Source organism: Methylobacterium ajmalii (assembly GCF_036448855.1).
GTDB lineage: Bacteria > Pseudomonadota > Alphaproteobacteria > Rhizobiales > Beijerinckiaceae > Methylobacterium > Methylobacterium ajmalii.
Map to the genome: position 1 here is coordinate 1 of NZ_JAZFXT010000043.1, position 113,588 is coordinate 113,588.

A 113,588-nucleotide genomic window follows, 5' to 3' on the forward strand; every position below is an offset into this window, starting at 1 on the left:
TCGCCCACGACTTCAACAACCTGCTCACGATCATCCGCTCGTCGGTGGATTTCCTGCGCCGGCCCGAGCTGCCGGAGGCGCGGAAACGCCGCTACCTCGACGCGGTGTCCGACACGGTGGACCGGGCGGCCAAGCTCACCGGCCAGCTCCTCGCCTTCGCCCGCCGCCAGGCCCTGGCGCCCGAGGTGTTCGACGTCGTCGCCCGTCTCCAGGGCGTCGCCGACATGCTCGACACGGTGACGGGCGCGCGCATCCGCGTGGTGACCGAGGGCCCCGACCGGCCCTGCTTCGTGCGCGCGGACCTGAGCCAGTTCGAGACCGCGCTCATCAACATGGCGGTCAACGCCCGCGACGCCATGGAGGGGGAGGGAACCCTCACCCTGGCGGTCGCCTGCGGGGCGGAGAAGCCCGAGATCCGCGGCCACGCCGCCGCCAGGGGCCCGTTCGCGGCGATCTCGCTCACCGATACCGGCACCGGCATGAGCCCGGCGGTGATCGACAAGATCTTCGAGCCGTTCTTCACCACCAAGGAGGTCGGCAAGGGCACGGGTCTCGGCCTGTCGCAGGTGTTCGGCTTCGCCAAGCAGTCGGGCGGCGACGTCGACGTGACGAGCCGGGTGGGGCAAGGCTCCACCTTCATCCTGTACCTGCCGGAGGTGGCCGCCCCGGCCGAGCCCGGGTACGCGGCCCCGGCGGACGAGGGAATGGCGCCGGCCCGGGCCGGGCAGCGGGTGCTCCTCGTCGAGGACAATGTCGGCGTCGGCCGCTTCGCCGCGCAGATCCTCGGCGACCTCGGCTACGTCGCCACCTGGGTCACCAACGCCGAGGCCGCCCTCGACGTGCTCGGCGAGGACGCCGCCTACGACGCGGTGTTCTCCGACGTGGTGATGCCCGGCATGGGCGGCATCGAGCTCGCCAAGACCCTGCGCCGGCGCCATCCGGGCCTGCCGGTGCTGCTCACCTCCGGCTACAGCCACGTCCTGGCCCAGGAGGGCTCCCACGGCTTCCCGCTGCTGCACAAGCCCTACTCGGCCGAGCAGCTCTCCAGGATGCTGGCGAGCGCGATCGGGCAGCGGCGTGGCGCCCCGTCGAATTGAGAATACTCTTCGATCGGCGTCGAGGTCCGGGTGTGGGTTTCCTGCCGACCCCGGACCTTGCTCGGGGTCGGCCGCGTTATGCCTCCCGTCCCTCGGAGAAGGTCGTGCGGCCGATCGCTTCGGTGTCGGAGAGCCATGTTCTGCGCTGCGCGTCGGAGCTTCCGACGACCGGCCTGAAGACGTGCCGGACGTAATGCTCCACCCCGCAATAGGGCAGGACGCATCGTCCCCAAATCAGCTCGAGCGGATCGCCCAGATCCGCCCGCTCCCGCTCTTCGGGCGTGTCGGACGTATTGAGAATAAGCGCCGTCCGGATCGACAGGAGGCCTTGGGGCAATCCGTCCGCAGTAGTCAGGCGGTAGGCCACGCCTGGTACCAGAACCCGGTCGAGCCAGCCCGACAGGATCGCCGGAGGCTTGCCCCACCAGTTCGGGTGAACGATCAGCAGCCCGTCGGCTTCGGCGATCTCGCGCCTGTATCGCAGCATCACCGGATCGGTCCCGCATGACAGCGCCGCTTCGAGGTCGTCCCCGATGCTGTAGGCCTCTTCCGCCTTTAGGCATGGATCGAAACCCTCGGCGTACAGGTCGTGATGGACGACGTCATGACCGCTGCCTGCGAGGGCGCGCCGTGCCGCCTCCGAGAGCGCATGACAGAAGCTGGTTTGCCGTGGATGAGCGATGATGGATAATATCTGCACGGGCGACCTCGGATCTGGCCCTGTCGTGATCGATCCGTTGGACCGGACGTGCAGCGCACCGCCATCCAGATCTCAGATGCGCCGATGGCCTTGCGGTGCTCGGGCTTTCTAAGGTTGCCGATCATAACCCTGGGTCAAGCCGCGAGTCCATGCCGGCTGGGCCGTTGAATCAGTGCGGGACTTGGCTGGCTTTAAAATCACGGCCGGCGTAGAGGACGCGCAAAATCTCGATCTGTCCTTGTGGCAGGCGATAAACGATCAGGACTCTGCGCTCGATCGCCCATGTCCGTATTCCGGCGGCCATGTCGTTTCGCAGCGTTCCCTGCTCGGGAAAATCCTTGAGGCCGTTGCAGGCCTTCTCGATACGGCCCAGATAGTCGCCCGCGCGCACTGGTCCGCTCTGTCGTACGATATAATCATAGATGTCGAACAGATCGGCGCGAGCGAACCGGTGAAAAACGATCTCACGTGTCACGGCCGACGGTCTTCAGGCGTTCTGCATGATACGCACGCAACTCCTCGAACACACGGTCGGCGGGAATGGGAGGGCTTGGATCGTTCAGAGCTTCCTGCACCTTCTGCCGGAGCATGGCGTCGAGCGCCGCTTCTTCCCGATCGAGGGCGCGCAAACCTGCTCGCACAACCTCGCTGACCGATGTGTAAGCCCCCGATCGGACGCGCGCCTCCACCTTCTCCTGCATCTCGCCCAGAGTGACGGTGACTGGCTTGCTACGTCTCACCGAGGCGCCTCCGTTCCACACCTCATCGTATCACGCTGTATGACGATGTCATACAGGCTCCCGAGCGTGATGGGCCGCACGCCAACGCCGCCGGCCCACCACATTCGTCACGCCGCAGCAAAAGCCCGCAGCACTGCGTCGGCCGCCTCGCGGGTCGTGGCCGTGCCCTTGAGGTCGCGGGTGCGCGACGCCGGCTCGCGGAGCGCCGTCTCGATCGCCGCCACGATGGCGTTCGCCGCGTCCACCTCGCCGAGGTGTTCCAGCATCATCGCGGCGGTCCAGATCTGGCCGATCGGGTTGGCGATGCCTTGGCCGGCGATGTCCGGCGCCGAGCCGTGGACCGGCTCGAACAGCGAGGGGAAGCGCCCCTCCGGGTTGATGTTGGCGGACGGCGCGATGCCGATCGTGCCGGTGCAGGCGGGCCCGAGATCCGACAGGATGTCGCCGAAGAGGTTGGAGCCGACCACCACGTCGAACCGGTCCGGGTTCAGCACGAAATGGGCGGTGAGGATGTCGATGTGGTACTTGTCGCGGCGCACGTCGGGATAGCGCTCGCCCATCGCCTCGACCCGCTGGTCCCAGTACGGCATCGTGATGGCGATGCCGTTCGACTTGGTGGCCGAGGTCAGGTGCTTCTTCGGTCGGCTTTGCGCCAGGTCGAAGGCGAATTTCAGGATCCGGTCGACGCCGTGACGGCTCATCACCGTCTCCTGGATCACGATCTCCCGCTCGGTGCCCGGATACATCGTGCCGCCGACCGAGGAATACTCGCCCTCGGTGTTCTCGCGCACGACGTAGAAGTCGATGTCGCCGGGCTCGCGGCCGGCGAGCGGGCAGGGCACGCCCGGCATCAGCCGGACGGGGCGCAGGTTGACGTACTGGTCGAACTCGCGCCGGAACTGCAGGAGCGAGCCCCAGAGCGAGACGTGGTCCGGCACGGTGGCCGGCCAGCCGACGGCGCCGAAGAAGATCGCATCGGTCGGCGTCAGGACTTCCTTCCAGTTCGCCGGCAGCATCGTGCCGTGCTCGGCGTAGTAGTCGCAGGAGCCGAAGGCGTGATGCTGGAGGTCGAGGCGAAAGCCGAACTTCTCCGCGGCGGCCTCGAGGATGCGGACGCCCTCGGGCACGACTTCCTTGCCGATGCCGTCGCCGGGGATGACCGCGATGCGGTAGGGCTGAGTCTTGGTCGTCATGGCGAAACGTCCTCTCACGCCAGCGCGGCGCGCACGTCGGCGACGTCGAGGACGTCGTTCAGCGTCTGCTCGAAGCGGGCGAGCAGGGTGTCGATGTCCTCGTCCGTGCAGCAGAGCGGCGGCGCGAAGCCGACGATGTCGTCGGCGAAGGCGCGGAAGATCACGCCGTTCCTGTAGCCGAACCGGGCGAGGTGGCCCGAGATGCCGAGATCGGCCGAGGGCTTGGTGCGCTTCTCTTTGTTCATGACGAGCTCGACGCCGGCGAGCAAGCCCCGCACCCGCACGTCGCCGACGAGGGGATGGTCGGCGAGGCGCTCGAGGCCCGCGGTGAAGCGCTCGCCCGCCCGGCGGCCGTTCTCCAGGATGCCGCCTTCGGTGTAGAGGCGCAGCACCTCAAGGCCGACCGCGGCGCTGACCGGATGGGCCGAGTAGGTGAAGCCGTGGCCGATCGGCTTGCCGGCCGGCGCATGATCCGCGATGGCGCGATAGATCCGGTCCGACATCAGCACCGCGCCCATCGGGCTGTAGCCCGAGGTCAGGCCCTTGGCGGTGGTCATCAGGTCCGGCACCACGCCGTCATGCTCGCAGCCGAAGAGCGGGCCGGTGCGGCCGAAGCCGGTGATGACCTCGTCGGCGACGAACAGGATGTCGAGCTCGCGCGCGGCCTCCCGCATCGCCTTCAGCCAGCCGTCCGGCGGCACAATCACGCCGCCCGAGCCCTGGACCGGCTCGGCGAAGAACGCCGCGACGTTCTCCGCGCCCAGTTCCTCGACCTTGGCCTTCAGCGCCGCGACCGATGAGGCGATCACCGCCGCGTCGTCGTCGCCGGCCGGGTTGCGGTAGGGATAGGGCGAGGGGATGTGGTGCTGGAGGGTCGTCGGCGCGTCGAAGTTGTCGTGGAAGGACTGAATCGCGGTCAGCCCGGCGCCGACGGTCGAGGAGCCGTGATAGCCCCGCTCCAGGGCGATCATATGCTTCTTCGTCGGCCGGCCGGTGACGTTGTAGTAGTAGCGGATGAACCGCACCGCCGAATCGACCGCGTCCGAGCCGCCGAGCGTGAAGTAGACGTGGTTGAGGTCGCCCGGCGCCAGTTCGGCGAGGCGCGCGGCCAGCCGGATCGCCGGCTCGCTCGAGAAGTGGAAGTAGCCGGTGGCGTAGGGCAGCCGGCGCATCTGCTCGGCCGCGACTTCCACGATCGACTCGTGGCCGTAGCCGACATTGACGCACCACAGGCCCGAGAAGCCGTCGAGCAGGGTGTGGCCTTCCGCGTCGGTGAGCGTCGCGCCCTGGGCCGATTGCAGCACCGTGGCGCCGCGCGCCTCGTGGCCCTTCCACGAGATCACCGGGTGGATGAGGTGGTCGCGGTCGAGCTCGATCAAGGAATTGGGGCGCATGGCTCAGAGGCTCCGGGGCGGCGTGAGTTGCAGGATGCCCGGGGGGCCGCGGGATTTTTTGCCGAGATGGGCGGGCGGCACCGCGCGGGGAGCGGGTTTGGACGGGGCGGGGCGGCAGAATCGATGGGGGGAGGGATCTGGTGAACAGCCCGGGCGTGTGATGCGCGACTGACCGTCAGGACCGCGGGTCTCCCCCTCTCCCCGCGGGCGGGGAGGGCCTTCACCCCCCCCTTGTCGGGGTGAAGGGAGCCCGCAGGGCGAAGGTGAGGCCGGGGAAGTCTCCCTCGTCGAGACCCCCTCACCCTCGCTCCGGCTTCGCCTGCGCTTGTCGCTTGCACGACAAGGTGCAAGCGACCCTCTCCCCGCCCGCGGGGAGAGGGGGAGACCCGCGCTTGCTTTGTCTTGGGACAGATCGCCTTCTGCGAAGAAGGCGCGCTACGCCGCCGCCCCGCGCCCGGCGCACACCTCGTCGAGCCACCCCGTCCGCAATTCCGGCACCGAGGACAGCAGCAGCCGCGTATAGGGCTCCTTCGGATCGGCGAGCAGCGCCTCGGTCGGGCCGGCCTCGACCACGCGGCCGTGCTGGAGAACCATGACGGCATCGCTGATCGACCGGATCACCCCGAGGTCGTGGCTGATGAAGACGTAGGCCACGTTGAGGTCGCGCTGGATCTCGACCAGGAGGTCGAGCACCGCCTCGCCGACGACGGTGTCCAGCGCCGAGGTCACCTCGTCGCACAGGATCACGTCGGGCTCGGCGGCGAGCGCGCGGGCGAGGTTGATGCGCTGCTTCTGGCCGCCGGAGAGTTCGCCCGGTCGCCGCTCGGCGACGCTGCGGGGCAGGCGGACCTGGTCGAGGAGCTGCATCAGCCGCTGGCGGCGGGCCGCGGCGCCGAGGCGGTGGTAGAAGGCCAGCGGCCGCTCCAGGATCTGGGCGATGCTCTGGGCCGGGTTCAGCACCGTGTCGGCGTTCTGGAACACGATCTGGATCCGCCGCAGGGTCTCGCGGTCGCGCCGGCCGAGCGCCGGGGCCAGGACCTTGCCGTCGAGCCGGACCTCGCCGCGGGCGGCCGGCACGATGCCGGAGACGACGCGCGCCAGCGTGCTCTTGCCCGAGCCCGATTCGCCGATGATCCCCAGGGTCTCGCCGCGGCGCAGCGAGAAGCCGACGTCGTGCAGGATCTTGACCCGCGGCAGGCCGTCGGCCCCGGCCGGGCCGTAGCCGGCGGTGATGCCGGTGGCGGCCAGCACCGGGGCCTCGCCGGTCTCTGGAGCAGCCTCCGCGCCCTTGCGCTTGACCGGGGAGGCGGCCGCGATGAGCTGGCGGGTATAGGGGTGGGCCGGCGCGCTCACCATCTGCTCGACGGCGCCGATCTCGGCGAGGCGCCCGTGGCGCAGGACCGCGATCCGGTCGGCGATCTGGGCCACCACCGCGAGGTCGTGGCTGACGTAGATGCCGGTGATGCCGCGCTCGCGGATCGCCGCCTTGAACGAGACCAGCACCTCGATCTGGGTCGTCACGTCGAGCGCCGTGGTCGGCTCGTCGAAGATCACGAGGTCGGGATCGTTGAGGAGCGCCATGGCGGCGAGCAGCCGCTGGAGCTGCCCGCCCGAGACCTGATGGGGGTAGCGGTCGCCGATCGTGTCCGGGTTCGGCAGGGCGAGCTCGGCAAACAGGGTCTTGGCCTTGGCGGTGGCGGCCTCCGCCGTGAGCGAGCCGTGGATCAGCGCGCTCTCGATCACCTGCGCCATGATGGTGCGGGCGGGGTTGAACGAGGCCGCGGCCGACTGGGCGATGTAGGCGATGCGGTTGCCGCGAAGCGCCCGCAGCTCGGAGGGCGACGAGGCCAGGACCTGCGTCCCGAACACGTCGACGCTGCCGCCGCGGATGGCGCAGCCCTTGCGGGCATAGCCCATCATGGCGAGCGCGATCGTGGTCTTGCCCGAGCCCGATTCGCCGATCAGCGCCAGGACCTCGCCGCGGGCGATCTCGAACCCGACCTCGTGGACGATCGTCGTCTCGCGGCCGTCATCGGCCTTGGCCGCGACCTTCAGGGCCTCGACCCGGACGGTGCCGCTCTTGTGCGCGTGCGCCATGATCAGCGCCCTCCCGCTCTCGCCCGGCCGGGCAGGTTGTCGACCAGGAGGTTCACCCCGATGGTCAGGATCGCGATGGCGATAGCCGGCATCACCACCGCCGGGGCGCCGTAGCTCAGGCCCGCCACGTTCTCGCGCACCAGCGAGCCCCAATCGGCGTAGGGCGGCTGCACGCCGAGCCCGAGGAATGACAGGCTCGAGAGCAGCAGCACCACGAAGACGAAGCGCAGGCCGAAATCGGTGGCGAGCGGCCCGACCATGTTGGGCATCACCTCGCGCAGCATGATGTAGCCGCGGCCCTCGCCGCGGGCCTTCGCGGCGAGCACGAAATCCTCGGCCGCGATGTTGACGGCGAGCGCCCGGGTGATCCGGTAGCAGCCCGGCACGTAGATGAACGCCATGGTCAGCACCAGGATCGGCAGCGACGAGCCGAGGCCGGCGATCAGCACCAGCGCCAGCATCTTCGAGGGGATCGAGGTCAGCGCGTCGAGGAGCCGGCTGAGCGCGCTGTCGGTCCAGCCGCCGACCACCGCGGCGAACAGGCCGAGCCCGATGCCGGCGGTGCAGGCGAGCGCGGTGGCGAGCGCCGCGATGCCGACCGTGTAGCGGGCGCCGAGCAGGATCCGGCTCAGCATGTCGCGGCCGAGATAGTCGGTGCCGAGGGGGAAGGCGGGGCTCATCGGCCCGAACACGTCGGTGTCGACGATCGCGCCGGCATCGTGGGGGCTCAGCACCTGGCCCAAGATGGCCATCGCGATGCCGGCCAGCACGATGCCGGCACCCAGGCACGCCGTGGGGGAGAGCCGCAGGCGCAGCCGCGGGGCCGCCGGGGCGATCTCCGGCACGGTCTCGCCGAGGCCAAGGTTCTGGTCACGCATGGCGCAGCCTCGGGTTGGACAGGATGGCGACGATGTCGGCGGTGGTCACCAGCAGCAGGTAGACGGCGCAGAACACGATGGCGCAGGCCTGCACCACCGGCATGTCGCGCATCGACACGCTGTCGACCATCAGCTTGGCGATGCCCGGATAGTTGAAGATCGTCTCGACGATGATGACGCCGCCGAGCAGGTAGGACAGGCTGAGCGCGACCGCGTTGGCGATGGCGCCGACCGTGTTCGGCAGGACGTGGCGCAGCACCACCCGAGCCGGGCTCGCGCCCTTGAGCGCCGCCATCTCGACGTAGGGCGCCTTCATCGCCTCGATCACGGCGGCGCGGGTCATCCGCACCATCTGGGTGATCACCACGAAGGACAGGCTCATTACCGGCATCGCCACGGCGCGCAGGAATTCCAGCGGGGTGGCCGAGCGCGGCACGAAGGAGAGGGCGGGCAGCCAGTGCAGGTGGACGGCGAAGACCAGCACCGCCAGGGTGGCGACCAGGAATTCGGGCACCGACACCGCCGCGATCGTCAGGATGCCGACCGCCCGGTCGTAGGCCGAGCCGCGCCAGACCGCCGCCGTGATGCCGAGGGTCAGCGCCACCGGCACCGAGATCGCCGTCACGATGCCGGCGAGGATGAGCGAGCTCGACAGCCGGGCCCAGATCAGGTCGCCGACCGGCTGGCGGCTGACCAGCGAGGTGCCGGCATTGCCGGTGAGAAGGCCGCCGAGCCAGGTGGCGAAGCGCTGGAGCGCCGGGGCGTCGAGGCCGAGCGCCTGGCGCAGGCCCGCCACCGCCTCCGGGGTCGCGCTCTGGCCCAGGATCGCCTGGGCGACGTCGCCCGGCAGGAGCTGGGTCGCCCCGAACACGACCACCGAGACGAAGAGCAGCGTCGCGGCGGCGACGAGCACGCGGCCCGCGATCATCGTCAACATGCGGCGGCTCATGCGCCCTCCCTGATCCTTGGATGGCCGGCCCTCCCGGGCGGGCTTGTCGTTGCAGGTTTCGGTGCAGGTTCGGCGCCGCGGGACCGCGACGCCGCGCGGCCGGCGCCCTCGACGCGCCGCGCCCCCGGGGCTGGGCCTGGAAGGATGCGGGGGACGGGGACGTGCCCCGTCCCCGCGCGGCGAGAGATCAGGCGTCGAGCCAGGCGTACTCGCCGAAGGTGTAGCCCATCAGGCCGCCGGTCGGGATCGGGTGCAGGCCCTTGATCTTGCTGGAGTAGCAATCGATGTTGCTGATGAAGGCCGGGATGCCGATGCCGGCCTCGTCGTGCACCAGCACCTGCGCGTCGTGGTACATCTGCTTGCGCTTGGCCTCGTCTCGCTCGGCCCGGGCGGCGACGATGAGCTGGTCGAACTTCTCGTTCTTCCAGCGCGACTCGTTCCAGGCCGCATCCGACTTGAAGAACAGGCTGAACAGCAGGTCGGCGGTCGGGCGCGGGTTGATGTTGCCGAAGCAGAGCGGGCTCTTCATCCAGTAGTTCGACCAGTAGCCGTCCGACGGCACCCGCTGGACGTCGATGTTGAGGCCGAGCTTCTTGGCGTCCTGCTGCATCAGCACCGCCATCTCGACCGAGGCGTCGGCCGCCGGCGAGGCGACGAGCGGGATGGTCGAGCCGAGCACCCCGGCCTTGTTGAAGTGGAACTTGGCCTTCTCGGGGTCGTAGGGCCGCTGCGGGATGTCGGCGGCGTGGTAGCGGTTCGAGGACGGGATCGGGTGGTCGTTGGCGACCTCGGCGTAGCCGCGGAAGACCGCGCTGCGCATCTGGGTGCGGTTGAGCAGGTACTTCATGCCGAGCACGAAGTCCGGGTTGGCGCCCGGGCCCTCATCGAGGCGGGCGATCAGGTTGGTGTAGAGGCCGGCCTTGGTCTCCAGCACGCCGAAGCCGCCCATGCTCTCGATCACCCGCAGCGAGCGCGGGTTGATCACCGCGGCGATCTGCACGTCGCCGGACATGAGGGCGTTCACCCGCGACTGCTCGTCGGGCAGGCCGAAGAACTCGATGCTGTCGAGGAACGGGCCGGGCTGGCGCCAGTAGTCGCCGTTGCGCACCGCCATCGTGCGTACGCCCGGGGTGAATTCCTTGCACTTGAACGGGCCGGTGCCGATGCCCTTCGAGAAGTCGGTCGTCCCGGCCTGGACGATGTGGAAGTGGGCGGTGCCGAGGATGGTCGGCCAGTCGGCGTTGGCGCCGCTGAGCACGATGCGCACCTCGTTCGGGCCCGCGGCCTCGATCGCGGTCATCTGCTTGGCCAGCGTGTTGGCCTTGGAGCCGACCGCCGGGTCGAGGTGACGCTTGAGCGAGAAGACTACGTCCTCCACCGTCAGCGCCTTGCCGTCGTGGAAGGTCACGCCCTTGCGGATCTTGAAGGTCCAGGTCTTGGCGTCGGGGCTGTCGTAGCTCTCGGCCAGCTCCGGGCCCGGGGCGCCGGTCTGGTCGATGCGGACGAGCTTGTTGTAGAAGAAGTTGCAGCGGACGTAGTCGCTCGCGTTCGACTGCTTGGCCGGGTCGAGCGTGTCGGAGGTCGAGCTGGTATAGGTGCAGACCCGGATGTTGCCGCCGCGCTTCGGCGTCTGGGCCAGCGCCTTCGTGGCGCTGCCGAACACCGTGCCGCCGGCGAGAACGCCCATGCCGGCCGAGCCGAGCAGGCCCAGGATGTCGCGCCGCGACGCTCCCCGGCGCAGGCCGTCGAGGACGCGGCCGCGGTCGGCGGGGCTCATGGTCTCAAAGGCGTCTGCGTCCAGCTGCGACATCGTCTTCCCCTCGGGCTTGGCTTGGCGGTGGCGTTGTCTGGCGGCGCCGTCCGTTTCGCGGTGCGATGGCGCCATGCTGCACCGCCGAAATTTTGGGCATGATCCGTTCGGCACAAACAATCAGCACCATCTTCGTAGGATTGTCAACAATCCGAATTGTTCGCAGCCGCTGCTTCCGGCGACACGGGCCGGACCCGGGCTCTCGCCGCGATCCAACCGTGCCTTCATGCCGTCCGGAGCGTCTCCGGCGGCAGCTTCTGCGGTGCCGCTCCCCGCCTTCGACCGGGGCGCCGCGGCGCTCCGGCAGTATGATTCGGGCAGTCAGCCGATCCGCGAGAGCCCGATGTCCGACGCCGCCGCCCTCCTGTCCGCCCTCGTGGCGATCCCCTCGGTGTGCCGCACGCCGAACGGCGCGATCGTCGCGCTGGTGCGCGACCACCTCGCCCGCCACGGCGTCGAGGCGGCGATTCTGCCGGGGCCGGAGGGCGACCGCGCCAACCTGTTCGCGACGATCGGCCCGCGCGACGTGCCGGGGATCGTCCTGTCGGGCCATCTCGACGTGGTGCCGGCGGGCGAGGGCTGGACCGGCGACCCCTTCGCCCTGCGGCAGGTCGGCGACCGCCTGGTCGGGCGCGGCGCCGTCGACATGAAGGGCTTCGTCGCCTGCCTGCTGGCGCTCGTGCCCGAGATGGTGCGGGCGCCGCTCGCCCGGCCGATCCACCTCGCCCTGTCCTACGACGAGGAGGTCGGCTGCGTCGGCGTGCGCCACATGATCGCCCGGCTGCCCGAGCTCTGCGCCACCCCCACCGCCTGCCTCGTCGGCGAGCCCTCGGAGATGCGCCCGGTCCTGCGCCACAAGGGCAAGGTGGCCGGGCGCCTCACGGTGCGGGGGCGCGCCGGCCATTCCTCGCGGCCGGATCTCGCCGACAACGCCGTGCACCTCGCCGCCGACCTCGTCGGGCTGGTACGCGGCCTGCACGAGGATTTCGTCGCGCGGGGCCCGTTCCACGACATGTTCACGCCGGCCTCCTCGACCCTGCAGGTCGGGGTCATCGCCGGCGGCACCGGCGTCAACGTCGTGCCCGATACCTGCCGGATCGACTGGGAGGCCCGCGCGGTGCCGGGCACCGACCCGATGACGATCCACGACGCGCTCCTCGCCCGGGTCGCCGGCCTGGTCCACCCGTTGCGGGCGGCCGGCCGCGAGGTCGCGGTCGAGAGCGAGGTCTTGTCGGCCTATCCCGCCCTCGATCTCCCCGACGACGCGCCCTTGCGGAGCCTCGCCGAGGCGTGGTCGGGCCACGCCGCCCTCGGGGCGGTGAGCTACGGCACCGAGGCCGGCCTGTTCCAGGCCGCCGGCATCCCGTCGATCATCTGCGGGCCCGGCCGCATCGCCGAGGCGCACCGGCCCGACGAATCGATCGGGCTCGCCGACCTCGACGAATGCTGCGCGATGTTGCGCCGCGTCATCGCGCAACAAAGTTGAAGCCAGGTGAACCGCACCAGCCTGCGCACGTTGTCGGGTCCAGGGTCTAACAAATTCAGGATCCGACAGGAGAGCAACATGCGTTCGATTCTCGCCGGACTTGCCGCCGGCCTTCTCGTTGCCGGTGCCGCCGCGGCCCAGACCGCCGCTCCGTCCACCGCACCCGGTACCATGGGCAACGGCACCATGGGCACCGGCCCGGCCGCGACCGGCACCGTCGCGCCGATGCCGAACAACACCGGCGGTGCGGCCGGCGGCGTCGTGGCGCCCGGACCGACCGGCGCCTCGACCGTCACAGGCAATTCGGCCGCCGGCGGCAATGCCGGCCAGCCGTCCCGGGCGGTGCCGCAGGGCAGCGGCGGCAGCGGCAGCCGCTGAGCGCTCCCGGGCGGGCCATATCGCGATCCTATCGCGTCCGCCCGTCGATCGTATTGGAATTGCCCCTCCCGGCGCGGTAACACCGCGCCCAAGAGCAGGCCGGCCGCCGACACGGCGGCCGGTCGCCACGGGAGGTTTGACAGCATGAACGCCCACCAGCACTTCATCGGCGGCACCTGGACCGGCAGCGAGGCGACCCTGCCGGTGGTCAACCCGTCGCACGGCCAGGAGATGGCCCGCATCGCCCGGGGCGGCGCCAAGGAGATCGATGCCGCCGTCAAGGCTGGACACGCCGCCATGGACGGCGAGTGGGGCCGCCTCGACGCCGCGTCCCGCGGCCGCCTGCTCCTCAAGCTCGCAGAGCTGATCCGCCGCGACGCCGAGATCCTGGCGAAGATGGAGAGCGAGGACGTCGGCAAGCCGATCACGCTCGCCCGCAACGACGCCCAGGTCTGCGCCCGCTACTTCGAGTATTACGGCGGCGCCGCCGACAAGGTGCACGGCGACACGATCCCGTTCCAGAACGGCTTCACCGTCATGACCGTGTACGAGCCGTACGGCGTCGTCGGCGTGATCGTGCCGTGGAACTATCCCCTCCAGATGACCGGCCGCTCGGTCGCCCCGGCGCTCGCCATGGGCAACGCCGTGGTGCTGAAACCCGCCGAGGACACCTCGCTGTCGGCGCTGCATCTGGCCAAGCTCGCGGCCGAGGCCGGCTTCCCGGCCGGCAGCCTCAACGTGGTGACGGGGCTCGGCGAGGAGGCGGGCGCCGCGCTCGCCTCGCACAAGGGCATCCACCACATCAGCTTCACCGGCTCGCGCGAGGTCGGAACCCTGATCCAGACGGCCGCGGCCAAGAACACGATTCCGGTGACGCTGGAACTCGGCGGCAAGTCGCCCCAGGTGGTGTTCGCCGATGCCGACCTGTCGGAGGCCGGCACCGTCATCGTCAAGGCGATCACCCAGAATGCCGGCCAGACCTGCTCGGCCGGTTCGCGCGTGGTGATCGAGGACAAGATCTACGACAGCTTCGTCGCCGACCTCGCCAAGCGCTTCAAGGACCTGCGCGTCGGCTCGGGCGAGCAGGACCTCGACCTCGGCCCCGTGGTCAACGCCAAGCAGTGCGAGCGGGTGCAGGGCTACATCGATCTGGCGCGCCGCGACGGCCTGACGATCCTGGCCGAGGGCGAGCTCGGCACCAACGTGCCGGGCGACGGCTACTACGTCCGCCCGACCCTGATCGGCGACGTGCCGCCCGACCACCGCCTGGCCCAGGAAGAGATCTTCGGGCCGGTCCTGGTGGCGATCCGGGTGCGCGACGAGGCCGAGGCCCTGAAGGTGGCGAACGGCACCGAGTACGGGCTGGCCGCCGGCATCTGGACCCAGGATCTCGGCAAGGCCTTGCGCCTGTCGAAGGGCATCAAGTCGGGCCAGGTCTTCGTCAACAATTACGGCGCGGGCGGCGGCGTCGAACTGCCCTTCGGCGGCGTGAAGGGCTCGGGCCACGGCCGCGAGAAGGGCTTCGAGGCCCTCTACGGCTTCGGCTCGATGAAGATGATCGCGATCAAGCACGGGGTCTGACGGTCATGGCGGCGGGGAGTGGGGCCGTGGCAGGCAGGATCCTGCCGCTCGCAGGCCTGACCGTGGTGGCGCTCGAGCAGGCGGTGGCGGCACCCTACTGCTCCTCTCGCCTGGCCGACGCGGGCGCCCGCGTCATCAAGATCGAGCGGCCGGAGGGCGATTTCGCCCGCGGCTACGATGCGGCGGTGAACGGGCTGGCGAGCTACTTCGTCTGGCTCAACCGCGGCAAGGAGAGCCTGGTCGCCGACATCAAGGACCCGAGCGATGCCCGGCTCCTGCACGCGGTGCTCGCCAAGGCCGACGTGTTCATCCAGAACCTCGCGCCCGGTGCCGCGGCCCGGGCCGGGTTCGGCTCGGACGAGCTGCGCGCCCGCTACCCGCGGCTCGTCACGGTCGACGTCACCGGCTACGGCTCGGGTCACGCCTATTCGGACATGAAGGCCTACGACCTCCTGGTCCAGGCCGAGAGCGGCTTGGCCGAGATCACCGGCCATCCGGCGGGTCCGGGCCGGGTCGGGGTGTCGGTCTGCGACATCGCCTGCGGCATGGCGGCCCATTCCGCCGTGCTGGAGGCGCTGATCGCCCGGGGCATCACCGGCGAGGGGGCGAAGCTTGAGGTCAGCCTGTTCGACGGCATGGCCGACTGGATGAACGTGCCGCTGCTCTACTTCGAGGGCACCGGCCGGGCGCCGCAGCGGGTCGGCCTCGCGCATCCGTCGATCTGCCCCTACGGCGCCTTCCCGACCCGGGACGGGGCCCTGGTGCTGCTCTCGATCCAGAACGAGCGCGAATGGGTCAAGTTCTGTGCCGCGTTCCTGCGCCAGCCCGACCTGCCGTCGCGCCCGGGCTTCGAGAGCAACACCGCCCGGGTGGCGAACCGGCCCGAGGTCGATGCCGTGGTGGCGCGGGTCTTTTCGGAGTTGAGCCGCGACGAGGCCGCCGACCGATTGAGGGCCGCCGGCACCGCCTACGGCTTCGTCAACGGCCTGTCCGACCTCGTCTCGCATCCGGCACTCCGCCGGGTCACCGTCGAGACCCATGCCGGCCCGGCCTCGATCGTCGCGCCGCCGGCGCTCCGCAACGGCCAGGCCCCGGTGCTGGGTCGCGTGCCGGGGATCGGCGAGCACAGCGAGGCGATCCGGCGGGAATTCGCAGCCGCGTAGACCACTTGGCGGTGTAGACCACTTGGCGGTCATGCGATCGATCCCACCCACCGCCTCGTCCTGAGGTGCCCGGCGATCGAAGATCGCCGGGCCTCGAAGGAGGGCTCCAGGAGGCGCGGAGTTCGCTGGAGCCCTCCTTCGAGGCTTGCTTCGCAAGCACCTCAGGATGAGGTTCGTCTCTGGATAAACCGAACAGCCGGGCGCACGGCCTGAGAGGACGACCACCATGGCCACCATCCGCGAAGACGACCTGGTCGCCTCCATCGCCGACGCGCTGCAGTTCATCTCGTACTACCACCCGGCCGACTACATCGAGAACCTCGCCGAGGCCTGGCGGCGCGAGGAGAGCCCGGCGGCCCGGGACGCGATGGCGCAGATCCTGGTCAATTCGCGCATGGCCGCCTTCGGCCGCCGGCCGATCTGCCAGGATACCGGCACGGCGCAGATCTTCATGAAGGTCGGGCTCGGAGCGCGGATCGTCTCGAACCGCTCGCTCCAGGAGATCGTCGACGAGGGCGTGCGCCGGGCCTGGCGCGAGGAGCGCAACCCGCTGCGCGCCTCCGTGGTCTCCGAGCCGCTGTTCGGGCGCCGCAACACCGGCGACAACGCGCCGGCCATGCTCCACGTCGAGATGGTGGCGGGTGAGCTGGTCGAGGTCCACGTCGCGGCGAAGGGCGGCGGCTCGGAGAACAAGGCGAAGTTCGCCGCCCTCAACCCGAGCGATTCCGTCGCCGACTGGGTGGTGCGCACCGTCGAGACGCTCGGCGCCGGCTGGTGCCCGCCCGGCATGCTCGGCATCGGCGTCGGCGGCTCGCCCGAGAAGGCGATGACGCTGGCCAAGCTCTCGCTCCTCGATCCGATCGACCTGCCGCAGATCCGCGCCCGCGGGCCGTCCTCCAAGGAGGAGGAATTGCGGCTCGAGATCTTCGAGCGGGTCAACGCGCTCGGCATCGGCGCGCAGGGGCTCGGCGGCCTCACCACCGTGCTCGACGTCAAGCTCAAGACCTTCCCGGTCCACGCCGCCTCGCTCCCCGTCGGCCTGATCCCGCAATGCGCCGCCGACCGGCACGCCCACTTCACCCTCGACGGCAGCGGCCCGGCCGTCTTCACCCCGCCCTCCCTCGATCTCTGGCCGCAGGACGTCAGCGTCGCCACCGCCGCCGGGCGGCGGGTCGACCTCGACCGGCTGACCCGCGAGGAGGTGGCGACCTGGCGGGCCGGCGAGACCCTGCTGCTGTCGGGCCACCTCCTCACCGGGCGCGACGCGGCGCACCTGCGGCTGACCCGGATGCTGGAGGCCGGCGAGGAGCTGCCCGTCGATCTGCGCGACCGGGCGATCTACTACGTCGGCCCCGTCGATGCCGTCGGCGACGAGGCGGTGGGTCCCGCCGGCCCCACCACCGCGACCAGGATGGACAAGTTCCTGGAGCCGATCCTGTCGCGGACCGGCCTCCTCGTCATGGTCGGCAAGGCCGAGCGCGGCCCGGCCGCCGTCGAGACCATCGCGCGTCACGGCGCCGCCTACCTGATCGCGGTCGGTGGGGCGGCCTACCTCGTCTCGAAGGCGATCAAGTCGGCCCGGGTGCTCGCCTTCGCCGATCTCGGCATGGAGGCGATCCACGAATTCGTGGTCGAGGACATGCCGGTGACGGTCGCGGTCGACGCCGCCGGCACCTCGGTCCACCGCGACGGCCCGACGAGGTGGCGCCGGCCGGTGCGGGAGATGGCGCCGGCGTAACGCCGGGATCGGTCGTTCGGTCGAGCGCGGGCTTCTCCCTCCCTTCTGCGGGGGAGGGTACGGGCTCACCGCTGTCGCGTCTTACCCTCCACCGTCACCGTCCAGTCACGCCCGCGTGCTGAATCGGGCGAAAAAGGAGAACCGCGTGACCGGCGCCCCTCGCTACGCCCTCTACTTCACGCCGAAGCCCGGCTCGGACCTCGCCCGGTTCGGCAACGCCGTGCTGGGCACCGACAACCACACCGGCGCCGAGGTTCCCCGCCCCGAGGGGATGGCCGACCTCGCGGACGTGACCGATTCCCCCCGCCGCTACGGCTTCCATGCCACCCTGAAGGCGCCGATGCGGCTCGCCCCCGGTCTCGCCGAGGCCGACCTGCTCGCCGCGGCGGAGACGCTGGCGGCGGACCATCCGCCGGTCCCGGTCGGCCTCCTGCGGGTCGCGACGCTCGGCGCCTTCACGGCCCTGGTTCCCGACGCGGCCCCCCCCGAGCTCGGCCTGTTCGCCGCCGAATGCGTCGCCGCCTTCGAGCCGTTCCGCGCCTTCCTCACCGAGGCCGAGGTGGCGCGCCGCAAGCCCGAGCGCCTGAGCCCCCGGGGCCGGGCGCTTCTCGCGGCCTGGGGCTACCCGCACGTCTTCGAGGAATTTCGCTTCCACATGACCCTGACCGACGCGCTGCCGGAGGAGGCCCGCGCGCCCTGGCGCGAGCGTCTGGCGGCGGCCTACGGCGCGGGCGCCCCCCTCGTGCTCGACGCCCTGTCGGTGCTGCGCCAGGACGGCGCCGCCCCGTTCCGGGTGCTGCGGCGCATTCCCTTCGGAGGCTGACGCGATGGCCGGACAGCTGGGTCTCGAGCCCGTCATCGACCCGACCGCCACGGTCCGGGAGTGCCGCTTGGGCCGCTACACCGAGGTCGGCCCCCGCACCCAGCTCGCCGAGACCGTGCTCGACGACTATTCCTACATCGGCAACGACGGCGAGATGATCTACACCACGATCGGCAAGTTCTGCTCGATCGCCGCGATGGTGCGGATCAATCCCGGCAACCACCCGATGGAACGGGCCTCGCAGAGCCACTTCACCTACCGGGCCGCCTCGTACTGGCCGCAGGAGGCGAACGAACCGGCCTTCTTCGAGCGGCGCCGGGCCCTGCCCGTCACGATCGGGCACGACGTCTGGATCGGCCACGGGGTCGTGGTGCTGCCCGGCCGCACCATCGGCACCGGGGCGGTGGTCGGCGCGGGCGCCATCGTCACCCGGGACGTCGCGCCCTACACCATCGTGGTCGGCAACCCGGCCCGCCCCGTGCGCCGCCGCTTCGACGAGGCGAGTGCCGAGCGCCTGCTGCGGCTGGCCTGGTGGGACTGGGACCACGAGCGGTTGCGCACGGCGCTCCCGGACTTCCGTCAGCTGCCGATCGAAGCCTTCCTTGATAAGTATGCCGGCTAAGCACTGACGCGCTGTCATCCTGTTGTCGCTTAACCAGCGTTTACGTTCGCCGAACAGTGAAATCGGGCGAGCGGATGCTGGTTGTCGAGAACCTTACGCGTCAATACGGGGCGCGCCGTGCGGTGGACGGCGTCAGCCTGTCGATCGAGCGCGGCAGCTTCGTCGGCGTGATCGGACGCTCGGGTGCCGGCAAGTCGACCCTGCTGCGGATGCTCAACCGCCTCGCCGACCCGACGGCCGGGCGCATCCTCTTCGACGGCACCGACGTGACGGCGCTCCGCGGCCGGGACCTGCGTGCCTGGCGTGCCCGCTGCGCGATGATCTTCCAGCAGTTCAACCTCGTCGGGCGGCTCGACGTGATGACGAACGTGCTGATGGGCCGGCTCGACCAGGTGCCGACGCACCGCTCGCTCCTGAAGCTGTGGAGCGAGGAGGACCGGGCGCTGGCGCTCGCCGCGCTGGAGAGCTTCGACATGGGGGCGTTCGCCGCCAACCGGGCCGACCAGCTCTCGGGCGGCCAGCAGCAGCGCGTCGCCATCGCCCGCGCCCTCGTCCAGGAGCCGGAGATCATCCTGGCCGACGAGCCGGTGGCCTCCCTCGATCCGCGCAACACCCGCCTGGTGATGGACGCGCTCGCCGACGCCAACAAGCGCTACGGCATCACCGTGCTCTGCAACCTGCACTCCCTCGACCTCGCCCGGGCCTATTGCGACCGCTTGATCGGCCTCTCGGCCGGCCGGGTGGTGTTCGACGGCCGCGGCTTCGACCTCACCGAGGACGTCGCCCGCACCCTCTACGGCCTCGAGGCCGGCGAGGTGATGGACCGCGGCGAGCCCGAGACGGCGCCGGTGCTGGCCCCCGTGCGCGCCCCGATCCGCCACGCCGAGGCGCTGAGCGCCTGATCTTTCCGAGACCCCAGACAAGGATTCGACCGATGCTGACCCGTCGCACCCTCGTGGGCGCCGCCGCCCTGATGCTCGCCGCCGGCCCCGCCTTCGCGCAGGACTGGAAGGCCAAGTATCCCGAGCTGACGCTCGGCGTGATCCCGGCCGAGAACGCGTCGGGCACCGTCGACCGCTACACCCCGCTCACCGCCTACCTCTCGAAGGAGCTCGGCGTGCCGGTGAAGCTGCGGGTCGCCAACGACTACGCGGCGGTGATCGAGGGCCAGCGCGCCGGCAACATCCAGATCGCGTTCTACGGCCCGGCCTCCTTCGCCCGCGCGGTGATGACCGGCGTGAAGACCGAGCCGGTGGTCAACCAGAAGCACGAGACCGGCGCGTCGGGCTACTACTCGGTGATCTACGTGAAGGCCGACAGCCCGTACCAGAAGATCGAGGACCTGAAGGGCAAGAGCCTCGCCTTCGTCGACCCGAACTCGACCTCCGGCAACCAGGCGCCGCGATACTTCCTGCAGAAGGCCGGCCACGACCCCGAGAAGCTGTTCGGCAAGACCTTCTTCGCCGGCAGCCACGAGAATGCCGTGCTGGCGCTCATCCAGGGTACCGCGGACGCCGCGGCCAATCTCTGGAACTCCGAGACCGACACCACCATCACCCGTATGGCCGCCAAGGGCATGAAGAAGCCCGACGGCACGCCGCTGAAGCAGGCGGATGTCCGCGTCATCTTCAAGTCCGAGTTCCTGCCCGAGGGCCCCTTCGCGGTCCTCGCCAGCCTGCCCGACGACCTGAAGCAGTCGATCCGCCAGGCCTTCCTCGCCCTGCCGACCAAGGACAAGGCCACCTTCGACAAGCTGTCGGACGGCAAGGACCTCGGTCTCAACGCGGTGACGCTGAAGGACTACCAGCCGATCATCGACATGCTCCGCCACAACGACGAGCAGCGCAAGCGGTCGTAAAACAACGTTTTACAAGTATGGCGCTTCCCCTCCCCTTATGGGGAGGGGCTAGGGGTGGGGGTGGTGCCGGATAGACCTCGGCGGTGCCTCCTGAACCACCCCCACCCCCAACCCCTCCCCACAAGGGGGAGGGGAGGAGCACCCCCCGTGACCGTCCGCATCGAGAAACTGCCGCCCGAGCGCGAGAGGACCCTGCTCGCCGCCTATTCCGGTGCCGTCGTCTCGACGCGCCGGCGCACGCTCGGGGTCTTCGTCGTCGTCGTGGCGCTGTACCTCCTCGCCGGCTGGATGGCCGAGGTGCGGCCGCTCACCTTCCTCGACAACATCCACAACTTCACCGCCTATCTCGGCCAGATCCTGCCGGTCCTGACCCTGGACAACCTGCCGGCGGACCTTGCCGCCTGGTACTGGGGCCTGCCGAAATGGCTCTCGCTCCTGGGCGAGACGATCCTGATGGCCTATCTCGGTACGCTGTTCGGCGGCATCGCGGCCTTTTGCCTGTGCTTCCTCGCCTCGGCCAACCTGGTGCGCTCGACCGCGATCCGCTTCTGCGCCCGGCGCTTCCTGGAGGTGTGCCGCACGGTGCCCGAGGTGGTGTTCGCGCTGATCTTCGTCATCGCCTTCGGGCTCGGGCCGATGGTCGGCGTGCTCGCCATCGCCATCCACACCACCGGGGCGCTCGGCAAGCTCTTCTCCGAGGTGGTCGAGAACATCGACATGAAGCCGGTCGAGGGGCTGACCGGGACGGGGGCGGGCTTCCTCGAGACCGTGCGCTTCGCGGTGGTGCCGCAGGTGCTGTCGAACTTCGCCTCCTATGCGCTGCTGCGCTTCGAGATCAACGTGCGGGGTGCCGGCGTGATGGGCTTCGTCGGGGCCGGCGGCATCGGCCAGGAGTTCCTGGTCGCGATCCGCAACTTCTACTATTCGGACGTGAGCGCGATCCTCGTCCTCATCATCCTCACCGTCGTGGCGATCGACCTCGGCACCGAGCGCCTGCGCCATCACCTCCTCGGCCGGGAGGCCCACGCGTGACGCGCCGCTCCCCTTCCGCCCTGCGTCGGGCCGCGCTCGCCGATCTCGAGGGCCTGCGCGCCCGCCACCCGGCGGTCTTCCGGCCCTCGTGGTCCCGCCGCGCCGCGGTGGTCGGCACCCTCGCCGTGATCCTCGGCCTCGCGGCCTTCGCGATGGTCCGGCTCGATTTCTCGCTCCTGCGCATCGTCCACGGCCTGCATCGGCTGGGCGAGTTCGCCGGCATGATGCTGCCGCCCTCGGCCGAAGGGCGCCTCGGCCTGTTCCTGTCGGCGCTCGGCGAGACCCTGGCGATCGCGTTCCTCGGCACGCTGACGGCGGCCTGCCTCGCCTTTCCGGTGGCGTTCCTCGCCGCCCGCAACGTGGTGCCCAACCCCTTCCTGCGCTTCGGCGTGCGCCGCGGCTTCGACGTGATCCGCTCCGTCGACGTGCTGATCTGGGCGCTGATCTGGATCAACGTCGTCGGCCTCGGCCCCTTCGCCGGGGCGCTCGCCATCGCCTGCTCGGATTTCGGGGCGCTCGGAAAACTCTTCTCCGAGGCGATCGAGACCGCCGACCGCAAGGCGTCGGAGGGCGTCACCGCGTCGGGCGGCTCGCGGCTGCACCGGGTGCGGTTCGGCCTGGTGCCGGCGGTGCTCCCGGTCCTGGCGAGCCAGGTTCTCTACTTCTTCGAATCGAACACCCGCTCGGCCACCATCATCGGCATCGTCGGGGCGGGCGGCATCGGCCAGTACCTGACCGAGCTGATCCGGGTGCTGGAGATGCAGCAGGTCGCCTTCCTGGTGCTGATGATCCTCGTCACCGTGGCGCTGATCGACCTCGTCTCGGGCCGCCTGCGCCGGGCGATCATCGGGGGCCCGGCGCACTGATCCCGAGGGGTTAGGGGCCTGATTCCACCGGGTTTTCGCAGGTGCGACGGGCTGCGAGAACCTCGCGCGGCGCGCGTGTCTTCCCGATTGTCTTCCCCCGGGAGCGGCGCCTATAAGCCGGCTGTCTCATCCGTCCCTTGCGGCGTCGAGAGCCTCGCCGGGCGCTCTCCGCGCGCCGGGGCGATCAATCCGCCGGGGAGCGCCATGGCCGGGCATTCACAGTTCAAGAACATCATGCACCGCAAGGGCCGCGTCGACGCGGTCCGCTCGAAGGTGTTTTCCAAGCTCGCCCGCGAGATCACCGTGGCGGCCAAGCTCGGCACGCCGGACCCCTCGATGAACCCGCGCCTGCGCGCCGCGATTCTCGCGGCCCGGGCCGAGAACATGCCCAAGGACAATATCGAGCGCGCCATCAAGAAGGCGGCCGGGGGCGACGCGGAGAACTACGAGGAGGTCCGCTACGAGGGCTACGGTCCCGGCGGCGCCGCGCTGATCGTCGAGGCGCAGACCGACAACCGCAACCGCACCGCGTCCGACGTCCGCTCGGCCTTCACCAAGTCCGGCGGCAGCCTCGCCGAGACCGGCGCCGTGTCGTTCATGTTCGACCATGTCGGCCTCGTCGCCTTCGACGCCAAGGTGGCCGACGCCGACACGATGCTGGAAGCCGCCATCGAGGCCGGCGCCGACGACGTGAAGTCGGACGAGGGCGGCCACGAGGTCATCTGCGAGCAGGGCGCGATGGGCGAGGTCTCCAAGACCCTCGAGGCCCGCTTCGGCGAGCCCCGCCGCACCGCCCTGATCTGGCGCGCCCAGAACACCGTCGACGTCGACGACGAGACCGCCGAGAAGCTGATCCGCCTCGTCGAGACCATCGAGGACCAGGACGACGTGCAGAACGTCTTCGTGAACTTCGCGGTGTCGGACGCAATGATGGCGAAGATGCAGGGGTGAGGCTGAAGGGGCGGTCATCCATGGCCGCTCCTTGAGCCTCACAGGGTCATCCCTGCCCCTGATGACAGTAATTTTTCGCAAGATTGTTCTGCCCCACCCGCGACCTCATCCTGAGGTGCGGGCGATCGAAGATCGCTGAGCCTCGAAGGAGGGTTCCAGGGATCGCGGAGATTTCTGGAGCCCTCCTTCGAGGTCAGTCGATCTTTGATCGCGTGCGATCTCTGATCGCCAACACCTCAGGATGAGGTGGGAGGGTGGGACCTGTCGCCTGCTTCGGCTTTCGCCCGACCCACTCACCCCGGCAGCCGCAGCCGCGCCCGCAGACCCCCCATCGCCGACCTGTCGAGCTCCAGCCCGCCGCCATAGAGCTCCGCCAGTTCCGTGGTGATGGCGAGCCCGAAGCCGTGGCCCGGCACGGTCTCGTCGAGGCGCCGGCCGCGTTGCGCCACCGCCGCCAGGGCCTCCGGCCCGAGGCCCGGCCCGTCATCCTCGATCCGGACCACGATGTCGCTGCCCGCGGCGTCGGCCGACACCCGTACCGCGCGGGTGCACCAGGTGCAGGCATTGTCGATCAGGTTGCCCAGCATCTCGTCGAGGTCTTGCGGGTCGCAGGCCGCCGCGAGGCCGGGCGGGATCGCGGACGTGATCCGCACGCCCTTCTCGGCGTGCAGGCGCTCCAGGGCCGATGCGAGGTCGGCGACCGGGCCGGCGAGGTCCGTGCGGATCCGGGTCGCCCCGGTCAGCGCGGCGCTGCGGGCCCGGCGCAGGTGGTGACGCACGCCGCGGTCGAGGCTGCCGACGAGGTGCGTCAGGCGCCCGTCCGGGTCGCGGCCGGGCTCCGACAGGGCGAGGCTCAGGGTAGCGAGCGGCGTCTTCAGCCCGTGGGCGAGGTTCGCCACATGGGTGCGGGCCTGGGCGAGCTGCGCGGCGTTCTGGTCGAGGAGGGCGTTGATCTCGGCGGCGAGCGGCCGGACCTCCGCCGGTTGGGAATCGGGCACCCGCTCGCGCTGCCCGGCCCGCACCGCTTCGAGTTCCCGGCGCAGCCGGTCGAGAGGCTTGAGGCCGAGGCGCACCTGCGCCACCGCGCCGGCGGCGAGGCACAGGCCCAGCACCCCGAGGCTCGCCGCGAGCGCCAGGCCCGCCTCGCGCAGCGGCCCCCAGAGGGCGGCGCGCGGTGCGCCCGCAAGGACCACGGTGCCGTCCGGGAGGGACAGGACCCGCAGGATCAGCGCCTCGCCGCGCGGGCCGGTTCCGTCCGCGGGACGGGGCCGGTCGTCGTCCGCCTCCGGGACCTGCGGCGGGGCGAGGTCGCGCCCGGCGAGGGAGGCGGAGCCGAGCGTCGCCGCGCCCCGCCGCACCTGCCAGGCCCAGCCCGAGCCCGGTCGGTCGAAGGGCGGCGCGTCGAGGTCGCGCGACAGGCGCAAGGCCGTGCCCGGCTCCAGCCCCGAGACCAGGGAGACGATCTGCGCGTCGAGCCGGGACTCGATCTGCCCGCGCACGAAGCGCGCGAGGATCAGCCCGATGGCGAGGCCCGCCACCACCAGCGCCGCCACGATCAGCGCCAGCGCCGCGAGGAGCAGGCGCCGGCGCAGGGAGCCGATCTGGCCTAAGCCCGTCACGCCGCCTCGCCCGCGGTGAGCCGGTAGCCGTGCCCGCGCACGGTCTCGATCCGGGCCGGGGCGATCTTGCGGCGCAAGCGCGTGATGATGACCTCGACCGAGTTCGAATCGACCTCCGCGTCGCCCTCGTAGACCCGTTCCAGCAATTCGCCCCGGGGCACCACCCCGTCGCGGCGCAGGATCAGGCAGGACAGGACCCGCCATTCGAGGGCGGTGAGCTTGAGCGGCAGTCCGTCGCGGGTGAAGGCGCCGAGGCCGGGATCGAAGGTGATCGGGCCGCAGGCGATGCTCGTCGCCCCGTGGGCGGCGGCGCGGCGCACCAGCGCCCGCAGGCGGATCACCAGCTCCTCGACCCGGAACGGCTTGACCAGGTAATCGTCGGCCCCGGCCTTGAAGCCCGCCACCTTGTCGCTCCAGGCGTCCCGCGCGGTGAGGATCAGCACCGGCAGGGTGCGGCCCGCCGCCCGCCAGCCCTGCAGCACCGCGATCCCGTCGCGCTTCGGCAGGCCGAGATCGAGCACCGCCGCGTCGTAGGTCTCGGTGTCGCCGAGATGCGCGCCGTCCTCGCCGTTGCGGGCGTGGTCGACGGCGCAGTTCTCGGCGCGCAGGACCCGCAGGATCTCGGCGGCCAGCGCCGCGTCGTCCTCGACGAGCAGGAGCTTCATGTGCGGATGACTCGGAGGTGGGAACGCGGATTCCGCCGTAGTCCCGGCGGTTTAACCGAACCTGAACGGCGAGGTTCAGGCCCGGTTCCCGGGCCCTGACGTAGAAGAGCGCCAACCCGGAAGGGCCCCAACGACAGGAACACACCGATGACCGACCACACCACCATCGAGGGCAAGGCCACCGAGATCGAGACCGCCAAGGTCGAGACCGGCGCGACCGAGACCGTCGCACCCGCCCCGCGCACCAAGCCCCGCCGCGGCCTCCTCGTCGGCGCCGTCGCGGTGCCGCTGGCACTCGGCGCCGTCGGGCTCTCGCTCGCAAAGCCGGCGCAGACCCCGCTCACCCCCGTCGCCCCCGTCGCCGTGAGCGCTCTGGCGCCGTCTGGCGCCACCGCCGCCAAGGGCGAGGTCGCCGAGGTGTTCGGCAACAAGTTCATCCTTCAGGACGGCACCGGCCGCGCGCTGGTCGAGACCGGCCGGGCCGGCGAGGGCGGCACCCTGGTCGCCAAGGGCGAGAGCGTGACGGTGCAGGGCCGGTTCGAGAACGGCTTCCTCCACGCCAGCGCGCTCACCCGGGCCGACGGCAAGATCGAACCCCTGCGCCCGATGGGCCCGCCCCCCGGCGGCCTCGACTGGGCGAAGGACAAGGCCGGGCTGGGGCCGACCATCGACGTCCCGGCCCTCACCAAGGCGGTCACGGATGCCGGCTACTCGGACGTGCGTGTCGCCGGCCGCGGCCCGCGCCACCTCGACGTGGCGGCCAAGGGCCAGGACGGCAAGGAGCGGATGCTCCATGTCGGCTTCGACGGGCAGATCCGCGAGAAGCGGGTGTTCTGAGGGGCGTGACGGGCTCGGCCCGACAGTGTCGGGCCGCCTCGCATGAGGCGGGCTGTCCGAAAAAAAGGAGAGGCGCGGATTTCCCCCTCCCCCCTCTTCGGGGGAGGGTGCTCCACGGAGTGGGGCGGGAGAGGGGAACCACGTTTCCGGAAAAGACTGAGCCGTTCTGAAGGACACTCTCTGGATCAGCGTCGCGCTGCCCCTCTCCCGCCCGGCGCACGAGTGCTTCGCACTCGCAGCCGGGCACCCTCCCCCGCAGAGAGGGGAGGGGAAAGCCCACGTCAGCGTAGGGGCTGATCGATCGCGTCCCATCGTCTGAGCCGACGTCACAACGTCGCCAGCACGCCCCCGTCCACGTAGAGGATCTGGCCGTTGACGAAATCCGAGGCGGACGAAGCCAGGAAGATCGCCGCGCCCTGCAGCTCCTCCACCCGGCCCCAGCGCCCGGCCGGGGTGCGGTTCCTCAGCCAGGCGTCGAAGTCGGGGTTCTCGATCAGGGCCTGGTTGAGCGGCGTCGCGAAGTAGCCCGGGCCGATGCCGTTCACCTGCAGGCCGTGGCGGGCCCAGTCGGTGCACATGCCCTTGGTCAGGTTCTTCACCGCGCCCTTCGAGGCGGTGTAGGGGGCGATCGAGTAGCGCGCCGCCTCGCTCTGGAGGCTGGCGATGTTGATGATCTTGCCCCGCTTGCGCCCGATCATGTGCCGGGCCACCGCCTGGCCGACATAGAACACGCTGTCGAGGTTGACCCGCATCAGCTCGTGCCAGGTCTCGACGGAATACTCCTCGAGCGGCGCGCGGCGCTGGATGCCGGCATTGTTGACCAGGATGTCGAGGGGGCCGATCTCGGCCTCGATCCGGTCGACGCCCGCCTTCACGGCGGCCGCATCCGACACGTCGAAGGCGGCCGGCTCGACCGCGATGCCTTCCTTCCGCAGTTCCGCCACGGCGCCGTCGAGCTTTGCCGCATCGCGGCCGTTGAGCACGATCGCCGCTCCTGCGCGGCCGAGGCCGAGCGCCAGCGACAGGCCGATGCCCTGGCTGGAGCCGGTCACCAGGGCACGGCGGCCCGACAGATCGAACAAGGCGGTCGACACCGGCGAACTCCTCCCCGACGCGCTCCGGCCGGCGACCTTCGGGCCGCTCCTTGCGGTTGCGCTCGTACCCGAAGGGAAGCATGGTACCGATACCAAGGCAAGCGGCATCGCGGCGCCGGTGATCCGGCCGCCAGCGAGCCCACCGGGAGGAGATGTTTGGCCATGACGCTCGCCGCGCGCATCCACGCCGCCAAGGACCTGCGGGTCGAGACGATCTCGCTGCGCGAGCCGGAGGCGGACGAGGTCGTGGTCGCGCTCGGCGCGGGCGGCATCTGCGGCTCGGACCTTTCCTATTACGGAAAGGGCCGGGTCGGGGATTTCAGCTTGCGCGAGCCGATGGTGCTCGGCCACGAGGTCGCCGGCACGGTGACGCGGGTGGGCAACGCGGTCACCGGCGTGAAGCCGGGCGACCGGGTCGCGGTCGATCCGAGCCGTCCGTGCCTCGCTTGCGACTATTGCCGCGCCGGCCGCTCGAACCTGTGCCGCAACATGCGGTTCTTCGGCTCGGCGGCGATCTTCCCGCATGTCCAGGGCGGCTTCAGCGAGCTCTTCCTCGCCCGGGCCGACCAGTGCGTGCCGATCCCCGACACGATGCCGATGCGGGTCGCGGCCTGCGGCGAGCCCCTGGCGGTGGCGCTCCACGGGATCCGGCGGGCCGGCGAGCTCCTGGGCCGCCACGTCCTCATCGCCGGGGCCGGGCCGATCGGGCTCCTGTGCCTGATGGCGGCGCGGCTCGCGGGGGCGCGCCGGATCGTCTGCACCGATCTCGCCGAGGCGCCGCTCGCCATCGCCCGCGAGATCGGCGCGGCCGAGACCATCAATGTGGCCTCGCAGCCCGAGCGGCTCGCCGCCTACGAGGCCGACAAGGGCACCTTCGACGTCGCGCTGGAAGCCACCGGCGCGCCCGCGGCGCTCGCCTCGCTGTTCCGGGTGGTGCGGCCCGGCGGCCGGGTGGTGCAGCTCGGCATGATGCCGCCGGGCGACGTGCCGGTGCCGGCCAATCTCCTGATGGCCCGCGAGATCGATTTCGTCGGCGCCTTCCGCTTCCACGAGGAGTACCGCACCGCCATCGCGCTCCTGGCCTCCGGCCGGATCGACGTCGCGCCGATCCTGTCGGCCGAGCTGCCGATGTCCCGGGCCGACGAGGCCTTCGCGCTCGCCGCCGACCGCAGCCGGGCGATCAAGGTCCACCTCGCCTTCTAGGCCGGCCGATGGCCGACGGGTCCACGCCCCCGCGCCGGGCACCGACGATGCGCGACGTGTCGCGCCTCGCCGGCGTCTCGCCGATGACGGTCTCGCGCACGCTGGCCGCGCCCGCCCGCGTCTCGCAGGAGACGCGAGCGCGGGTGCTGGCGGCGGTGGACCGGCTTGGCTACGTGCCGGACCGCGGCGCCGGGAGCCTGTCGTCGCGGCGCACCGGCTTCGTCGCCCTGATCGTCCCGACCCTGACCAACCCGAACTTCGCCGACACCGCCGCCGGCCTCACCGCCGTGCTGCGCCCGCGCGGCTACCAGCCGCTGATCGGGGTCACCGGCTACTCGGTCGCGGAGGAGGAGACGGTCCTGCGCGCGATGCTGTCGCGCCGCCCGGACGCGATCGTGGTGTCGGGGATGCACCGCTCGTCTCGCGCCCGCGACCTCCTCGCCCGGGCCGGGGTGCCGGTGGTGGAGATCTGGGACCGGCCGGAGGCGCCGATCGACCGGGCGGTGGGCTTCTCGAACTACGAGGTCGGACGGCTGGCGGCACGGACCCTCGCGGGTCTCGGCGCCGCCCGCATCGCCGGCCTCGGGCCGGAGCGCATCGGCGAGGTCCGGGATTTCCGCGGCGAGGAGCGCCTGCGCGGCTTTCGCGACGGTCTCGCCGAGGCGGGCCGTGCCGACGATCTGGTCCTGCACCACGGCCGCGCGGCCGGCGCCTTCGCGCACGGGGCCGAGGCGCTGGCGGAGCTCGTCGCCCGCGGGGGCGCCGAGGCGGTCTTCCTCGTCTCCGACATCTCGGCCTTCGGGGCGCTGATGGAGTGCCAGCGCCGCGGGATCCGGGTGCCGCAGGACGTGAGGCTCCTGGGCTTCGGCGATTTCGAGATCGGCCGCCAATGCGTGCCGCGCCTCTCCACCATCGCGGTCGATCCCGACGAGATCGGCCGGCGCACCGGCGCCCTGCTGCTCGGGCTCCTCGACGGCGGGGCGGGGGAACCGGCGGTGATCGACCTCGGGTTCAGACTGCTCCTGCGGGAGAGCACCGGCTAGGCAGATTTCGCCGAAGTGGTGACCGGTTCGGCGCCGAAAATCTGCGACAGAATAAGAACCCAAGCGGTTAAAGCGTTGGCCTGCCAACGCAGGTCGGCTTGGGGTCGCGAGCCTCGCGGGTCAGGCCACGCGCGGCCGGGGCGCCGGGCGGGGCCGCAGCACCGGGGCGACGGCGTCGTGACCTTCTTCCACCGGGCTGCGTTGGGCGGCCCGGGGCTGCTCGACCAGCGGAAACAGGTCCTGCAGCCCGCGCGAGACGCCGGCGAGCACCGGCGCGAAGGGGCCGACGAACGGGGAGGGGGCCGTGTCGGCCTTGACGAAGCGGGAGTTGGACATGTCGCACTGCAAACCTGTGGGCGAGAGTTAACGCGCCGCAACACGGTTTGGTTCAATGCGGATGCCCGACGATCGCCGGGCCGGCCTTCAGCGGCTCGGCGTCGGGGCGATCAAGGTCTCGGCGGCGCCGGCCGGATCCATGCCGATGCGGCCCCAGCCCGGGAGCTTCAGGGCCGGGCGGCGCAGGTCCAGCCCCGCCACCGCGCCCAGCACGTTGACCTCGATCCCCTCGACCCAGCCGAGGGTCAGGCCGAGATAGCCCCGGGCCGAGAGCTGGAGGCCGGTTCGGCTCGGCGTCCAGGCGACGGCGCGCTCCGAAAAGTCCTTGCCGAGGGCCGTCGGCGGCAGCGCCACCCCGAGGTCGGGCACGGCGCGCAGGACATGGGCCACGAAGGTGTTGGAGTTCGGCCCCGGCCAGGCGCTGTAGCTGCCCGCCGCCCGGTGCGGGTAGGTCGCGACGGCGGCGTGGATCCGCGGCACCGCGGCGGCCGCCGCCTCGCCGTCGAGGGCGAGCACGACCTGCGGCGGGTTGCCGAACCAGCGCGCATCCGCCGCGTAGGCGTCCTTGCGCACCGGCAGGCCCCAGCCGACCACGTCGTAGCGGGTGTAGCGCGGTGCTCCGGCCTCCTTGACCACGATCCAGGTGTGATGGGCGAAGATGCCCCGCCAGCGCCCGACCCGGGCGGCGTAGATCCGCACCAGGGCCTCGGGCGCCGCGGCGGGAGCGGGCAGGAGCCGCGCGCTCGACCAGTCGGCGGTGGCCCAGTCGGGGGCGAGGTCGTCGCGGCTCCACCACCACAGGGCGTGGGCGGCGAGCGGCAGCAGGAACAGGAGAACGAGCGCCAGCACCAGGGTGCGCGCACACCAGGCCAGGGCGAGCAGCATGACGCGAAGATGGTCGTCGGAGCGGGGCGGCGCAACCGCGGCCGGGCGAGACCGTTGTTGGCCTGCAACGAGTACTGCGGACGGGTACGGGAGAACGCGATGGCCGAGGTGAAACGGGTGCTGGACGCCCTGGTGCGCAGCCGCCGCGGCGGGCTCGCGGCCTCCGCCGCCCTCGGCGGCCTGGCGCTCATTGCCGGCCTCGCCGTGCGGGCGACGCAGCGCGGCGAGCCCGGGGCGGAGCCGGCGCGAGGGGCTGGAGCCCCGCAAGGTCCGGCCCGGGACACGGCCCGCGCCCCGGCCGCGACGCCCTTCGAGGCCGGTGCGCTCAGCGACGACGAGGCGACGCTGTGCCTGCGGATCATGGTGGCGGCCTCCGCCGCCGACGGGGTGATCGACGCCCGCGAGCGCGAGCGGCTGGACGCCGCGGTCGCCGAATCCGGTCTCGACCTCGCCGGCCGCCAGTGGCTCGCCCGCGAGCTCGAGGACCCGGCGACGATCGACGAGATCGCCGACCGGGTCGCCACTCCCGAGGCCGGTGCCCGGGTCTACGCCGCGGCCCGCCTCGCCATCGATCCCGACACGATGCAGGAGCGCGCCTTCCTGCGCATGCTGGCCGACGCCCTCGACCTCGACGACGACGCGCTCGCCCGGGTCGAATCCGGCCTCGCGGCCTGATCGGCAACCCCGATGCGCCTCGACGGCCGGCAAGCCCTCGAACTGCTCGCCCGCCTCGGCTACGGCGCCCGCGGGGTCACCTACTGCCTCGTCGGCGGCCTCGCGGTGCTCGCCGCGATCGGCGTCGGCGGGCAGACCGGGGGCAGCCGCAGCGCCCTGCTGATCCTGCTGGAGCGGCCGTTCGGCTGGATCCTGCTCGGCGTCGTGGCCCTCGGGCTCGCCGCCTTCGCGCTCTGGCGCGTGGTCGAGGCGGTGACCGATGCCGACCGATACGGCCGCTCGGCCAAGGGATTGGCGACCCGGGCCGGCCACCTCGTCAGCGGCGTGACCTATGGCGGCCTTGGCCTGTCGATGATGACGGCGGCGCTCGGCCGCGGCACGGCGCGCCAGGCCGAGGACCAGGGCGCCCGCGACTGGACCGCCTGGCTGCTGCAGCAGCCCTTCGGCCAGTGGCTCGTCGGCGCGGTCGGCCTCGTGGTGATCGGCGCCGGCCTCGCCTTCGCGGCCAAGGCCTGGAAGGGCGACGTGTGCAAGCGCCTCTCGGTACCGCACGACGCCCGCGACTGGGTCCGGCATGTCGGCCGCTTCGGCTACGCCGCCCGGGCGCTGACCTTCGGGCTGATCGGCGGCTTCCTGATCGCGGCCGCGGTCGAGAGCCGGTCGAGCGACGTGAAGGGCCTCGGCGGCGCCCTCCAGGCCCTGCGCGACGAGCCCTACGGCTGGGTGCTCCTCGGGCTGACCGCGGCCGGCCTCGCGGCGTTCGGGATGTTCGGCCTCGTCCAGGCCCGCTACCGCCACATCGACCCGCCGGACCTCGACGCCGCGCGCCGGGCGGTCACGGACATCGCGCGCTGAGCAGATTTCGCCGAAGCGGTGACCGGTTCGGCGCCGAAAATCTGCGACAGAACAAGAACCTAAGCGGGCGAAGCGTCGGCCTGCCAACGCAAGACTGCTTAGGACCGAGGGCGGGTGCCGGAACCCGGTCGATCCGAGTCGAAAACCTCATTCCACGCCCGACCTCACCTTTCGAGGTCAATCCATCTCCGATCGCCGACACCTCGGGACGAGGTCGAGAAGGGATGGAAGGACGATCGAAAAACTTGGTTTGTACGGCGAACGAGCGCTCAATGGCCGTGCCCGTGCTCCGGCAGCGTCAGGCCGAAATGCGTCACCAGGTCCTGGACCTGGGCCGGGGTCAGGTGGCGCGGGTTGAGGTTGCGCAGGAGCAGGTAGAGCTTGGCGGTCTCCTCCAGCTCCTCGGTGGCGAAGACCGCGGCCTCCAGGGTGTCGCCGGCCACCACCGGTCCGTGATTGGCGAGCAGCACCGAGGAATATTGCCCGGCGAGCCCCCGGATCGCATCGGCCACCGCCGGGTCGCCGGGGCGGAAGTAGGGCACCAGTGCCACCGCGCCGGCCCGCATCAGGCTGTAGGGGGTGAGCGGCGGCAGCACGGCGCGGGGGTCGATCTCCGGCAGCATCGAGACCGCGACCGCGTGGGTCGAGTGCAGGTGGACGATCGCCCTGGCCGACGAGCGGCTGTCGTAGAGGGCGCCGTGGAGCGGGATCTCCTTCGTCGGCTTGTCGCCCGACAGGAGCTTGCCGTCGCGGTCGAGGCGCGAGATCCGGGCCGGATCGAGGAAGCCGAGCGAGGCGTTGGTCGGCGTCACCAGCCAGCCGCCGTCGTCGAGCCGCAGCGAGATGTTGCCCGACGAGCCGGGCGTCAGGCCGCGCTCGAACAGCGAGCGCCCGAACCGGCAGATCGCCTCGCGCAGGGCGGACTCGCTCATCGTCGACACGTCCGTCACGCGGTCGCTCCCTCGATCAGTTCGAAGCCGAGATCCACCACCGTCGCCGGGCTCCCCGTGCAGAGCAGCCGCGCCGCCGTGGCGCCGGCCTCGACCCGCGGGGTGCGGATGGTGGCGAGCGGCTGCGGCATCAGCCGGCCGACATCGAGGCCGTTATAACCGAACAGGGCGAGCCGCCCCGGCACCGCGATGCCGTGGGCCAGGCAGTGGAAATAGCCGCCGAGCGCCATGTCGTCGTTCGAGAAATAGGCCGCGTCGAGATCCGGCACCCGCTCCAGCAGGGCGGCGAGACCCTGCCGCCCGGCCTCGACCGAGGACGGGCTTGCCACCCGTTCCTCGCCGGCCGGCCCCATTCCGGTCTCGCGCAGGGCATCGCGAAAGCCCGCGTAGCGCTTGGCGGCGCGCCGGTCCTTCGTCAGGTCGTGGCCGATATAGCCGATGCGGCGGTAGCCGCGGCCGACGAGGTGGCGGGCGCTCGCCTCGCCGGCGGCGCGGTTCGAATAGCCGACCACGATGTCGAGCCCCGGCCCGTCGGTGTCGAGGAGCTCGGCCACCCGCACGCCGCTCGCCGCGAGGCGCCGCCGCGTGCCGGGATTGTGCTCGAGCCCGGTGACGATCAGCCCGGCCGGGCGCCAGCTCAAGAGCGAGCCGACCACCGCCTCCTCGCGGTCCTGGTCGTAGTCCGTCACGGCGATGACCGACTGGAAGCCCTCCTGCTCCAGGGCCGCGGTCGCGCCGCGCAGGAGGTCGGGAAACACGATGTTGGTGAGCGAGGGGATCACGATGCCGATCAGCCGCGAGCCGGTCGAGGCGAGGGTGCCGGCGATCCGGTTCGGCACGTAGCCGAGGCGCGCCACCGCCGCCTCGACGCGGGCCCGGGTCTTCTCCGAGAACGAGCCGTGGCTGCGCAGGACCCGCGACACCGTGCTCTCGCCGACCCGCGCCTCGCGGGCGACGTCCGCGAGCGTGATCGGGCGGCGGCCGGTCCCGTCGAACGGCTCCGCGTCCCCCACCGCGAAGGCCTCGTTGCCTCCCTCGTCCATCCCTCGTCCCCCGACGCGCCGCGTCTTGTCATCGCCGCGCGGCAGCGCCACGATGTCATGGTTCCCGGGCCGGCTCAACGGATCGTTGGTCCGTATTGGCAGCGCTGCCAATACGGTGCTAGAGCCTGGGACGAGGGCGCGGCGTCAGATCGCGCGGGACAGCGGATCGCAAGATCCGCAGGAGGAAACGGCATGAGCGACACACCCGCCCGCGTCGCGGTGATCGGCCTCGGCTCGATGGGCTACGGCATGGCCCAGGCCCTGCGGCGCGCCGGCCTCGACGTCGCCGGCAGCGACGTCTCGTCCGAGAGCGTCGCGCGCTTCGTCGCCGAGGGCGGCCGGGGGGCCGAGAGCCCGGCACGGGCGGCCGCGGATGCCGGCATCGTGGTCTGCGTCGTCGTCAACGCCGCCCAGACCGAGGCGGTCCTGTTCGGGCCCGACGGCGTCGCCGCCGCCATGCCGGAGGGCGCGGTCTTCGTCTCCTGCGCCACCATGGACCCGGAGGTCGCCCGGCGGCTCGCCGCCCGGCTCGAGGCCACCGGCCGGCACTACCTCGACGCGCCGATCAGCGGCGGTGCCCAGCGCGCGGCGCAAGGGGAGCTGACGATCCTGGCCTCGGGCAGCCCGGCGGCCTTCGCCCGGGCCAAGCCCGCCCTCGACGCCATGGCGGCCAAGCTCTACGAGCTCGGCGACGCCGCCGGCGCGGGCGCGGCCTTCAAGATGATCAACCAGCTGCTCGCCGGCGTCCACATCGCGGCGGCGAGCGAGGCGATGGCCTTCGCGGCCCGTCAGGGCCTCGATCTGAGGCGCGTCTACGAGGTGATCACCGCCTCGGCCGGCAATTCTTGGATGTTCGAGAACCGGATGCCGCACGTCCTCGACGGCGACTACGCGCCGCGCAGCGCCGTCGACATCTTCGTGAAAGATCTCGGCATCGTGCAGGACATGGCCCGCACGCAGAAATTCCCGGTGCCGGTGGCGGCGGCCGCCCTGCAGATGTTCCTGATGGCCTCCGGCGCCGGCATGGGCCGGGACGACGACGCCTCGGTGGCGCGGATCTACGCTCAGGTGACCGGGACCGCGCTGCCGGGCGGGGCGGGGTGACTGTCGGCTCCCATCCACTGAATTGACATCCACCGGGGCATTCCGGGCTTTGCTTCGCAGCCCCGGGATGACCCCGAGAGGTGGTGACGTGAGTGGCCGTTCGACCGGCTTTGCCGGTCTGCCAGGATAAGCCCACCAAGACGCCCGGGAGGGAGGACCACGATGCCGCGCTTTGCCGCGAACCTGACCCTGATGTTCACGGAAGTCCCGTTCCTCGACCGGTTCGCGCAGGCCGCGGAGGCCGGGTTCGAGGCGGTCGAGTTCCTGTTTCCCTACGAGCATCCGCCCGAGGCGATCGGCGAGCGCCTGAAGGCGCACGGCCTGACCCAGGCCCTGTTCAACCTGCCCCCGGGCGACTGGGCGGCGGGCGAGCGGGGGCTCGCGGCCCTGCCCGACCGGTTCGAGGAGCTGAAGGCCGGCGTCGAGACGGCGCTTGCCTACGCCCGCGCCACCGGCGTGAAGCGCCTGCACCTGATGGCCGGCATGGCCGACCGCAGCGATTCCAGGGCGCAGGACTCCTACCGCCGCGCCGTCGGCTGGACGGCGGAACGGGTCGGCCGCGAGGGGCTCGACCTCGTGCTGGAACCGATCAACGCCCGCAACATGCCGGGCTACTTCCTCAACGATTTCGATTATGCCGCCGACCTGATCCGCGCGCTGGCGCTGCCGAATCTGAAGCTGCAGTTCGACCTCTACCACTGCCAGATCCTGCACGGCGACGTGACCATGCGGCTGCGGGCCCTGATGCCGATGGTCGGCCATGTCCAGACCGCCAGCGTGCCCGAGCGGCACGAGCCCGGCAGCGGCGAGATGAACGACGCCTTCCTGTTCGCCGAACTCGACCGCCTCGGCTACGACGGCTTCGTCGGCTGCGAGTACAACCCGCGCGCCGGCACCCGCGAGGGCTTGGGCTGGTTCGACGCCTATAAGGGAGCCCGCGCATGACCCTGGCACTGGGCTGCGTCGCCGACGACTATACCGGCGCCTCCGACCTCGCCAACACCCTGACCAAGGCGGGCCTGCGCACGGTCCAGACCATCGGGGTGCCGGCGGACGATCTCGCGCTGCCCGAGGTCGACGCCGTGGTGGTCTCGCTCAAGAGCCGGTCGATCCCCGCCGACGAGGCGGTGGCCCGCTCGCGCGAGGCCGCCGCGTGGCTGAACGCCCGGGGCGCCGGCCACCTGCTGTTCAAGGTCTGCTCGACCTTCGATTCGACCGACGAGGGCAATATCGGCCCGGTCACCGACGCCCTGCGGGAGGATGCCGGCGAGGCCATCGCGCTCGTCACCCCGGCCTTCCCGGAGACCGCGCGCACGGTCTATCTCGGCCACCTCTTCGTCGGCATGGTCCCGCTCGCCGAGAGCCCGCTCAAGGACCATCCCCTCAACCCGATGCGGGATTCGAACCTCGTGCGGGTGCTGGCGCGCCAGAGCCGGGCGGGGGTCGGGCTGATCGACCTCGCGACGGTGGCGCAGGGCGCCGAGGCGGTGGGGGCCCGGCTCGACGCGCTCGCCCGCGAGGGCAAGGGCGCGGCCATCGCCGACGCGGTGCTCGACCGCGACCTCGCGGTGCTGGGCGCCGCCGCCCTGACCCGCAAGGTCTCGACCGGCGCCTCGGGCCTCGGGCTGGGGCTCGCCCGCGCCCTGGTGGCGGCCGGGCGCGTCGCGCCCGCCGCCACGGCGGCCGATCTCGGCGGACCGATCGGCGGCCCGGCGGCCTGCCTCGCCGGCAGCTGCTCGCAGGCGACCCTCGGCCAGATCGCCCGGGCCGAGGCCGCGATGCCGGTGCGCCGCCTCGATCCCGCCCAGTTGCTCGCCGGCGAGGACGAGGCCGGGGCGGCGCTGACCTGGGCGATGGAGCGGATCGGCGACGGCCCGGTGCTCATCGCCAGCAGCGCCGGCCCCGACGAGGTGGCGGCGGTCCAGGCGCGCTACGGCCGCGACGCCGCCGGCCACGCCGTCGAGGCCGCCATGGCGCGGATCGCCGAGGGGCTGGTGGCCCACGGGGTGCGCCGCCTCGTGGTGGCGGGCGGCGAGACCTCGGGCGCGGTCGTCGACCGCCTCCGCCTCCCGGCCTTCCGCGTCGGCCCCGAGATCGCCGCCGGCGTGCCGGTCCTGCGCACCACCGACCGCGACATGTGGCTGGCGCTCAAGTCGGGCAATTTCGGCGGGCCGGACTTCTTCGCCGATGCGCTGCGGCTGATGCCGTAGGGACGATCAATCTGGCCGGATGGCGGCGTCCGGCCGGGTTGCGCGCTCCGTCCGGGTTACGACGCGCGTTTAGTCATAGTAGATCGCGACCGCGCTGGGCGCAGCCGGCACTGGGATCGCTGATTGGTTCACGCGGCTGCCTCGGCGGCGCGCGTGGGGTCTCGATCCTGGACATCCGCCCAGCGCTGAGAATTGCGGCAGATAAGATCGACGATCTGATCTCCACTGCCCCGTACCGCGAGCATCCGACGTGATTCATCTGCTATCTATAAGTATTATCATAATTTTTGTCACAAAAATTAGCCTTTTTATTGTCGAATTTGTTCATCTATAAGATAATATTTTGCGTATTTTGCTTTATCTAAGCTCTATTGAACTTCGGTTACGAACAAAAATATTGTAATTTCGGCAATTTGATATTTTCGTTTGAGTTTTTGATCTTTTTGACGTAAAGAATGATTGCTTATCTACTTAGAACAGATATCAAGATACCAATATGAAATTCTCGAGAAAGCCCTACGGAGTTGACTTTTTTGTCAAGATGGGCGCGCAATACGAAAAGTATAAGTGCTTTTCTCCGGACGATGAGAAAAAATGGAGTCTGGCGATATCTTTCCGGGCTGTCATGGCAGAGGGAAAGGACGAGGATTCCGAACTCAAATGCGCGCCGGATTATCCTGGATATCTTACGCGCCGAATCGGGGGCGAACACATCTTCGTCCCCTTCAATCTCGGTTCATTTTTCCCAGGAAAGACCTTTCTGCAGGAAGCCATATTGATATCGAGGCAAGTCAAGCTTGCCTATGGGCATCCGATTTGCCTATCCGGCAGCGCAACCTTCCTAAGAAAATAAACAACACGACCGATCTTGACTATTGTGAGTATTATCCGACGTTCTTAGGAACGCTATCACCGGCCGTGTGCGGCAAAATAGGACTAGAAAATTCATGCTATCTGATGTCTGTAAAATGCAACTCCGAAAAAATTGACATAGATTCCGATCAATGCCATGAGCCTATTCATAATTTGATCAACAAAAAGATAAAAGAAAGGCCGCTTAGTATCAAATTAGACTATATAATCGACACGAATGTACTTGGAATCATCACGACGACGAACGTGGTCCTTCCTGTCCTGCTTCATGATTTTGAGAGTGGCGCCGCAGAACTCAGTTTTGCGTATCAGGAGGCGATCCTGTGCGCTGCCGCACCGCCCCGGACGCTTGCGAATGTTAAGGAATTTGCTCGTTACCTGATGTGGCTGAAGGCAGATTGCAACCAGTGGCTGGCTATTGATGACCGCCCCTCCAATCCCAAGGCCCCCCTTAAGTGCTTGAAACGCGCCCTGTCGGCTTTCCTTCTCATCGGCTATGATTTGAGTCGAGAAGACGTCGATACGATCGGTCGATCCGTGTCACTTGAGGATTTGAAGCTGCTCGCTGCCCACGCCCCGCCCGGCGCACCGGCGGAGCTTTCTCCTGTAGACTTAATTATTGCTTCATTGAATGGTGGCACACTCGCCGACATCGCCGATACATTGAGGCTGGATGAAATTAAACGGCTCGCGCCGCGTGGTCATCCTATGATTCCAGAGCATATCGTTGAGAAGGCTCACCAGAAAAAATTGATAGATCAAGGATTGGTCGATGAAGCACTAGAGGCTGCGTGGACACTGGCTGAGGGGTTGACAGGATTAATCAATATAATTTTCGATCAGACGGAAGGATCTGTCGCATGAAGGAGAATGATCTCAAGAGAAAGATGGTTGAAAAACTTATTAAGTCTTTCTCTGTGCGCAACAGCGAAGTCGAATCTTCTCGCGCAAATCTTGAAAAATTATCGATAGACGAGCTTCAAAATTGGATGGCACGGCTCGAAATTTCTGACACAGACATGAAAGATATTGCGCCTCACGACAAAGGCGGTGAAGAGATTGCTGAACGCCGTCGGCTGGCTCAGGAGAAAATCGCGATCGGCCTCACGCAATTGGCAGCGGTAAGCAGAAAAATCGCGAAGGTGGCACGCCAGCCCGAAAAGGCGGAACAGTCATTTGCGGAATCTGCTCCATCGTCCGATGTCGATCTTGAGAAACAGGAACAGCTCGTTGTCACGCTGGCGCCTCACCCTCAAGACAATACAGTAATAGACAAGTTTAGCAGTAAGAGTCAATCGCAAAACGATCCGTTTTTGCAATCGGTTAGCGGCGAAGATGCCGAAAAATATGCCGACAACTTATGGCTTTACCCACTGATTGTCAATAAGAGCGCTGAATCGACTCTAAAGACTCTTGACCCATCAGTCGCATCCCGGACAATTACCCTGAAGCAATCAAGGACATATTCGGAAGTTAAAATACTCCCGGTCGATAATGCGATGCTTGGGGTCGACCAGCTGCAATCACTCGTGCTAAGCAATCTTGTCAGGTTGCTTGACGGAAATAATATTGGATTGCAATACCAAGATCGACTTGCGGAACTTAAGTCACAGCTAACCCATGATCCAGCATTCACAAAATATTTTCAAATCCAAATCGCCTCAATGGTGCGCGACATTTTCCAGATGGTTACCGAGAATTATGCCATACGCGAGCAATTTAGCAGAATTTCTCCGTTCATGGACGAGCTACAACGACAAGCTAGAGCGCCTTCGCCTGCGGTCGAAATGACTTTCATACCGGACAAATCTCCAGAGATCAGTGACATTCTGCTGATCGACGGCATGGCAAAAATGATTGCGCGGACCCGCGAGTACGATCCGGATTGCGTCGTCGTCATTGGCAACGGCGGTCAGATTCTGGGGAAGCTTGTCCAGAATAATTTCAAGAATTCCGCCAAGTTCATCTTCGTTGAGCCGGGAACAAACGTCGGTCTGCAGCGGGGAATTCCCCGTAACTGCTCTCGCATTCTGGTTCTCGACGATATCGCAAGAACGGGTGAAACGATGCGCGATGAAATCTCGCGCTGCAGGCACCTGCACACCCGGGCTGCAGTCCGGGGAATGGCGCTCGTCGGCACTACCAGGAGCTGCGAAACTCTTGGGGATGAAGTATTCTTTCCCAATCTATCAGCCGCTCCCGAACCGCAAGTGCCGTGGGACCGGCGCGGACAGTATGGGGCAACGGCTCAAAATTACATTCTGGGCCGAGGGGGCGAGACGCAATTCTCCTTTTCGAAGACCCTGCTGGGCCGCGCCGTGCTACGCATGATGCCGGTCTCGATCGCCTGATGGCGCCTGGCCCGGAGGCCGGAACACCCACGGCTATCACGGCTCGGCTTGGACTTCAGGGTCCTCTCCCTCCTGCGGAAACGGCGGTGGAAGCGGTTTCGGTCCCGGCGCCGTTTTCGGTGCGGCAGCAACCGGCACGGCGGGCGTTACGACTGGAGCCGGCCGCCACGGTTTTCCCTCCCCCGGCCGCTTGGCGGTCTCGACCGTCGGACCATCCGGCGTGAAGCGCAGGGTGGTCGAGCCATGTGCCGCCAGGAAGGTGCGGTCGAGGACGTGCTTGGCCGCACACCCGGCCGGCGCCTCGAGACGGCTCACCACCACGTCGGCGCGGGCGCAATCCTCCGGGAAGGCGCGCTTGTCGCGCACCAGCGCCACGCTGATCCCCCGCGGCCCGCGGCCGACGCAGCCGAGCTTGTCGCAGCGGGCTTGCGCGCCCAGCCCGGGATCGTCGCGGGAGCGGCCGTCGCCGTCGGCCTTGAGCCACTGTTCCAGCACGAAGCCGGGGGGCTTGCCCAGCACCACGAGGCGCCCGTCGGCCCCGCGCAGGGCCGCGCCGCCGCCCTCGCGGTCGACGTAGAGGTCGGGCCGCACCGGTGCCGCCGCGAGCGCCAGGCCGAGGAGGCCGGGGGCGAGGCCGAGCCAGCGCAGGCCGGAGACCGGCAGCACCAGGAGCAGGAGGGCCACCGTCATCAGCCCGAGCGCGCCGGGGCCGAAGGCCGGCAGCACCACGGTCGCGCGGTCGAAGCCCTCGATCCAGGCGGAGATGTCGAGCATGCCGCGCACCGCCAGCCCCATCGCCCACCAGACCGGCCGGTCGAGGGCGAAGGGATGGGCCAGCATGCCGAGCACCGCCGCCGGCATCACCACCAGCGAGACGAGCGGCAGGGTGAGCGCGTTGCCGACGACGCCGAAGGGCTGGACGGTCTGGAAGTGGTAGGTGGCGAAGGGCGCGGTGGCGATCTGGGCGACCAGCGTGGTGGCGAGCGTGCCGACCACCGTCGCGAGGCACCAGGCGAGCGCCCGGGTGACTGGCCCGCCGCCCTCCGGGTTCCACAGCCGCCCCTCGATCAGCCGGGCGCAGGCGACGAGCCCGGCCACCGCCCCGAACGACATCTGGAAGCTCGGGCCCAAGAGCCCTTCCGGCTCGCGGACGAGGGAGATCAGCGCCGCCAGCGCCAGGTTGCGCAGGCTGAGCGCCGGCCGGTCGACCAGGACCGCGCCGAGCATCACCAGTGTCATGACGAGCGAGCGCTCGGCCGCGAGGTCCCAGCCCGAGAAGGCGCAGTAGCCGGTGACCGCGATCATCGCCAGGAATGCCGCGATCTTCTTGATCGGCCAGGCCAGCGCCAGGCCCGGGACGAGGGCGAGCAGCGCCCGCACGAGCCAGAACACCACCCCGGCCGCCAGCACCATGTGCAATCCGGAAATCGAGACGACGTGATAGATCCCGGCCGCCCTCAGGGTGTCGTTGGTGTCCTGGTCGATGAGCCCGCGCTTGCCGGTGACGAGGGCCGCCGCCACCGCGCCGGCCTGGGTGACGCCGCCCTTGTCGCCGTTCGACTCGGCGATGCGCCGCGTCAGCGCGTTGCGGGCGTCGTCGAGGCCGGCGGCGAGCCGCAGGCTCCAGGGCGCCGGCTCGGGCGGCGGCTTGACGGCGGCGGCGCCGAGCAGCGAGCCCACCGCGCCGATGCCGCGGAAATACGCGTCGCGGGCGAAATCGTAGCCGCCGGGCCGCGCCGGCTCCGGCGGCGGCAGCAGGCGCGCCTTGGCCTCGATGTAGTCGCCCGGCCGCAGCGCGTCGCCGCGGCGATAGGAGACGCGCACCCGCACCGGCCGCTCGGCCGCCGCCATCTCGCCGAGGCGCAGGACCCGCACCACGAGCCGCGCGCCTTCTTCCCGCTCCTCCAGCGCCTCGACGAAGCCGTGCAGCGGCGCGATCACCGTGCGGGCGAGGACCGGCGCGGCGACGCGCGTCGTCCGGTAGGCGGCGGCCGCGAAGCCCAGGAAGACGAAGGACGCCGCGAGCATGAGGGCCGGCGCGACCGCGCGGGCCCGCAGCGCCAGCGCGCCGCCCGCCAGCGCGAGCCCGGCGCCCAGCGGGGCGGCGAGGACGACCGGCCCGTCCGCGACGGTGAGGAACAGCAGCGCGCCGGCGCCGAAGGCCACCGCCAGCCAGGGAAACAGCCGGCGCTGCGCGGCCTCCGCGGCGAGGCAGCCGGCGATGCGGCCGCCGAGCGCCGGGAGCAGCAGCACGGGCGCCGGCAGCGCGCCGGCGGCGCGTGCCACGATCCCCGTTCCTGCGCCCGGCCCCGCCATCGCCCCGCCCCGACGAGGCTGCGCGCAACCGCCGCTCCCCCGGGCCCCGGGCGCGAGCCCGGCCCCGATGACGGTTTCTTAACGGCTCGTCTCGCGCATGCTACAGGACCCGGCGCCGGCGGGTCGACTCGCCCGACCCTGCCCCGACGGCCCCGGCCACATCGTTTTTTTCGCTCTCACCCCGGTTCTCGAAGCGCATGTCCTCCGTCGTCACCCGCTTTGCCCCGTCGCCCACGGGCTTCCTCCACATCGGCGGGGGTCGCACGGCTTTGTTCAACTGGCTCTACGCGCGCCGGCACGGCGGCCGGATGCTGCTGCGCATCGAGGACACCGACCGCGAGCGCTCGACGCAGGGCGCCATCGACGCGATCCTCGACGGGCTCGCCTGGCTCGGCCTCGATTGGGACGGCGACGTGGTCTACCAGTTCGCCCGGGCAGGCCGGCACCGCGAGGTGGCCGAGGGCCTGCTCGCAACGGGTCGGGCCTATCACTGCTACGCCACGCCCGAGGAACTGACCGAGATGCGCGAGAGCGCGCGTCGCGAGGGCCGGCCGATCCGCTACGACGGCCGCTGGCGCGACCGCGATCCGTCCGAGGCGCCGGCCGGCGTCAAGCCGGTCATTCGCCTGCGCGCGCCGACCGACGGCGAGACCGTGGTCGAGGACGCGGTGCAGGGCCGGGTGGTCTGGCAGAACAAGGACCTCGACGACCTCGTCCTGCTGCGCTCGGACGGCACGCCGACCTACATGCTGGCCGTGGTGGTGGACGACCACGACATGGGCGTGACCCACATCATCCGCGGCGACGACCACCTGACCAACGGCGCGCGCCAGACCCAGATCTACCAGGCGCTGGGCTGGGACGTGCCGAACATGTCGCACATCCCGCTGATCCACGGGCCGGACGGGGCCAAGCTCTCCAAGCGCCACGGCGCGCTCGGGGTCGATGCCTATCGCGACCTCGGCTACCTGCCGGCGGCGCTCCGCAACTACCTCGTGCGCCTCGGCTGGAGCCACGGCGACCAGGAGATCTTCTCCACCGAGGAGATGGTCGCGGCCTTCGACCTCGCCCAGGTCGGGCGCTCGCCGGCCCGGTTCGACTTCGCCAAGCTCGAGAACCTGAACGGGCACTACATCCGCTCGTCCTCGAACGAGGCGCTGGTCGAGGCGATCGAGGCGATCCTGCCGACGCAAGGACAGCGCTGGGGCCTCTCCGCGCCGCTGGCCCCGGAGATCCGCGAAAAATTCATCGCCGCGATGCCGGGGCTGAAGGAGCGGGCCAAGACCCTGATCGAGCTCGTCGACAGCGCCTACTACCTCTACGCGCCGCGGCCGCTCGCCCTCGACGATAAGGCCTCGGGCCTCCTCGGCAACGGCGGGCGCGAGCGGCTCGCCGGGGCGCTGCCGCACCTCGAGGCGCTGACCGAGTGGTCCGCCGCCTCGACCGAGGGTGCGGTGCGGCAGTTCGCGGAGAGCGCCGGGGTCAAGCTCGGGCAGGTCGCCCAGCCCCTGCGCGCCGCGCTGACCGGCCGGGCGACCTCGCCGCCGCTGTTCGACGTGATGGCGGTGCTCGGCCGCCAGGAGAGCCTGGAGCGCCTGCGCGAGCAGGCCGCCTGAGGCGCAACCAGGCCGAGTCCCCCGCGAGCCCGGCCCCCGGGGGATTCGCCGGCCCGACCCGACGACCCCTGAACAGAATCTGAATTCTGTCATCCGGGTGGGGGCGTGCGGTTGATGCCGGTGCGGTGATCCGCTAACCCGGACGGCGAGTGAGCACCCGCAGCAAAGTCGCCGCCTGCCCCCGGGCGCCGCGGTCGAGGCTCCGACGCTCGGTCACGTTGATGGAAAGGGTCCGCAACCCCATGAGCCTCCCCACCAGCACCCTCACGGTGAACGGTCGCACGATCGAGCTGCCCACCAAGGCCGGCACGGTCGGCCCGGGTGTCGTCGACATCAGCAAGCTCTACGCGCAGACCGGGCAGTTCACCTACGACCCGGGCTTCACCTCGACGGCGTCCTGCGAGTCCAAGATCACCTATATCGATGGTGACGAGGGCGTGCTCCTCTATCGCGGTTACCCGATCGAGCAGCTGGCCGAGCACGGCGACTTCCTCGAGACCTGCTACCTGCTGCTGTACGGCGAGCTGCCGACCGCGGCCCAGAAGGCCGATTTCGACTACCGCGTCACGCGCCACACCATGGTGCATGACCAGATGAACCGCTTCTTCCAGGGCTTCCGCCGCGACGCCCACCCGATGGCGGTGATGGTGGCCTGCGTCGGTGCGCTCTCGGCGTTCTATCACGACTCGACCGACATCACGGACGAGAAGCAGCGCATGGTCGCCTCCATGCGCATGATCGCCAAGATGCCGACGCTCGCGGCCATGGCCTACAAGTACTCGATCGGCCAGCCGTTCGTGTACCCGAAGAACGACCTCGACTACACCTCGAACTTCCTGCGGATGTGCTTCGCGGTTCCGTGCGAGGAATACCAGCCGAACCCCGTGCTGTCGCGGGCGCTCGACCGGATCTTCATCCTGCATGCCGACCACGAGCAGAACGCCTCGACCTCGACGGTGCGTCTGGCCGGCTCCTCGGGCGCCAACCCCTTCGCCTGCATCGCCGCCGGCATCGCCTGCCTGTGGGGCCCCGCCCATGGCGGCGCCAACGAGGCGGCGCTGAAGATGCTGGCCGAGATCGGCACCCCCGAGCGCGTCGGCGAGTACGTCGCCAAGGCGAAGGACAAGAACGATCCGTTCCGTCTGATGGGCTTCGGTCACCGGGTCTACAAGAACTACGACCCGCGCGCCCGCATCATGCAGAAGACCACGCACGAGGTGCTGAGCGAGCTCGGCATCAAGGACGATCCGCTGCTCGACGTCGCGATGGAGCTGGAGCAGATCGCCCTCAAGGACGAGTACTTCATCGAGAAGAAGCTCTACCCGAACATCGACTTCTACTCGGGCATCACGCTCAAGGCGATGGGCTTCCCGACCTCGATGTTCACGGTGCTGTTCGCGCTCGCCCGCACCGTCGGCTGGATCAGCCAGTGGGCCGAGATGATCGAGGACCCGTCCCAGAAGATCGGCCGTCCGCGCCAGCTCTACACCGGCGCCCCGAAGCGCGACTACGTGACGACCGCCCAGCGCGGCTGACGTCCTCCGCGCCAGGCGCCCCGGTAAAACGATACGGGCGGCACGCGAGTGCCGCCCGTATCTTTTTGCGTCCGGTTCTTCTTGGCGGATCTGGCGCTGGGCCTCCCCTCCCACAGGGGAGGGGACCATCGCGCCCTGCCGTGTCCAGAGGGCCTGCGGGGGCGGCGATGCCGCCGCCCCCGCATCACGGTCGTCGCCTCAATGCGCCTTCTTCTTCGGCATGTAGAGGTCGGTGATCGTGCCCTCGAAGGCCTCGGCCGCCATGCCGACCGTCTCCGACAGCGTCGGATGCGGATGGATGGTCATCCCGATATCCTCGGCATCCGCCCCCATCTCGATGGCGAGCGCGGCCTCCGCGATCAGGTCGCCGGCCGAGGGGCCGACGATGCCGCAGCCGACGATGCGGTTCGATTCCTCGTCGAACAGCACCTTGGTCAGGCCCTCGTCGCGCCCGAGCGACAGCGAGCGGCCGCTCGCCGCCCAGGGGAACACGCCCTTGCCGACCTTGATGCCCTTGGCCTTGGCCTCGGTCTCGGACAGGCCGACCCAGGCCACCTCCGGATCGGTATAGGCCACCGACGGGATCACCTTGGCGTCGAAGAACGAGTTCTTGCCGGCAGCCGCTTCCGCCGCGACCTTGCCCTCGTGCACCGCCTTGTGGGCGAGCATCGGCTGGCCGACCACGTCGCCGATGGCGAAGATGTGCGGCGCCGTCGTGCGCATCTGCTTGTCGACCGGGATGAAGCCCCGCTCGTCCACCGCGACGCCGGCGGCCTCGGCGCCGATCAGCTTGCCGTTGGGGCGGCGGCCGACCGAGACCAGGATCTTGTCGAAGGTGTCGGTGGCCGGCGCCGAGCCGCCCTCGAACGTCACCTTGAGGCCCTCGGGCAGCGCCTCGACGGCCGTGACCTTGGCCTTGAGGTGGATCGCCTCGTACTGCTTCGAGATCCGCTTGAAGAGCGGGGTGACGATGTCCTTGTCGGCGCCCGGGATGATCTGGTCCATCAGCTCGACGATGGTCACTTTGGACCCGAGCGCGTGGTAGACCGTCGCCATCTCGAGGCCGATGATGCCGCCGCCGATGACCAGCAGGCGCTTGGGCACCCCGTCGAGCTCCAGCGCGCCGGTCGAGTCGATCACCCGCGGGTCGTCGTGCGGGATGAACGGCATCTTGATCGGCTCGGAGCCGGCCGCGATGACCGCGTTGTCGAAGCCGATGACCGTCTTCTTGCCCTCGTGCTCGACCTCGATCTGGTGCGGGCTGACGAAGCGGGCGGTGCCGGTGACCACCGTCACCTTGCGCTGCTTGGCCAGCCCCCCGAGGCCGCCGGTCAGGCGCTTGACCACGCCCTCCTTCCAGCTGCGCAGCTGATCGATGTCGATCTGGGGTGCCGCGAAGCTGATCCCGTGCGAGGCCATCGCCTGGCTCTCGTCGATCACCTTGGCGGCGTGGAGCAGCGCCTTCGAGGGGATGCAGCCGACGTTGAGGCAGACGCCGCCGAGGCTCGGCCAGCGCTCGACCAACACGACCTTCTTGCCGAGATCGGCGGCGCGGAACGCCGCCGTGTAGCCGCCGGGGCCGGCGCCGAGCACCAGCACCTCGGCCCGCATCTCCTCGCCGGAGACCGGGGCGGCGCCCTTCGGGGCCGGGGCCGTTGAGGCGCCCTGGCCGCCGGCGGTGGCGGGCGAGCCGTAGCCCGCCTGGCCCGCGCCCGCCGCGAGCGGCGAGCCGCCGGCGGAGGCCGCCGGGGCCGCCTTCTCGGCGACAGCGGGCTTCGCCGGGGCTGCAGCGGCGGCACCCTCCAGCACCAGGAGAAGATCGCCCTGCGTGACCGCGTCACCCGGCTTGATCTTCACCTCCTTGACCGTGCCGGCCACGGAGGAGGGGACGTCCATGGTCGCCTTGTCGGATTCCAGGACGACGATGGTGTCGTCGACCGCGATCGTGTCGCCGGCCTTGACCAGCACCTCGATCACCGGGACGTTCTTGAAGTCGCCGATATCCGGCAGACGGACTTCGTTGCTCATCGGATCACCTCGCTGCGTGGTTCGTCAGACGACGAGGCGCCGGACGTCCTCGAGGACGTGGGCGAGGTGGCGGGTGAAGCGCGCGGCCAGCGCGCCGTCGATCACGCGGTGGTCGTAGGAGACCGAGAGCGGCAGCATCAGCCGCGGCTTGAACTCGGTGCCGTTCCAGACCGGCGCCATCTTGGAACGCACCACGCCCAGGATCGCGACCTCGGGGGCGTTGACGAGCGGCGTGAAGCCGGTGCCGCCGATGCCGCCGAGCGACGAGATCGTGAAGGTGGCGCCCTGCATGTCGCCGCTGCCGAGCTTGCCGTCGCGGGCCTTCTTCGACAGCGAGCCGAGTTCCTGGCTGATCTCGACGATGCCCTTGCGGTCGGCATCCTTGACCACCGGGACGACGAGGCCGTCCGGCGTGTCGACGGCGACGCCGATGTTGTAGTATTTCTTGAGGATCAGCGCGTCCTTCTCGGGGTTCAGCGACGAGTTGAACTCCGGGTGCTGGCGCAGCGCCGAGACCGCGGCCTTGATCAGGAACGACAGCAGGGTGACGCGGTAGCCCTTGTCCTTGCCGGCGGTGTCGAGTTCCTTGCGGTAGACGTCGGTCTCGGTGATGTCCGACTCGTCCGAATGGGTGACGAGCGGCACGTTGAGCCAGGCGCGGTGCAGGTGCGGGCCGGAGATCTTCTTGATCCGCGGCAGCGGCTTCACCTCGGTCGGGCCGAACTTCGAGAAGTCGACCGCCGGGATCTCCGGGATGCCCATGCTGCCGGTGGCCACCGCCGTGCCGGCCGAAGCCGCCGGGGCGGCGGAGCGCACGAGCGAGCCCTTCACGTCCTCCTTGGTGATCCGGCCCTTCTCGCCGGAGCCCTTGATGCCGTTGAGGTCGACGCCGAGCTCGCGGGCAAGCCGCCGCACCGCGGGGCTCGCATGCACGTTCGAGAAGTCGGGGGCCGAGGAGGCGGGAGCGGCCGGGACCGGGGGAGCGGCGGGCCTGGCCGGATCCGGCTCCTGCTTGGGCATCAGGGCGGCGGTATCGGCGGCGGGGGCCGCACCCGCGGACGGGGTCGCGGCGGCCGCGGCGGCCGGCGCCTTCTCCTCGGACTCGCCCTTCAACAGCAGGACCGGGCTGCCCTCGCTCACCGTGTCGCCGACCTTGACCAGGATCTTCTCGATCACGCCGGCCGACGGGGAGGGGACCTCCATCGTCGCCTTGTCGGATTCGAGCGACACGATCGGGTCCTCGGCCCCGATCGTGTCGCCTTCCTTCACCAGGATCTCGATGATCGGGATGTTCTTGAAATCACCGATATCCGGGATCTTGACCTCGATCGACACTGCGCACTCTCCCGATTGATTTGCTTAATACGTCTTTACGAAGATGGAATTCCCGACTCGCGAGGCAGCTCTCGCCCGGGCATCCGCTATCGCAATCCCACAACTCGGTCTGATCGCTTTCTTCCCTTGGAAAGCGCGCACCTCTCCTCCCCCTTGTGGGGAGGAGTTGGAGGTGGGGGTGGTTCAGGAGGCACCGCATAGCTCTGCGCGGCACCACCCCCACCCCTGACCCCTCCCCACGAGGGGGAGGGAAAGCGCGTATCTTCAGAAGGGGTTAGCACTTAGAGGAGAGATGTGACCCCGATAGGATGTCCGAGATGGGCGACCTCGCAGCCGTGAGGGCTCAGACCGTCCAGGGGGCCGGCTTCTCCGGGTTCAGCCCGTACTTGGCGATCGCCTCGGCGACCTTGGCGGCCGGCACGGCGCCCTCCTCGGCCAGGCTCTTGAGCGCCGCGACGGCGACCCAGTAGCGGTTGACCTCGAAGAACTCGCGCAGGCGCACCCGGTAATCCGAGCGGCCGAAGCCGTCGGTGCCGAGCACCTTGTAGCGGCCCGGCACGTAGGGGCGGATCTGGTCGGCGAAGAGACGCATGTAGTCGGTCGCCGCGATCACCGGGCCCTGACGGCTCGACAGGCAGGTCTCGACGTAGCTCGTCTTCTGCGTCTCGGTCGGGTGGAGCATGTTCCAGCGCTCCACCGCCATCGCCTCGCGGCGCAGTTCGGTGAAGCTCGGGCAGGACCAGATGTCGGCGGCGATGCCGAAATCCTGCTCCAGCAGCTCGGCCCCGGCGATGACCTCGCGCAGGATCGTGCCCGAGCCCATCAGCTGCACCCGGTTCGCCGCACCCGCCTTGCCTTCGCGGAACAGGTACATCCCCTTGAGGATCCCGGCCTCGGCCCCTTCGGGCATGCCGGGATGCTCGTAGTTCTCGTTCATCACCGTGATGTAGTAGAACACGTCCTCCTGCTCGGCATACATCCGGCGCAGGCCGTCCTGGACGATCACCGCCACCTCGTACGAGAAGGTCGGGTCGTAGGAGACGCAGTTCGGGATGGTGGCCGAGATCAGGTGGCTGTGGCCGTCCTCGTGCTGCAGGCCCTCGCCGTTCAGGGTCGTGCGGCCGGCGGTGCCGCCGATCATGAAGCCGCGGGCGCGCATGTCGCCGGCGGCCCAGGCGAGGTCGCCGATGCGCTGGAACCCGAACATCGAGTAGTAGATGTAGAACGGGATCGTCGGCGCGTCGGAATGCGAGTACGAGGTCGCGGCCGCGATCCAGGACGACATCGCGCCGGCCTCGTTGATGCCCTCCTGGAGCATCTGGCCCTTCTCGTCCTCGCGGTAGTACATCAGCTGGTTGGCGTCTTCCGGCCGGTAGAGCTGGCCGACCTGACTGAAGATGCCGAACTGGCGGAACATGCCCTCCATGCCGAAGGTCCGGCTCTCGTCGGGCACGATCGGCACGATGCGGTTGCCGATGTTCTTGTCGCGCAGCAGGGTGTTGAGCACCCGCACGAACGCCATGGTGGTGGAGATCTCGCGGCCCGCGGTCTCCTTAAGCTGGGCCGAGAAGGCGTCGAGCGGCGGGATCTGCAGCGCCTGCGACTTCGCGCGCCGGGCCGGCAGCGGACCGCCGAGCGCCTTGCGGCGCTCCATCAGGTAGGTGTGCTCCGGCGACCCCTCGGGGAAGCGGATGAACGGGATCTCGGCGATCTGCTCGTCGTTGAGATCGATGCCGAAGCGGTCGCGGAACTGCTTGAGCACCGCCTCGCCCATCTTCTTCTGCTGATGGGTGATGTTCTGCGCTTCGCCCGCCTCGCCCATGCCGTAGCCCTTGACGGTCTTGGCGAGGATGAGGGTCGGCTGGCCCTTGTGCTTCACGGCCGCGGAATAGGCCGCGAAGACCTTGCTCGGGTCGTGGCCGCCGCGGGTGAGCCGCCAGATGTCGTCGTCGCTCCAGTCCTTCACCAGCGCGGCGGTCTCGGGGTACTTCCCGAAGAAATGCTCGCGGATGTAGGCGCCGTTCTTCGACTTGAAGTCCTGGTACTCGCCGTCGACGCACTCCTCCATCAGGCGCGCCAGCATGCCGGTGGTGTCGCGGGCGAGCAGCTGGTCCCAGCCCGAGCCCCACAGCACCTTGATGACGTTCCAGCCGGCGCCGCGGAAGTTGGCCTCCAGCTCCTGGACGATCTTGCCGTTGCCGCGCACCGGGCCGTCGAGGCGCTGCAGGTTGCAGTTGATGACGAAGACCAGGTTGTCGAGCTTCTCGCGCGAGGCGAGCGAGATCGCGCCGAGCGACTCCGGCTCGTCCATCTCGCCGTCGCCCATGAACGCCCACACCTTGCGGCCGTCGGTGTTGGCGAGGCCGCGATGGTGCAGGTAGCGCAGGTAGCGCGCCTGGTAGATCGCCATCAGGGGGCCGAGGCCCATCGAGACGGTCGGGAACTGCCAGAAATCCGGCATCAGCCAGGGATGCGGATAGGACGAGAGGCCCTTGCCGCCGACTTCCTGGCGGAAGCTCAGCATCTGCTCCTCGGTCAGGCGGCCTTCCAGGTAGGCGCGGGCGTAGATGCCCGGCGAGGAATGGCCCTGGACGTAGATCAGGTCGCCGCCGCGCTCCCCCTCGGCCCCGTGCCAGAAATGCATGAAGCCGGTGTCGTACAGGGTCGCGGCGGACTGGAAGCTGGCGATGTGGCCGCCCAGCTCCGACGAGTCCTTGTTGTTGCGCAGGATGATCGCGATGGCGTTCCAGCGGATCGCCGAGCGGATGCGGTGCTCGATCGCCCTGTCACCCGGATGGGGGGGCTGCTTGTCGACCGGGATCGTGTTCACATAGGCGGTGTTCGCCGAGTAGGGGACGGGCGCACCCTTCTTCCGGGCGCCCTCGATGACCTGCTCGATGAGGAAGTGCGCCCGGTCCGGGCCCTCGACCTCCAGCACGCCGTCGAGCGAGTCGAGCCACTCCTGGGTCTCGACCGGGTCGAGATCGCGACTGCGTTCCACGTTGTCCTCCCTAAGGTCATACTCGATCGGCGAGTCGAGCTGCCGCAGGCGTCAGCATTCTTCGTGCCACCGCCATGCTTTCGCAACTCGTCTGGCATTGCAAGGGTTTAGCTTACCTGATGGAGAGGCGGGTTCCGATCATCCGCACCTTGCGTATTGCTGCAGTGCGAAAATCCGGAACCGCCTCCAGTCCGGCGAAATCACGAGACCGAAACGCGAGGGCCCGGTTCTCAGGCTTCCGATTTGGGGCGAGAGTCCGACTTGGCCGGCGGCGACGCGGTGCCACCGAAACCCTGCTGGAACATCTTGAGAAACATGGTCTGCATCTGATCCGCGTTCTGGGGAAAGACCGTGAACCAGCTGCGCATGATCGCGTCGGGCGAGAAGCGGTCCATCTCGGCCATCATGCGCCGTTCGACCTCGGCCATCACCGCCGCCTGCAGCGGCTCGACGTTGGGAAGACCAACGAACTGGCGGGCCTCGACCGGGGTGCAATCGACCTCGACGCGGAACTTCATTGTTGTCTTTCCTCTCGGTCCCCGATCGAGCTTAGAGCACCTTTTGCTGCGGCTGGGAACCGGGCGAGGCGAAAAAAATGCCTTGAAATCAAGGGTCTAGTCTAGCACGCAGCATCGCTGCCGCGCCTCGCGCGGCCGACAGCCTCCTACGACGAAGGTCGTATGCGCCCCCTCGGCCATTCCGGCGGCCTTGTAAAGCCGCATTGTTACGCGCCGATGATTCTGTCACCGGTCCCGCTTGCCGTCATCCCGCTCGTACCGGCCTCCGTCCCGGTCTCGCCGCGGCCCGCCTCGCTCGCCCAGGGTGCCGCGGCGAGCCGGCGCTCGAGGAACGTCACCAGGGCGGTGACGCGGGCCGGGCGGGCCGCGCCCGGCGGCATCAGGAGGTTGAGCCCGACCGGCGGCGGCGACCAGTCCGGCATCACCCGTTCGAGCCGCCCGGTGCGCAGGTCGTCCCAGACCAGGAAGTCCGGCTGCACCGCGAGCCCCAGCCCGGCGCGCAAAGCCGGCGTGAGCGCATCGGCGTTGTTCGCCCGCAGCCGCCCGGCCGGCGTCACCGTCGCCTCGGTGCCGGCCGCGTCGCGGAAGTGCCAGCGCTCCGGGTTCGGCAGGTAGGCGTAGCCGAGGCAGGCATGGCCGGCGAGGTCGCGCGGATGCGCCGGCCTCCCGGCCCGGTCGAGATAGGCGGGGGCCGCCACCAGCGAGCGGCCGACGGCGCAGAGGCGGCGCAGGCGCAGGCTCGAATCGGCGAGCGCCGCGATGCGCAGCCCGAGGTCGAAGCCGTCGCCGACGAGGTCGACCTGCGCGTCGCTCAGGTGCAGGTCGACCGCGACCTCCGGATGCGCGGCGAGGAAGTCGGGCAGGAGCGGCGCGACGTGGGCGAGGCCGAACGACATCGGGGCCGCCATCCGCACCAGGCCCCGTGGCGAGGCGGACTGCGCCATCGCCTCGGCCTCCGCCGACTCGCCGGCCGCCAGGATGCGGGCGGCGCCGTCGAGGGCGAGGCGCCCGGCCTCGGTGAGGGCGAGCCGCCGCGACGTGCGGTGCAGGAGGGCGGCGCCGAGGCGGCGCTCGAGCCGGCTCACCGCCTTCGACACCGTGGCCTTGGACAGGCCGAGCTCGGTGGCGGCGCGGGAGAACGAGGCGGTCTGCGCCACCCGGGCGAAGATCGCCCAGGCCTCGAAATCGGGCAGCGGCATGGGCGCGTCCGGAAACGATGGGTTTCGACTGTTTCTATTTTGGGGCTCGAAGGCAAGTCCTAGATTGCCGTCATCGCAAGGCGGCCCGGCTTATCCTTCCCGCCGCCGCCCCGGGAGCTCTCGGCCATGACCACCACCCACGCCTCCGCCGGCCTGCACCACGTCACCGCCATCTCCGGCCCGGCGCGCCGCAACCTCGACTTCTACACTCGGATCCTCGGGCTGCGCCTCGTGAAGAAGACCGTCAACTTCGACGATCCGGGCACCTACCACCTCTATTACGGCGACGCGGACGGTGCGCCCGGCACGATCCTGACCTTCTTCCCCTGGGAGCACGTCGCCCCGGGCCGGGTCGGGGTCGGGCAGACCGAGGAGACGGCGTTCCGGGTGCCGGAGGGGTCGATCGGCTACTGGACCCACCGGCTGGTGGCGGCCGGCATCGCCTTCGAGGCGCCCGCCAAGGTCTTCGGCGAGACGGTGCTGCCGTTCCGCGACCCCGACGGGATGCGCCTCGCCCTGGTCGGCGTGGCGGGGGCGGAGGCCGACCCGGCCTGGACCGGGTCGGACGTGCCGGCCGAGCACGCGGTGCGGGGCTTCCACGGCGTGACCCTGATGCTGCGCCAGGCGGCCCCCACCGCCCGGGTGCTGACCGAGGTGTTCGGCTGGGCCGAGACCGGCCGGGAGGGCGCGCTCGTCCGCTACGCCGGCGCGGCCGGGCTCGGCGCCCACGTCACCCTGCGGGAGGTCGGCGACTTCCTGCCCGGGCGCTCGGGCGGCGGCTCGGTGCACCACATCGCCTTCCGGGCCGCCGACGACGCAGGCCAGGCCGAGATGGCGGAGCGGGCCGGGGCGCTCGGGCTGCAGGTGACCGAGCAGCGCGACCGCAACTACTTCCGCTCGGTCTACTTCCGCGAGCCCGGCGGCGTGCTGTTCGAGATCGCCACCGACGCGCCGGGCTTTGCCGCCGACGAGCCGGCGGAGGCCTTGGGCGAGGCCCTGAAGCTGCCGGGCTTCCTCGAGCCTCACCGGGCCGAGATCGAGCGGGTGCTGCCGGCCCTGGCGTGAGGGGAGGGCGGTCCGGGTCCGCGGGCCCGGGCCGCCTTCCGCCCGCGGGCGCGACGCGACGGTAACCAATCGGTAAGCAAGCATGGTTACCCAAATCTTCCTGGATTTCTGGGAAGCTCGGGTCATGGTGGATCAGAACGACGTCGCCGGCGCGCCGGCCCCGGCGATGCTCTCGGCGAAGCGCGGTGTCGCGGCCCTGGCCGGGTGGCGCAAGATGAAGACGACGACGGTGGCGGCGCTGCTCTGCGCCGGCTGCGTCGGCGCCCTGTCGGGCGGCGCCACCGTGGCGCTGATGAATGCCGCCCAGGGCGGCGGCGCGGGCATCCCGCCGGCCGAGTGGACGCGGCTGAGCGCCCGGGTCGAGGCCGGCGGCACCGAGAGCGCGCGGCTCGCCACCGACCTGTCGCTCCTGCGCGACCGCACGGCGCAGGCCCACGAGGCGGCCGACAAGGGCCGCGCCGAGGCCGGGGCCCGCCTCGGGCAGATTTCCGAGCGCATCGAGCGGATGCAGCGCCAGGAGGGCGACCTCGCCGGCAAGGTCGCGGCGCTGACCGAGCGCCTGTCGGCGATGGCCGAGCGTCAGGAGCACGCCGACCGCGAGCAGGCCGCCCGCCTCGCGGCGGTGATGGACAGGCTGGAGAAGGCGGACAAGCGACCGGTTCCGGTCGCCGCGGTTGCGGCTCCGGTGGCCCAGAGTCCCGTGGCTCAGGCTCCGGCGGTCCACGCGCCGATGGCGGCCGCGCCGGTCGCGGTCAAGCCCGTCGCGGCGGCGGAGCCGGCCCTGACCGGCAGCCTTCCCGACAAGCCGGCCGACAAGGCCAAGCCGCCGGCCATCGAGGGCTGGGTGCTGCGCGACGTCTATGACGGGATGGCGATGATCGAGAACCGCAATCGGCGTCTCGTCGAGGTCGGGCCGGGCGATACGCTGCCGGGCGCGGGCCGGATCGAGGCGATCGAGCGGCGTGGGCGGACCTGGGTCGTGGTGACCACCAAGGGCCTAATCACGCCGCAGACCTGGTGAGCGCGAGGCGGGACGCTTGCCGCGCTCGCGCGGTCAGGCGTGCTGCAAGGTCTGCCCGGCGGGTACATCCTGTGCCGGGGCCTGTACCGGCAGGAAGCCGATCGCCGCACGGCGACGGCCGCGGGCCTTCGCTTCGCTCCGAGCGGACTTGGTTGGATGGAGAAGCTCGGCGAGGCGGGCGAGGCTCTCGGCGTCGTCGAGGTTCCGGGACTCGAAATCAGGCATGAGGATCCCCCGGGCGCGCGGCCCGTGGCTGTCTGGTAAGACGCATACTGGGTTAGAGAACCGACAACGGCTAAGAAATGCCATAGTTCCGTAGCCGGTGCCGTCGCGCAAGGAAAAGTTCACCGTTGCCGACTAAGGTGGCGGATTGCCATGCGCGACAGTGAAAAGGGGCTTAGCGCGGAGGTTGCATCGCGGCCGTGCGCCAGCGCACGCCCCTTATTGTGCGCCGCGAGATGATCTCGCACGCATCGCAACAGAGACAGCTTGTCGCAAAGCTTGGCAGTTCGGGCGCAGTCTACGGCGGCATGCTGTCCGAGGTCGTCCCCGCGCACGATATGGACTTGCGCGACCAAGTCTCGCGCGGACAAGTCTTGCGAAACGAGGTCTCGACCGCGCAATCCGCTCCGGTGCCTCCTCACGGCCGCATCCCGGAGGATTCACGGCTCCCAACCCGCAGGCGAGTCGTCCGGTTCCCGACGATTCTCGCGACGAGGCCGTGCGATGTCGGGCGCGGCTGGCGCCGAGCGCCGTCCTGCTCGTACCCGCCCGCGGGATCGTCGCCGGCTCTACCGTCAGGTCACGCCCTTGGATGTCGCGCCCTTGGATCGCGCCGCGGCCTCGACCGGCCGCGTGGGACCGGATCAGCTTCGCGGCTCGCTCGCGGCGAGGGCGGATTGGGCCATGCGGATCAAGTCCCGCGCTGTGAGCGCGTGGTGCTCGGCGCCGGGCTGCCGCAAGGCGGCATCGCGGATCGACGCAGCACGCTGCGCGCGCCGGGCGAGCCCTGCCCGCCAAGCCTCTCCCAGGCCCTTCATGATGGAATCCCCTCGTCGCGCAGCAACGCTAACAAGTGTTTTTGCAGGGATAAAGTCTTGACAGGGAGATTGTTTGTCCGCGCGAGCCGGCGGACCACCTCGCCCGGGGAGCCAAGCGCCTGACACGTCCGCGTTATTGGGACGAGGCGGGACTCACGAAAAAAGCGGAATTCTGTCCTGGCCTATGCTCGCGCACGACCGATTCGCCGGTCAGCGGGTGTCCTCGCGCAGGAGCTCGGTATTGACCGCGAAGGCCGCCATCGCGCCCTCGGCGGCGGCCACGATGGCGAGCTGGACCCGCCGCGAGGCATCGCCCGCCACGTAGAGCCCCGGCACGTTCGTCTCCTCGTACTCGCCCGTCCGCACCGTGCCCTTGCCCGAGACGTCGCAGCCGAGCCGCTCGACGAGCCGGGAGGGGATGCAGGGCCCGGTGACGAAGAACAGGGCGGCGCAGGCCAGGGCCTCGCCGTCGCGCAGGCGGATCCGGGCGAACCGTCCGTCCTCGCCCTCGAGCCGGGCGATCCCGCGCTCCTCGATCCGCACGCCGTGGCGGGCGAGGCGCTCGCGTTCCGGCGCATCGAGGCCGCAGGGCCCGTCGGTGCAGAGCGTCAGGTCGCGGCTCCAGGCGGTGAGCTCGAGGGCGAGCCCGTTCCCCGTATCGCCCTGGCCGTAGATGGCGAGCGGCCGGTCGCGGTTCTCGTAGCCGTCGCAATACGGGCAGTGGTGGACGCCGCGGCCCCAGAACTCCGAGAACCCCTCGATCGGCGGCAGATCGGTGCGCAGGCCGGTGGCGAGGATCATCCGGCGGGCCTTGGCGCGGCGCTGGTCGTCCATCACGACCCGGAAGCCGTCCGGCGCCGGCACGGCGTCGGCGACGCGCCCGTCCCAGATCTCCACCGTGTCGTAGGCGGCGAGTTCCCGGCGTCCCTCGTCGCGCAAGTCGCCGGGCGGGCGGCCGTCGCGGCCGAGGAAGCCGTGCATGTGCGGCGTCACCGCGTTGCGCGGGTGGCCGGCGTCGATCAGCAGCACCCGGCGCCGGCAGCGCCCGAGGATGAGGGCGGCCGACAGGCCCGCCGGCCCGCCGCCCACGATGATCACGTCCCGCATCTCGCCGTCCCGCGCGCCGTCACTCGGGGGTAGACGCATCGACGGGTGGCCGGGTTTCGCCGCACCGCCCACGAAAAAGGGCGCTCGCGCGCCCTTCCTCGTCCGCCTGTCCGGCGTGGATCCGCGGGATCAGGCCGCGGCGGTGTTGGTGGCGATGCCCTTCTCGGTCAGCATCTGCTGCAGCTCGCCGGACTGGAACATCTCGCGGGTGATGTCGCAGCCGCCGACGAACTCGCCCTTGACGTAGACCTGCGGGATGGTCGGCCACTGCGAGAAGGCCTTGATGCCCTCGCGGATCTCCATGTCCTCGAGCACGTTCACGCCCTTGAACGGCACGCCGAGGTAGTTGAGGATCTGGGCCACTTGGCCCGAGAAGCCGCACATCGGAAATTGCGGCGTGCCCTTCATGAACACCACCACGTCCTGGGACTTGATCTCGGTCTCGATGCGGCTGTTGACGTCGGTCATGGCTCTACCCCTGTGTGGGCTCTAGCTAGTGATGGTCGTTCGGGTTTTGCAAGATGGAGGCGAGGCGCAGGAGCGCCCCGTCGAGGGTGAAATCCTCGGCCACCAGTTCCTCGGGCGTGAACGGGCTCCGGTCCGGCAGCCCGGTCGCCAGCTCGTCGCCCCAGACCGCCAGTTCGGCCGCGGCCACCGCCTTCGAGTCGCGCCAGAGGCCGTCCCAGTCGATCCGCTGCCGTATCGATCGCGTGTAGCGGCGCCTCGCCGTCGCGTGGAACGCGATGATCTCGGCCCGCCACGAACGCACCAATTGGGCCCTCGGGGCCGACAGGTATTTCAGGACGTGGACCAGCATCGCCTGCAGGGTGCCCTCGAGGGTCCTAATCTGCGACCGCCCCACGTCCTCGACCTCCTCGATGATGTTGTCCCAGTCGAGGGTGTTCGAGAGGTCCGGCCGCGCCCCGAGGGCGCGGAGAGCCGCCGCCTGCTGCTCCGCCCAGGCGACGACGTCCTCGTCGTAGAGGCTCGGCCGATCCGTGCGGATCTCGTCCATGCGGCAGACCTCCGGGGAAATCGATCCTTGAGGCGTCGATCCTTGGGGCATCGATCCTTGGGGCCTCAATCCTGCGGCACGCCCGTGGTCAGGGCAAGGGCGTGCAGCACGCCGCCCATCCGCCCCTGGAGCGCGCCGTAGACCATCTGGTGCTGCTGCACCCGCGACTTGCCCTTGAACGCCGCCGACACGACGGTGGCGGCGTAGTGGTCGCCGTCGCCGGCGAGATCGCGGATCTCGATCGTGGCGTCGGGCAGGGCCTCCTTGATCATCGCCTCGATCTCGCGGGCATCCATCGGCATCGGGGTCGTCTCCTACTCGGAATCGGGATGGCTCGAAGATATCCGGGGCATGTGAACCGGTTCATTCCGGCCCGCAACCTCATCCTGAGGTGCGAGTGAAACGAGCCTCGAAGGAGGGCTCCAGGGACCAAGTCGATGTCTGGAGCCCTCCTTCAAGGTCAGTCCATCGGAGATGGACTGACGTCTCAGGATGAGGTCGTGAGTGGGATCGAGCGCAAGATGTGCTCGAACGAACCCTCAGGCCGCGTCGGCCGCCGGCCCGGCCATGTAGCCCGGCAGCCAGCCCTCGTGCGCCTGGCGCAGATCGTCGAGGGTGACGATCTCGTCGCCCGGCAGGGTCAGCGAATCGGCGCCGGTGACGCCGATCACCGCCGCGTCGATGCCCTGCGCGCTGGCGCTGTAGAGGAGGTCGGCGACCGCGTCGGGCTCCACCGCCAGGAGGTAGCGGCCCTGGTCCTCGCCGAACAGGTAGGCGTGGCAGGCCACCGGCAGCGGGCATTCGGGCAGCACCGCGCCGATGTTGCCGGCGAGCGCCATCTCGGCGACCGCCACCGCGAGGCCGCCGTCGGAGAGGTCGTGCACGGTGTCGACGATTCCCGAGGTGATCAGCCCGCGCACGAAGTCGCCGTTGCGCTTCTCGGCGGCGAGGTCGACCGGGGGCGGCGCCCCCTCCTCGCGGCCGCAGACCGTCGCCAGGTAGGCCGACTGCCCGAGCCAGCCCTTGGTGGCGCCGATCAGCACCAGGGCGTCGCCGTCGCGCTTGAACGCGACCGTGGCGATCTTCTCCACGTCGTCGACCACGCCGACGCCGCCGATGGTCGGGGTCGGCAGGATGCCCACGCCCTCGGTCTCGTTGTAGAGCGAGACGTTGCCGGACACGACCGGGAAGTCGAGGGCGCGGCAGGCCTCGCCGATGCCCTGGATGCAGCCGACGAACTGGCCCATCACCTCCGGCTTCTCCGGGTTGCCGAAGTTGAGGTTGTCGGTGATGGCGAGCGGACGGCCGCCGACCGCCGTGATGTTGCGCCAGGCTTCCGCAACCGCCTGCTTGCCGCCCTCGACCGGATCGGCCTCGCAGTAGCGCGGGGTGACGTCGGTGGAGATGGCCAGCCCCTTCGGCCCGTCCTCGACCCGCACCACCGCGGCGTCGCCGCCGGGCTTCTGCACGGTGTTGCCGAGGATGAAGTGGTCGTACTGCTCGTAGACCCAGCGCTTCGAGCACAGGTCCGGCGAGGCGACGAGCTTTTTCAGCGCGTCGACGTTGCGCATCGGCGCCGCCACGTCCTCTGCCTTGATCTCCGGCTGGTGGGCGTTCTGGCGGTGCGGCCGGTCGTAGAGCGGCGCCTCGTCGCCGAGCTCCTTGATCGGCAGGTCGGCGACGGTCTCGCCGCCGTGCTTGATGACGAAGCGGAGCGTGTCGGTGGTGTGGCCGATGATCGCGAAGTCGAGGCCCCACTTGACGAAGATGGCCTTGGCCTCGTCCTCCATGCCGGGCTTGAGCACCATGAGCATGCGCTCCTGGCTCTCCGACAGCATCATCTCGTAGGCGGTCATGCCCGGCTCGCGGGTCGGCACCGCATCGAGGTTCAGCTCGACGCCGAGATTGCCCTTGGCGCCCATCTCGACCGCCGAGCAGGTCAGGCCCGCCGCGCCCATGTCCTGGATCGCGATGACGGCGCCGGACTGCATCAGCTCCAGGCAGGCCTCGAGCAGGAGCTTCTCGGCGAAGGGATCGCCGACCTGCACGGTCGGGCGCTTCTCCTCCGACGAGGCGTCGAAGGCGGCGGACGCCATGGTGGCGCCGTGGATGCCGTCGCGGCCGGTCTTCGAGCCGAGATAGACGATCGGGTTACCCACGCCCGTGGCGGCGGCGTAGAAGATCGCGTCGGTCTTCGCGAGGCCCACCGCCATGGCGTTGACCAGGATGTTGCCGTCGTAGCGGGTGTGGAAGCCCACCGCCCCGCCGACCGTCGGCACGCCGAAGGAATTGCCGTAGCCGCCGATGCCCGCGACCACGCCCGAGACGAGGTGGGGCGTGCGCGGATGGTCCGGCGCACCGAAACGCAGCGCGTTGAGCGCCGCGATCGGCCGCGCGCCCATGGTGAAGACGTCGCGCAGGATGCCGCCGACGCCCGTGCCCGCGCCCTGGTAGGGCTCGATGAAGCTCGGGTGGTTGTGGCTCTCCATCTTGAACACGCAGGCGAGGCCGTCGCCGATGTCGATGACGCCGGCATTCTCGCCCGGGCCCTGGATCACCCACGGCGCCTTGGTGGGCAGCGTCTTCAGGTGCAGGCGGGAGGACTTGTACGAGCAGTGCTCGTTCCACATCGCCGAGACGATGCCGAGCTCGGTGATGGTCGGCTCGCGTCCGATCAGCCCGACGAAGCGCTGGTACTCGTCCTCGGTCAGGCCGTGCTGGCGCACGAGCTCGGGCGTGATGGAGACGTCGTTGCGGATCATGCGGCATCCTCTCGCCGGTCGGGCGGCCCTGCTGCCCGTGCGCTTACTGCCTGATGGGACCGAAAGGCAACTCGCGACCGAGGGTCAGGCGGCTTGCTCGGGCCGCATGCCGCCCGGGGTCCGCGCCGTCCCGGCCGCCGGGGCCGCGGCATGCCGGCGCCGGCTGCGGCGTCGACCGAGGTAGAGCAGCAGCCCCGTCACCCCGAAGAGCGGCATGGCGAGCGCCGCCAGCGCGAACGCTACCGTGCCGACGGGCCCGAAGAAGCGGCCCTCGTGCAAGGCCAGCATGCTACCGGTGAGCCGGGGCCCCAGCGCCCGCTCGGCGTAGAGGTCGCGGGAGTCGAGCGTGCCGTCGGGACGGAACCGCCACTCGTCGCGGGCCTGGAAATGCGCCGCGTCGGGCGCCACCGACCGGATGCGGATGGTCTCCCCGGCGCGGGCGGGGGCGAGCGTCGCGGTCGCGTAGCGCCCGCCCGTCGCCGCCGAGAACGCCGCGAAGGCGGGATCGAGGGGGACGGCCGCGGCCTCGCGCTTCGTCGCCTCCCGGGCTCCCGCGATCCGCGCAGAGGCGGCGGGCGGCCGGCCGGTGAGCAGGAAGGTCGCCCCGTCGCGGTACCAGTCGTAGGACCACCACAGGCCGGTCAGCGCCATCACGAGGTAGAGCACGAGCACCCAGGTGCCGACGACCGCGTGCAGCGACCAATAGAGCGCCCTGCCGCGGCGGGCGAGCGCCGGCTTCAGCCAGATCCGCCAGTCGCGCCGGCCCTTCGGCCAGCGCAGGTACAGGCCCGACAGCGCGAGGTAGACGAGCGCGAGCGCCGAGGCGCCGGTGAGGCTGCGGCCCCAGCCGTCGCCGTTGCCGGGAAGCAGCAGCCAGCGGTGCAGCCGCAGCACCGCATCGAAGAAGGCCTCGCCCCGCGCCGGTCCGAGGATCCGCCCGTCATAGGGGTCGACATAGGTCTCGGTCCCGCGGCCCGGGCCATCGGCGAGACGGACCCGCGCCGCCCGGTCGGGGGCGCCGTTCAGCACCATCAGGGTCACGCGGCGCCCCGGCGCGTCGCCCGTCAGCCGGGCGACCAGCGCGTCCGGCGTCAGCCGCGGGGCCTCGCGAACCTGGACGGTGACGATGTCGGGGCTGAGGAGGCCGGCAATCTCGTCCTCGACGCTCAGCACGCCGCCCGTCGCCCCGACGACCATCAGCACGAGGCCGGCGGTCAGGCCGAGGAACCAGTGGAGCTGGAAGAGCGCCGATCTCGCGAGCGCCGCTCTCACCGGGGGGGCCCCGCGCGGGCCGGGTCGGGCTGAATCATGGTCGGTATCCCCGTCGCGGGCGCCGGGCCGAACGAGCGCCGCCGGCCGCTCGCCGGCCGATGACCTGGATCACCGCGACGCTTAGGCCGGTGATGGAGCGGATGTCAACGGTTCGCGTTGCAATCAGGGGTATAAGTATAATTATAATCATTCCAAATTGCGCGTTTTCCAAGCATATACGAAAAACAAAAACCGAAGATTGCCGTATCATACGCTTCAGATGATGACGATTGCGAATTTTTTCTGTCGTGATCCTTCGAATTTTCACGATCGCGATTGGGGTAAGCAGGTTCCGGGACGGTGTCGCATGTAACGCCGGGCGAGTGACCTCGGGCGGTCGCAGTTTCCGCTTGACGCGCTCGCGTCCCGCGCCGGACCTTTCGACCCGGCAACGCGGCACCGACCCGGCAGGGACCCGAGACGACCGCGGCCGAGAGGAGAGGAAGCATGATGACCATTCGCGAGGCGCTGCGTGGCGCCGCCTTCGTCGTTGCGACCTGCGGCCCGGTCTTTTGCAGCGCAGCCTTCTGCGGCGCAGCCCTTTGCGGCGCAGCCGCCGCGCAGGAGACGGTCAAGATCGCCTTCATCGATCCGCTCTCGGGCGGTGGCGCCCCGACCGGAGAGGCCGGCCTGCGCCACTTCCAGTACATGGCCGAGGTGCTGAACGCCCGCCAGAAGGCGTTTCGCTTCGAGGTCCTGGCCTACGACAACAAGGTGAACCCGCAGGAGACCCTGATCGCCGCCCAGAAGGGCATCGATGCCGGTGCCCGCGTGGTGGTGCAGGGCAACGGCTCCTCGGCGGCCGCGGCGCTCACCGATTTCGTCGCCAAGCACAACGAGCGCAACCCCGACCGCCAGGTCATCTACATCAACTACGCGGCGGTCGATCCGTCGCTGACCAACGAGAAGTGCAACTACTGGCACTTTCGCTTCGACGCCAACTCGGACATCAAGATGGAGGCGTTGACGAACTTCATCAGGACGCGACCCGAGATCAAGAAAATCTATCTGATCAACCAGGATTACTCGTTCGGCCAGTCGGTGCGCCAGCAGGCGCGGGCGATGCTGAAGGCGAAGCGGCCCGACATCCAGATCGTCGGCGACGAGGTGACGCCGCTGCAGAAGGTCAACGACTTCGCCCCCTACATCACCAAGATCAAGGCGTCGGGGGCCGATTCGGTCATCACCGGCAACTGGGCGCAGGACATCAACCTGCTGCTCAAGGCGGCGGCGGAAGCCGGGCTGCAGGCGAGCTTCTACACCTATTATGCCGGCGGCACCGGCGGGCCCACCGTGGTGCGCCAGACCGGCCTCGCCCACCGGGTGTTCGAGGTCAAGCAAGGCGGCGCCAACGAGGGCGATGCCGCCACGCAGGATTTCGAGGCGGCGTTCCGCGCCCGCACCGGAATCGGCTCGACCTATCCGCGCGCCTTCAACGCAATGAACGCGCTGCTCACCGCGATGCAGGAGGCCGGCTCGTCGGAGGCGCGCAAGGTGGCGCAGAAGCTCGAGCAGGCGCGCCTCAAGCCGTATGTCGGCAGCGAGGGCTTCGTGCGGCCCGACGACCACCAGTACTTCCAGACGATGTTCGTCTCGTCCTTCGGGCCGATGGAGCCCGGCATGCGGTTCGACGAGGAGGGCACCGGCTGGGGCTGGAAGATGGCCGGCCGGGTCGAGACCAAGGACACGCTGCTGCCGACCACCTGCCGGATGGACCGGCCGAACTGATTGGGGCTGGGACCTCGGGGTGCCGGGGCCTTAGGGTGCGCGGCCTTGGGGTGGAGGCGGCGCCTGCGGAGCCCAGTCCGCCTCCGCCAGCGCGTCCAGGAAGGCGTCCAGCATGGCGGCCGCGAAGGCCTCCATGTTGGCGGCCCGGTCGGCGAGGCCGGTCTCGAGGGTCGCGCGGCGCGGGGCCGGGCCGGCGACCGCCAGGCAGGTATGGCCGGCCGCGTCGCCGTAGCGGTTGCCGCCCGGGCCGGCGGCCCCGGTCTCGCACAGGCCCCAGACCGCGCCGTGGCGCTCGCGCACAAGGACGGCGACGCGTTCGGCATAGGGCTCGCTGGCACTGCGCAGGCCCGCCATCCCGGCCTCGTCGAGGCCCAGCAGTGCGCGGCGCGCCGCGCCGGTATAAACCACCGCGCCGCCGAGGAAGTAGGCCGAGGCGCCCGGCACCGCCAGCAGCGCGGCCGCGACGAGCCCGCCGGCGGAGGATTCGGCCACCGCGACGGTCTCCCGCCGGGCCGTGAGCCGGGCGGCGACGCGGCTGGCCCTGTCCATCAGTTCGCGCATCGTCCCGTCTCCCGCGGGGGGGCCCCGCTCCGGCCGCGGCCTCTACTCGGTCAGGGCGCCGTCGTCGCCGCCGGACGGCGCCTGGCGCACCCAGGCGTCGAGGGCCTTGCCGATCCCGACCCCGGCGAGAGCCACGAACGTCATCGACCCGGCGATGTGGAGGAAGAGGTACGCATCAGACATCGAACTCACCCGACATGAGGGCTGCGCGGCAGGGCCGTGGCGGTTGCAAGCCGCCCGGCCACGAGACCGTCGTCGCCCCGTGGTGTGGTGGAAGGCCGGAGCGGTCCGGCCTGCGGGAGCCGGCTGTGCCGGCGCGAGGGAGAGCCCGGGGGATCGCCTCGGGGATGAAGCCCATCCCGTTCGGGAACTGTGTCGCACCGCCTTTGGGCGGAACGATGGTCCCGATGTGGCAAGGCTAGCGCCGGCCACGCTCGATGCGCGGTGCGCTCGCGCACCCGGGGGATCGCCGGGTTCCGAGCCGGGTTCCTGGCGGCCGCCGGCTTCACGGCTCGGCCTGCCCGAGCACGCGCTCGGCGAGGGCGAGCCCGCTCAGGTAGGCGAACTCGACCCGCGGGCCGAGGCAGCCGTCGCCGGCATAGCCCAGGCCCGTCTCCGGCGCGAACAGGCACGGGGTCCCGACGGCCCGCTCGACCTGGGCGTAGCGCCAGCGATGGGCGGCGGCGTGGCGCACCATCCCGAGGGGGACGATGGCCTGCAGGGCCGCGACCAGCCGCTCGGCGACCGCGTCGGCACCGTCCTCGAGGTTGGCGCGCGACCAGGCCGGTGCGGCGTGCGCCACCACGTTGCCGCCGCCCTCGCGGCCGGGCCTGGTGCCGTCGCGGGCGATCCAGGCGAAGACGGCGGCAGGGTCGTCGTCCTGCCGCGCCGGCTCCTCGAAGGGCGGCGGGCCGTCATGGGCGAGCATCAGGGTCCAGCACGGGGCGTAGCGCACGTCGGCGAGGCCCGGCAGATCCTGGCCGCAGCCGGCCAGGAGCGCGAGGCCCTGGGGCGAGGGGCAGGTGAGCAGCACTCGCGAGAAGGCGGCCCCGTCGGCGAGGGCCGTGCCGTCGGCCTCCTCCAGCCGCCATCGGTCGTCCGCCCGCGCTAGGCGGCCGACGGCGCGGCCGCAGGACAGGTCGATGCCGGCGAGGAGGTCGCGGGCCGGGGCCGACATGCCGGGGGCTCCGACGGACCGGTGGGGCCCGCCCCAGGGGGCGGCGATACCCCGGGCCGTCCAGTCCTCGACGCAGGCCGCGAAACGCGGGTCGCGGGCGGTGAAGAACTGGGCGCCGTGGTCGAAGCGCAGGCCGTCCGGCCCGCGCCTCGTCGCCATGCGGCCGCCGGGACCGCGGCCCTTGTCGAGCACGACGACCCGGTGCCCGGCATCGTGCAGGCGACGCGCCGCCGCGGCCCCGGCGATGCCCGCCCCGATGATCGCGATGGTCCCGTCCCGGCCCAATTCCGTCGCTCCCGCCTTCCGACCGCGCCATGAGAAGTCGTTGCGTCAACGCACAACAATTCGCCGCGGTGCCAATCAATCGCGCAAAATCTCTCGCGTCAGGTGCGGAACTTTTCGCCGCCGGCTTGAGGCCTCGAACTTGCAGGCTTAAGGCCGCGCTTCGTCTTCAAGTCCGGGATTGCCGCTCCGTGCCGAACCTCGAAACCGTCGTCCGCGAGATCGCCGACGAGATGCGCCAGCGGAGCGACCGCGGCGAGGTGGCGCGCTACATCCCGGAGCTCGCCCGGGTCGATCCGAACCAGTTCGGCCTCGCGGTGATCGGCGCCGACGGCACGGTGGCGGCGGCGGGCGATTGCGACGTGCCGTTCTCGATCCAGAGCATCTCGAAGGTGTTCACCCTGACGCTGGCGCTCGGCATGGTCGGCGACCGGCTGTGGCAGCGGGTCGGGCGCGAACCCTCGGGCAGCCCGTTCAACTCCGTCGTCCAGCTCGAATACGAGCGCGGCATCCCCCGCAACCCGTTCATCAATGCCGGCGCGATCGCCGTCACCGACCTGATCCTGTCGCGCCACCAGCCCCGCGAGGCGATCGGCGAGATCCTGCGCTTCATGCAGTACTTGGCGCAGGACAATACCATCACGATCGACGAGGAGGTGGCGGCCTCCGAGCAGCGCACGGGATTCCGCAACGTGGCGCTCGCCAACTACATGAAGTCGTTCGGGGTGATCGACAATCCGGTCGAGTACACGCTCGGCGTCTACTTCCACCACTGCGCCATCAGCATGACGTGCCGGCAGCTCGCGGCGGCGGGCCGGTTCCTGGCGCATTCGGGCCGCGATCCGAGCACCGGCCTGTCGGTGGTGCAGGCCGAGCGGGCGCGGCGCATCAACGCCGTCATGCTGACCTGCGGCCATTACGACGGCTCGGGCGAGTTCGCCTACCGGGTCGGCCTGCCGGGCAAGAGCGGGGTCGGCGGCGGCATCCTGGCGGTGGCGCCCGGAACGGCCTCGATCGCCGTCTGGGCGCCGGGGCTCGACGCCGCGGGCAATTCCCATCTCGGTCGCATCGCCCTCGAGCGGCTGACGAAGCGCCTCGGCTGGTCGATCTTCGGCGAGTAGGGGACTTCCCCGTCGTCCCTACGGCTTGCGCGCGCGCTCCTCGCGGATCGCCGCGTCGTGGTAGCCGCCGCTCGCCGGCATGATGTCGGGGGTGCGCTCGCGCGCGGCCGGGCTCGGGGCCGACCAGTCGTTGCGGCCGCCGCGGCTGCGGCCGCCGGCCGGGAACGCGTAGATCTTCGCCGTGCCGTGCGGGCTGGTGGTGCTCATCGAAAGAGTCTCCCGTGAGGGCCGCCGCGTCGCCGGGGCAGCCTCTGAGATCGTGACGGAGTGTGCCCGGCGAATGCTCGGTTTGACCACGGAAAAATCAGTGGTTGGCTATAATTCGTGCATGCCCGCGCTTGCATCGACGATCGATTTGGCGGGTGTGGCGCACCGTTGGGCGTCGTGGCGCCCTGGCGCGCAACTGAGCAGCCGCATGTTGCTCGACGCGCACGTCGCTCAGGGCGGTGGAGCCTCCCGGGCCGGGGTGTCGTCGGCAACGCCCCGTTCCGGCGATCGTTCCGGCTCCGGCCACGTCCTGGCCGGCGCTTGGCACGGGTCGTGCTAGGCAGGAGATGCCGCTGGCGGGTGATGGGCGCCACGAGGAATCATGGGCACCATCGGAACCTGATAGAGAGACGCGAGATGACCAAATACAAGCTCGAGTATATTTGGCTCGATGGTTACACCCCGACCCCGAACCTTCGCGGCAAGACCCAGATCAAGGCCTTCGACAGCTTCCCGACCCTCGAGCAGCTCCCGCTCTGGGGCTTCGACGGCAGCTCGACCCAGCAGGCCGAGGGCAGCTCCTCCGATTGCGTGCTGAAGCCCGTCCGCCACTTCCCCGACCCGGCCCGCACCAACGGCGTCCTGGTCCTGTGCGAAGTCATGATGCCGGACGGCAAGACCCCGCACCCGTCGAACAAGCGCGCCACCATCCTGGATGACGAGGGCGCCTGGTTCGGCTTCGAGCAGGAATACTTCTTCTACAAGAACGGCCGCCCGCTCGGCTTTCCCGAGACCGGCTACCCGGCGCCGCAGGGCCCGTACTACACCGGCGTCGGCTACTCGAACGTCGGCTCGGTCGCCCGCCAGATCGTCGAGGAGCACCTCGACCTCTGCCTCGCCGCCGGCATCAACCACGAGGGCATCAACGCCGAGGTGGCGAAGGGCCAGTGGGAGTTCCAGATCTTCGGCAAGGGCTCCAAGCGGGCCGCCGACGAGATGTGGATGGCGCGCTACCTGATGCAGCGCCTGTGCGAGAAGTACGAGATCGACATCGAGTACCACTGCAAGCCGCTCGGCGACACCGACTGGAACGGCTCGGGCATGCACGCCAACTTCTCGACCGCCTACATGCGCGACGTCGGCGGCAAGGCCTATTTCGAGAAGCTGATGGCGGCCTTCGGCGATGCCCGCGAGGACCACATCGCCGTCTACGGCCCGGACAACCACATGCGGCTGACCGGCAAGCACGAGACCGCCTCGATCCACACCTTCAGCTGGGGCGTGGCCGACCGCGGCGCCTCGATCCGGGTGCCCCACAGCTTCGTCAACAACGACTACAAGGGCTACCTCGAGGATCGCCGCCCGAACTCGATGGGCGACCCCTACCAGATCGCCTCGCAGATCCTGAAGACCATCTCGACCGTTCCGACCGAGGTCTCGGCCGCGGCCTGAGATCGCCCGATCCGGTGATGGCGTGAGCGGCGCGGGCCCCGACGAGCCCGCGCCGTTCTGCGTTGGAGTGGTGCGGGATCGCGGTCTCCGCCGGGTGATGAAACGCCCGCGGGGCGTCCGTCCTCACGCGGGCGGCAAGATTGTCCAGAGTCTGTTTGACTTACGACAACATAATTGCGAGCGGATTTTCTATCCTACCATCGACCTCATCCTGAGGTGCGGGCGATCGAAGATCGCTGAGCCTCGAAGGAGGGATCCAGTGATCTCGGAGGTTCCTGGAGCCCTCCTTCGAGGTTAGTCGATCAAAGATCGACTAACACCTCAGGATGAGGTTGCTCGTCGGATACAGCAGATCGATCGGCAAAACACGCTCTGAGATCAAGCGTGGGATCCCCTCTCCCACACGGGAGAAGGGGGGAAGCGCCACCATCTTTCCCGGACGCTCTTGAGCCTGCGGGAAGAAGACAGGCGCCCATTCAGGGTCGGCGTTGCAGGCTCAGTACGTCGCCCGGCCGCCCGACACGTCGAACACCGCACCGGTCGAGAACGACGCCTCCTCGCTCGCCAGGAAGCAGATCAGCGACGTCACCTCGTCGATGGCGCCGAAGCGGCCGATCGGGATCTTCGACAGCATGAAATCGATGTGCTGTTGCGTCATCTGGTCGAAGATCGCGGTGCGCACCGCCGCCGGCGTGACGCAGTTCACCCGGATCTCGGACTTCGCCAATTCCTTTCCGAGCGACTTCGTCAGCCCGATCACCCCGGCCTTGGAGGCCGAGTAGGCCGAGGCGTTGGGGTTGCCCTCCTTGCCGGCGATCGACGCGACGTTGACGATGCGGCCGTAGCCGCCCGCCTCCATCGCCGGCACCGCGGCGCGGTTGCAGTAGAACAGGCCGTTGAGGTTGACGTCGATCACCCGCTGCCAGGCGTCGACGGGATAGTCGCGCAAGGTGGTGTTCGGCCCGGTGATGCCGGCGCTGCACACCAGCACGTCGAGCCGGCCGCCGAGCGCCGCCAGGGTCCCGGTCATGGCGGCCTCGACCGCGGCGGCGTCCGCGATGTCGATCGCCCGCGCATCGGCGGCGCCGGACTCGGCCTTCGCCGCCTCCAGCGCCTCCGCGTTCAGGTCCCACAGCGCCACCGTCGCGCCCTCGGACCTCAGCCGTGCGGCGACCGAAAGCCCGATGCCCGAGGCGCCGCCGGTGACGAGGGCGGTGCGGCCCTCGAAGCGGTTGGGGAAGGATCTGGGGGAGGTCACGGCCTCACGCCTCCCGGCGCTGCCAGGCGGTCACGTCCTGGCGCTGCTCGCCGAGCTTCTCGATGCCGAGCGTCATCACGTCCCCGGCCTTGAGGAAGACCGGCTCGGGCTTCATCCCCATGCCGACGCCCGGCGGCGTGCCGGTGGTGATGACGTCGCCGGGCATCAGGGTCATGAAGCGGCTGACATAGGAGACGATCTGCGCGCAGGTGAAGATCATCGTCCGGGTGTTGCCGGTCTGCATGCGGCGGCCGTTGAGGTCGAGCCACATGTCGAGGTTCTGCGGGTCGCCGACCTCGTCCGAGGTCACGAGCCAGGGGCCGACCGGCCCGAACGTGTCGCAGCCCTTGCCCTTGTCCCAGGTGCCGCCGCGCTCGATCTGGTACTCGCGCTCCGAGACGTCGTTGACGAGGCAGTAGCCGGCGACGTGATCCAGCGCCTGCGCCTCTTCGACGTAGGACGCGCGGGTGCCGATGACGATGCCGAGCTCGACCTCCCAGTCGCTCTTCACCGAATCCCTGGGCAGCATCACCGGGTCGTTCGGGCCGGACAGCGAGCTGATCGCCTTGGTGAAGACGATCGGCTCCTTGGGCACCGGCAGGTTCGACTCGGCGGCGTGGTCGGCGAAGTTGAGCCCGATGGCGATGAACTTCGCCACGTTCGCCACCGGCGTGCCGAGGCGCGGCGCGCCGTCCACCACCGGCAGGCTCGCGACGTCGAGCGCGGCGAGGCGGGCGAGGGCGTCCTTGCCGAGCGCCGCCGGGCCGAGATCCGGCAGGTGGCCGGACAGGTCGCGGATGCGGCCGTCGCCGTCGAGCAGGCCGGGCTTCTCCTGGCCCGCCGGGCCGTAGCGCAAGAGCTTCATGGGCGTGTGACCTCCGTCGTGGGGCGCGCCGCGGCGCACCGGGTTCGGGCGTGGCCGGGACGGGAGGCTGCTCGCGGCGGCCGCTCGCGCGGCGCCCGCGGGGTGTCCTCCGGCGGCCCTGGCGACGCGCCTGCAGATCCCATATATTGGGATCTTGTTCTTCTATATGGGACGATACGCGCATGGTCGCGAAGCCGTCAACCGGGCCGGAGGGGCCACCGCCGGGCAGCCAGACGCTCCTGCGCGGCCTCGCGATCCTGGAGGCGGTGGCGGGCGGCGCCCGCGACCTCGCCGGGCTCTCGGCGGCCCTCGGCACCACCCGCAGCACCACCCACCGCCTCGCCGCGGCCCTGGTCGAGCAGCGCTACCTGACCTTCGCACCGCGGGAGGGCTACGGGCTCGGCCCCAAGCTCCTCGAGCTCGGCTTCCGGGCCCAGCAGGCGGCGCCGGTGACCCGGGTGGCCCGGCCCCACCTCGAGCGCTTGTCGGAGGCCTGCGGCGACACCATCCATCTCGGCGTGCTGGATGGGGAGTGGGCGCTCTACCTCGACAAGCTGCCGGGGCGTCGCCGCATCGCGATCAGCTCGCGGATCGGCGAGCGCCAGCCGGTCTGGTCGACGGGTCTCGGCAAGGCCCTGATCCTCGATCTCGACGAAGCGCGCTGGCGGCGCTTCCACCGCCTCGGCGAGGCGCGCGGCGGCCACAGCCCGGACCTCGCGACCTGGCTCGACCGGATGCGGGTCTACGCGTCCCGGGGCATCGCCTACGACCGCGAGGAGAACGAGCCCGAGGTGCGCTGCGTCGCCGGGCCGATCCGCGACGCCAGCGGGGCGATCGTCGCGGCGTTCAGCGTCACCAGCACGGTCCAGTACATGGACGAGGCGCGGATGGAGGAGCTGGCCGGGACGGTGCGGGAGGTCGCCTCGGCGATCAGCCGGGATCTGGGCTTTGCAGGGTGAGGGGCGTGGGCCGGCCCGACTCCCGGGCTTGGCCGGGGGATGGCTGTCCCGCCCTGCTTGCCCCCGCCCCCCGCCTCCGGCACACCGGCGGGATCGCGGGCGGGTTCGGGCTCCCATGGCACTGGTCAAGAAGGCGAAGCTCGCGGCCCGGGACGGGATGTCCCCGGAGACGGCGGTCGCCGAGAGCCGTCCGCCCGCCCCCGGCCGGACCCAGGCCGCCCCGAAACCACTCGAGAAGGGCGGCCGCGGGCCGGCGCGGGCGCGCCGTCAGAAGGCGGTCGAGCGCCTGGGCGCGGCCACCGAGGAACTGGCGGCCAGCACCACCGAGGCCGCGGCGGCGGCCGAGGAGCTGAGCCGGGCGATGGAGCGGATCGCCGGCGGGGCCGAGGAATCGGCGGGCGCGGCGCAGGAATCCCTCGCCGCCGTCGCGGCGATCGTCGGGCGCCTCGGTGCCGCGCGGGAGCGGGCCGACCTGTCGCGCCGGCGCACCGGCGCGTTCCAGGCGCGGCTCGCCGAGGCCGGCGCCCAGGTCACCCAGTCGGTCGCGGGCCTCGAGGCCGAGGCCGGCCGCCAGGACGCCACGGTCGGCATCGTCGACGACCTCGACCGGGCGGCGGCGCGCATCGGCGACGTCACCGGGACGGTGGCGGGTCTTGCCGACCAGACCGGGTTGCTCGCCCTCAACGCCGCCCTGGAGGCGGGCCGGGCCGGCGAGCACGGCCGCGGTTTCGCGGTGGTGGCCGACGAGGTGCGGGCGCTCGCCGAGACCGCCGAGGCCGCCGCCGGCGAGGTGCGCGACCAGGCCGGCGCGATCCGCACCGAGATTCGCGCGCTCGGCGCGGCGATCCGGGAGGCCGCCGCCCTGGCCGTGGCCGAGGCGGCGTCCGGCGCCCGGGTCGCCCGGCGGATCGAGGCCGCGCGGGCCGATCTCGGCGGTCTCTCCGAGGGCGCCCAGGAGATCCTGGCGGCGGCGCTGCGGGCGGAGGCGACGATCCGCGAGGCCCAGGCGGGCGCCGAGCAGGTCGCCGCGGCCGCCGAGGAGCAGGCCGCCGCCACCGAGCAGGCCCAGGCCGCGGTGGCCCAGCAGACCGATGCCCTCGAGCGCGGGCGCACCACCGCCGAGGCCCTGGCCGCCCTCGCCGAGGGCTTGCGTGGCGGGACTGCCGGGCGAGTGGGCACGGGCGAGATCGCCGGGGCCGCCGACGGGCTCTCGGCCTCGATCGAGGAATTGTCGGGGGCCGCCGCCGAGATCCTGGCCGCCGTCGACCAGATCAGCCGGGGCCTCGCCGTGCAGAGTGCGGCCGCCCGGCAATCCTCCGCCGCCCTGGCGGAGATCGAGCGTGCCGCCGCCGACGCCCGCAGCGGCGCCGACCGGGCCCTCGCCCGGGCCGCGGCGATCGCCGGTTCCCTGCAGGAGGCCCGCGGCACGGTCGACGCGCTGGCCGACGGGGTCGGCCGGGCGCTCGACGGGATGCACGCCTCCCTCTCCCGCCTCGACGCGATCGAGGCCGGGGAGCGGCGCATCGAGACCGCCGTCGAGGGCATCGCGCTCGTCGCGGTGCAGATCGGCATGCTGGCGGTGAGCGGCGCCATCGAGGCGGCCCGGGCCGGCGAGGCGGGGCACGGCTTCGCGGTGGTCTCGGCCGACATCCGGGCGCTCGCCCGCGATGCCGCCGGCGGCGCCCAGGGCATCCGCGGCACCGTGCGGGCGATCCGCGACGGCGCCGCCGCCCTGCGCCGCGCCCTCGAACGCTCGGCGGCCGCGGCCGCGGCCGAGGTGGCGAAGAACCGGGCCCTGACCGCCGGCCTCGCGGCGGTCGCCGCCGAGGTGGCGGAGCTGGAGGGGACCAACCGCGAGATCGCGACCGGCGCCGACGAGATCCTGACCGCCGCCGCCGAGATCGCGGCCGGCGCCCGCCAGATCGCCGTGGCGGCCGAGGAGGCCGACCGGGCCTCCAGCGAGGCCGCCACCGCCGCCCGCCAGCAGGCCCGCGGGGCCGAGGACCTGGCGGCGGCGGTCGAGGAGATCGCCCTGCTCGCCGACGAGCTGCAGGGCGCGGATGGCTGAGGCCGGTTCCGGGCGCTGGCTCGTCGTCGCCCTCGGGTCCGGCTCGGGCGGCCGTCCCGTCGCCCTGCCGGCCGCCCGGGTGCGGGCGCTGGCCCGCGTCCCCGGCCTGACCCGGGTGCCCGGAGCCCCGCCCGCGCTCGCGGGCCTCGCCGGGCTCTCGGGCCGGGCGCTCCCGGTTCTCGACCTCGCCCGGCTGCTCGACCCGGAGGCGGCGCCGCCCCTCCCGACCCGGATGGTGGTGGCCGAGGCCGCCGGCCCGGTCGGGCTCCTGGTCGCCGGGATCGTCGGACTCGTGGCGGATCCGGGCCCGGCCGCGCGCCTGGACCTGCCGGCGCTCGTCGCCGCCTGCCTGCCCCGGCGGGCGGCGGGAGCGGCCGGGCCGGCGCCTCCGGGCGAGGCCGCGCCGCCGCCGCCGCGGGACGCCCGCGTGGCCCTCCTCGCCCTCACCGTCGCGGGGCGTCCCTACGCGCTGCCGCTCGCGGAGGTGGAGGCGGTGCTGCACCGGCCCGAGGCCGCGGCATCGCCGCCGGGCCCCGAGGGACTGTCCTGGCGCGGCCGGCCGCTGCCGCTCCTCTGCCTCGCGACCCGGCTCGGGTTCGGGGCCGCGCCCGCCCGCCGGGTCGCGGTGGTGCGCGGCGTCGGGCTCGCGGCCGGACGGGTCGGGCCGGTCCTGCGCCTCGAACCCGGGGCGATCGATCCGGTGCCGCGGGCCCTGCGCGGCGACCCGGCGCTCGCGGGCTTCGCCCGTCCCGGGGACGGGCATACCCTCGTCGGCATCCTCTCGGCCCGGGCCCTCGCCGGCGACGCCCCGGAGGCCGCCCCGGCGCCGGTCCCCGCGCGCCCGACGGACAGGGCCGTGACCCTCGACCTCGCCGGACAGGCCTACGGCCTGCCCGCCGGGGCGGTGCTCAGCGTCGCGCCGGCCCCCGGCTCCCTGGTGCGGGTGCCGCGGGCGCCCGATTTCCTCGCCGGGATGATGCCCGTCCGGGGCGGCGCGATGCCGGTGATCGACCTCGCCCGCCGCCTCGGCCTGCCGGCCGGCGGGGAGAGGCGGCGCCTGGTGGTGGTCGAGGCCGACGGCGTGCGGGCGGGTCTCCTCGTCGACGGGGTACGGTTCGGGGCGGGCGGCCGCACCCTCGATCCCGCCGCGCTCCTGGCGCCGGCCGGAGGCCTCGACCCATGATCCGCCTCCTCGTGGTCGACGACTCGGCGCTGATGCGCAAGGTGTTGGGCGGCATCTTCGCCGCCGAGGGCGATTTCGAGCTGGCCTTCGCCCGCGACGGGCTGGAGGCCCTCGACCTCCTCTCCCGCTTCGCCCCCGACGTGATCACCCTCGACGTGACCATGCCGGGCCTCGACGGCCTCGCCTGCCTCGATCGGATCATGCTGGAGCGGCCCTGCCCGGTGGTGATGCTGTCCTCGCTGACCGCCGAGGGGGCGGAGGCGAGCCTGGAGGCCCTGGCCCGGGGCGCGGTCGACGTCCTGGCCAAGCCCGCCGGCGCGGTCTCGCTCGCGGTCGACCGGCTGGCGCCGGTGCTGGTCCGGAAGGTGCGCGCGGCCGTCCGGGCCCGGCCGCGCGGCCAGGGCCTCGCGGCGCGCCTGCGCGCCCGCCATGCCGGCCTCGTCGCCGCCCCGCCCCGCCGCCGGGACGCCGCGCCGGATGCGCCGCGACCGGACCCGGACGGGCCGGCGCCGGATCCGGGCCCGGGGCACGAGCCGGCCGGCCTCGTGCTGGTCGGTGCCTCGACCGGCGGCCCGCCGGCCCTCACCGCCCTGCTCGGCGCGCTGGCGGCCGGCTTCCCCTGGCCGATCGTGGTGGCCCAGCACATGCCAGCGAGCTTCACCGGGGCCCTGGCGCGGCGGCTCGACGGGCTCTCGGCCCTGGCGGTGCAGGAGGTGACCGCGCCGGTCGCCCTCGTCCCGGGCCGGGTCTATGTCGGGCGCGGCGACGCCGACGTGATCGTGGTGCGCCGGCCCGGCGGCCTGATGGCCGCCCCGGCCCCGGCCCGGGCCGACTACCCCTGGCATCCGAGCGTCGACCGGCTGGTGGAGAGCGCCCTCGACCTCGTCCCGGCCCCTCGCCTCGTCGGCGTGCTGATGACCGGCATGGGCCGCGACGGCGCCCGCGCCATGGCGGCCCTGCGCGAGCGGGGCGGGCGCACCATCGCGGAGGCCGAGGCGACGGCGGTGGTCTGGGGCATGCCGGGCGAACTGGTGCGGGCCGGCGGCGCCAGCGTGGTCGCCCCGCTCGAGGCCATCGCGGCCGAGCTGACGGCGCTGGTGCCATGAGGCGCAAGGCGGCCACCGGGGAGCCTGCCCTCCTGGCAGATGCCGACCTGGCCCGGGTCTGCGAGCTGCTCTACCGCCAGACCGGCATCCTGGTGCCGGCCGACCGGCGCCCGTTCATCGAGCGCCGGGTGCGCGAGCGGATGGGCGCCACCGGGACGGACGGCGTGCCGGGCTATCTGGCGCGGCTGCGGGCCGACACGGACGGCGAGGTCCAGCTCTTCGTCAATGCCTTCACGGTCAACGAGACCTACTTCTTCCGCGAGGCCCACCAGCTGCACTGCCTCACCGCCTCGCTGATGCCGGCGGTCGCCGCCGGACGCGACCCCGCCGACCCGATCCGGATCTGGTCGATGCCCTGCGCCACCGGCGAGGAGCCGTATTCCCTGGCGATCTGGCTCCTCGAGCACTGGCCCGAGGTCGACCGCTGGGAGATCGAGATCGTCGGCTCGGACATCGACACCCGGGCGCTCGCCGCCGCCGGGGCCGGGCGCTACGGCGCCCGTGCCCTCGGCCGGCTGCCGCCGGACCTCGTCGCGCGCTACTTCACCGCCGAGGCGGGGACCGCCGTGCCGTCCTGGCGCATCCTGCCGGAGCTGCGCGACTCGGTGCGCTTCAGCCGCCGCAACCTCGTCGATGGGCCCGGCATGGCGCAGGAGGGGCGCTTCGACATCGTGTTCTGCCGCAACGTGCTGATCTACTTCGACGACGCCTCGCGCCGGCTCGCGGCAAACACCCTTTTTTCCGCCCTGCGGCCGGGCGGCTTCCTGTGCCTCGGCCACACCGAATCGATGGACCGGATCCCCTCGCGGTTCCGCACCCGCCGCTTCCCGGAGGCGATCGTCCACCAGCGTCCGGCGGATGCGCGCGAAGGGGATGCCCCGTGACCGACACGCCCCCGCCGACACCCGGCCTGCCGCCCTTGGACGACCTCGTCGCGGATTTCGTCGCCGAGGCGCGCGAGCTGATCGAGGCCGCGGCCGAGGACCTGCTCGCCCTCGACGCCGCCGCCGATCCGGCGGTGCTGAACCGGGTCTTCCGCGCCGTCCACACCCTCAAGGGCTCGGTCGCCCTGTTCGACTGGCCGGCGATGCTCGCGGTGCTGCACGCCGCCGAGGACGGCCTGTCCGCCGCCCGCGCCGGGCGCCTGCCCGCCGCCGACCTCGTCGACCCGTCCCTCGCCACCCTCGACGCCGCCGGACGCTGGACCGAGGCGATCGCCGCGACGGGCCGCCTCCCGGACGGCGCCGGGGCGGAGGCCGAGCGGATCCTCGCCCGCTACCGCGCCCTGCTGGGGCCGGGCGAGGATGGGGCCGGTTCCGCGGCCCCCGCGCCGCCGGGCCCCGTGCCCCGCTGGGCGTCCGATCTCCTTGCCGAAGCGAGCCCCCATCCGGACGGTGCGCTGACGGCCCTGCTCTACGTCCCGCGGGCCGATTGCTTCTTTGCCGGCGACGACCCCCTGGCCCTGGTGCGCCGGCTGCCCGGCCTCTTCGCCCTGCGCCTCCACCCCGCCGCCCCCTGGCCGCCGGTCGAGACCCTCGACGTCTTCGCCTGCAACCTCGCGGTGACGCTGCTGACCACCGACGCGCCGGCGGAAGTCGACGCGGTCTTCCGCCTGGTGCGCGACCAGATCACCGTCGCGACAATCGTCCCGACCGCGGACCCCGATGCCGCGAACGGAGCCGGGCCGACCCGGGATGCCGCCACCGCTCCGGGTCCCGATCCGGCCCGGGGTGCCGACGCGGACCAACGGTCCGACACGGACCAACGGTCCGACAGGACCTTGCGGGTCGACGCGGCCCGGGTCGACGCCCTCGTGGCGCTCGCCGACGATCTCGCGGCGGCCCGCGCCGCCCTCGGCGAGGTCGTCGCCCGGGCGGTCGCGGGCACCGACCTCGCCGACCTCCTCCCGGCCCTGCGGGCGGGCGACGAGCGGATCGGCCGGCTCTCCGCCGAGCTGCACCGCGAAGCCTTGGGCCTGCGGCTCCAGCCGCTGGCCCGGATCTTCCGCCGCTTTCCCCGCGCCCTGCGCGACGTCGCCCGCCAGCTCGGCAAGCAGGCGACGCTCACCCTCGACGGCGAGGCGACCGAGCTCGACCGGGACGTCGCCGAGGGGCTGTTCGAGCCGCTGCTCCACCTCGTGCGCAACGCCGTCGACCACGGGATCGAGCCGCCGGAGGCGCGGCGCCTCGCCGGCAAGCCGGAGGCGGGCCGGATCGCGCTGCGGGCCGAGGCCCGGGCCGACCGGGTGGTGGTCTCGGTCGAGGACGACGGCCGCGGCCTCGACCCGGCCTTCCTCCGCCGCCGCGCTGCCGAGCGCGGGCTGCTGGCGCCCGACGCCCTCGCCGCCCTCGACGAGGCGGGGGCGATCGACCTGATCTTCGCCCCCGGCTTCTCGACCGCGGCCGAGGTCGGCACCGTCTCCGGCCGCGGCGTCGGCATGGATGCGGTGCGGGCCGCCGCGACCCGGCTCGGCGGGACCTGCACGGTCGAGAGCCGGGCCGGACGGGGCACGACGGTGCGCCTCGTGCTGCCCCGGACCCGGACCCTCGCCCGGCTGCTCCTCGTCGGCATCGGGCCGGAGCGCTACGGCCTGCCGATGGAGGCGGTGGTCGAGCTCGCCCGGGTCCCGCGCGAGCGGATCCAGTCCCTCAGCACCGGCGCCGCGACGGTCCTGCGCGGGCGTACGGTGCCGGTCCTGGCGCTCTCCGCCCTCCTCGGCCTGCCGCGGGAGGAGTTGCCGCGAAACGACTTGCCGCGAAACGACTTGCCGCGAAACGATCTGCCGGAGGAGGCTCGGCTGGCGGTCTTGCGCGTCGGCGGCGGTGATTGGGTCGCCGTCGAGGTGGATCGGTTCGCCGGCCGCCTCGACGGGCTGGTGCAGCCCCTGCCGGCGCTCGCCGCGCTGCCCGGGCTCGCCGGCACGGTGCTGACCGGCGACGGCGCCGTGCTGCTGGTGCTCGATGCCGAGACCCTGGTGGGCGGCCCGGACGGGGAGGGGCGGGCATGAGCGTGCGGCGCGACGGCGAACTGATCCGGCTCGAAGGGGCCTGCCCGGTCGAGGAGGCCGAGACCCTGGCCGCCCTGCTGCTGGCCGAGCCGGGCCTCGGCGTCGAGTGGAGCGCCTGCACGGGTCTGCACACCGCGCTGGTCCAGGTGCTGCTGCGGCTGCGCCCGCCGCTCCACGGCACCTGCGGCGATCCCTTCGCGGCGCGCTGGCTGGCGCCGGTGCTTGCCGCGCCCCGCGCTCCGTCGGAGCCCGGTTGATCCGGGTCGAGTTTTCCTGGCCTCGACCTCCGTCGAGACAGGCCGATCAGTTGTAAGTGGCGATCTTGTCGGAAAGCTTCGAGTTAAGAATCTGGTCGATTGATGATTTTGATGTTGGGATATGTCTTAATTCTATCAGCGACCTCATCCTGAGGTGTCAGTCCATCGAAGATGGTCTGACCTCGAAGGAGGGCTCCAGGGATCACTGCGCCTGCTGGAGCCCTCCTTCGAGGTCGGTCGATTTTCAATCGGCTGATGCCTCAGGATGAGGTCGAGGGCGAAACAAAACCTTCGTATCGTGGCGAGCAGGTCCCGGAAGACGCATGCCGCAGCGGCGCCGCGCCGCGCCCGCAGCGGCACTTGCGCCGCCGAAAAAACCTCGCGCGAGAAAACCCTACGCATGGATGCCGGTTTTCCGCTATGCCGGCCCGGAGCATACGGCTCCGTCTTTCGCCCTCCCCACGCGCCTTTCCCGCGGGGCAGGCGTTTCCCTCGCGGCGCAAACGACCTAGATGCCCTCCATGACGCAGCCCCCGTCGCCGCAAACCGTGACCGTCCTCGTCGTGGACGACAGCAAGCTCGCCCGGGCGGTGGCCGTACGGCTGCTGCGGCAGCTCAAGCCGGATTGGGCGGTGCGCGAGGCCGCGAATGCCGAGGAGGCCGCGGCGATCGCCGCCGCCGAGCCGGTCGGCGTCGCGCTCCTCGACTTCAACATGCCGGGCAAGGACGGGCTCGCCCTCGCGGCGGAGCTGCGCGCCCAGAACCCCGGCATGCCGATCGCCGTGATCTCGGCCAACATCCAGGACGAGGTGATCGCCCGCGCCCGGAGCGTCGACGCGACCTTCATGCCCAAGCCCCTGACCGGCGAGGCGCTGGCGGGCTTCCTGTCGGGCGCGTCCCTGCGCCTGCGCCGGGGCGCCCCGTGACCGTTCCGGCTCCCGGCGCGGCGCCCGCTCCCGCCATCGGCCTGACCAAGCTGCAGCAGGACGCCTTCACCGAGCTCGTCAACATCGGCGTCAGCCGCGCCGCCGCCAGCCTGCGCACGATGATCGGCACCCAGGTGCTGCTCTCGGTGCCCTCGGTCGAGATCGTCTCGCGCGCCGCCGCCGCCCGGCTGATCGGCGAGCGCGAGGCGGCGCCCCTCGTGGTGGTGCACCAGGATTTCGAGGGCGCCTTCGCGGGCCGCGCCCTGCTGATCTTCCCGCAGGAGAACGGCCGCGAGCTGGTGCGGGCGGTCGCCGGCGGGGACCTGTCGCCCGAGGAGGTCGCGGCTTTGGAGGACGAGGCGCTGGCCGAGACCGGCAACATCATCCTCAACGGCTGCCTCGCCACCATGGCGAACATGCTCCAGCGCACGCTCACCATGTCGCTGCCGGGCATCGCGCGCGGCGACGGCCCGCGGATCTTCGGGGCGGAGGCGGGTGCGCCGACGGCCGCGGACGCCCTGGTGCTCTTTCTCTACATCGACTTCTCGGTGAGCGAGCGCGACATCCGCGGCTACCTGGCGATGCTGATGGACCTGCCGTCGATCGAGAACCTGCGCGGGCTGGTGGACGAGTTCATCGCCCGCGCGCTCGGCGACCTGGACGCCTGATGACGCTCCCCCCTCAGGCCGGCAGGCTGCCCGCATGAGCGCCCCGGACGGCACCGATCCCGGCCGCGCCGAGGCGCTCGCCGCCGCGATCGCGGCGGCGCGGCACCGGGCCGGGCCGTTCCTCGCCGCCTTCGAGCAGTCGCGCCAGCCGATGCTCGTCACCGATCCGCGCCTGCCCGACAACCCGATCGTCTACGCCAACCCGGCCTTCCTGACGCTCGCCGGCTACTCCGCCGAGGAGGTGGTGGGCAGCAACTGCCGGTTCCTGCAAGGGGCCGAGACCGATCCGGGCGCGGTGGCGGCGATCCGCGAGGGGCTGCGCGAGGAGCGCGTCACCCGGGTCACGCTCCTGAACTACCGCCGCGACGGCAGCCGGTTCTGGAACCAGCTGCTGATCTGCCCGATCCGCGACGAGGCGGGTCGCCTCGTCAACTACTTCGCCTCGCAGGTGGACATGTCGCATGTCCACGAGGCCGAGGCCGGACGCACGCGGCTCGCCGACATCGAGCGCCGCCTCTCCGAGGCGCAGCGCCAGCTCTCGCTCACCCTCTCGTCGGCCGGCATCGCCGGCACCTGGGACTGGGACATCCCGGAGAAGCGCCTGCACGTCGACGCGCGCTTCGCGGCGCTCACCGGGCTCGCGCCGCCCGCGCGCCCCGGAACGGTGCCGCTCAGCCCCGGGCCGCTGCCGTCGAGCGCCTTCTTTGCCGGCATCCACCCTCTCGACCGGGGGCGGGTGCGGCTCGCGGTGAGCGGCATCCTCGGCGGCGCGGAGGTGTTCGACAAGGAGTACCGGCTGCTCGGGCCGGACGGTGCGGTACGCTGGGTCCATGCCCGCGGCCGCTGCCATTTCGGCGCCGATGGGCGGCCGGCCCGCTTCACCGGCGTGCTGGTCGAGGTCACCGACCAGAAGCGGGTCGAGGAGCGGCTGCGCATCGCGCAGTCGGCGGGGCGCGTCGGCGCCTTCGAGCACGTCCCGGGCTTCGCCACCGTGGCGGCCTCGCCGCAATTCTGCAGCCTGCTCGGCCTGGTGCCGGCCCGCACCGTCGCGGCGAGCGCCGTCAATGCCCTGGTGGTCGAGGGCGACCCGCCGCTGATGGCGCCCGACCAGCGCCAGGAGGGCGAGCTTCCGCCGATCGAGACGCGGGTGCGGCTCGCCGATACCGGCGAGGTGCGCTGGCTGGTGCGCCGGGGCGAGGCGATCCGCGACACCGAGACCTCGGGCCTGCGCCATGTTGGGGTGATCTACGACGTCACGGAATCGAAGCGGGCCGAGGTGGCGCTCCGCGAGCTCAACGACACCCTGGAGGCGCGGGTGCGCGAGGCGGTGGCCGAGCGCGAGCGGGCCGAGGAGCAGCTGCGCCAGTCGCAGAAGATGGAGGCGGTGGGCCAGCTGACCGGCGGTATCGCCCACGACTTCAACAACCTGCTCACCGGCATCGTCGGCTCGCTCGACCTGATGCAGACCCGCATCAACGAGGGCCGGACCGAGAACCTGACCCGCTACGCCGGCCTCGCCATGGCCTCGGCCCAGCGCGCCGCGGCGCTGACCCACCGGCTGCTCGCCTTCTCGCGCCGCCAGCCGCTCGAATCGAGGCCCGTCGACGCCAACCGCCTGGTGAGCTCGATGGACGAATTGATGCGCCGGACGCTGGGCGAGCGGGTCCAGCTCGAGGTGGTGGTGGCCGGCGGCCTGTGGCTGACGCTGTGCGACCCCAACCAGCTCGAGAACGCGATCCTCAACCTCGCGATCAACGCCCGCGACGCGATGCCGGAAGGCGGGCGGCTCACCATCGAGACCGCCAATTCCCGTCTCGACGACGCCTACGCGTCGCGCGAGATCGGGGTGCGGGCGGGCCAGTACGTCTGCGTCAGCGTGACCGATACCGGCACCGGCATGCCGCCCGACGTGATCGCCCGGGCCTTCGACCCGTTCTTCACCACCAAGCCCCTGGGGCAGGGCACGGGCCTCGGCCTGTCGATGATCTACGGCTTCGCCAAGCAATCCGAGGGCAACGTCAAGATCTACTCGGAGGCCGGGCAGGGCACGACGGTCAAGCTCTACCTGCCGCGCTACCACGGCGAGGTCGAGGCCTTGGCGGAGGTGCGGGGCGAGGCGCCGCGGGCCGAGCGCGGCGAGACGGTGCTGGTGGTCGAGGACGATCCGACGGTGCGGTCCCTGGTGATCGAGGTGCTGCACGAGCTCGGCTACCGCACCCTGGAGGCCGGCGACGGCACCGCGGGCCTGCGCCACCTGCAATCGGACGCGCATATCGACCTGCTCGTCACCGATGTCGGCCTGCCGGGCCTCAACGGCCGCCAGCTCGCCGACCAGGCCCGCCTGGTGCGCCCGGCCCTCAAGGTGCTGTTCATGACCGGCTACGCCGAGAACGCGACCTTCGGCAACGGCCATCTCGGCCCCGGCATGCAGATGATCACCAAGCCGTTCCCGGTCGAGGGACTGGCGACCAAGATCCGGTCGATCATCGAGGGGTGACGGGACTCCGGGCGCATGAGCCGTGCCCGCAGGGGACGGGGCGCACCCCGTCCTCCGCTCAGCCCGGCCAGGCGAAGGTCGCGAAGCCCGGCTTCTCGACCGTCGCCGCCCGCCCGCCCGCCGAGACGGTCTCGCCCGCCGCCAGCGCCTCGCCGAGCCGGTCGATGCGCAGCATCGCCAGCCCGCGCGCGCCGGCGCCGCCGCCGGTCTGGCCGAGGCTGCGCTCGCCGGCGCTCACGGCCGCGCCGGCCGGGGCCGCTTCGCCGTCGCGGTAGGTGAGCGGCACGATGCGGGTGCGGGCGGTGCCGCGGTGCTGCATGCGCGACACCACCTCCTGGCCGACGTAGCAGCCCTTCCTGAAGTCGACGCCGCCGAGCTGGTCCATCAGCGCCTCGTGCGGAAAGGCGTCGCCGAACGGGAAGTCGGTTCCGGCCTCGGGCACGCCGACGCCGATGCGGTGGGCGGCGTAGGCCGAAGCGTCCGCGTCCGCCGCCGGAGTCTCGCCCTCCGGGGCGTAGAGGCGCCAGCCGAGTTCGGCGAGGCGCCCGTCGCGCAGGGACGGGGAGGGGGCCGGCCCGTCCCAGCCCGCCGCCACCGCGAGCGGCAGCGCGGCCACGGTCACCTGGGCCCGCAGCTTGTAGAGGGTCAGGCGCTTGAGGAGGTCGGGCGCCTTCTCGCGGGCGACGTCGAGGTGGAAGCCGTCGGGCGCGCGGCTCGCCAGGAAGTCGAACAGGATCTTGCCCTGGGGGCTGAGCAGCGCGCCGAGCCGGGCTTCCCCGTCCGGCAGGGTCTCGACGTTGCAGGTCACGAGACCCTGGAGGAAGCTCGACGCGTCGGCGCCGGTGACCGCCACGACGGCACGGTCGGGCAGGAGGGCAAGCGGCATCGGGGGTCCTTTGCTTGAACCGGGAGCAGGGCTGACATAAGCCGCCTGCGCCCGGCCCTCAATCGCGGCACGGGGGCGAACGAGGAATGCGACCGATGAGCCAGAGCTTCGACCTCCTCCTGCGCGGCGGCACCGTGGTCAACCACGACGGCGAGGGACTGGCCGATATCGGCGTCACGGCCGGGCGCGTCGCCGCCATCGGCGACCTGTCGCAGGCATCGGCCGGCCGCACCCTCGATTGCCGCGGCCTGCACCTCCTGCCCGGCGTGATCGACAGCCAGGTGCATTTCCGCGAGCCGGGCCTCGACCACAAGGAGGACCTGGAGACCGGGTCGCGCGCCGCCGTGATGGGCGGCGTGACCACGGTGTTCGAGATGCCCAACACCGTGCCGCAGACCACGAGCCCGGACGCCCTCGACGACAAGCTGAAGCGCGCCCATCACCGGATGCATTGCGACTTCGCGTTCTGGGTCGGCGGCACGCACGAGAACGCCCGGGACGTGGCCGAGCTGGAGCGCCTGCCGGGCGCGGCCGGGATCAAGGTGTTCATCGGCTCCTCCACCGGCTCGCTTCTCGTCGAGGACGATGCCGGCATCACCGAAATTCTCAAGCGCACCCGCCGCCGCTCGGCCTTCCACGCCGAGGACGAGGCGATGCTGCGCGACCGCAAGGGCCTGCGGGTGCCGGGCGATCCCTCGTCGCACCCGGTCTGGCGCTCGCCGGAAGCCGCGCTGAAGGCCACCGAGCGGCTGGTGCGCATCGCCCGCGAGACGGGGGCCCGCATCCACATCCTGCACATCTCCACCAAGGAGGAGATGCGCTACCTGGCCGAGCACAAGGACGTCGCCACCTGCGAGCTGACGCCCCACCACCTGACGCTCGACGGGACTGAGGCCTATGCCCGCCTCGGCACCCTGGTGCAGATGAACCCGCCGGTGCGGGGCGCCGACCACCGCGACGGGCTGTGGTGGGGCCTGTCGCAGGGTGTCGCCGACGTGCTCGGCTCCGACCACGCGCCGCACACGCTGGAGGAGAAGCAGAAGACCTATCCGGAATCGCCGTCGGGCATGACCGGCGTGCAGACCCTGGTGCCGGTGATGCTCGACCACGTCGCCGCCGGCCGGCTCTCGCTGCAGCGCTTCGTCGATCTCACCAGCGCCGGCCCGAAACGGATCTTCGGCATCGCCCGGAAAGGCCGGCTCGCGGTGGGCTACGACGCCGACGTGACGGTGGTGGATCTGAAGCGCCGCGAGACCATCACCAACGCCTGGATCGCCTCCAAATGCGGCTGGACGCCCCATGACGGGCGCGAGGTCACCGGCTGGCCGGTCGGCACCGTCGTTCGCGGCCAGGCGGTGATGTGGGAGGGCAGCCTCACCGAGCCGTCGCGGGGCGAGGCGGTGCGGTTCGAGGAGGGGTTCCCGGCGCGGGGGTGACCCACCACGGTCAACCCTCCCCCCCTCTGCGGGGGAGGGTGGCCTGCGGAGCAGGCGCAGCGGGACGCAGTCCCGCCGAGAGGGGCAGCGCGACGCTGATTCAGAGGGCGCCCGTCAGAACGGTTCCGCCTCATCCGGAAGCGGGGTCCCCTCTCCCGCCCGGCTCCGCCGGGCACCCTCCCCCGCAGAGGGGGGAGGGTTATACCGCGGCGCCATACTGCGTCTTCTTTGCCTCCATTCCACCCACCACCCTTGGCTCGGGCGCACTTCTCGTATAGGAGCGCCCGGAATTGGAGGTCCGGACGCGTCCGCGTGCCGGCCGTTGCCACGTTGGCGGCCCGAACAGGGCCGGCCCGGAAGCCCGATGCAGACCGTTCTGATCGTCGTCCACCTGATCATCGTCCTCGCCCTGATCGGCGTGGTGCTGCTGCAGCGCTCCGAGGGCGGCCTCGGCCTCGGCGGTGGGGGCGGCACGCAGGGCTTCATGACCGGCCGCGGCCAAGCCAACGCGCTGACCCGCGCCACCGCGATCCTGGCGGCCCTGTTCTTCACCACCAGCATGATCCTGGCGATCATGTCGCACCGGGGTGCGGGCCCGCGCTCGATCTTCGAGGGCGCGAGCACCAAGGCCCCGGCGGGCCAGACCGGCGCCCCGCCGGCCGGCAACGTCCTCGACCAGCTGCGCCAGCAGCAGGGCGACGCGCCCGCGGCCCAGACCCCGGCGGCGCCCGCCGCTCCGGCTACCCCCGCGGCGCCCCAGTCCCGCTAGGACACCGCGCGAGCGACGGCGGCGCCTTCGCGCCGCCGCTCCGGTTCTGGAAAAATCCTGTGCATCCGGCCGGCCCTGCCGCCCGGACATGACCCCGTTGAGCTGGCGGCGTTTGGCAACCCGGCCACGCCTGTGTATGGAGCAAGTCCCATGACGCGGTATGTTTTCATCACCGGCGGCGTGGTCTCCTCGCTCGGCAAGGGTCTCGCTTCCGCCGCCCTCGCGGCCCTGCTCCAGGCCCGCGGCTACAAGGTCCGCCTGCGCAAGCTGGACCCCTACCTCAACGTCGATCCGGGCACGATGAGCCCGACGCAGCACGGCGAGGTCTTCGTCACCGACGACGGCGCCGAGACCGATCTCGATCTCGGCCATTACGAGCGCTTCACCGGCGTGCCGGCGACGCGGGCCGACAACATCACGACCGGCCGGATCTACCTCGACATCATCACCAAGGAGCGCCGGGGCGACTATCTCGGCGCCACCATCCAGGTGATCCCGCACGTCACCAACGCCATCAAGGAGTTCGTCCTCGACGGCAACGACGCCTACGACTTCGTGCTGGTCGAGATCGGCGGCACCGTCGGCGACATCGAGGGCCTGCCGTTCTTCGAGGCGATCCGCCAGCTCGGCCAGGAACTGCCCCGCGGCACCTGCGCCTACGTCCACCTGACGCTCCTGCCCTACATCCCGTCGGCCGGCGAATTGAAGACCAAGCCGACCCAGCACTCGGTGGCGGAGCTGCGCTCGATCGGCATCCAGCCCGACATCCTGCTCTGCCGCTGCGACCGCGCGATCCCCCGCGAGGAGCGCCGCAAGCTGGCGCAGTTCTGCAACGTGCGCGAATCGGCGGTGATCGAGGCGCGCGACGTCGGCACGATCTACGAGGTGCCGCTCTCCTACAAGGAGGAGGGGCTGGACCGCGAGGTGCTGGCGCATTTCGGCATCGAGACCGGCCCCGAGCCGAAGCTCGACCGCTGGCACGACATCGTCGGCCGGATCAAGAGCCCGGAGGGCGAGGTCTCGATCGCCATCGTCGGCAAGTACACGGGCCTCAAGGACGCCTACAAGTCGCTGATCGAGGCGCTGAGCCACGGCGGCATCGCCAACCGGGTCAAGGTCAACCTGGAGTGGATCGAGGCCGAGGTGTTCGAGCGCGAGGACCCGGCGCCGTTCCTGGAGGGCCTCAACGGCATCCTGGTGCCGGGCGGCTTCGGCCAGCGCGGCGCTGAAGGGAAGATCCGCGCCGCCCGCTACGCCCGCGAGCGCAAGATCCCGTATTTCGGGATCTGCTTCGGCATGCAGATGGCGGTGGTCGAGGCGGCCCGCTCGCTCGCCGGCATCGCCGACGCCAACTCGACCGAGTTCGGCCCGACGCCGGAGCCGGTGGTCGGCCTCTTGACCGAGTGGATGCGCGGCAACGAGCTCGAGCGCCGCCTCGCCGAGGGCGATCTCGGCGGCACGATGCGGCTGGGCTCCTACACCGCGGCCCTGGAGCCGGATTCGCAGATCGCCAAGATCTACGGCGGCACACGCATCGCCGAGCGCCATCGCCACCGCTACGAGGTCAACATGGCCTATCGCGAGCGGCTGGAGGCCAAGGGGATGCGCTTCGCCGGGCTGTCGCCGGATGGCTTGCTCCCCGAGACCGTCGAGGTGGTGGGCCACCCGTGGTTCATCGGCGTGCAGTTCCACCCGGAGCTGAAGTCGCGCCCGTTCGAGCCGCATCCGCTGTTCCAGAGCTTCGTCGCCGCGGCGATCGAGCAGAGCCGCCTGGTCTGATCCGCTCTCCTGAACGCTCCTTCCGGAGAGCGTATCAGAGCCCGCGCGGCGCCTGAGCGAAGCCGCTTCCGGTATCGCGAAACGATGAACCGGAAACCGTATGAGACACCGACGCCCGGACGGGTTCCGTCCGGGCCAAGCGAGGCCGGCCCGAGAGACCGGGACCGCCATGCGTTGATCGGCGGGCATCGCGCCGGCCCCTCGGCGCCGATCGACCGCGACAGCGATACCAGCCCACGGTATAGGTGCCCGATGAGTCGAGCGTCCGGCCCGAGGCCGGACCCCGGCATGGAGCCCGACAGGCGCGAAGACCCGGCGGGCATGGGTGAGGTATCGGTGATGCGTGACATTCCTCTGGCGGCGATCCGGGCCCGCGCCTACGACATCTGGGAGCGCAACCACCGCCCCGCCGGATTCGAGATCCAGTTCTGGCTGCTCGCCGAGCGCGAGCTGCGGGCCGAGATGGAGAACCGGCGCGACGTCGAGGCGCTGGAGCCCCGGATGATGCAGGGGCAGACGGCGTCCGCGGAGGTCGATTTCGTCCAGGCCAAGTCCGGGCAGTCCCAGATGGCCCAAGCCTCGGGCGGCGGCCGCACCGAGACGGTCGAGGGCTGAGCGCCCGCCTCGGTCAGCGCGCCGCCATCCGGGCCCCCGCCCGCAGGAAGCGCTGGGGATCGACCGGTTCGCCGTCGATGCGGGTCTCGTAGTGCAGGTGCGTCCCGGTCGAGCGGCCGGTGGAGCCGACCCGGCCGACGGTCTGGCCCGCCGCCACCGCCTGGCCGGGCACCACCATGATGGCCGAGAGATGCGCGTAGCGGGTCGCCAGGCCGTGGCCGTGATCGATCTCGACCATGTTGCCGTAGCCGCCGGAATAGTCCGCCATCGTCACCGTCCCGGCCGCGGTCGCCCGCGCCGGGGCGCCGTATTCCGACCGCAGGTCGATGCCGGTATGGAGGGCGAGGCCGCGGGTGAACGGGTCGGACCGGTAGCCGAAGGTGCTCGACAGCCCGCCATCGACCGCGACCGGCCGGCGCAGGGGCAGGGCGCCGACGATGCGCCTCAGGGCGTCGCGCTCGCCGAGGTCGCGCTGGGCCTGCAGCACCGCGGTCTCGAACGGCCCCGATCCGGCCGGGACCAGCGGACCGCCGATCCCGCCGCCGCGGCGGTCGGCGAAGCGAGCCGCCTCGAGTCCGGTCTCCGCCATCACTCCGCGCAGGCGCGCCGCCTCGCCGCGGCTGCGGGCCGCGAGGCGCCCCACCATCAGGCTCTGGCGCGCCTCGAACCCGTCGAGGGCGTGGCCCAGCATCGCCATCCGGGCGCTCACCCCGGGAGAGGGGGCGGGGAGGGGGGCGCCCGTCTCCGCCTCGGTGCGCAGGCCGAGCGATTCCGGCGTCGGGGCCGGCGCGGGCGCCCGGGCGGGCAGCGGGCGGGCAGGGGCTAAGGAGGATTGTACCCCGTCCTCGTCCATCGCCATGCCGGCGCCGCCGGCCTGCTCAGCGAGGCCCATCAGCATCGCCTGGCGGCTTTCCAGCGCCACCTGCCGGCCGGCGAGGTCGGCGAGCCGGGTCTCGACCCCGTCCTGTTCGAGGAGCTTCTGCGTCGCCACCCGGTCGAGCCGGGCCCGCAGGGCGCTGACCCGCTCCTCGTAGGCGTATTGCATCGCCGCCTGGCGCTCCATGAACCGGGCCAGGGCCTCGTCGCGGAACACGATGAACCAGGTCGCTGCGCTCGCCCACAGGGCCAGCGTCCCGAAGGCCAGGGCCGCGATCAGCAGGGTCCGGCGCCGCACCACCCAGACGCGCTCCGGCTCGGGGGAGGGGAGCGAGGATGGCGGGCGGGTGAAAGCCGGGAGATCGGGGCGGGGGGAGAGCATCGGCGCGGTCCGGTAACCTGAGCCGAACCGTCGCGGGTTAAGGTTAAGGATGTCTCAAGTCTCGGACACGCTTCGCGTCCCGCGCCGGCATCACGATGCCCCAGACGCAGACGCAGAGGCGGCCGGGTCGTCCGGCCGTCCCGCGCTCGCTCGGGCGCCGTGCCCTCAGAGAGCCTTGGCCGCCGCCAGCACCGCGTCGGCGTGGCCCGGCACCTTCACCTTCGGCCAGACCTGCGCGATGGTCCCGTCCCGGTCGATCAGCACCGTGGTACGCTCGACGCCCATGTACTTGCGGCCGTACATGCTCTTCTCGACCCAGACGCCGTAGGCCTCGAGCATCGTCTTCGTCTCGTCGGAGGCGAGTGGGAAGCCGAGGCCGTACTTCTCGCGGAACTTGTCGTGGCTCTTCATCGGGTCGGGCGAGACGCCGATCACCACCGTGTCGGCCGCCGCGAAGGCGTCGGCCAGCGCGTTGAAGGCCTGGGCCTCCAGGGTACAGCCGCTGGTGTCGTCCTTGGGGTAGAAGTACAGCACCGCCTTGCGGCCCTTCAGGCCGGCGAGGCTCAGGGTCTCGCCGCCGGTCGCCGGCAGGGAGAAGTCGGGGGCGGGGTCGCCCGGGTTCAACGCCATCGTGCCTTCCTTTCGGCCGATTGATGGTGTGCCTCTGGGTGAGGCGATCGGGGCGCGGCGGCGGGGTCCGGCCCGGCGCGCCGTCCGAGGCTTTAGCGGCGGGACGTTACCCTCCGGTCACCGGATCGGGCAATCATTGGCGGTGGGCCTCGGGCGCCCGGAGCGCGGACTCCGGCCCAAGGGTCCCTCAAACGGCGGCGCCCGCGGGCGCCCGGAGTGGCGGCGCACGCGTGACGACAGGTCGAGCGACACCAGGAGACGCCACGCCCCAGGGGGAGAATGCGGTCGAGACGGCCTGCGCCGTGCCGGCCAAGCTGCGCCGCTCGTTCCTGCGGACCTGCATCCGCGGCGTGCTGTTCCTGAAGCTCGCGGCCGTTCTCCTCCTCCTGACGGGGCTCGGCCTCGCCTACCTGCGTCTTGCCAGCGGGCCGATGAGCTTCGCCTGGCTCGAGCCCCGGGTGGCGGCGGGCATCGCCGAGCGCCTCGGCCCGGGCTGGACCGCGAGCCTGCACGACAGCGCCATCGAGATCGACCGCGACGGCGCGCTGGCGCTGCGCACCACCGGCCTCGACATCCGCAACCCGGAGGGCGACCTCGTGGTGCGGGCGCCGCTCGCGGTCGTCGCCATCGACCTGTGGTCGCTGTTCGGCCTCTCGGTCCAGGCCCGCTCGGTCGAGTTCCGCGACCTGCAATTGCGCGCGCTCCTCCACCACGACGGCTCGATCGCCTTCGCGGCCTCCAACGACCCGGCCGAGGCCAAGCCCCACACCCCGCCGGCTGTGGTGGCCGCCCGCGGCACCGTCTCGCCGGTCTCCGCCACGGTGGCGTCGATCCTGAGCGTGGTGCTCGACCCGTCGGGGGTCATCGGCAGCCTCGACCGGGCCCGCCTGACCAATGCCCGCCTGACGCTGCTCGACGAATCCGGCGCCGAGCGGGTGGTGTTTCCGCGGGTCGACGGCCTGTTCAGCCGCGACGCGACCCGGCCGGCCCGGGTGTTCGAGATGCGCATCGTCGGCCCGCACGGGGCCTGGCGCTTCGGCGGCGACGTCGAGGAGGCGCCCGACGGCGGCCGTCACGGCGTCCTCACCCTCGACGACCTGCCCGCGCCCGACCTGCTGCTGCTGTCGGGCCAGTCGCGCCTGCCGCTCACCACCGACCTGAAGCTCTCCGGCCGGGCCCAGGTGGCGATGCACGGCGCGCGCCTCGACGGCATGACCTTCCGGCTCGCCACCAGCGAGGGCAACCTGCTGATCGAGGAGAAGGACTTCAACCCGGTGACGATCGAGGCGGTGACGGTCGACGGCGCCTGGGACGAGGCCCGCCGGACGCTGGCGGTCGAGTCCCTCGACTATCGCGGCGGCGGCAACCGGGTGCGGCTCGCCGGCACCTGGGCGGCGCCCCCCGACGGCGGGCCCGGCTGGACCGCCGCGCTCTCGGGCACCGACGCGGTCCTGCGCGGCGCCGCCCCGGGCGACGCCCCGGTCAGGATCGCCAAGGTCGATGCCCGCCTCACCGGCCGCGACGGCGGCGTGCAGATCGACGGGCTGACGCTGACAGGCGAGAGCGTGCGCGGCACGGTCAGCGGCACGCTCGGCACCAAGGCCGACGACGGCGGCCTCACCCTGCGCATCACCGCCGAGCGCACCGACGGCCGCGCCGCCCTGCGGCTGTGGCCCGAGAACGTCGCGCCGCCGATCCGCGCCTACCTCGTCGACAACCTGCGCACCGGGCGGCTCGACAGCCTCGACATCTTGGTCGACATGAGCATGGCCGAGTTCGCCGCCGCCACCCGCGGCGAGCCGATGCCCGACCAGGCGGTGCGGATCGCCTTCGCGGTGAGCGAGGGCGGCCTGACGATCTCGTCCGAGGCGCCGCCCCTCTCCCGTGCGCGGGTGTCCGGACTCGTCACCGGGCGCAACACCACGATCCGCGGCGCCACCGCGGAGATCCGGATGCCGGACGGGCGCGCGCTCGCCCTCCAGGACGGCTCCTTCGTCATCAAGGACGCGGTGCCCCACGACGTCTCGGCCCAGATCGGGCTGCGCCTGACGGGTGGCGCCGACGCGCTCGCCTCGCTGCTCCAGACCAGGCTCTTCCGCTCGCTCGCCGGCGCCGAGATCGACCCCGCGTCCTTGCGCGGCCAGGCCGACCTGCGCGTCGACTTCCCGCTCTCCCTCGAGGCGGTACCCGACATCGCCGACCTGCCGGTGACGCTGAGCGGCAGCCTCACCGACATCGTCGCCGACCGCATCGTCGGCAAGGAGCGGCTCGAGAACGGCCGCTTCGCGCTCGCCTACGACCGGAACGGCTTCAGCCTGAAGGGCGACGGGCGCCTCGCCGGGGCGCCGCTCACCGTCGACCTGCACCAGGCCAAGGCCGGCGCCCCCGGCGAGGCGGTGGTGACGCTCGCCCTCGACGACGCGACCCGCGCCCGCAAGGGCCTGCCGACGGCGCCCCAGCTCGCCGGGCCGATCAGTGCCCGCGTCGTCGTGCCGTTCGGCCGTCCGGGCAAGAATCCGGTCCGGATCGAAGCCGATCTCGCCCGGGCGAGCGTCGACGGGCTCGTGCCGGGCTGGACCAAGGCCGCCGGCCGTCCCGGCCGCTTGACCCTCGCCCTCACCGAGACCCCGCAGGGCAGCGAGCTGCGCGACATCGTGCTCGAATCCGGCCAGGTCCAGCTGCGCGGCAGCGCCTTCCTGAACGGCGAGGGCGGGTTCGAGCGGGCCGACCTCACGAGCCTCAAGCTCTCGCCGGGCGACGACATCCGCGCCCAGGTCGAGCGCAGCGGCAACGGCTACCGGATCACCGCCAAGGGCGGCGTCGCCGATGCCCGGCCGTTCCTGCGCGCCATGACGGCGCCGCCGCGCAAGGGCGGGCGGGACGCCAATTCCCGCGACGTCGAGGCCGACCTCAGCTTCGCGATCCTCACCGGATTCAACGACGAGGCCCTGACCAACGCCAGCCTGAAGCTGTCGCTGCGCGGCGACGACCTGCGCCAGGCGCGGATCCAGGGTCGCCTGCGCTCGGCCGGGGTGAGCCTCGAGGTGGCGAAGGCCGACCGCTCCGGCCCGCCGGTGCTCAACGCCGAGACCAGCGACGCCGGCGCGGCGCTGCGCTTCCTCGACATCTACAAGCGCATGCAGGGCGGCTTCCTGTCGCTGCAGATGGGCCTGAACGACGGGCCGCAATCGGGCCTCGTCCAGATCCGCTCCTTCGCCCTGCGCAACGAGCCGGCGCTCGGCCGGATCATGGCCCAGGGCGAGGAGGGCGCCGACCGGCGCAGCGACGCCAACGACGTCGGCTTCGACCGGCTGCGCGCCGCCTTCCAGCGCAACGGCACCCGCGTCGCCTTCGCGGAGGCCGCGATCTCCGGCCCGGCGATGGGCTTCACCCTCGGCGGCTGGATCGACACCGCCAAGGACCGCACCGACATCGCCGGCACCTTCGTGCCGCTCTACGGCCTCAACAACGTGGTGTCCCAGGTGCCGATCTTCGGCCCGATCCTGGGCGGCGGCCACAACGAGGGCCTGTTCGCGATCAACTTCCGGGTCGCCGGCGCGATGAGCGCCCCCAACATCAGCGTCAACCCGCTCTCGGCGATCGCCCCGGGCTTCCTGCGCAAGCTCTTCGGCGCCGGCGGCGGCGACCCGACCGCCGCCCAGGCCCCCCGCTAGAGCGTCGCCATTTCGGGGTGGACAGCGCCGGGGCGAGCCCGTATGACGGACCCCGCTGCGGGCGTAGTTCAGTGGTAGAACGTCAGCTTCCCAAGCTGAATGTCGTCGGTTCGATCCCGATCGCCCGCTCCACTCCTTTTCTCTTGTTGTTACAGGCGCTTGCAGGGGTTTCCTCAACAACCTCGCGTCACCCCCGAAAGGGCGGGATACAACGGGGATACAACGCGGGGACCTCCGCCCCGTTGTATCCGCCGGCCAGGGAAACCCTAACCAAGCCCCCAATCGGCCCTTGCCGGCTCCCCTCGGATCGCGGATCCTGCGTCGAGATCGGGAGCCGCCTGCCATGACCCTCAAACGGAAACGCCGCCTGGCCTGAGCCAGCCACCCGCCGCCGGGGATCCCCCGTGCGGCCAGCGTTCTCCTGTTCGAGGGGGGTTTCCCCATGGCGACATATTTCACATCCGACACACACTTCGGCCATGCGGGCATGCTGTCCGAGCGCATGGGAAGACCACGGTCGTTCTCGTCTCCTGAGGAGATGGACGAATGCATGATATCGTCCTGGAACAATCGCATCCGCAAGGATGATCGAGTTTTTCACTTGGGGGACTTCGCGTACGGATGCTCTCAAAAGCATGCCAAGTCGATATTCGATCGCTTGAACGGCCATCGCACTTTGATCCGCGGGAACCACGAGGCGCGCGGTGATCGCTTGGCGTGGGAGGGAGGGATCCACGACGTCTTGAGGATATCTATCCAAGACCGCGGGATGCCGGAGCCAGCCGCGCTCTGGCTGTCGCACTACGCCCACTTGGCTTGGCCGGAGAGCCACCGGGGGCGAGTTCACTTGTTCGGTCACTCGCACGGGGCCATCCCCGCGACTCCCCGTGCCTGCGACGTCGGCGTGGACGTCTGGGGCTTCCGGCCAGTGACCCTGGCGGAGATCGGAGAGCTGCTCGCCGAGGCAGGCCGCCGCGAGGCAGGCCCCGCGGTGGCGGCGGCCCTGGCCGAGGCGGCCTGACCGTGCGGTCCGGCTACTCCTATTCGGAGCCCCCGCCGGGCGCGGTGACCTGCAAGACCTGCGGGCGCATGGCGATCGCGATCACCCTCGCCGAGGCGGAACGCCGCGCGGCCGAGGCGAACGCGAACCGGCGGCCGGGTGACCCCCGACCGCCGGTGGATGCGGGCTACTGGTCCTGCTGCGTCCGGCCGCGGTTCAGACGAGCCCGGCTGGGGGACTGCCCCGACGGGTCGACTTACGGGGCGGTGATCTGCGAGGGGCTGGACGAGGGCTAGCGGCCTCGCGCTCTTTAGCCTCGCGGGCGAGCGTCCTCGGGGATGGGCCCGGATATGCGCCGCCCGGGATCGATGCGAGGAGCTCGTGCGGGTAGAGGCCGGACGGGCGGTAGACACGCCCGGTCCCCTCGGCGAGGGCGCGAGCTTTCCAGTCCGCCGGGCGGCTCTGCGGCCCGGGATCGCCGAGCAGGTCGAAGATGCTCGATTGCTCCATCACCCCCTCGCACGCTTGGTCGGGCTCGGCACGCCGAGGCGCTTGGCCTGGTTCCGGATCGTGTGCGGGGCGACTGCATACCGCCGAGCCAGGTCCGTGAACCGCGCGCACGTCTCCAACTCGCGCTTGAGCGTGGCATCATCCGGCAGGCCGGCGCGCGTCTGTCGGCGGGGATCCACGCCGAGGCGTTCGCCCTCCTCCAGTATCAGCGCCTCCGTGACCCCGAGCCGGCGGGCAAGCTCCGCCATGCCACGCCCGCGCCCCGCATCCGCCAGCATCCTTTTCAGCCGAGCGTCGTCAGGGAGGCGCTCCACGCCGTAGCGGAACTGCGTCCGGACACCGAGGCGCTCGGCCTGCCGCCTCGTCCACGTCTTCGACATTCCGAGGACGGACGCGGCTTCCTCGAAGCTCGGGGCTCGCTCGATTGCCCGGCGAAGGGTGGCGTCATCATGTTGTTGCACGTGGGCCTCCATGCCTCAGGCGTTCCGAAAGGGCTGCGGCGAGCTTGGCGTCACGGGCGAGCTCCTTGGCCCGCTCCCGCAGGAGGGCCCCGAGGGCCGGGGCGACCCACGGCGGGATCGGGCGATCCCCGGCGGCCCATCGACGGACGAGGCGCGGGTCCAGGCGCTCTCGGGCGCCCTCGGGGTGATAGGGCCCCAACAGCGTCGCCATCGGCAATTTCCAGTCGTTGCCGAGCAGGAGGCGACCGGCTTGGTCCAGGGTTTCCTGATCCACGCTCACCTCCCCTCCGAGGCGGCCCGGCGGCCGTCGGCGCATCCGGCCTCATAGGCGTCGATCAGCGCGAGGACCGCCGTTCGGTCGAGCCCTCTCGGGTAGCGGAAGGCGAGCGTCTCATCGCCCTCGCCCCCCTTGCGGTAGACCGCGATCCGCGGCGAGATCCACGCGGGGACGAGCCTATAGGGCCTGCCGTCCAGGCCCCCCAGCGCCTGGATCTCGACGTATCCGGCCAGCAGCGCGCGGGCGTCGGAGAGCTGCCCCTCGACGGCCGTGATCTCGCGGGAGAGCTCCTCGCCGGCGGCAGCCCGGTCGTGCAAGGCGCGCAACCTAGCGGCATCCTTCCCGACGATATCGGACCACCGCGCGACGTCACCGAGCCTCGGCCGCGTCTCGGGTACTGGGGGGCAGGCGTCGATCAGCTCTTCGAGGATGGCGTTGACGAGAGCATGGGGGCCCAGGCTGGCGATGGGCGCGGTGCTGGTGTGAGCGTTCACGGTGCGGGTCCTTCGAGCGAGGGGTTTTGGTGAAGATGGCCGGGGGTCGGACCCGGTCCGGGGCGCCTCAGCGGCGAGCCAGCCTGCTCTCCAGGTCGGCCAACTTCGCAGTCGAGATCTCCGAACCGTCGTCCGCATCCATGTCGATCGTGCTGTAGTAGCCGAGCTTCCCGAGCGCGAAGTCGATGACCTCGCGCCGCGTCGGCAGAGGATCCATGACGACCGCGCCCAGGTGCTTCTCCGTTCCGTCCGCGAGATCGGCGAAGACGACGACGGCGATCTCACCGCCACCGGCGGGCACTACCTCCGCCCTGTAGGGCCCCTTTATGATCGTGCGATCCACGGCACGGTCGAAGCCGTCCCGCTCGATTTCGGCGGCGCGCTTGGCCTTCCTCTTGTCGTTGCGCTCGATCGCGTCGTCGAGGGACTCGTTCACCCGCGGGATCGCCGGGATGGCGAAGGCGTCCATCAGGAACGGGATCGTGTAGGGGCGGTCCAGGGTGCCGCAGCGCGTGCCGGTCGCCGTGATCGAAAGGCGGTCGCTGCTACGGGGCTCGGGGACGCAGTGCGTCACGCCGGGCATCTGCGCGAAGAGCGGCGCAAGCTCCTCCAAGTCGAGCTTCGGGGCCCCTGCGAGCTCGCGGATCCGGGCGTGAAGCGCCTCGATCCGCGCCGCGCCGGCGTTCGCCTGCTGAAGCTGAGCCTGCTGCGGGGTCATCGCTGCCGCCTTTGCGGCACCCCACGCGGCCTTCATCGCGGCGCCGATGTGGGCGCGAACGCCCTCGCCGGCGGCGGCCGCGGCGGCGCGCGCGGCGGTCCAGGCGGCCCTGAGGATGGAGGCGCGATCGAAGTTGGATTTCTGAGACATGTCGGGTTTCCCGCGAATCGGTCGGCAGCGCCAACCGGTCCCTAATAGTAGGGACTGAGACGGTGAGATTCCAGGGGCGAATTTGTCGCACCCGGGGTGTCAGCTGATCCGGATCGCCTGGCGCTTGAGCTCCCGGTGCCGGGCGTGAGCGCGCTCGAAGATCCCCTGGAGCTCCTCCCGCAGGCGGATCGCCTCATCGAGGAGTGGATGGCCCTGCCATCGCGGCTGCGTCACGAGCACGAGGCGTGCCGCATCTCCGGCGCAGGACGAGGCGAGCCGGCCCCAGTACCGGGTCTCCTCCTCGGCGGCGAGGCGGCCTTTGAATTCGGGGGTCCGACGCGCCTCGGCGGCCATCTCGCGGGCCGCGATCACGGCCTCAGCCAGGGCGTCCAGAACCCGGCGCGGCCCTGTAGGGACCGCGGGGGCGGCAGGCTCGGCCACCGGGGGTGAAAAGGGCGGCCGAGGGCGGCCTCCCCGCCGCCCTGGACTGCCGCGGGGGTCGGGGGCGCCTCGCCCCGGAGGAGCGCCAGGGCGAAGGGATGGATCGCCGCGACGCCGTGGTGCGCGCGGACGTACGCGCGCACGACATCGACCGGGACGCCGACGTGCCGGGCTTCCAGCCCGATTTCGCCGCCGACCGATTCGTACGCATCGAGGCCCGCTTCCCGGCGAAGGCCGTCCCTCGCAAGCGCGTAGACGGCCAAGGCGCCGTCCAGGCGCTCCACGCGGAGGCCGGTGCCATCGCGGCACAGCACGCTATTCGGCTTCGGGTGACGGCTCACAGCAGGGCCTCCAGCGCGTTGGCGTCGTCGGTGGGGATCTCGGCGTGCCGCGGCTCGGCGGCCCGGGCTCTCGCTCGCTTCTCCGGGCGACCCCTCGCCAGGATCCGCTCTAGATTGAGTTCGCGGATCCAGGCCTTGAGCGCGGCGGGGTCGAGATCGGCCGTATGGTGCGCCTCACGGACGACGCCGGCGTAGGCATCAAGCCGCTTGCCGATCGCCTGATCCGGGAGACACCCACACCTCTCCCACCGCTGCGGCACGACGGCGTCAGGGTCCTCCCGCAGGATCCTCTCGACGAGCGCGTCGATCTCTTTCGACGCTTTCGCGCGGGCGTTCCGAGCGAGCGTGGCTAGCCGCTTCGCGTTCGCCTCCTCCTTCCGGTACCGGGCGGCCTGCGCGGCCGGGGGCAGGCCACGCACCTGGACGGCCTGCTTCCTGTACCCGGTCCCCTCCACAATCCAGCGCAGCTCGCGATGAAGCAGTCGCCAGCCCCGCTCACCGTCTGGCCCGGCTTGCTCCTCAACGATGCCTAGTCGCAGGGCATGATGGATGAGATTTCCCGCATCACCCCACGTCCTCGGTTGGTCAGGGGTGCCCTTGTACTTCGTGAAGCGCGCTCGCATCCAATCGGAGTAGCGCTCGACGATCTTCCCACGAGGGAGCCAATCATCAGTCTCCCACACGCAGAGCGTGTCTCTATTTACGTACGCGTTCCAGCACGTCTCCGACTGATACCCGCCCGTGATGACGGCCGCGTCGAACGTGGCCGGAAACGATGGAGCGGTAGCGGTCTCAGCCACAGGCGCGCTCCTCGATGATGAGGGCGCGGCGTGCCCCCACGCTCGCCATCAACCCCGACGTCGGGGGGCGGTGACCGCGCAATGCGTTCGACAGATCGGCCTCGCTCACGCCGTGGCGACGGGCGTAAGCGACCTGCGACCCGGCCGCACGGACGCCGTCACGGATCCTGGCGACGACCTCCTCAGTAGAGACTACGCGCGCACGTGGGCGCGCTTCCTCAAGACGTTCCTTGGGCACGGGGACCTCCATCGCCACCTCGGCGAGGTGCCATGAAGTATGGCCTTGAGTTTCAGATTTGCAATATGGCAAGCTCCAATTTGTAGCCTCCGTCACCTCGAAAAAAACGCCAAACTCTTTGGCGTTTTTCCAAGGGAGATGGATCGGTAATAGATCTACTGTCAAAATCCACTCGCAATACGAGGCGCCGATCATGGCCATTCCCTATACCGAGCCCCCTCTCGACCTCGGCCTGGCGTGGACCGATCGCGGCCTTGGGCGCCGCTACGGGCACACGATGCAGTTGTGGACGGGCGAGGGAGACCCCTCGGAGTTCTCCGTGGCGTGGAAGCGCGCGAAGCCACAGTTGGAAGCCTGCGGCTATTCGTGGACGAGGCTCGCCAGCCAGGAGCTCGTGCCCTGCTTCTGGCGTCTCCCCGAGCCTGCCCCGGCCGAGCCGGCGCGCCAGGCCGTGGAGGCAGCCCTCACCGCGGTGGCGGCCGAGCAGGCCGAGCGGGCGCGGCGCGAGGAGGAACGCGTCGCCGCCGAGGTCGCCCGGTGCGCCTCGCGCGCGATACCGATTCGCAGGGATCTTGAGGAGGTCGTGCGCTCCCACGCCTGGCAGCTGCGGCGGCAGCTCTCCGATGCGGAGGCGCTCCTCGCGAGCGACGCCTGGCGCGAGTGGGACTGCGAGCAGGCCGCGCGGCTCGTCACGACCGCCCGGGGCAACGCCACCCGCGCGACCTCCCGCCTGAACGCGCCGTCGCTACCTCACTGGCACGAGCGAGCCGCGGATCCCGCGGTCCAGGTGGCGGCGCTGGAGGCCTGCCGGCACCTCTCCGCCTTAGACCTCGATTGGGCATCCGACCGCAATTCGGCAGGCTGGAGCCAATCCACTTGCTGGACGGGCCACGCCCTTTCCGAGCGCGCTTCGCTCGATCAGGGCGCAACCGCGCACGCCCTGGCGCTCCTTCATCAGCACAGGCGCCAGCTGACCGATTCGCTCAGAGCCGCGCTCTTCGGGGAGCCCGAAACCGCCCCGGAGCCGACCCTCGCGCTCTAGGCGACTTTGCAGCTTGCAAAGGCACGCGCTTGAATTCTGCCATGGCCGGGCGGGACCCGGCCCCCACCACACGGACACGGGGACGGACGATGGCGAAGATCTTTGCGAGGATGGAGGCGGCCCGCCGCCTCGCGGAATTCCTGATGGCCCTGGCGCGGGCGATCGCTCGCTTCGTGCGCAAGCTGCTCGGCATCGCCGACGAGGCCGGCGACCTGCTCGCCGGGGATGCCCGCTCCGCTTGGCACGCCGCGAAGGCCGTGAACGAGGGCGTCGGCAAGGGGCTCGACTTCGCCGTCGGCAAGCCCGGCATGGCGCTCGCACGCACCGCCGGCGGCGCCGCGATCGGCGCGGCCACCGGCGTCGGCCGCTTCCTCGGCGCCGTCCTCCCGCAGCGGCCGGCGAGCCCGAGCCAGCTCGCCGCGCAGGTCGCCGCCGCCGACAGCGCGCGGACCCGCAACGACGGCCCGGCCTACAGCGCACCGGCACCCGCCCCTCGGCTGCAGGACCTGTCGCTGCCCGCGCTCGTCCGCCGGTACGCCGGGGCAGGCCTGCGCGAGGACGGGGTGATGCGGGTCACGACGCTGCACGCGCAGCGGCCCCTCCCGCCCGAGACGATGCAGTGGCTGGAGGGCCTGGAGCCGGTCGCCCGCATGCGCCTGGCGATCGCGAGCCCCACGGCGATCGAGCGCCACCTGAACGCCCGCGGCGAGGCCGACATGATCCCCGGCGTCCCCCCGTGCCCGAAGGCTCCCGATCTGGATGCGGCTCTCGCCGCGGCCCGCGCGAGCTTCCGGGCCGAGAAGACGGCGATCGCGGCGGGCGTCTCCCCGGCGCCCGCCGAGCCGGAGGCCCGCCCGGAGAAGCGCCCTTTCGCCGATCTGGACGACGTTGATCTCGGGGCCGCCTACGCCCGCTGAGGGCACCATCCGCGAAACGCAAAGGGCCGCCGGATCCCCTCCGGCGGCCCTTTCTCGTTGGAGGCGCCCCCTTAGATCAGGCCGGCCATCTGGGCGTAGGCGACGGCCTCGCTCTTCAACCCTGCGATCTGAGCCTTCGCCGCGGCCAGCTCCCGGCGCAAGCGGGTGTTCTCGGCGTCCAAGGCGGCGGCCGCGTCGATCGCCTCGGCCTCGATCGCCCGGCTTTCCTCCAACCGGATCTGGAGATCGGCGACCGCGTAGACCCCATCCCGGCGGCGGCGGGCTTCCTGTTCGCGGACGTTGGCAATCGACAGCTGCAAGGCGCTGTAGATGGTGGCCCCGCGCATGGCGACGTCCGTGCTGATGTGCGCTGCGTGGTTCTGCATGGGGGCCTCCGGGGGATCTCGTGTGCCCCCAAGATGTGCCTGGCCGACGTCCCGCCGCAAGTGGCCGAATTCGCGTTTCAGCATTCATCCCTGGCCGCGGGTTAACGCGTGACAGCGGGAAGTCGACTTTTGGGCAGAGACATCTTCTCCCCCCGTTACTCCTAGGGTTTGCAACGCGGAAGTCGAACTCTGCAACGCGGCCCTCATGGTGCCGCACGCGACGCTTTCGGGGGCGTCAGAACCCGCTTCCGGATCGCCTCGACGACGGCGGCTTTCTCGTATTTCGGCTTCGACGGGTCTGCTTCATGGGCGGAATGCGCCCGGGACATCGCGAGGTCCCGGGCGTAGCGGAGGAGCTCGACGGGATCGATCCGCCGAGAGGTGGCGATCTTGGGGTCGCACATGAACAGCCTCAGGGCGTCCACCAACGCGCGCTCGATGGCGGTCGGATCCGGGACGCCGGCGTCACGCTGGCGCTCCCGTTGCTCGGCCTTCCTCCGGGCGGCCTCGCGGCGCTCGAATGCGGTCTGCTGTCTCGGCGACCGGGCATACCGGTGGACGGGAAGGTATTCCAAATCTGTGGGGATCGCGATGGTCATGCCCACAGCATGTGACCGGGTCACGCAAGCCACAACGACACTGTCACAGATTTCTGAACAACGTGAGTGCAGAGAACTCGTGTTGAGTGCACGGCGACGCGAGGTGCACTCATATGGGTTGCCGGGTGCACGGGCTGGCCTGACGCTCCCCCCATGAAGATCGAGATCGAATTCGACGTCTCGGCCTACGAGGCGCAGGCGGACGCGGTGGTGGAGCGGGTCGTCGGGCCTGCCCTGATCGACGCCGTGAACGCGACCGCCCGGGCCGCCCGGATCGCGGCGGTCACCGCGATGCCGGCGTTCATCGACCGGCCGACGCCGTTCACGCTCGCGGGCATCGGCATGCTACCGGCCAGCGGAAATCCCGATGCTCCCCACGGCTTGGAAGCCTTGGTATCGGTGATGCCGATCCAAGCGCAGTACATGCAGTATCAGATCCTCGGCGGCACCCGCGGCCCGGGCGACTACGCCACGACCGCCGAGGGCCCGCTCGTGCCGGGGCCCGACGCGCGGCTCGACGCATACGGGAATTTGCCGAGGGACTTCGTCGACGATGAAGTCGCGAACGGGGCGGTCTGGGTGCACCTCAAGCTCGATGAGCCGCCGGCGCTCGTCCGCCACAACCCGGGCGGCCACACCGAGATCCTGGCGCTGATCGTGCACGAGCTGCACTACGACCGGCCGCCCTTCCCATTCTACGACATCGTGGCCAATGCCGCGATCGCCGCCTTCCCCGCGGCCTTCGAGGCCGCGCTCGCGGCGCGCCTCCCGGCCGACGGCTAGGTGTAGAACTCGGGCTGCGCGGAGCCCTGCAGGTCGGTGTTCTCCGCGGGGAGGTCCGGCGGCCGGGGCGCCGTCGGCTTCGTCGATCCTCGCGGGCCCCAGCCGGTGAGGCTGACCCAGGTGGTGCCGAGGTCGAAGCTGCCCCACCCGGTTCCGTACTCCAGGATCGGGCTCATCAGTAGGTCGGCCGAGGCCAGCAGGATCACGCTGTAGCTGTAGCCGCCCCCGCTCTGGACGTAGTTCGGCGGGAAGCTGCCGGTCCGCACGAACGTGCCGGCGAGATCGAGGACGTTCCAGGAGGTCAGCGCCAACCCGCCCCTGGCGTCGTAGGGGGCGGTGAGGAGGTTGTTGACCGTTACCTTGATCGGCGTCGCGCCCGCCATGACGAGCTGGGGCTGGATGTAGGACCAATAGCCGTACCCATCCATGACGAACTCGCTCGACGGCGACCCATCGGCGTTGACGTACTGGGCGACGTCGTAGCCCGTGTCGTCCGAGGCCTGCGCCGTGGCGATGAAGCGGACGCTGGACTTGTCGATGACGATGAACCCCTCCAGCTTGGTGAGGTGCACGGTCATGCGGTGCTTCGTGACGGCCTGTCCCCCGAGCGTCCCGGATCCGGTTGAGGGGCCGAGCTCGATCTCGTGCACGGTCAGGTACGCCCCGCAGTAGAGCCGCCCGCGCCGGTTCGCGGACTGCATGAGGTTGGAGCTGCCGACGGTCTCGTACTGGATCTGCAGGCTGTAGGCGCGCACGCGGGTGTCGGCCGTCAGCGGCCGCCTCCACGGCAGGAGGTGGACCCTCTCGGGCGTCGCATCGGCCCTCATCCGCCAGAAGGCCGCGACGCCGGCCTCGTCGTAGACCTGGCGCGGGACATACGCCCTGGACGCGCGGGGGCCATTGCCCTGGAGGGTCTGCGCCCACTCGTTCGACGAGCCCTGCTTGTACCCGAGGAACGTGCCCCGGAACGAGCCCGTCAGCGCGAGGCAGTCGTCGCCGGTGTTGAGCGCCCCCGGATCCCCGAGGCCATAGGTCTGGATCGATCCCATCGGGTACCGGGTCCCGGTGGCGATGTCCACGTGCGTCAGGGCGTAGGACAGGTTGCCGTTGAAGGCCGATCCGGAGGGGGCCGAGACCAGGGCGGCGCGACCGTAGAACTTCCACAGCGTCCCGGTCGGAGGGGCGTAGTTCGCGAGCGGTGCACCGATCGGGCCCGTCTTGTCGGTCGCGAACAGGCTGATCCGCCGGGTCCCGCCGGAGGGCGTGTTCACGACGAGGATCTTGCCGTCCGTGCCGACGGTGCCGGCCGTCGCATAGGTCGGCCGGCTGCCGGTGGTGCGGTAATAGATCCGGTTCGCCCGATCCAGCTCATAGAGCGTCGAGGGGCTGTAGAGCCCGACGTCGGAGACCTGCCACTGCGGCCCGGTTGGGATCGAGGTCGTCGTCATGAGGAGGTGGCGGGCGAACATCTCAGGCGAACTTCCGGCCCGAGACGAAGGCGAAGGTCCCGCGGTTCGGGATCCTCACGACCGTGAAGGCGTCGATCTGCGCGTCGGCCGACGCGGCCGCGAAAGGATTGTCGGATCCGATCGCTCCGCCGCGGACCTCCACGCTCCACTTCCAATCGCTCGGCCAGGTGATGCTCTTGTCCTTGTTCCGCACCACGAAGATCGTGATTAGCTCGGCCTGCTGCGCGGCCGGCGCGTACTCATCGACGCCCTGGACGGGCTCGGCATCCGCGATCTGGATCGTGACCGATCCGGCGCAGTCGATCCACCAGGTCGCGGCGCGGCCCGGGTCGAGCGTCACGATGGCGCCGTCCTTGTCCGCGGGCGCGAACTCGACGCGCTCGCGGTACCCGCCCATCGAGAGCCGGTTCTGGTCGCGCCAGGCCATGTCGTTGGGCGCGCCGCGATAGGCCGGCCCCCGGTCGTCGCGATCGGCGTAGGTGTCGCTGCGCCCCTGCTCGATCCGGCCCGATACCTCGCCGTCGGCGCTGTCGCTGTAGGGGATCGCCTGGTTGCCGAGGGTCTGCGGGACGGTGTTGGAGCCCGCGTCCCGATCCTGGCTCGCCATCATCCGCCGCATCAGGCGGGCGAGCTCCTGCGCATTCGCCTGCATCTCAGAACTCCTGGTAGGCGACTTGCGCCGGTCCGCTCCACGCCGAGGCCGCGAGCCCGTAGTCGACGCGGAGCGTGGGCTGCCCGTTGATGGGCGTGTAATACTGCTTCAGCTTGGTCTTGACCTGCGCGAGCAGGTGCTTCGGGTCGTTCTTCGTCTTGTCGTTGCGCGGGAACTCCCCGGTGAAGTCGTTGGCCTGAACGTAGGCGACCTGCTCCTGCGGGGCGTTCTCGACGACGATGACCCCGCCGGGGACCGGGGTCGCCGGGTAGGGCTGGCCGATCGCCGACGACAGGGTGATCCCGTCCCAGAGCTCGCCCGACGGGTTCACGCCGTGCTGCTGGTCGGGCCCTGCGACCCCGCCGCCGTCGCAGCCCTCGGCAGTGACGATGACCTTCGCGAAGTCGGTCGGCCCGCCCTTCGCGATCTCGACGCCGATCACCTTCCCGAAGAACCGCCCGTCCTTGATGAGGGGGTGGTCGACGCCGTCGAGCTGCACGGTCCAGCGCGTCGAGGCCTCGATCCAATCCTCCAGGAGCATGGTGAAGCTCGCCTGGATGCAGCGCTGGGTCAGCGAGAGCTTCTTGATCCCCTTGTGCGCCGCGGCCACGCAGGTCGCCTCGCCGCGGCGCGAGCCGAACCACGTGGCGAGATTCGCGGTGCCGGCGGGCGAGCCATTGGTGAGGAGCTGCTCCCACTGCAGGGTGCCGTCGGCGGCGTAGAGGTCCTCGCTGAAGCTGCCGCGGGTGACGTGGGCGCGGCGGGCGATCCACAGGTAGATCCCGACCCGGCGCACGTCCCCGAGGGCGACGTTCTGGTTCGGCAGGTAGGGCGCCGTGCTGGTGTCGACGGTGCCGTCCTCGCACCGCAGCGTGAGCTTCTCGATCGCGCCGTCCTGGTAGGCGACGTTGCGGTTGGCGATGAAGAAGTTGGCGTACTCCTCACGCCGCTGGCGCAGGCTGTACTGCACCGCGAGCGAGGCATCGAAGTAGGCGACGTCGAACCCGAGCCCGATCGGGTCCTTGAGCTGGGTGTCCCTGGTGAAGTCGTAGCGCGCCTTCTGCCCCCTGAGGGCGCCGGTCCGCGTGGGGGCGCCGGGCGGCGGCTCCATCGCCACGCACCGCGCCGCCAAAATCGTGTAGCCGGAGGCCCCGCCGACGCCCGAGCCGCGCTCCGGGAACGAGCTCTCGAACGCGTCCGGCGTGAGGGTGGAGACGACGTTGCGCGGCACCAGCTTCGAGGGCGAGGGCCCGGAGGCGGTCCGGTCGCCGATGGCGCCCTGTCCGAAGGCCGCCTTCAGCGCCGGGGTCATGTCGATGAAGCCGTCGTCGGCCTGCTGCCAGGCCATCGACAGCTCGACCTGGACGCCCGCCAGCGGCTGCTTCGAGCGCCGGATCTTCACGCCGCCGCCGTTGCGCCAGCCGACCCGGCTGCGCTTCGGCACCGCCTTCACCGGCAGGCCGACGCCGAGGAGCTCGGGGGTCGTGCACGCGCCGGTGACGCGGTCGAAGTGGACCACGCGCCGGTGGCCGTCGAGGATCTCGACAGGGTCGTTCAGGCGCTCGGACGAGACGAGGATCGGGTCGAACCAGGGCAGCACCTTGAGGGGGGCGAGCGTCACGTCGCGCCGCGCCATCCAGTCGGAAGGGAGCACGTCGAACTCCAGCTGGACCTCGCCCTGCGCCTCGGCCGGCGCCGCGGGCCGGCGCTTCATCCGGGCGATCGGCGCCGCCGTGCCGTCGCGCAGGACGAAGGAGAGCCACGCCCAGCGCCGGCCCGCGATGTCGGCCGGCTGGATCCCGGAGGTGGCGATCGTGCAGACGTGCGTGTCGACGCCCTCCTCCTCGCGGACGGACACGCTCTTGATCCCGATGTCGCGGCGCTTGTGCGCGACCGGGTCGAAGGGGGTGTCCTCCCGGTCGAGGAGGGCGATGCAGAACGTGAGGGCCCAGGGGTCCACGTCAGACCTCCCTGAGCTTCATGGTGACGCCGACCGTGGCGCCCCATTCGTCGAAGGAGAGCTTCCACGGCTCCATGAGCATCATCGTCATCCGGGGCCGGTAGCAGCGGAAAGCCGCCTCCGGATAATTTCCCCGATTCGGGGCGTCCGGCGCAGGGACTTCCATCGCGTCGGCCTCGTCGATGTAGAAGAGCGACCCCGGCGCGGCCGGCCGGATCTGCGCGATCTCGACCGGCTCCTCGATGATGAGCGGGAAGTCGATCGTCAGGATCGAGCCCTTCCACAGCCCGAACACCGGGGGCATGTGGACGTCCTCCGAGGTGATCGTCCCCTCGAACTTCCGGCCCGCCGGCGAGGTCTGGTCGCGCAGGGAGAAGTCGTCCATCTCGACGATCGGGCCGTTGTCGATCGGCGCCAGCTCCCCCTTCAGGCCCCGCATGGCGCCCGAGGGGATGCGCATGCCGACGATGCGCAGGTCGGTGTCGGTGAGCGCGCTCATCAGGCGTCCCTCGCGATGTCGGTCTTCACACGCATCCCCACGTCGGTGAGCTGCTTCACGATCCTGTCGATCCCCTCCTGGCGGCCGTAGAGGCCGTCGTCGCCGGGCTGGATCACGAGCCCGACGCGCCTCACGTCCTTGCGGGCGTCCTCGCCCTCGCCGCCGCGCTCGCGCCGGCGCCGGGCCGCCTCGCGCTGCTGCGCGTCGAGGATGATCGGCTCCGGCACCCCGCCGGCGAAGTCGGACTGCCCGGACAGGCCCTGGTCGAGGCCCCCCAGCATCCCGCGCACGTCGAGGCCCGCGCGGCGCTCGCGCTTGCGCGGCGGCTCGGGGTCTCGCCCGCCGGGGAGGTAGCCGGACAGGCCGCTGGCGCCGATCACGAGGTCGTCCTCGCGGCCGCCGGCCGAGGCCCCTGACAGCCCCTTGCTTGCGCGGTGGAGCTCGCCCCAGATCCCGGGACGCTCGCTCGGGTCCTCCTCCTCCTCCGCGACGGCGGGCTGGAGCAGGCCTTTGATCTTGGCGTTGAAATCCGGGACCTCAGGGACCTCGACCTTGGCCTCGGCCTCGTTGCCCTTCAGGGCGTCGAGGAGCCCGCCGAGGAAGCCCTTGCCGTCGCCGAACTTCTCCTTGACCTTCTTCTTGACGTCGGCCTCGCCCAGGCCCTGCGCGCGCAGCTGCGCGGCGTACTTGTCCATCTCCTCCTTGGACGGCGCCTTGAACGCGCCGAACAGGCTGTCGAGCAGGCCGCCCTTGCCGTCCTTGCCGCCGCCGCCGAGCCCGAGCAGCTCCATGCTGCGGTCCAGGAAGCCGCGGTCCTGGCCCTTCGCGTCCTTCGCGGTCGCGCCCCAGCGGTCGGAGAGCGACTTGCCGGTCTGGCGCAGGAAGCCGTCGAAGCCTCCCTCCTTCTCCTCGGCGGCCTTCTTGTCCTCCTCGGCCTTCTTGGCGGCGAGCTCGGCGTTGGCGGCGGCGGCCGCCTCCTCGCCGGTCTTGCCCGATGCCTCGGCACGGGCCAGGGCGGCGCGCGCCGCGCGGCGGCGGGCCATCTCGGCCGGGGCCGGCAGGTCCGGGTTGTTCGGGTCCTCGGGCGCGAGCTTGCCCTCGGCGCGCAGCCGGGCGATCCGGTCGACCTGGCGCTGCCGGATCCCCTGATAGTCCTCCTTCGACTGCCCGAGGCGCTTCTTGACCTCCTCGTCGTAGGCCTCCTGCGCCCGGTTGATGTAGGCGGTCTCGGGCAGGCCGAAGAACGACTTGAGCTTGTTCCAGACCGCGATGCCGATGTTGAGGAAGTCGTCCCAAAACTTGCGCCCCATCATGCCGATGGCGCGGAAGAAACCGATCGTGGCCCCGTCCTCGTCGGAGAACACGTCGATGAAGAAGCCCCAGGTCGCCCGCAGGGCGTCGACCGCGACCCCGAAGGCCGAGACCATCGCCCGGCACAGGCCGGCGAACGCCTTCCGGGTCTCAGGGAAGAAGTAGAGGATCGCCCCGAAGGCGGCCGCGGCCAGGACCACGATGCCGCCCATGGCGAGGGCGAACTGGAGCGGGGTCAGCGCCGCGGTCACCAGCATGAAGGTGCGGAAGGCGATGAAGCCGGCCCGGATCGCGGCGAACACCCCGTTCGCGACGGCGGCCAGGGCCGACATCAGGAACACAGCGAGCCCCATGGCCCGGACCGCGAAGATCACGGTCTGGGACAGCAGGGTGAAGGTGAATGTCCCGATGCCGATGATGTAGAACAGGCCGGCGAACGTGGTCGTCGCGAGCAGGGCCATAGCCTGCATCGCGCCGAGCGCGCCGGTGGCGTAGAGCACCGCGATCACGATGCCGGCGACGCCCGCGAGCACGCCCTTGGCGCCCGCGCCGTTGACCCCTAGGGCGTTGCCGATCGCGGCGCCGATCCGGGTGAAGATCCCGGTCACGGCCGCGCCGAACCCGTTGAAGATCCGCGCCGCCGGCGCGAGCTCGCGCCCGAGCAGGGTCATGCCGCGGGTGAACCAGGTCAGCAGCGGGAAGGCGGCCGGCAGCGCCACCGCGGCGAGCGGGAGCGCCGCCTTCTGCACGAGGGAGGCCGGCGTGGCCATGGCGGCGCCGTCGGGGCCCCGAGAGCGCTCGGCCGCGGCGGCCTGCTCGCGCCCGCCGGACAGGGTCTTCATGTACTTGTCGAGCAGCGCGGAGAGCAGCACGACGACGCTGCCGACCTGCAGCGCCGGCGAGCGCAGCGCCAAGCCGATGCCCCCGGCGATCAACGGCAGGACGATCGAGGTCTCCGACAGGAGCCCGCGCAGCCCGGCGCCGATGGTGCCGAGGATGCCGCCGACGCCGCCCGCGTACCCGCGGAACCGCTCCTTCGACGCGTCGAGGATCCCGCCGAGGCGGCCGACGAGCTGCTCCTTCGCGCCGTCGACGGCGAGGGAGGCCGGCTGCGCCAGGCCGCCGTTGGCCTTGAGCCGGTCGCCGGTGGCCTTTGTGAGCTGCTCGACGGCGGTCATGGAGCCCGCGAAGGCCGCGACCGCGACGCCGATGATCTTGAATTCGAGGCTGCGGAACGCGAACCCGTAGAGGGCGATCGCCAGGCCGATGAAGCGCAGCAGGGTGCCGCCCGGGCTCAGGCGCGACAGCGTCTCCATGAGGCCGCGCGCCGCCGCCGCGACACCGCGCAGGAAGCCGTCGAGGAGCCCGCGGCCCTGCTGGGTCGCCGCCTGGATGCCGCCGACGACGACGCCGAGCTGGCCGCGGACCGAGCCCGCCAGGTCGCCCGCGACGAAGCTCGACGGGGTGATCACCGGGCCGCCGCGCGCGATCTCGGCCTTCGTGGCGCCGACGCGCTCCTGGATGAACAGGAGGCCGGTGAGGATCGCGCCGACGAACGAGCCGAAGCCGAGCGTCGCGCTGTTGAACGTCCCCGACAGGAAGTACAGCGCCGTCGAGGCGATCGCCGCGATCTGGCGCGTGTTCAGGGACCCGAGGGCCCGCATGAAGCCCTCGGCGAAGTCCTTCGCCTTCTGCAGGAGGAAGTCGAGCAGGCCGGACCCGCGCTGCACGGTGCCCCGCAGGTCCTCGACCACGCCGGCGGCGCGCTCCCGAACCTGCGGGCGAGCCTGGTCGACGGCGCCCGCCACGGCGCGCCCGGCCTCGCCGGCGCCCTGCGCCAAGCCACCCAGGGCCTCCCGTCCGCGATCGGAGGCGTCGCGCATCGCGCCGGTGACGGCCGCGACGCCGCGCTCGGCCTCGGGCTTGAGGGCTTCGAGCCGCTGCCCGAGGTTGCGCGAGGCCTCCCGCGCCGCCTCCGGCAGGCCGCCGAGGGCGTCACGCCCGCGCTCCACCGCGTCGCGCACGCCGCCGGTGACCGCGTCCACCCGGTCGGTGATCTCCGGCCGGGCCTCGTTCAGGACATCGAGGAGCTTGCGCCCGGCGGCGAACGCGCCCTCGGCCCAGCCGTCCAAGGTGCCGCGGCCGCGCTCGACGGCGACCTGCATCCCGTCGGACACCGCGCCGAGGCGCCCCTCGACCTCCG

Annotated in this window: 100 protein-coding genes, 1 tRNA gene and 1 pseudogene (1 of these 102 running past the window's edge); 50 read left to right on the forward strand and 52 right to left on the reverse strand. The window is 71.1% G+C overall.

The window, feature by feature from the left end:
• The coding region (locus V3T34_RS17670) for an ATP-binding protein (RefSeq protein ID WP_305078313.1) at positions 1-1,097 on the forward strand (1,097 nt) is incomplete at its 5' end.
• A gap of 76 nt (positions 1,098-1,173) precedes the next feature.
• Here V3T34_RS17670 and V3T34_RS17675 read toward each other — a convergent pair.
• The 9 genes from V3T34_RS17675 to V3T34_RS17715 all read right to left on the reverse strand — a co-directional run bounded on the left by V3T34_RS17675 (position 1,174) and on the right by V3T34_RS17715 (position 10,825).
• Positions 1,174-1,797, reverse strand: coding sequence for an NAD(P)H-dependent oxidoreductase (locus V3T34_RS17675; RefSeq protein WP_305078312.1), 624 nt, complete (start codon positions 1,795-1,797; stop codon positions 1,174-1,176).
• A gap of 169 nt (positions 1,798-1,966) precedes the next feature.
• Positions 1,967-2,272 (reverse strand): type II toxin-antitoxin system RelE/ParE family toxin, encoded by a 306-nt coding sequence (locus tag V3T34_RS17680; RefSeq protein WP_305078311.1) that lies wholly within the window; start codon positions 2,270-2,272, stop codon positions 1,967-1,969.
• Positions 2,262-2,537, reverse strand: coding sequence for a type II toxin-antitoxin system ParD family antitoxin (locus tag V3T34_RS17685; RefSeq protein WP_082742490.1), 276 nt, complete (start codon positions 2,535-2,537; stop codon positions 2,262-2,264). The genes V3T34_RS17680 and V3T34_RS17685 overlap by 11 nt, the downstream gene beginning before the upstream one ends.
• Before the next feature lie 107 nt (positions 2,538-2,644).
• The gene (locus V3T34_RS17690) at positions 2,645-3,730 is read right to left on the reverse strand and encodes a tartrate dehydrogenase (RefSeq protein ID WP_305078310.1); all 1,086 of its coding nucleotides are present in this window, start codon (positions 3,728-3,730) and stop codon (positions 2,645-2,647) included.
• Between the two features lie 14 nt (positions 3,731-3,744).
• Positions 3,745-5,124 carry an aminotransferase class III-fold pyridoxal phosphate-dependent enzyme gene (locus V3T34_RS17695; protein WP_305078309.1) on the reverse strand — a complete coding sequence of 460 codons (1,380 nt, stop codon included), beginning with the start codon at positions 5,122-5,124 and terminating at the stop codon, positions 3,745-3,747.
• A 435-nt stretch (positions 5,125-5,559) separates the two neighbouring features.
• The gene (locus V3T34_RS17700) at positions 5,560-7,221 is read right to left on the reverse strand and encodes an ABC transporter ATP-binding protein (protein ID WP_305078308.1); all 1,662 of its coding nucleotides are present in this window, start codon (positions 7,219-7,221) and stop codon (positions 5,560-5,562) included.
• Positions 7,222-7,223: 2 nt separating this feature from the next.
• Entirely contained in the window at positions 7,224-8,099 is an 876-nt protein-coding gene (locus tag V3T34_RS17705; protein ID WP_305078307.1) for an ABC transporter permease, read from the reverse strand.
• Complete coding sequence (locus V3T34_RS17710) at positions 8,092-9,048, reverse strand: ABC transporter permease (protein ID WP_060847043.1); 957 nt, start codon at positions 9,046-9,048, stop codon at positions 8,092-8,094. Before V3T34_RS17710 ends, V3T34_RS17705 begins: the two co-directional genes overlap by 8 nt.
• Positions 9,049-9,235: 187 nt before the next feature.
• Entirely contained in the window at positions 9,236-10,825 is a 1,590-nt protein-coding gene (locus V3T34_RS17715; protein ID WP_331369252.1) for an ABC transporter substrate-binding protein, read from the reverse strand.
• Between the two features lie 376 nt (positions 10,826-11,201).
• Here V3T34_RS17715 and argE point away from each other — a divergent pair, with 376 nt between their 5' ends.
• The 12 genes from argE (at position 11,202) to V3T34_RS17775 (ending at position 23,356) form a co-directional block, all read left to right on the forward strand.
• Complete coding sequence (gene argE, locus V3T34_RS17720; RefSeq protein WP_305078304.1) at positions 11,202-12,344, forward strand: acetylornithine deacetylase; 1,143 nt, start codon at positions 11,202-11,204, stop codon at positions 12,342-12,344.
• Positions 12,345-12,422: 78 nt separating this feature from the next.
• The gene (locus V3T34_RS17725) at positions 12,423-12,722 is read left to right on the forward strand and encodes a hypothetical protein (RefSeq protein WP_060847045.1); all 300 of its coding nucleotides are present in this window, start codon (positions 12,423-12,425) and stop codon (positions 12,720-12,722) included.
• A gap of 144 nt (positions 12,723-12,866) precedes the next feature.
• Positions 12,867-14,303, forward strand: coding sequence for an aldehyde dehydrogenase family protein (locus tag V3T34_RS17730; protein ID WP_305078303.1), 1,437 nt, complete (start codon positions 12,867-12,869; stop codon positions 14,301-14,303).
• A gap of 26 nt (positions 14,304-14,329) precedes the next feature.
• Positions 14,330-15,466, forward strand: a complete 1,137-nt coding sequence (locus V3T34_RS17735; protein ID WP_305078302.1) for a CaiB/BaiF CoA transferase family protein — start codon at positions 14,330-14,332, stop codon at positions 15,464-15,466.
• Positions 15,467-15,692: 226 nt separating this feature from the next.
• Positions 15,693-17,204, forward strand: a complete 1,512-nt coding sequence (locus tag V3T34_RS17740; protein ID WP_060847048.1) for a fumarate hydratase — start codon at positions 15,693-15,695, stop codon at positions 17,202-17,204.
• A 145-nt stretch (positions 17,205-17,349) separates the two neighbouring features.
• On the forward strand, positions 17,350-18,027 hold the full coding sequence (locus V3T34_RS17745) for a DUF1045 domain-containing protein (RefSeq protein ID WP_305078301.1): 678 nt from the start codon (positions 17,350-17,352) through the stop codon (positions 18,025-18,027).
• A gap of 4 nt (positions 18,028-18,031) precedes the next feature.
• Positions 18,032-18,649: an LbetaH domain-containing protein gene (locus V3T34_RS17750; RefSeq protein ID WP_305078300.1), complete on the forward strand. Its 618-nt coding sequence runs from the start codon at positions 18,032-18,034 to the stop codon at positions 18,647-18,649.
• Positions 18,650-18,723: 74 nt separating this feature from the next.
• A complete protein-coding gene (phnC, locus tag V3T34_RS17755; RefSeq protein WP_305078299.1) occupies positions 18,724-19,551 on the forward strand; it encodes a phosphonate ABC transporter ATP-binding protein in 828 nt (275 codons plus the stop codon).
• A gap of 32 nt (positions 19,552-19,583) precedes the next feature.
• Entirely contained in the window at positions 19,584-20,507 is a 924-nt protein-coding gene (gene phnD, locus V3T34_RS17760; RefSeq protein ID WP_060847052.1) for a phosphonate ABC transporter substrate-binding protein, read from the forward strand.
• Between the two features lie 147 nt (positions 20,508-20,654).
• Positions 20,655-21,539, forward strand: a complete 885-nt coding sequence (phnE, locus tag V3T34_RS17765; protein ID WP_305078298.1) for a phosphonate ABC transporter, permease protein PhnE — start codon at positions 20,655-20,657, stop codon at positions 21,537-21,539.
• The gene (phnE, locus tag V3T34_RS17770; RefSeq protein WP_305078297.1) at positions 21,536-22,405 is read left to right on the forward strand and encodes a phosphonate ABC transporter, permease protein PhnE; all 870 of its coding nucleotides are present in this window, start codon (positions 21,536-21,538) and stop codon (positions 22,403-22,405) included. The genes phnE (V3T34_RS17765) and phnE (V3T34_RS17770) overlap by 4 nt, the downstream gene beginning before the upstream one ends.
• A 204-nt stretch (positions 22,406-22,609) precedes the next feature.
• A complete protein-coding gene (locus V3T34_RS17775) occupies positions 22,610-23,356 on the forward strand; it encodes a YebC/PmpR family DNA-binding transcriptional regulator (protein ID WP_048434141.1) in 747 nt (248 codons plus the stop codon).
• Between the two features lie 293 nt (positions 23,357-23,649).
• Here the strand turns inward: V3T34_RS17775 and V3T34_RS17780 are convergent, their stop codons facing one another.
• Positions 23,650-24,975, reverse strand: coding sequence for a sensor histidine kinase (locus V3T34_RS17780; protein WP_305078296.1), 1,326 nt, complete (start codon positions 24,973-24,975; stop codon positions 23,650-23,652).
• Positions 24,972-25,640 (reverse strand): response regulator, encoded by a 669-nt coding sequence (locus V3T34_RS17785; protein ID WP_060847056.1) that lies wholly within the window; start codon positions 25,638-25,640, stop codon positions 24,972-24,974. The genes V3T34_RS17780 and V3T34_RS17785 overlap by 4 nt, the downstream gene beginning before the upstream one ends.
• Positions 25,641-25,787: 147 nt before the next feature.
• Here V3T34_RS17785 and V3T34_RS17790 point away from each other — a divergent pair, with 147 nt between their 5' ends.
• On the forward strand, positions 25,788-26,477 hold the full coding sequence (locus V3T34_RS17790) for a hypothetical protein (RefSeq protein ID WP_060847057.1): 690 nt from the start codon (positions 25,788-25,790) through the stop codon (positions 26,475-26,477).
• Between the two features lie 326 nt (positions 26,478-26,803).
• Here V3T34_RS17790 and V3T34_RS17795 read toward each other — a convergent pair whose 3' ends face one another.
• Positions 26,804-27,571 (reverse strand): SDR family oxidoreductase, encoded by a 768-nt coding sequence (locus V3T34_RS17795; protein ID WP_060847058.1) that lies wholly within the window; start codon positions 27,569-27,571, stop codon positions 26,804-26,806.
• Positions 27,572-27,733: 162 nt separating this feature from the next.
• Between V3T34_RS17795 and V3T34_RS17800 the strand changes: the two genes are divergently transcribed.
• On the forward strand, positions 27,734-28,774 hold the full coding sequence (locus tag V3T34_RS17800) for an L-idonate 5-dehydrogenase (RefSeq protein ID WP_091881796.1): 1,041 nt from the start codon (positions 27,734-27,736) through the stop codon (positions 28,772-28,774).
• A 47-nt stretch (positions 28,775-28,821) separates the two neighbouring features.
• Positions 28,822-29,817 carry a LacI family DNA-binding transcriptional regulator gene (locus V3T34_RS17805; RefSeq protein WP_091882121.1) on the forward strand — a complete coding sequence of 332 codons (996 nt, stop codon included), beginning with the start codon at positions 28,822-28,824 and terminating at the stop codon, positions 29,815-29,817.
• Between the two features lie 120 nt (positions 29,818-29,937).
• On the opposite strand, the gene V3T34_RS17810 is transcribed toward V3T34_RS17805, so the two are convergent.
• Together V3T34_RS17810 and V3T34_RS17815 are read right to left on the reverse strand one after the other, a co-directional pair.
• A complete protein-coding gene (locus V3T34_RS17810) occupies positions 29,938-30,153 on the reverse strand; it encodes a hypothetical protein (RefSeq protein WP_060847060.1) in 216 nt (71 codons plus the stop codon).
• Between the two features lie 87 nt (positions 30,154-30,240).
• Positions 30,241-31,038, reverse strand: a complete 798-nt coding sequence (locus V3T34_RS17815) for a DUF3750 domain-containing protein (protein ID WP_060847061.1) — start codon at positions 31,036-31,038, stop codon at positions 30,241-30,243.
• Positions 31,039-31,137: 99 nt separating this feature from the next.
• On the opposite strand from V3T34_RS17815, the gene V3T34_RS17820 reads away from it, so the two are divergent.
• A complete protein-coding gene (locus V3T34_RS17820; RefSeq protein WP_060847062.1) occupies positions 31,138-31,713 on the forward strand; it encodes a DUF533 domain-containing protein in 576 nt (191 codons plus the stop codon).
• 12 nt (positions 31,714-31,725) lie between these two features.
• Positions 31,726-32,568: a DUF1206 domain-containing protein gene (locus V3T34_RS17825; protein ID WP_060847063.1), complete on the forward strand. Its 843-nt coding sequence runs from the start codon at positions 31,726-31,728 to the stop codon at positions 32,566-32,568.
• Positions 32,569-32,837: 269 nt separating this feature from the next.
• Here the strand turns inward: V3T34_RS17825 and otnC are convergent, their stop codons facing one another.
• The gene (otnC, locus tag V3T34_RS17830) at positions 32,838-33,500 is read right to left on the reverse strand and encodes a 3-oxo-tetronate 4-phosphate decarboxylase (RefSeq protein WP_305078314.1); all 663 of its coding nucleotides are present in this window, start codon (positions 33,498-33,500) and stop codon (positions 32,838-32,840) included.
• A gap of 14 nt (positions 33,501-33,514) precedes the next feature.
• Positions 33,515-34,561: a LacI family DNA-binding transcriptional regulator gene (locus tag V3T34_RS17835; RefSeq protein WP_305078294.1), complete on the reverse strand. Its 1,047-nt coding sequence runs from the start codon at positions 34,559-34,561 to the stop codon at positions 33,515-33,517.
• Between the two features lie 192 nt (positions 34,562-34,753).
• Between V3T34_RS17835 and ltnD the strand changes: the two genes are divergently transcribed.
• The 5 genes from ltnD (at position 34,754) to V3T34_RS17860 (ending at position 41,099) form a co-directional block, all read left to right on the forward strand.
• Entirely contained in the window at positions 34,754-35,665 is a 912-nt protein-coding gene (ltnD, locus tag V3T34_RS17840) for an L-threonate dehydrogenase (protein WP_091881802.1), read from the forward strand.
• A gap of 162 nt (positions 35,666-35,827) precedes the next feature.
• Positions 35,828-36,610: a 2-oxo-tetronate isomerase gene (gene otnI / locus V3T34_RS17845; protein ID WP_091881805.1), complete on the forward strand. Its 783-nt coding sequence runs from the start codon at positions 35,828-35,830 to the stop codon at positions 36,608-36,610.
• Positions 36,607-37,875, forward strand: coding sequence for a 3-oxo-tetronate kinase (gene otnK, locus V3T34_RS17850; protein ID WP_305078293.1), 1,269 nt, complete (start codon positions 36,607-36,609; stop codon positions 37,873-37,875). Before otnI ends, otnK begins: the two co-directional genes overlap by 4 nt.
• A 594-nt stretch (positions 37,876-38,469) precedes the next feature.
• Positions 38,470-39,612: a hypothetical protein gene (locus tag V3T34_RS17855; protein ID WP_305078292.1), complete on the forward strand. Its 1,143-nt coding sequence runs from the start codon at positions 38,470-38,472 to the stop codon at positions 39,610-39,612.
• Positions 39,609-41,099 carry a phosphoribosyltransferase gene (locus V3T34_RS17860; RefSeq protein ID WP_145984626.1) on the forward strand — a complete coding sequence of 497 codons (1,491 nt, stop codon included), beginning with the start codon at positions 39,609-39,611 and terminating at the stop codon, positions 41,097-41,099. The genes V3T34_RS17855 and V3T34_RS17860 overlap by 4 nt, the downstream gene beginning before the upstream one ends.
• A 36-nt stretch (positions 41,100-41,135) precedes the next feature.
• Here V3T34_RS17860 and V3T34_RS17865 read toward each other — a convergent pair whose 3' ends face one another.
• Positions 41,136-43,415: a ComEC/Rec2 family competence protein gene (locus tag V3T34_RS17865; protein ID WP_305078291.1), complete on the reverse strand. Its 2,280-nt coding sequence runs from the start codon at positions 43,413-43,415 to the stop codon at positions 41,136-41,138.
• A gap of 197 nt (positions 43,416-43,612) precedes the next feature.
• Between V3T34_RS17865 and gltX the strand changes: the two genes are divergently transcribed.
• Both gltX and gltA read left to right on the forward strand, forming a co-directional pair.
• A complete protein-coding gene (gene gltX, locus V3T34_RS17870; RefSeq protein ID WP_305078290.1) occupies positions 43,613-45,031 on the forward strand; it encodes a glutamate--tRNA ligase in 1,419 nt (472 codons plus the stop codon).
• 242 nt (positions 45,032-45,273) lie between these two features.
• Positions 45,274-46,566 (forward strand): citrate synthase, encoded by a 1,293-nt coding sequence (gene gltA, locus V3T34_RS17875; RefSeq protein ID WP_048427695.1) that lies wholly within the window; start codon positions 45,274-45,276, stop codon positions 46,564-46,566.
• A gap of 198 nt (positions 46,567-46,764) precedes the next feature.
• On the opposite strand, the gene lpdA is transcribed toward gltA, so the two are convergent.
• From lpdA to V3T34_RS17900, 5 genes and pseudogenes are all read right to left on the reverse strand, one after another.
• On the reverse strand, positions 46,765-48,594 hold the full coding sequence (gene lpdA, locus V3T34_RS17880; RefSeq protein WP_305078289.1) for a dihydrolipoyl dehydrogenase: 1,830 nt from the start codon (positions 48,592-48,594) through the stop codon (positions 46,765-46,767).
• A gap of 24 nt (positions 48,595-48,618) precedes the next feature.
• A pseudogene (gene aceF / locus V3T34_RS17885) lies at positions 48,619-49,935 on the reverse strand (dihydrolipoyllysine-residue acetyltransferase); the annotation flags it as partial.
• 337 nt (positions 49,936-50,272) lie between these two features.
• Positions 50,273-52,930: a pyruvate dehydrogenase (acetyl-transferring), homodimeric type gene (aceE, locus tag V3T34_RS17890; protein ID WP_305078288.1), complete on the reverse strand. Its 2,658-nt coding sequence runs from the start codon at positions 52,928-52,930 to the stop codon at positions 50,273-50,275.
• A gap of 230 nt (positions 52,931-53,160) precedes the next feature.
• Positions 53,161-53,448 (reverse strand): DUF6489 family protein, encoded by a 288-nt coding sequence (locus V3T34_RS17895; protein ID WP_060847099.1) that lies wholly within the window; start codon positions 53,446-53,448, stop codon positions 53,161-53,163.
• 206 nt (positions 53,449-53,654) lie between these two features.
• A complete protein-coding gene (locus V3T34_RS17900; protein ID WP_305078287.1) occupies positions 53,655-54,647 on the reverse strand; it encodes a LysR family transcriptional regulator in 993 nt (330 codons plus the stop codon).
• A gap of 126 nt (positions 54,648-54,773) precedes the next feature.
• Here V3T34_RS17900 and V3T34_RS17905 point away from each other — a divergent pair, with 126 nt between their 5' ends.
• Together V3T34_RS17905 and V3T34_RS17910 are read left to right on the forward strand one after the other, a co-directional pair.
• A complete protein-coding gene (locus tag V3T34_RS17905; RefSeq protein WP_305078286.1) occupies positions 54,774-55,712 on the forward strand; it encodes a ring-cleaving dioxygenase in 939 nt (312 codons plus the stop codon).
• Positions 55,713-55,836: 124 nt separating this feature from the next.
• Entirely contained in the window at positions 55,837-56,733 is an 897-nt protein-coding gene (locus V3T34_RS17910) for a hypothetical protein (protein ID WP_305078285.1), read from the forward strand.
• A gap of 33 nt (positions 56,734-56,766) precedes the next feature.
• On the opposite strand, the gene V3T34_RS17915 is transcribed toward V3T34_RS17910, so the two are convergent.
• From V3T34_RS17915 to V3T34_RS17945, 7 genes are all read right to left on the reverse strand, one after another.
• Positions 56,767-56,958: a hypothetical protein gene (locus tag V3T34_RS17915; RefSeq protein ID WP_060847102.1), complete on the reverse strand. Its 192-nt coding sequence runs from the start codon at positions 56,956-56,958 to the stop codon at positions 56,767-56,769.
• Positions 56,959-57,983: 1,025 nt separating this feature from the next.
• Positions 57,984-58,880 carry an NAD(P)/FAD-dependent oxidoreductase gene (locus tag V3T34_RS17920; protein WP_305078284.1) on the reverse strand — a complete coding sequence of 299 codons (897 nt, stop codon included), beginning with the start codon at positions 58,878-58,880 and terminating at the stop codon, positions 57,984-57,986.
• Between the two features lie 129 nt (positions 58,881-59,009).
• Positions 59,010-59,348 (reverse strand): Grx4 family monothiol glutaredoxin, encoded by a 339-nt coding sequence (grxD, locus tag V3T34_RS17925; RefSeq protein WP_048426955.1) that lies wholly within the window; start codon positions 59,346-59,348, stop codon positions 59,010-59,012.
• A gap of 25 nt (positions 59,349-59,373) precedes the next feature.
• Positions 59,374-59,895, reverse strand: coding sequence for a DUF29 domain-containing protein (locus V3T34_RS17930; protein ID WP_305078283.1), 522 nt, complete (start codon positions 59,893-59,895; stop codon positions 59,374-59,376).
• 65 nt (positions 59,896-59,960) lie between these two features.
• Positions 59,961-60,197 carry a BolA family protein gene (locus V3T34_RS17935; RefSeq protein WP_048426957.1) on the reverse strand — a complete coding sequence of 79 codons (237 nt, stop codon included), beginning with the start codon at positions 60,195-60,197 and terminating at the stop codon, positions 59,961-59,963.
• A gap of 237 nt (positions 60,198-60,434) precedes the next feature.
• Positions 60,435-62,657 carry a phosphoribosylformylglycinamidine synthase subunit PurL gene (gene purL / locus V3T34_RS17940; RefSeq protein WP_305078282.1) on the reverse strand — a complete coding sequence of 741 codons (2,223 nt, stop codon included), beginning with the start codon at positions 62,655-62,657 and terminating at the stop codon, positions 60,435-60,437.
• An 84-nt stretch (positions 62,658-62,741) separates the two neighbouring features.
• On the reverse strand, positions 62,742-63,929 hold the full coding sequence (locus V3T34_RS17945) for a PepSY-associated TM helix domain-containing protein (protein ID WP_305078281.1): 1,188 nt from the start codon (positions 63,927-63,929) through the stop codon (positions 62,742-62,744).
• Between the two features lie 495 nt (positions 63,930-64,424).
• On the opposite strand from V3T34_RS17945, the gene V3T34_RS17950 reads away from it, so the two are divergent.
• The gene (locus V3T34_RS17950; RefSeq protein WP_407942727.1) at positions 64,425-65,696 is read left to right on the forward strand and encodes a branched-chain amino acid ABC transporter substrate-binding protein; all 1,272 of its coding nucleotides are present in this window, start codon (positions 64,425-64,427) and stop codon (positions 65,694-65,696) included.
• A 30-nt stretch (positions 65,697-65,726) separates the two neighbouring features.
• Here V3T34_RS17950 and V3T34_RS17955 read toward each other — a convergent pair whose 3' ends face one another.
• The 3 genes from V3T34_RS17955 to V3T34_RS17965 form a co-directional block, all read right to left on the reverse strand.
• Positions 65,727-66,257, reverse strand: coding sequence for a CinA family protein (locus tag V3T34_RS17955; RefSeq protein WP_331369253.1), 531 nt, complete (start codon positions 66,255-66,257; stop codon positions 65,727-65,729).
• Positions 66,258-66,299: 42 nt separating this feature from the next.
• Positions 66,300-66,440 carry a hypothetical protein gene (locus V3T34_RS17960; protein WP_167543920.1) on the reverse strand — a complete coding sequence of 47 codons (141 nt, stop codon included), beginning with the start codon at positions 66,438-66,440 and terminating at the stop codon, positions 66,300-66,302.
• A gap of 322 nt (positions 66,441-66,762) precedes the next feature.
• The gene (locus V3T34_RS17965; protein WP_305078278.1) at positions 66,763-67,719 is read right to left on the reverse strand and encodes an NAD(P)/FAD-dependent oxidoreductase; all 957 of its coding nucleotides are present in this window, start codon (positions 67,717-67,719) and stop codon (positions 66,763-66,765) included.
• Positions 67,720-67,907: 188 nt separating this feature from the next.
• On the opposite strand from V3T34_RS17965, the gene V3T34_RS17970 reads away from it, so the two are divergent.
• A complete protein-coding gene (locus V3T34_RS17970) occupies positions 67,908-68,837 on the forward strand; it encodes a glutaminase (RefSeq protein WP_305078277.1) in 930 nt (309 codons plus the stop codon).
• Between the two features lie 18 nt (positions 68,838-68,855).
• Here V3T34_RS17970 and V3T34_RS17975 read toward each other — a convergent pair whose 3' ends face one another.
• On the reverse strand, positions 68,856-69,044 hold the full coding sequence (locus V3T34_RS17975; RefSeq protein WP_091881854.1) for a DUF2735 domain-containing protein: 189 nt from the start codon (positions 69,042-69,044) through the stop codon (positions 68,856-68,858).
• 417 nt (positions 69,045-69,461) lie between these two features.
• Between V3T34_RS17975 and V3T34_RS17980 the strand changes: the two genes are divergently transcribed.
• The gene (locus tag V3T34_RS17980; protein WP_060847111.1) at positions 69,462-70,496 is read left to right on the forward strand and encodes a glutamine synthetase beta-grasp domain-containing protein; all 1,035 of its coding nucleotides are present in this window, start codon (positions 69,462-69,464) and stop codon (positions 70,494-70,496) included.
• Between the two features lie 496 nt (positions 70,497-70,992).
• Here V3T34_RS17980 and V3T34_RS17985 read toward each other — a convergent pair whose 3' ends face one another.
• Both V3T34_RS17985 and V3T34_RS17990 read right to left on the reverse strand, forming a co-directional pair.
• On the reverse strand, positions 70,993-71,754 hold the full coding sequence (locus tag V3T34_RS17985) for an SDR family oxidoreductase (RefSeq protein ID WP_305078276.1): 762 nt from the start codon (positions 71,752-71,754) through the stop codon (positions 70,993-70,995).
• 4 nt (positions 71,755-71,758) lie between these two features.
• Positions 71,759-72,619 carry a 2,4-didehydro-3-deoxy-L-rhamnonate hydrolase gene (locus V3T34_RS17990; protein ID WP_060847113.1) on the reverse strand — a complete coding sequence of 287 codons (861 nt, stop codon included), beginning with the start codon at positions 72,617-72,619 and terminating at the stop codon, positions 71,759-71,761.
• A 182-nt stretch (positions 72,620-72,801) separates the two neighbouring features.
• On the opposite strand from V3T34_RS17990, the gene V3T34_RS17995 reads away from it, so the two are divergent.
• The 10 genes from V3T34_RS17995 (at position 72,802) to V3T34_RS18040 (ending at position 85,290) form a co-directional block, all read left to right on the forward strand.
• The gene (locus V3T34_RS17995) at positions 72,802-73,578 is read left to right on the forward strand and encodes an IclR family transcriptional regulator (protein ID WP_305078275.1); all 777 of its coding nucleotides are present in this window, start codon (positions 72,802-72,804) and stop codon (positions 73,576-73,578) included.
• Positions 73,579-73,693: 115 nt separating this feature from the next.
• On the forward strand, positions 73,694-75,646 hold the full coding sequence (locus V3T34_RS18000) for a methyl-accepting chemotaxis protein (RefSeq protein WP_331369254.1): 1,953 nt from the start codon (positions 73,694-73,696) through the stop codon (positions 75,644-75,646).
• Positions 75,639-76,829, forward strand: a complete 1,191-nt coding sequence (locus V3T34_RS18005; protein ID WP_305079764.1) for a chemotaxis protein CheW — start codon at positions 75,639-75,641, stop codon at positions 76,827-76,829. Before V3T34_RS18000 ends, V3T34_RS18005 begins: the two co-directional genes overlap by 8 nt.
• Complete coding sequence (gene cheB, locus V3T34_RS18010; RefSeq protein ID WP_060847117.1) at positions 76,826-77,935, forward strand: chemotaxis-specific protein-glutamate methyltransferase CheB; 1,110 nt, start codon at positions 76,826-76,828, stop codon at positions 77,933-77,935. Before V3T34_RS18005 ends, cheB begins: the two co-directional genes overlap by 4 nt.
• The gene (locus tag V3T34_RS18015; RefSeq protein WP_305079763.1) at positions 77,932-78,819 is read left to right on the forward strand and encodes a CheR family methyltransferase; all 888 of its coding nucleotides are present in this window, start codon (positions 77,932-77,934) and stop codon (positions 78,817-78,819) included. Before cheB ends, V3T34_RS18015 begins: the two co-directional genes overlap by 4 nt.
• Positions 78,816-80,942 (forward strand): chemotaxis protein CheA, encoded by a 2,127-nt coding sequence (locus V3T34_RS18020; protein ID WP_305079762.1) that lies wholly within the window; start codon positions 78,816-78,818, stop codon positions 80,940-80,942. The genes V3T34_RS18015 and V3T34_RS18020 overlap by 4 nt, the downstream gene beginning before the upstream one ends.
• Positions 80,939-81,199: a hypothetical protein gene (locus tag V3T34_RS18025; RefSeq protein ID WP_060847118.1), complete on the forward strand. Its 261-nt coding sequence runs from the start codon at positions 80,939-80,941 to the stop codon at positions 81,197-81,199. Before V3T34_RS18020 ends, V3T34_RS18025 begins: the two co-directional genes overlap by 4 nt.
• Positions 81,200-81,720: 521 nt before the next feature.
• Positions 81,721-82,125: a response regulator gene (locus V3T34_RS18030; RefSeq protein WP_060847119.1), complete on the forward strand. Its 405-nt coding sequence runs from the start codon at positions 81,721-81,723 to the stop codon at positions 82,123-82,125.
• Positions 82,122-82,793: a chemotaxis protein CheX gene (locus V3T34_RS18035; protein ID WP_305079761.1), complete on the forward strand. Its 672-nt coding sequence runs from the start codon at positions 82,122-82,124 to the stop codon at positions 82,791-82,793. Before V3T34_RS18030 ends, V3T34_RS18035 begins: the two co-directional genes overlap by 4 nt.
• Before the next feature lie 34 nt (positions 82,794-82,827).
• Positions 82,828-85,290, forward strand: a complete 2,463-nt coding sequence (locus tag V3T34_RS18040; protein WP_331369255.1) for a PAS domain S-box protein — start codon at positions 82,828-82,830, stop codon at positions 85,288-85,290.
• 58 nt (positions 85,291-85,348) lie between these two features.
• Here V3T34_RS18040 and ygfZ read toward each other — a convergent pair whose 3' ends face one another.
• On the reverse strand, positions 85,349-86,176 hold the full coding sequence (gene ygfZ / locus V3T34_RS18045) for a CAF17-like 4Fe-4S cluster assembly/insertion protein YgfZ (RefSeq protein WP_091881875.1): 828 nt from the start codon (positions 86,174-86,176) through the stop codon (positions 85,349-85,351).
• 95 nt (positions 86,177-86,271) lie between these two features.
• Between ygfZ and V3T34_RS18050 the strand changes: the two genes are divergently transcribed.
• From V3T34_RS18050 to V3T34_RS18065, 4 genes are all read left to right on the forward strand, one after another.
• Positions 86,272-87,612, forward strand: a complete 1,341-nt coding sequence (locus tag V3T34_RS18050) for a dihydroorotase (protein ID WP_060847122.1) — start codon at positions 86,272-86,274, stop codon at positions 87,610-87,612.
• 364 nt (positions 87,613-87,976) lie between these two features.
• Positions 87,977-88,381 (forward strand): preprotein translocase subunit SecG, encoded by a 405-nt coding sequence (secG, locus tag V3T34_RS18055; protein WP_305078452.1) that lies wholly within the window; start codon positions 87,977-87,979, stop codon positions 88,379-88,381.
• Between the two features lie 150 nt (positions 88,382-88,531).
• Entirely contained in the window at positions 88,532-90,160 is a 1,629-nt protein-coding gene (locus V3T34_RS18060; RefSeq protein ID WP_305078451.1) for a CTP synthase, read from the forward strand.
• Between the two features lie 339 nt (positions 90,161-90,499).
• Positions 90,500-90,775 (forward strand): DUF2934 domain-containing protein, encoded by a 276-nt coding sequence (locus tag V3T34_RS18065; protein ID WP_091882130.1) that lies wholly within the window; start codon positions 90,500-90,502, stop codon positions 90,773-90,775.
• A 13-nt stretch (positions 90,776-90,788) separates the two neighbouring features.
• On the opposite strand, the gene V3T34_RS18070 is transcribed toward V3T34_RS18065, so the two are convergent.
• Positions 90,789-92,033 carry a M23 family metallopeptidase gene (locus V3T34_RS18070; RefSeq protein WP_305078450.1) on the reverse strand — a complete coding sequence of 415 codons (1,245 nt, stop codon included), beginning with the start codon at positions 92,031-92,033 and terminating at the stop codon, positions 90,789-90,791.
• A 165-nt stretch (positions 92,034-92,198) separates the two neighbouring features.
• Positions 92,199-92,663, reverse strand: a complete 465-nt coding sequence (locus tag V3T34_RS18075) for a peroxiredoxin (RefSeq protein ID WP_060847127.1) — start codon at positions 92,661-92,663, stop codon at positions 92,199-92,201.
• A gap of 350 nt (positions 92,664-93,013) precedes the next feature.
• Here V3T34_RS18075 and V3T34_RS18080 point away from each other — a divergent pair, with 350 nt between their 5' ends.
• The 3 genes from V3T34_RS18080 to V3T34_RS18090 all read left to right on the forward strand — a co-directional run bounded on the left by V3T34_RS18080 (position 93,014) and on the right by V3T34_RS18090 (position 97,358).
• Positions 93,014-96,337, forward strand: coding sequence for a YhdP family protein (locus V3T34_RS18080; protein ID WP_305078455.1), 3,324 nt, complete (start codon positions 93,014-93,016; stop codon positions 96,335-96,337).
• A 57-nt stretch (positions 96,338-96,394) separates the two neighbouring features.
• A tRNA-Gly gene (locus tag V3T34_RS18085) sits at positions 96,395-96,469 on the forward strand.
• 637 nt (positions 96,470-97,106) lie between these two features.
• Positions 97,107-97,358 (forward strand): hypothetical protein, encoded by a 252-nt coding sequence (locus V3T34_RS18090; RefSeq protein ID WP_331369256.1) that lies wholly within the window; start codon positions 97,107-97,109, stop codon positions 97,356-97,358.
• A gap of 488 nt (positions 97,359-97,846) precedes the next feature.
• Here the strand turns inward: V3T34_RS18090 and V3T34_RS18095 are convergent, their stop codons facing one another.
• The 7 genes from V3T34_RS18095 to V3T34_RS18125 form a co-directional block, all read right to left on the reverse strand.
• The gene (locus V3T34_RS18095) at positions 97,847-98,320 is read right to left on the reverse strand and encodes a hypothetical protein (protein ID WP_305078448.1); all 474 of its coding nucleotides are present in this window, start codon (positions 98,318-98,320) and stop codon (positions 97,847-97,849) included.
• Between the two features lie 264 nt (positions 98,321-98,584).
• Positions 98,585-99,079 (reverse strand): hypothetical protein, encoded by a 495-nt coding sequence (locus V3T34_RS18100; protein WP_305078447.1) that lies wholly within the window; start codon positions 99,077-99,079, stop codon positions 98,585-98,587.
• 67 nt (positions 99,080-99,146) lie between these two features.
• A complete protein-coding gene (locus V3T34_RS18105) occupies positions 99,147-99,947 on the reverse strand; it encodes a hypothetical protein (protein WP_305078446.1) in 801 nt (266 codons plus the stop codon).
• A gap of 99 nt (positions 99,948-100,046) precedes the next feature.
• Complete coding sequence (locus V3T34_RS18110; protein WP_305078445.1) at positions 100,047-100,319, reverse strand: hypothetical protein; 273 nt, start codon at positions 100,317-100,319, stop codon at positions 100,047-100,049.
• Positions 100,316-100,729, reverse strand: coding sequence for a hypothetical protein (locus V3T34_RS18115; RefSeq protein ID WP_305078444.1), 414 nt, complete (start codon positions 100,727-100,729; stop codon positions 100,316-100,318). Before V3T34_RS18115 ends, V3T34_RS18110 begins: the two co-directional genes overlap by 4 nt.
• Positions 100,726-101,529: a hypothetical protein gene (locus V3T34_RS18120; protein ID WP_305078443.1), complete on the reverse strand. Its 804-nt coding sequence runs from the start codon at positions 101,527-101,529 to the stop codon at positions 100,726-100,728. Before V3T34_RS18120 ends, V3T34_RS18115 begins: the two co-directional genes overlap by 4 nt.
• Positions 101,522-101,968, reverse strand: coding sequence for a hypothetical protein (locus V3T34_RS18125; RefSeq protein WP_331369257.1), 447 nt, complete (start codon positions 101,966-101,968; stop codon positions 101,522-101,524). Before V3T34_RS18125 ends, V3T34_RS18120 begins: the two co-directional genes overlap by 8 nt.
• On the opposite strand from V3T34_RS18125, the gene V3T34_RS18130 reads away from it, so the two are divergent.
• Both V3T34_RS18130 and V3T34_RS18135 read left to right on the forward strand, forming a co-directional pair.
• On the forward strand, positions 101,961-102,809 hold the full coding sequence (locus V3T34_RS18130; protein WP_305078441.1) for a hypothetical protein: 849 nt from the start codon (positions 101,961-101,963) through the stop codon (positions 102,807-102,809). The two genes, V3T34_RS18125 and V3T34_RS18130, sit on opposite strands and share 8 nt — an antisense overlap.
• Before the next feature lie 89 nt (positions 102,810-102,898).
• Positions 102,899-103,726 (forward strand): hypothetical protein, encoded by an 828-nt coding sequence (locus V3T34_RS18135; RefSeq protein WP_305078440.1) that lies wholly within the window; start codon positions 102,899-102,901, stop codon positions 103,724-103,726.
• Between the two features lie 71 nt (positions 103,727-103,797).
• Here V3T34_RS18135 and V3T34_RS18140 read toward each other — a convergent pair whose 3' ends face one another.
• The gene (locus V3T34_RS18140) at positions 103,798-104,112 is read right to left on the reverse strand and encodes a hypothetical protein (RefSeq protein ID WP_305078439.1); all 315 of its coding nucleotides are present in this window, start codon (positions 104,110-104,112) and stop codon (positions 103,798-103,800) included.
• 203 nt (positions 104,113-104,315) lie between these two features.
• Positions 104,316-104,711 carry a hypothetical protein gene (locus V3T34_RS18145; RefSeq protein WP_305078438.1) on the reverse strand — a complete coding sequence of 132 codons (396 nt, stop codon included), beginning with the start codon at positions 104,709-104,711 and terminating at the stop codon, positions 104,316-104,318.
• Between the two features lie 153 nt (positions 104,712-104,864).
• Between V3T34_RS18145 and V3T34_RS18150 the strand changes: the two genes are divergently transcribed.
• The gene (locus tag V3T34_RS18150) at positions 104,865-105,494 is read left to right on the forward strand and encodes a hypothetical protein (protein ID WP_305078437.1); all 630 of its coding nucleotides are present in this window, start codon (positions 104,865-104,867) and stop codon (positions 105,492-105,494) included.
• On the opposite strand, the gene V3T34_RS18155 is transcribed toward V3T34_RS18150, so the two are convergent.
• The 5 genes in view from V3T34_RS18155 to V3T34_RS18175 are tightly spaced (at most 1 nt apart) and all read right to left on the reverse strand, a layout consistent with a single transcriptional unit that may run on beyond the window.
• Entirely contained in the window at positions 105,491-106,963 is a 1,473-nt protein-coding gene (locus V3T34_RS18155; RefSeq protein ID WP_305078436.1) for a hypothetical protein, read from the reverse strand. The two genes, V3T34_RS18150 and V3T34_RS18155, sit on opposite strands and share 4 nt — an antisense overlap.
• 1 nt (position 106,964) lies before the next feature.
• A complete protein-coding gene (locus V3T34_RS18160) occupies positions 106,965-107,615 on the reverse strand; it encodes a hypothetical protein (RefSeq protein WP_305078435.1) in 651 nt (216 codons plus the stop codon).
• 1 nt (position 107,616) lies between these two features.
• Positions 107,617-109,575, reverse strand: coding sequence for a hypothetical protein (locus V3T34_RS18165; RefSeq protein WP_305078434.1), 1,959 nt, complete (start codon positions 109,573-109,575; stop codon positions 107,617-107,619).
• A gap of 1 nt (position 109,576) precedes the next feature.
• Positions 109,577-110,074 carry a hypothetical protein gene (locus tag V3T34_RS18170; RefSeq protein ID WP_305078433.1) on the reverse strand — a complete coding sequence of 166 codons (498 nt, stop codon included), beginning with the start codon at positions 110,072-110,074 and terminating at the stop codon, positions 109,577-109,579.
• Positions 110,074-113,588 carry the 3' portion of a hypothetical protein gene (locus V3T34_RS18175; protein WP_305078432.1) on the reverse strand. 2,761 nt of this gene lie beyond the right edge of the window, so 3,515 of the gene's 6,276 nt are visible here — the last part of the coding sequence; its start codon lies off the right edge, out of view; its stop codon occupies positions 110,074-110,076. The genes V3T34_RS18170 and V3T34_RS18175 overlap by 1 nt, the downstream gene beginning before the upstream one ends.

Excerpts from the sequence above, each read along its gene's own strand:
- phnD (WP_060847052.1), top strand. The coding sequence starts at position 19,584 with ATGCTGACCCGTCGCACCCTCGTGGGCGCCGCCGCCCTGATGCTCGCC.
- gltA (WP_048427695.1), top strand. The coding sequence starts at position 45,274 with ATGAGCCTCCCCACCAGCACCCTCACGGTGAACGGTCGCACGATCGAG.
- V3T34_RS17995 (WP_305078275.1), top strand. The coding sequence starts at position 72,802 with ATGGTCGCGAAGCCGTCAACCGGGCCGGAGGGGCCACCGCCGGGCAGC.
- V3T34_RS17690 (WP_305078310.1), bottom strand. The coding sequence starts at position 3,730 with ATGACGACCAAGACTCAGCCCTACCGCATCGCGGTCATCCCCGGCGAC.
- V3T34_RS17705 (WP_305078307.1), bottom strand. The coding sequence starts at position 8,099 with ATGCGTGACCAGAACCTTGGCCTCGGCGAGACCGTGCCGGAGATCGCC.
- V3T34_RS17895 (WP_060847099.1), bottom strand. The coding sequence starts at position 53,448 with ATGAAGTTCCGCGTCGAGGTCGATTGCACCCCGGTCGAGGCCCGCCAG.
- V3T34_RS17820 (WP_060847062.1), top strand. The coding sequence starts at position 31,138 with ATGGCCGAGGTGAAACGGGTGCTGGACGCCCTGGTGCGCAGCCGCCGC.
- otnI (WP_091881805.1), top strand. The coding sequence starts at position 35,828 with ATGCCGCGCTTTGCCGCGAACCTGACCCTGATGTTCACGGAAGTCCCG.
- ygfZ (WP_091881875.1), bottom strand. The coding sequence starts at position 86,176 with ATGCCGCTTGCCCTCCTGCCCGACCGTGCCGTCGTGGCGGTCACCGGC.
- phnC (WP_305078299.1), top strand. The coding sequence starts at position 18,724 with ATGCTGGTTGTCGAGAACCTTACGCGTCAATACGGGGCGCGCCGTGCG.
- V3T34_RS18105 (WP_305078446.1), bottom strand. The coding sequence starts at position 99,947 with ATGTCTCAGAAATCCAACTTCGATCGCGCCTCCATCCTCAGGGCCGCC.
- V3T34_RS17860 (WP_145984626.1), top strand. The coding sequence starts at position 39,609 with ATGAAGGAGAATGATCTCAAGAGAAAGATGGTTGAAAAACTTATTAAG.
- V3T34_RS17695 (WP_305078309.1), bottom strand. The coding sequence starts at position 5,124 with ATGCGCCCCAATTCCTTGATCGAGCTCGACCGCGACCACCTCATCCAC.
- V3T34_RS18135 (WP_305078440.1), top strand. The coding sequence starts at position 102,899 with ATGGCGAAGATCTTTGCGAGGATGGAGGCGGCCCGCCGCCTCGCGGAA.
- V3T34_RS18000 (WP_331369254.1), top strand. The coding sequence starts at position 73,694 with ATGGCACTGGTCAAGAAGGCGAAGCTCGCGGCCCGGGACGGGATGTCC.
- V3T34_RS17955 (WP_331369253.1), bottom strand. The coding sequence starts at position 66,257 with ATGCGCGAACTGATGGACAGGGCCAGCCGCGTCGCCGCCCGGCTCACG.
- V3T34_RS17980 (WP_060847111.1), top strand. The coding sequence starts at position 69,462 with ATGACCAAATACAAGCTCGAGTATATTTGGCTCGATGGTTACACCCCG.
- V3T34_RS17865 (WP_305078291.1), bottom strand. The coding sequence starts at position 43,415 with ATGGCGGGGCCGGGCGCAGGAACGGGGATCGTGGCACGCGCCGCCGGC.
- V3T34_RS17775 (WP_048434141.1), top strand. The coding sequence starts at position 22,610 with ATGGCCGGGCATTCACAGTTCAAGAACATCATGCACCGCAAGGGCCGC.
- otnC (WP_305078314.1), bottom strand. The coding sequence starts at position 33,500 with ATGAGCGAGTCCGCCCTGCGCGAGGCGATCTGCCGGTTCGGGCGCTCG.
- V3T34_RS18095 (WP_305078448.1), bottom strand. The coding sequence starts at position 98,320 with ATGGAGGCCCACGTGCAACAACATGATGACGCCACCCTTCGCCGGGCA.
- lpdA (WP_305078289.1), bottom strand. The coding sequence starts at position 48,594 with ATGAGCAACGAAGTCCGTCTGCCGGATATCGGCGACTTCAAGAACGTC.
- V3T34_RS18140 (WP_305078439.1), bottom strand. The coding sequence starts at position 104,112 with ATGCAGAACCACGCAGCGCACATCAGCACGGACGTCGCCATGCGCGGG.
- argE (WP_305078304.1), top strand. The coding sequence starts at position 11,202 with ATGTCCGACGCCGCCGCCCTCCTGTCCGCCCTCGTGGCGATCCCCTCG.
- V3T34_RS17710 (WP_060847043.1), bottom strand. The coding sequence starts at position 9,048 with ATGAGCCGCCGCATGTTGACGATGATCGCGGGCCGCGTGCTCGTCGCC.
- V3T34_RS18155 (WP_305078436.1), bottom strand. The coding sequence starts at position 106,963 with ATGTTCGCCCGCCACCTCCTCATGACGACGACCTCGATCCCAACCGGG.
- V3T34_RS18060 (WP_305078451.1), top strand. The coding sequence starts at position 88,532 with ATGACGCGGTATGTTTTCATCACCGGCGGCGTGGTCTCCTCGCTCGGC.
- V3T34_RS18065 (WP_091882130.1), top strand. The coding sequence starts at position 90,500 with ATGCGTGACATTCCTCTGGCGGCGATCCGGGCCCGCGCCTACGACATC.
- V3T34_RS17740 (WP_060847048.1), top strand. The coding sequence starts at position 15,693 with ATGGCCACCATCCGCGAAGACGACCTGGTCGCCTCCATCGCCGACGCG.
- V3T34_RS17750 (WP_305078300.1), top strand. The coding sequence starts at position 18,032 with ATGGCCGGACAGCTGGGTCTCGAGCCCGTCATCGACCCGACCGCCACG.
- V3T34_RS17790 (WP_060847057.1), top strand. The coding sequence starts at position 25,788 with ATGACCGACCACACCACCATCGAGGGCAAGGCCACCGAGATCGAGACC.
- V3T34_RS17910 (WP_305078285.1), top strand. The coding sequence starts at position 55,837 with ATGGTGGATCAGAACGACGTCGCCGGCGCGCCGGCCCCGGCGATGCTC.
- purL (WP_305078282.1), bottom strand. The coding sequence starts at position 62,657 with ATGATCCGCAACGACGTCTCCATCACGCCCGAGCTCGTGCGCCAGCAC.
- V3T34_RS17800 (WP_091881796.1), top strand. The coding sequence starts at position 27,734 with ATGACGCTCGCCGCGCGCATCCACGCCGCCAAGGACCTGCGGGTCGAG.
- V3T34_RS17835 (WP_305078294.1), bottom strand. The coding sequence starts at position 34,561 with ATGGACGAGGGAGGCAACGAGGCCTTCGCGGTGGGGGACGCGGAGCCG.
- V3T34_RS17715 (WP_331369252.1), bottom strand. The coding sequence starts at position 10,825 with ATGAGCCCCGCCGACCGCGGCCGCGTCCTCGACGGCCTGCGCCGGGGA.
- V3T34_RS18040 (WP_331369255.1), top strand. The coding sequence starts at position 82,828 with ATGAGCGCCCCGGACGGCACCGATCCCGGCCGCGCCGAGGCGCTCGCC.
- V3T34_RS18070 (WP_305078450.1), bottom strand. The coding sequence starts at position 92,033 with ATGCTCTCCCCCCGCCCCGATCTCCCGGCTTTCACCCGCCCGCCATCC.
- V3T34_RS17730 (WP_305078303.1), top strand. The coding sequence starts at position 12,867 with ATGAACGCCCACCAGCACTTCATCGGCGGCACCTGGACCGGCAGCGAG.
- V3T34_RS17725 (WP_060847045.1), top strand. The coding sequence starts at position 12,423 with ATGCGTTCGATTCTCGCCGGACTTGCCGCCGGCCTTCTCGTTGCCGGT.
- V3T34_RS17825 (WP_060847063.1), top strand. The coding sequence starts at position 31,726 with ATGCGCCTCGACGGCCGGCAAGCCCTCGAACTGCTCGCCCGCCTCGGC.
- V3T34_RS17810 (WP_060847060.1), bottom strand. The coding sequence starts at position 30,153 with ATGTCCAACTCCCGCTTCGTCAAGGCCGACACGGCCCCCTCCCCGTTC.
- gltX (WP_305078290.1), top strand. The coding sequence starts at position 43,613 with ATGTCCTCCGTCGTCACCCGCTTTGCCCCGTCGCCCACGGGCTTCCTC.
- V3T34_RS18050 (WP_060847122.1), top strand. The coding sequence starts at position 86,272 with ATGAGCCAGAGCTTCGACCTCCTCCTGCGCGGCGGCACCGTGGTCAAC.
- V3T34_RS17915 (WP_060847102.1), bottom strand. The coding sequence starts at position 56,958 with ATGCCTGATTTCGAGTCCCGGAACCTCGACGACGCCGAGAGCCTCGCC.
- V3T34_RS17930 (WP_305078283.1), bottom strand. The coding sequence starts at position 59,895 with ATGGACGAGATCCGCACGGATCGGCCGAGCCTCTACGACGAGGACGTC.
- V3T34_RS17935 (WP_048426957.1), bottom strand. The coding sequence starts at position 60,197 with ATGCCGATGGATGCCCGCGAGATCGAGGCGATGATCAAGGAGGCCCTG.
- V3T34_RS17960 (WP_167543920.1), bottom strand. The coding sequence starts at position 66,440 with ATGTCTGATGCGTACCTCTTCCTCCACATCGCCGGGTCGATGACGTTC.
- V3T34_RS17990 (WP_060847113.1), bottom strand. The coding sequence starts at position 72,619 with ATGAAGCTCTTGCGCTACGGCCCGGCGGGCCAGGAGAAGCCCGGCCTG.
- V3T34_RS18025 (WP_060847118.1), top strand. The coding sequence starts at position 80,939 with ATGAGCGTGCGGCGCGACGGCGAACTGATCCGGCTCGAAGGGGCCTGC.
- V3T34_RS17905 (WP_305078286.1), top strand. The coding sequence starts at position 54,774 with ATGACCACCACCCACGCCTCCGCCGGCCTGCACCACGTCACCGCCATC.
- V3T34_RS18125 (WP_331369257.1), bottom strand. The coding sequence starts at position 101,968 with ATGGCCATGATCGGCGCCTCGTATTGCGAGTGGATTTTGACAGTAGAT.
- V3T34_RS17785 (WP_060847056.1), bottom strand. The coding sequence starts at position 25,640 with ATGAAGCTCCTGCTCGTCGAGGACGACGCGGCGCTGGCCGCCGAGATC.
- secG (WP_305078452.1), top strand. The coding sequence starts at position 87,977 with ATGCAGACCGTTCTGATCGTCGTCCACCTGATCATCGTCCTCGCCCTG.
- V3T34_RS18170 (WP_305078433.1), bottom strand. The coding sequence starts at position 110,074 with ATGAGCGCGCTCACCGACACCGACCTGCGCATCGTCGGCATGCGCATC.
- otnK (WP_305078293.1), top strand. The coding sequence starts at position 36,607 with ATGACCCTGGCACTGGGCTGCGTCGCCGACGACTATACCGGCGCCTCC.
- V3T34_RS17900 (WP_305078287.1), bottom strand. The coding sequence starts at position 54,647 with ATGCCGCTGCCCGATTTCGAGGCCTGGGCGATCTTCGCCCGGGTGGCG.
- V3T34_RS17975 (WP_091881854.1), bottom strand. The coding sequence starts at position 69,044 with ATGAGCACCACCAGCCCGCACGGCACGGCGAAGATCTACGCGTTCCCG.
- V3T34_RS18150 (WP_305078437.1), top strand. The coding sequence starts at position 104,865 with ATGAAGATCGAGATCGAATTCGACGTCTCGGCCTACGAGGCGCAGGCG.
- V3T34_RS18090 (WP_331369256.1), top strand. The coding sequence starts at position 97,107 with ATGCCGGAGCCAGCCGCGCTCTGGCTGTCGCACTACGCCCACTTGGCT.
- V3T34_RS18075 (WP_060847127.1), bottom strand. The coding sequence starts at position 92,663 with ATGGCGTTGAACCCGGGCGACCCCGCCCCCGACTTCTCCCTGCCGGCG.
- grxD (WP_048426955.1), bottom strand. The coding sequence starts at position 59,348 with ATGACCGACGTCAACAGCCGCATCGAGACCGAGATCAAGTCCCAGGAC.
- V3T34_RS18005 (WP_305079764.1), top strand. The coding sequence starts at position 75,639 with ATGGCTGAGGCCGGTTCCGGGCGCTGGCTCGTCGTCGCCCTCGGGTCC.
- V3T34_RS18015 (WP_305079763.1), top strand. The coding sequence starts at position 77,932 with ATGAGGCGCAAGGCGGCCACCGGGGAGCCTGCCCTCCTGGCAGATGCC.
- V3T34_RS18130 (WP_305078441.1), top strand. The coding sequence starts at position 101,961 with ATGGCCATTCCCTATACCGAGCCCCCTCTCGACCTCGGCCTGGCGTGG.
- V3T34_RS17815 (WP_060847061.1), bottom strand. The coding sequence starts at position 31,038 with ATGCTGCTCGCCCTGGCCTGGTGTGCGCGCACCCTGGTGCTGGCGCTC.
- V3T34_RS17805 (WP_091882121.1), top strand. The coding sequence starts at position 28,822 with ATGCGCGACGTGTCGCGCCTCGCCGGCGTCTCGCCGATGACGGTCTCG.
- V3T34_RS18145 (WP_305078438.1), bottom strand. The coding sequence starts at position 104,711 with ATGACCATCGCGATCCCCACAGATTTGGAATACCTTCCCGTCCACCGG.
- V3T34_RS17855 (WP_305078292.1), top strand. The coding sequence starts at position 38,470 with ATGGAGTCTGGCGATATCTTTCCGGGCTGTCATGGCAGAGGGAAAGGA.
- V3T34_RS18160 (WP_305078435.1), bottom strand. The coding sequence starts at position 107,615 with ATGCAGGCGAATGCGCAGGAGCTCGCCCGCCTGATGCGGCGGATGATG.
- cheB (WP_060847117.1), top strand. The coding sequence starts at position 76,826 with ATGATCCGCCTCCTCGTGGTCGACGACTCGGCGCTGATGCGCAAGGTG.
- V3T34_RS17920 (WP_305078284.1), bottom strand. The coding sequence starts at position 58,880 with ATGCGGGACGTGATCATCGTGGGCGGCGGGCCGGCGGGCCTGTCGGCC.
- V3T34_RS18030 (WP_060847119.1), top strand. The coding sequence starts at position 81,721 with ATGACGCAGCCCCCGTCGCCGCAAACCGTGACCGTCCTCGTCGTGGAC.
- ltnD (WP_091881802.1), top strand. The coding sequence starts at position 34,754 with ATGAGCGACACACCCGCCCGCGTCGCGGTGATCGGCCTCGGCTCGATG.
- V3T34_RS17700 (WP_305078308.1), bottom strand. The coding sequence starts at position 7,221 with ATGGCGCACGCGCACAAGAGCGGCACCGTCCGGGTCGAGGCCCTGAAG.